Below are 115,343 nucleotides of genomic sequence, written 5' to 3'. Positions count from 1 at the left end.
CGCCGCACGCTCATGCCGAAGCCAAGCGCGCCGCGTGTTCTTTTACCAAACCAATCATGTTGGGGACGCCTTGTGTGCGGTTAGAGCTAAGCTGGTTCTTGAGGTCGAAGGGCTCAAGCGCGGCGGTCACATCCATCTCGGCGACCGTCTGCGCTGGCTTATCCTGTACGGCGGAGATCACCAATGCGACGATACCTTTGGTAATCGCTGCATTGCTGTCTGCCAGAAAGTGCAGGGCTCCACTTTCTTCGGTAGGATAGACCCACACACTGGCAGAGCAGCCGCGCACCAGTGTCGCATCGGTCTTGAGAGCGGCGGGCATATCATCGAGCTCGCGGCCGAGCTCGATCAACAGGCGATAGCGTTCATCGCCTTCGAGGAACTCATATTCTTCTTGGATATCTTCAAGTGTGCGCATTAGCCGCATGTAGTGATTGCGGTTTACAAATCCACCCCGCTGGCAATTGCTTCCAGCTTGCGGATACGTTCTTTCAGATCGGCAATCTCGATCCGGGCAGCGCCCGCGCTTGACCCTACATCAGAGCCGGTATCGACGTGCTCGCGAGTATGGACGGCGCGTTCGAGCTCCTGTTCTTTCAGCGCCAGCCATCCCTGCCAGCCGCGCAGGCCGATCAAGGCGACAATCGTCAAGCCGATAATCGTTGCGCTGGATATGATGATCTGTTCGGTCATTTCACAAATCCTCCCTCAAGGCGGGCCCCCAAAACCGGGTTTGCCATCACGCGGCCCGCATCCTCTGGTTACTTGTCTCTCAAACTTTCAATCTCGTCAGAGATCGCTGCAATTTTCCGGCTCTCGGATGTGTTCGCATCGGTCGCGATCCGTTCCAGCACTTTGATCCGCTCGCGCAGCTCTTTGACCTCGCGTTGCGCGTCGGGATCTGCTTTGGGGATGTAGCTTTCGTTCCCTTGCTTATCAGCGATAATCCCCGCTCTGGCGCGCTGCCGACCGCGAATCACACTGGTGACCGCGCCAATTGCGACGATGATCACCAAGGCCGTCCCAAAACTCATTGTACCTTCTCCTTGGCCGCGGTCAGCGTGTCTAGGTCATCAAGATCGCGAAGATGTTCGATCTGCTGCGCAAGATCAGTCCCTTTGTCGGTGGCGATCCGCTCCAGTACCCGGACGCGTTTCTCCAGTTTGCGATATGCTTCGCCATCCGCTCCGCGTCCGGACTTGGCTTCTTCGGTTCTAGCAAGCAGTTCGAGTTTGCGCTCTTCGTGCTCATTGGAGCGCCGATGTGTGAACATTGCGAACGGAAACACGATCATAGCCAAGATCAGGATGAATGCGAAAATGCCCATAAGATCACTGTCCATCAGTTCACTTCCTTGTCTTCGCGCAGGCGATCAATCTCGTGTGTGAGCTGATATCCGCTGTCAGTGACGATGCGTTCCACGTTTGCCATGCGGTCTTTAATTGAACCGAGTTCGGCGCGCAGTTCCGCGTTTTCTTGGGTCAAGAGTTTGACTCGCTCGACCGCTTCGTCATTCTTGGGATAGACGGGCTTGCCCCAGCTGTTTTCTAGCGGATAGCCATTTTTCATCCGCATCCAGGTATTGATGATCCAGCCGCCGGTAATGATCGCAACACCGGCAATGATCGCGGTTTCGGTAACAGGGAACATCAGGCTTTTTCCTTATTCTCGATATCGAGCGGCACGCCGCTATCAGTTGATTTCATGTCGGGCAGATCGCGCAGCGCCTCGATTTCTTCGTTCAGCCGGTACCCTTTGTCGGTCACGATCCGCTCGAGCGTTTCCATCCGCTTCCCCTGATCTTTGAGCAACTGGATCAGCTCGGCATTTTCCGCGCGCAGCTCTTTGATCTCGCCGCTGTTCTTGGGGGCAGTCTTGCCGCCCCATTCATCCTCCAATTCGTAGCCGTGCTTGGCGCGAATCCAGTTGTTGATCAGCCAGCCACCAGTGCTGAGTGCGATAATTGCGATCACAAAGGTCGGTCCACCCCAGTCCATTATACGTTTTCCTTCTTCGCAACGTTGAGCGGTGTGCCGCTATCGGTTCCCTCGACTTCACGCTGGTCGCGCAATGCTTCGATCTGAGTCGCAATATCGTAGCCACGATCAGTGACGATGCGTTCCAGAACTGCGACGCGATCCTCTAGCTGTGTGACCTGGCTGGCATATTGGGCTGCCTTCTCACTGCTGGCCTCGGCTGTTGCAGAAATTCGCTTTTCCTCGAGCTTGCGGTTGTTCACCAGCCAGATGATTCCCAGCACCATGATGAACGGCGCCAGCGGTATGAGAATGCCTAAATCCATGTGTATTCCCCTCAGTATTCAGTCTCAACGCAGACGCTCGATTTCGGCGTTCAGGCGCGGATTGCTGGTGACGTAATATGTCTCGACATCTGCCAGCCGGCGATCGATGTCGCGCATCCGGCTGCGAATTTCGCGAGCACTGCGCTGAGGGCTCTGGCGAACACGCTGCCAGTATTTCTGCTCGTCCTGCTCCACATAAAGATGCGGCGGCTTTTTATTGAGCAGCAGGCCAGCGACGAAATAGATCGGAATTGCAAAGCCGGTGCTGAAGGCAAGGATGAGCGCTGCCAAGCGGACCCACAAGACGTTTACGCCAGTATAGTCGGCAATGCCCGAACATACGCCCATCAGCTTTGCGTTTTGCTTGTCACGATACAGGGTGGTGCGTTCGCTGGTCATTACCGGGCTTCCTTTTTCTCTGCGAGCAAGCGGTCGAGCTCGCGCAATTGCTGATTATCTGTTTCGCGGTCATGCATCAGACGGGCTGGTTGATAGTCGGGGTTGTCGCTGGCCACGAGGCGCTCGACAGTGTCCATCCGCTCATCCAGACGCTTGGCGAGTTGATACAGTTCGCCCAGCAAGTCCTCGTCATCGGTGGTAATCGTTGCGGCCGTTTTCCACTTGGTGACATAGTGCATGATCAACCATGGCAGACCGATAAACAGGATCGGTACGATGATGATTTCACTCGGAAAATCCATGGCTCACTTAGTCCTTCTTGTCAGAGGCGCTTTTCAGGGCGGCCTTCATAGCTTCTAATTCTTCATCGACTTTATCGGCGCCTGCCAGCGCCGCGATCTCGTCTGACAGGCTTGGCTTGCCGCTATTGTCGGCAATTGACATCGCGTCTGCGCGGCCTTCTGCGTAATCGACGCGGCGTTCGAGCTGGTCGAACCGGGCAAGCGCCTCATCGGTCCGTTCCGTGCTCATCAGCGTGCGCAGCTTGGCACGGTTTTCCGCACTTTCCAGACGCGCCGCGATGGCGGTCTGGCGGCTGCGGGCTTCGCGGAGACGATTTTGCAGTTTGGCGATGTCCTGTTCGTAGGCACGAAGAGCGTCGTCCAGCACAGCGATCTCTGCTTTAAGCTGATCGGACATGTCCGACGCCTTCTTCTTCTCGACCAGAGCGGCGCGGGCAAGATCTTCGCGATCCTTGCTCAAAGCCAATTGTGCTTTCTCGCCCCAATCGGCCTGCAGCCTGTCCAGTTTGACCGTATGCCGATGCATTTCCTTCTGATCAGCGATCGTCCGTGCCGCGCTCGCGCGCACTTCCACAAGAGTTTCCTCCATTTCGAGGATGATCATGCGGATCATTTTTGCCGGGTCATCGGCATTATCCAGCATATCGTTGAAATTGGCGGCGATGATGTCACGGGTTCGGCTGAATATTCCCATCAAGGGTGCTCCACTGTTGAACAGATTAAATGTTTGCGCCTGCATATTAGCAGTCTGGGTCGGTGTCGGGGTCTGACGAAGGCGTTCCACCTCGGCTTCGAAACGGGATACCGGATTAACACCTTTTTCGGGCGCTAGGGGATCCCGTTCTCCCGAACCTTTGTCGGAAGGCTTGTTCATGCGAGTTCGACCGCTTCTATTGTTGGCGATGCCGCGAATGCTGGATCAACCTGCATTTGCGTTGTCAGAGCAACAAATGCACACATTGCAGCGATGCTGGCCATTGCGGCCTGACCCAGTTTGGTCTGGAAAAAGCGGCGGTCATACATGGCACGGTTCCTTCTAAGATAGTGGCAAAACGGATTTTCGACACCGTTTGGTATTGCCCACAACATAGCAAAGGGTGTGCCAAACTGATTTAATCTAGAATTTTCAAAGATGTATGCGGCCTCGCGAAAAATCCCACTTAGTGCCTATTGCCAACAATCGGGAATTTTCACTATAGGTTGGGTTATGGAGCAAAAGAACCAATTTATCGGCCAATCCGGGGCGTTTCTGGACGCGGTCGAGCGGGCCAGCCGCGCGGCTCCGATGCGGCGTCCGGTGCTCGTCGTCGGCGAGCGCGGGACCGGCAAAGAGCTCATCGCCGAGCGCCTCCACCGCCTGTCCGAGCGGTGGGGTGAGCCGCTGGTTACTATGAACTGTGCAGCTCTTCCCGAAACGCTGATCGAGGCCGAATTGTTCGGTCACGAAGCAGGCGCTTTCACAGGTGCTACCAAAGCGCGCGCCGGACGTTTCGAAGAAGCCGACAAAGGTACCTTATTTCTCGACGAACTGGGAACCCTGTCTATGGCCGCGCAAGAGCGCTTGCTGAGGGCTGTCGAATATGGCGAGGTCACACGGATTGGCTCTTCGCGCCCGATCAATGTCGACGTAAGAATTGTCGCGGCAACCAATGAGAATCTCCCCAAGGCAGCTGAGGAAGGTACATTCCGTTCCGACCTGCTCGACAGGCTGACTTTCGAAGTCATCACTCTGCCGCCGCTGCGCGTACGGGACGGTGATATCGACATGCTGACCGACTATTTCGGGCGGAAAATGGCGGCAGAAATTGGCTGGGAAGGTTGGCCAGGTTTTGCCGAGCATGTCCGCAAGCAGCTCGACAACCACCCATGGCCAGGCAATGTCCGCGAGCTGCGCAATGTTGTTGAGCGCGCGATCTATCGCTGGGATGATTGGAAAGAGCCGATTGCGCATGTGCAGTTCGACCCGTTCGACTCTCCATGGAGACCTATTGGCGAGCCATCGAGCAAGTCAAAACCCGCTGAGGCGACAGCGCCTGTTACGACAACTGCTGCGCCAGCTACAGATCTGGAGTCCGTTAATGACCTTCGTGCCGCTGTAGACGAGCATGAGCGGGCTATCGTCGAGCATGCACTGGGCAAACACCGTTGGAACCAGCGCCAAACTGCGAAAGCATTGGGGCTGAGCTATGACCAGCTGCGCCATTGCATCAAGAAGCATAGCTTAATGGAGGGGCAGGATTAATCATCTATTAGACAAACCCCTGTAAACAAGTCCGAATTCAGAAGGCTCGGCGTTGGGATGGGGTTATGGACAAGTTGTTTCGGATCGCGATGGGTTTGGGGTTGATCGCCTGGATAGCGCTCATGGTCACAGTACAGACCGACTATGAGTACAGGGCGGCCATCGCTGACGGCGACACAGGACAGCCGCCGATAAAAATCCAATCCATCGAAGATCCGGTTGAAAAGAAGGGCGTTCGAGAGGACGACTTAGCTGACGACTGGGGCGCGGCTATCCGGTCATCTGATAGCGAGGAATGAGGGCGGCAGCTGTGAAATTGTTTGAAAATGTAACTCCGAGTGATTGGTTGAGCGCCTTTCGCGAGATGATAGCGGCCGAGCTTCGCGCCTATTTCCTGGTTTTTTGCGGGCTTGCGATCATTCTGATCCTCGGTTTCGCGGTGCCGATAGTCGGACAATATCTTGCGCAAGAGCAGATAAGAGCGGAAACGGCCGCCGAAGTTGCGGACGAGAAGATACCGCAAAAGGCACTTCCTCCTCAGCCAGTCATCCAGGACTATCGCGCGAACGCCGACGATGGCTGGAGCGATGACAGTCTCGTTGCAGCGCAGGCGGCGAACTGACCACTGGTCATTTTCGTGCGCTCCCCGCCACGCGAAGCGTTCAGAGCTGTACTGGCGATGCAGGGTGTTGGTATGCGCCATGACGACGTATGCCATTGCATGAAGAAGCACCGGCTGGCAGAAGGTTGACAAATTTAGAACTCGTTCTGGTCTGGGAATTCTGTGAACCGTCTGATCCATATGATGCAATTATCTGCCTTGCTGGCTTTGGCTGTTTCGACGCCGTCATTCGCAGCCGGTCCTGATGGCGTGCCCGAAGGTGCCAGCGCCGAGCAGATAGCGGCCAATGAAACGGCGGCGCGCATTGGTGAGCAGATGTATCAGCATGATCGGGCCGCATGGAGAGCAAGCGACGAACTCAATGCGCAACTGCGACCTGAAGATCGCCCAGACTATCTTACTTACATCACCGAAGAACTCGACAACGGCAATATCCGGGTGGTGTTTTACACCAAGCTGGAAGAAGCGCTGGTCGAGTTCGTGGTGTTCGAGATCGATCGCGGCAATGTTGTGTCCGCGAAAATGCATGATGACCCATCCCAGCATCCGCTGTCCGATCTGCTGCTGAAGAAAGTGGCCGCGCGAGATGTGGCGATGCAGCAGGGGGCCGAGCAGAAATTGCCGCTCTGCCGCTCGGGGGCCGCCAATTACGTGACATTGCCGCCGGACGATGAGGGCATGATCGCAGTGTATATTCTTTCACCTCCGGTCATACCGGGCCGATTCCCGCTGGGTGGGCATTACCGCTTTATGATCGATGCAGAGGGTGAAGCCGTTAGCGGACGTGCATTCGAGAACTCCTGCCTCGATGCGCCGCGGTTCGAGCGTTACGTGCACAATGCGCCCGAAAACTTCCCATTCGTGCATGTCCTCGATCCGCATCCGACCGAGATCCATCATTTCGCCGCACGCTATATGAATCTGGCGCTGCAAGTTACCGCGGCGGAGGTCACTTGGAACATTGATTATGTCCGCTGGACCGATGAAGAAATCGCTGCGGGTGAGGCAATGGCGAACGGTGTGATGCCGGGAAGCCAATGAATGGACTGAGCCAGAATCTAATTTTCCAATTATAGTTGCAATCGTGCTGATCCCCGCCTATTTGCTCCTCATCCCGACATTGTGACTTCAAAGTGGGGCTGGCGCCGAAAGGGGCTGGCACGAAACTCTATTGTCACAACGATTCTTTACTGACGGAGACCGAATGGCCGATCTGGCACGCCTGACACAGATTATCGAACCTGAAGCGAAAGCTCTCGGGTTTGATCTTGTGCGCGTGAAGATGATGCCGTCGGAGGCAGGTGACGGCACGCAGGCTTTGCAGATCATGGCAGAGGATCCGGCGACGGGTCAGCTGGTGATCGAGCAGTGCGCGGCTCTGTCGCGCGCCGTGTCCGAGCAGATCGATGCTCTTGAAGAACAGGGCGATGTTCTGGTTCAGGGTGCTTACCACCTCGAAGTCAGTTCACCCGGTATCGACCGCCCGCTGACACGGCCCAAGGATTTTTCCGATTGGGCCGGGCATGAGGTGAAGGTCTCGATGATCAAAGGCTTTGATGGCTCGCGCAATATGCGTGGCAATCTGGTCGGGATAGCCGGAGACAGTGGCGCCGAAACCGTCACAATTGAAGATAACAAAGCCGGTGCGGTATCTTTTCCAATCGGTTCGATCCATTCGGCAAAGCTCGTCCTGACCGACGCGCTGATTGCTGCAACCAAACCATTGGACACTTCCGGTGCCGATGAAATTTCAGAAGACGAAGAAGAGAAGGCTGACAATTAATGGCCAGTGCTATTTCCGCCAATAAGGCAGAGCTGCTTGCAATCGCAAACGCTGTCGCAACCGAGAAGATGATCGACAAAGCGATCGTCATCGAAGCGATGGAAGAAGCGATCCAGAAGAGCGCGCGCAACCGCTATGGCGCGGAGAATGACATTCGCGCGAAGCTCGACCCGCAAACCGGCGATCTGCGCCTGTGGCGTGTTGTCGAAGTGGTGGAAGAAGTCGAAGACTACTTCAAGCAAGTCGATCTGAAAGCCGCGCAAAAGCTGGAAGACGATGCCAAGCTGGGTGACTTCATTGTCGACCCGCTGCCACCCGTTGATCTGGGCCGGATTGATGCGCAGAGCGCCAAGCAAGTGATCTTCCAGAAGGTTCGGGATGCCGAGCGTGAGCGTCAGTTCGAAGAATTCAAAGACCGCGACGGCGAAGTCATCACCGGCGTGATCAAATCGGTCGAGTTTGGCCATGTGATCGTCAATCTGGGCCGCGCCGAAGGCGTTATCCGCCGCGACCAGCAGATTCCGCGTGAAGCTGCGCGTGTGGGTGAGCGTATTCGTGCGATCATCACCAAAGTGGAGCGCAACAATCGCGGTCCGCAGATTTTCCTCAGCCGCGCGCATCCTGATTTCATGCGCAAGCTGTTCGCGCAGGAAGTGCCCGAAATTTACGACGGCATTATCGAGATCAAAGCGGCCGCTCGCGATCCGGGCAGCCGCGCCAAGATCGGCGTCATCAGCCATGATAGTTCCATCGACCCCGTCGGTGCCTGTGTGGGTATGAAAGGTAGCCGCGTTCAGGCCGTAGTGCAGGAATTGCAGGGCGAGAAGATCGACATCATTCCATGGTCGGAAGACACCGCGACATTTGTGGTCAACGGCCTCCAGCCTGCGACTGTTGCGCGGGTTGTTCTCGATGAGGATGAAGGCCGGATTGAAGTGGTCGTTCCTGACGATCAGCTTAGCCTGGCGATTGGCCGCCGCGGCCAGAATGTCCGTCTCGCCAGTCAGTTGACCGGTCACCAGATCGATATCATGACCGAGGAAGAAGCCTCCGAAAAGCGTCAGAAGGAATTCGCCGAGCGGTCGAAAATGTTCGAAGAAGAGCTCGACGTCGACGAAACCCTGTCGCAGCTTCTGGTTGCCGAAGGTTTCGCCGAGCTGGAAGAAGTTGCCTATGTGCAGCTTGAAGAGCTGGGCGCGATTGAAGGTTTCGATGATGAATTGGCCGAAGAACTTCAGAGCCGTGCTCTGGAAGCTATCGAACGTCACGAAGCTGCTGCTCGCGAAGAGCGCCGCGAAATGGGCGTTGAAGATGCTATCGCAGAAATCCCGCACCTGACCGAAGTTATGCTGGTCACGCTCGGCAAAGCCGGCATCAAGACACTCGATGACCTCGCCGATCTCGCGACGGATGAGCTGATCGCCAAGAAGCGTGAAGCACCGAAGCGCCGTCAGAATCCGACCGAGGGGCCGCGCATGAAGGCTGATGTCCAACAGTCGAAGCGGACTGAAGACAAAGGCGGCGTTCTTGGCGAGTATGGCCTGAGCGAAGAACAGGGCAACGAGATCATTATGGCTGCCCGCGCGCATTGGTTCGAAGACGAGGAAGACGCACCGGCTGCTGCTTCCACCGACGAACCTGACACACAGGAGGCCGCCGATGCGGACTCCACCACATGAGACTGTAGCGTCCGACATCTCTGAAGCCGCAACGGGGCGGGGGCATAAGGCTTCCGCGCCCGAACGGCGCTGCATCCTGTCCGGAGAGGTTTCTTCGAAAGACGAACTGATCAGGCTTGCGATTTCGCCAGCCAAAAAAGACGGGACAAGCGATGTGCTGCCCGACCCGCTGGCGCGTGCCCCCGGGCGCGGCGCGTGGCTCGGCGCGACACGCGCTGAACTTGCAGAGGCGCTGACTGCCGGAAAATTGCGCGGTGCTTTAGCGCGGGCATTCAAAGGTGCGAAACTGACCGTACCTGATGACCTGCCCAACTTAATCGAGACGGCACTTTCCAGCTTGCTATTAGACCGCCTTGGTCTCGAAATGCGCGCCGGAAAACTTATATTGGGATCAGACCGGATTGCCGAACAGGCCCGATCTGGCCGGATTGCGCTGCTTCTCCACGCTTCCGATGCAAGCGAGGACGGGCGTAAGAAGCTGGATCAGGCATGGCGGGTAGGGCGCGAAGAAGAAGGTTCAGGAGGCCGGCCAGAAGGTAGGGGTATCACCTTGCCACTGGACCGAGCGGCCCTGTCTGTGGCATTGGGCCGCGATAACGTCGTTCATATGGCGCTGGCAGATGATAAGTCCGCAGAACGGGTCCAATCGGTCCTAACGCGCCTGATGCATTTCCTACGGGCTGATAAGCCCCTAAAGAGTTCGGGTGAACCGAATACGGGCGAGGTGCACGCTGCGCCCGTTCAGAATGACGAATTGAGTACTGAAGGATAAACGAGCTTTATGAGCGACGAAGACAAGAAACCGACGCGCACCCGCAAGCCGCTTGGCCTGAAAGGCCCGGCTGGTGGTGGAGAAGTCAAACAGACTTTCTCCCACGGCCGGACGAATAACGTCACGGTTGAGGTGAAGCGTAAGCGTAAGCTCGTGAAGCCTGGCGAGACACCGCCGCCCGCGCCCGAGCCAACGCCGGCACCAGCCCCGACACCGGCGCCTGAGCCGGCTGCCAAGGCGCCTGCGCCGAAGAGGAAGGTCGTTGATACTTCCGAAACACCGCAGGAGCGTGTTGCCCGTCTCCAGCGTGAGGCCGAGGAAGAGCGCCTGCGTCTTGCCGAAGATGCCAACCGCCGTGATGCGGAGCAAAAGGCCAAAGCGCTTGAGCAGGAGAAGCAAGCTCAGGAAGACAACAAGAAAGCCGACGCCAACGCTGAAGCTGCTGCCAAGAAAGCCGCCGAAGACGAAGCAAAGCAAGCTGCCGAAATCGCTGCTGCAGAAGCTGCGGCCAAAGAAGCGCCTGCCGAAGAAAACAAAGCCACGCCAACACCGGCTGCACGTAAATTCACGCCTGTCGCCCGTCCCGAACCGAAGCGCCCTCCCAAAAAGGAAGAGAAGCGCCCGGCCAAGGGTGGCGGAAAAGACAAGCGCCGTTCGGGCAAGCTGACCGTTACCAAAGCGCTGAACGAGGACGAAGGCCGCCGCGCCCGTAGCCTCGCCGCGTTGAAACGTGCGCGCGAGAAAGAGCGCCGTGAACAGGGGGGCGGTTCATCCAAGCCGCGCGAGAAGCAGGTCCGCGACGTTATCGTGCCAGAGGCGATCACTGTTGGCGAATTGGCCAAGCGTATGGGTGAGAAGGGCGCTGACCTCGTGAAAGCGCTGTTCAACATGGATATGATGGTCACCGTCAACCAGACGATCGACCAGGATACCGCTGAATTGCTGGTTGAAGAATTCGGCCACAATATCGAACGCGTTTCTGAAGATGATGTCGATATCAAGGTCGAGGAAGACAAGGATCCAGAGGAAACTCTGAAACCGCGTCCGCCTGTGGTTACGATCATGGGCCATGTCGATCACGGTAAAACCAGCCTGCTTGATGCGCTGCGCGGTACCAATGTGACCAAGGGTGAAGCGGGCGGTATTACCCAGCATATCGGTTCCTATCAGGTCACCACCAAGGACAAATCGAAGATCACTTTCCTCGATACGCCGGGTCACGCAGCTTTCACCGAAATGCGTCAACGCGGAGCCAATGTTACCGATATCGTGGTGCTGGTTGTTGCGGCAGATGACGGTATCATGCCGCAAACGATCGAAGCGATTAAGCACACCAAGGCGGCTGACGTTCCGATGATCGTGGCGATCAACAAGATCGACAAGCCGGAAGCGAACGCACAAAATATCCGTGAGCGTTTGCTTGAGCATGAAGTTATCGTGGAAGCTATGTCGGGTGAAGTGCAGGATGTCGAAGTCTCGGCAACTAAGGGTACCGGCCTTGATGAATTGCTCGAGAAGATCGCGCTTCAGGCTGAATTGCTTGAACTGAAAGCCAATCCTGACCGTCCGGCTGACGCTACTGTAATCGAAGCACAGCTCGACAAGGGCCGCGGCCCTGTCGCGACTGTGTTGGTGACACGCGGTACGCTGAAACGCGGCGATGTGTTCGTGGTCGGTACCGAAAGCGGTAAAGTCCGTGCGGTGGTCAACGATCAAGGCAAGCAGATCAAGGAAGCGGGCCCGTCCATGCCGGTCGAGGTTCTTGGCCTTGGCGGAGTACCGGGCGCAGGCGATCAGTTGACTGTGGTCGAAAACGAGGCGCGCGCCCGCGAAGTGGCCGAGTTCCGTCAGGAACGCGCGACCGCCCAGCGTACAGCGCTCGCCCCGACCAGCTTCGATACGATGTTCAACAATTTGAAGAGCGACGTCGTTGAATTCCCAGTTCTGGTCAAAGCCGATGTGCAGGGCAGTGTCGAAGCGATCACCACTGCGCTACACAATCTCGGCAATGATCTGATCAAGGTCCGCGTGCTGCACGCAGGCGTTGGTGCGATTACCGAAAGCGACGTGACGCTGGCGGCGGCATCAAATGCCCCGATCATCGGCTTCAACGTCCGGCCCAACCCCAAGGCCCGCCAATTGGTCGAGCGGGAGAAGGTCCGGATGAAATATTTCGACGTGATCTATCACCTGACCGACGAAATCGGGAAGGAAATGGCTGGCGAGCTTGGCCCCGAAAAGATCGAGCATGTTGTTGGCCGCGCCGAAGTCAAAGAAGTCTTCAAATCCGGCAAGAAGGACAAGGCCGCCGGCCTTATGGTCACCGAGGGCGCGATCCGCAAAGGCCTGTTCGCACGCCTTACGCGCGACGATGTCATCGTTTCGGCGACAACCATCGCCTCGCTGCGGCGTTTCAAGGACGATGTGGATGAAGTCCGCACAGGCCTCGAATGCGGCGTGGTTCTGGAAGACACGAATGACGTCCAACCGGGCGACAGCCTCGAAGTCTTCGAGATCGAGGAGAAAGAGCGGGTTCTTTGATAATTGCCTAAAAGTCGATCCCGTAACAAACCCATGGCGCCGACTCCCTCGAAAAAAAAGGGATGGTGGGCGCGTAACCGTGACGAGGTCGGCGACGGTATGTTGGCCGGTTGTTTGCCAGCGTTTGCTATTGTTGCGTTTCCCACTTCATTGGTGATCATAGTTACAGCAAGTGTCTGATGCCCCAATCTTCACTCGTCGCCGCTCACCATCCGCTGAGTTGATGGGATCGGAGTTCGTTTCCTTTGACGAGGAGACGGCGACGGCGACCGTTCGCTACACTCCGCCGCCTTCGTTCGCCTCGCCGCGCGGTGCGGTGCAGGGCGGGCTGATCGGCGGCTTTCTGGATGAGGTCATGGGTACGGCTTTACTCGCCGCGAGTGATGGCGAGCTGCTGCCGCTCAATCTCGATATGAATATGACTTTCGTACGCATGGTTCCGATGGAAACAATAACCGCCAAGGGTCGCGTTATCCGTGTTGGACGCCGCGTTGCCTTTCTTGAAGGCGAGCTGTTCGACAAGGACGGGAATCTCCTTGCCCGCGCGACCTCCACCGCCATGCCTACTTCTGTACCGGGTGGCGAGACATGAGCGATTTCCAGGCGAAGATCTGGCCGCATTCCGAGTTAATGGGTGCCGAGTTTGTCTCTTTCGACAAAGACACCAACACAGTGACTATCAACTTTACTGCGCCGGAAGTTTTTATCACTCCGCGCGGAAGCGTGCAGGGCGGATTGGTTGCGGGTTTTCTCGATGAGACGATGGGCTGGGCGCATACTTATTCCACGAATGGCGAATATTCGCCGCTGATGCTGGATGTGAATTTCTCTCTGCTCCGCCCTGTACGGCAAGGTCCATTGGTTGCCAAAGGTACGGTCATCAAGGCGGGTAAACGTATAGTGTTCCTGAGCGCTGAGCTGATGGAGCCCGATGGAACGATCCTTGCGCGCGGTACCTCCACCTGCATCCCGACACCTAATCCGGGAATTGATCTCTCGGTGCCGCGATGAATCGCTACGTCGCCTTTCTCGGCAGCATCAATGTCGGTAAAGACCGGCTGAAGATGGTCGATCTTCGCGAAGCGTTAGAACGTGAGGAACTTGAGGAGATCGAGACCGTCGCGGCCAGCGGCAATGTGCTGTTCACCCACGAACCGATGCCGTCCGAGGGGCTTGCAGAAAAGATCGCATGGATCATCCGCGACGAATTCGACATCGACAGCGAAGTGGTAGTGATGACGCGCGATGAGCTTGCTGCGATCATCGCCGAGAACCCGTTTGCCCAGGGCCCGGAAGCGGGTGAGGAGAAATTCGTCCACACCATGTTCTTCCTCGATCAACCCGGTGACATGCAGATCAAGGCTCTGCAAATTGATCACGAAGGGCGCGGTAATGAACGGATTGCTGGCGGAACCAATGCGCTGCATGTCGACTATGTCGATGGGGTTGGCCGCAGCAAGTTGACCGGCGATTTTATCACGCGCCGCCTTGGAATTCGCGGCACTGCACGCAATATTAGATCCATGAAACGTATTCTTGCAAAGATGGACGAGCTCAATGGCTAGAAACGAGTCCACCAAAGAACAACAATCGGTCCGCGTCTTGAAAGTGGGCGAGCGAGTGCGGCATATCTTGTCCGAACTGCTCGCGCGCGGGGAGGCGCATGACGATGTGCTACGCGCAACCAGCGTCAGCGTGACCGAAGTTCGCATGACGCCCGATCTGCGCAACGCAAAAGTCTATGTGAAACCGCTATTGGGCGAGGATGAAGGCGTGGTGCTCAAAGCGCTGCGCTCTAACACTGCCTTTTTCCAGCGCGAAGTCGCCAAACGCCTCGGCCTGAAATTCGCGCCGAAACTGAACTTCCAGCCAGACGAAAGCTTCGACGAAGCCAGCCGGATCGACCAGTTGCTCAGCGATCCAAAGGTTGCCCGTGACCTGGGCGGCGACGAATAAGGCGCCTTAGCCGCCCCCGCCAGGCAGCGTATATGCCACCGGTGCATCCGGTCCGAGCGGAATGCCGAGATAGAACCAGACCACGATCAGCGTCGTGCCTGAGATCAGCAGCCATACCGAGTAAGGCAGCATCATAGCGGTCAGGCTGCCCAGGCCGAAGTCGGCTTTCCAGCGCTGCGCAAACACGAGAATAAGCGGGAAGTAGACCATCAGCGGGGTGATGATGTTGGTAGCACTGTCACCGACGCGGTAGGCGGCGGTTGCGCCCTCCGGACTAATTCCGAGCAGCATCAGCATCGGAACAAGGATCGGTGCCAGCAGCGCCCATTTCGCGCTGGCAGACCCTACGAACAGGTTGAGCAGGCCCGCAAAGATCACCATCAGGCCGAGCACCAGTGGCAATGGTAGTCCGGTGGACTCGATGCCCGCGGCACCGTGTACTGCGGATATAAGGCCCAGATTGGACCAATGGAACATCGCCACGAAATGCGCGGCGGCGAAGGCGAGGACGAGGTAGTAGCCCATGTCCTTCATCGACTCCGCCATCATATTGACGAGATCGCGGTGGTCCTTGATCACGCCGGTCGCGCGGCCATAGGCCCAGCCGGTGAGCAGGAAGAGCAGGAAGAACGCACCTACCAGTGACTGGTAAAGCGGACGTAATTCGGAATGGATCGAACAGTCTGCCGCCGGAATGGCCGCACAAGCGGTTTCATCGATCAAGGGTGTGCCCGGTGCGAACACCATTGCCAACCATAGAGCCACTACGAAAAGTGCTGCCAATCCCGCATGGCGCAGACCTTTGGAAGCCAGTTCGCCGGTATGCTCGGTCGGATCGGGGCTGAGACCGTCATCGTTTGCGCCAGCGGATGCTCCGCCGGTCCAACGGCCGAGGCGTGGTTCGATAATTTTGTCCGTCACGTACCAGATGATCGGCAGAAACAAGACCGTCATCGCTGCGATAAAGTACCAGTTACCCGCGATATTGGCGGTCCAAGTCGGGTCGAGCGAGCTGGCTGCGACTGCTTCCTCGGTGATACCGAACAACAGCGCATCGAGTTGACCGGGAGAGATATTGGCCGAGAAGCCGCCCGATACACCCGCGAATGCCGCCGCAATACCAGCCAGCGGGTGACGTCCTGCGGCTGCAAAAAGGATGCCTGCGAGAGGGATAAGAACGACGTAACCGGCGTCAGCGGCATGGTTGCCGATCATCGCGACGAGGGCAACGACTGGCGTCAGGAGCGCTTTTGGCGCGCTTTTCACAGCTTTAGCCATACCAGCGGCAAAGAAACCTGACCGCTCGGCGACACCCGCACCAAGCATCACGACAAGCACATAACCAAGCGGGTGGAAGTGGGTGAACGTCTTGGGCATTTCGACCCACAGACGCTGGATATTCTCTGCGGCCAATAGGCTTACCGCTTGGATCTTCAGCGCGCCTCCGGTCGCTTCATCGAGCTCGGTCGGATGGAAAGCGGATACACCCGCCATTGCGCAGATTACCGAAATGACCACCAGCGCAATAATCAGATAGAAGAACAGGAAAACCGGATCGGGCAGCTTGTTACCTGTCCGCTCGACCCAACCCAGAATGCCCTTTTGCGTCGAATCCGATGCGACTGCTTCGCTCATTTACACACCCTCATTGCGTGCCGCTCTTCCGTAAGGCGGCATTTTGCGTTTAACTCTGCTGCATGGCTAAGCTGTATTTCTATTACGCGTCAATGAACGCAGGCAAATCGACCACGCTTTTGCAGGCGGATTTCAACTATCGCGAGCGAGGCATGAATACGATGCTGTGGACTGCACAGCTGGATGACCGCTCGGAAGATAAGGCGATTGAGAGCCGGATCGGGCTTGGTGCGGAGGCGCACCGCTATCAGGAAGGAACCGATTTGTGGGTGCAAATAAGCGCGGCGCATTCCGTCGAGCCGATTGATTGCGTGCTGATCGACGAAGCGCAGTTCTTGTCCAAAGATCAGGTCTGGCAATGCGCGCGGCTGGCGGATGAGGGCGGCATTCCGGTGCTGTGCTACGGATTGAGGACCGACTTCCAGGGTGAGCTCTTCCCCGGGTCGGCAGCATTGCTCGGGATCGCAGACTCTCTCGTGGAGCTCAAAGCCGTCTGCCATTGCGGCAAGAAAGCCAGTATGAATTTGCGGGTGGATGAAAGCGGCGCGGCTGTAAAAGCTGGGGCGCAGACGGAGATCGGCGGGAACGACCGTTATGTCGCGCTTTGCCGAAAGCATTTCAGCGAGGCGTTGGGCGGCTAACAACTCTACTTAGGTGTGATTGCATCCACGAAGCGCGCTTTCGGATGCTTCGCAAGTAGTGTCTCCTGCCAAGCATCGCGGCGTTTGCGCTCTACACAGGCGACGATGCATCCGCCGAATCCGCCACCGGTGAGCCGCGCACCAGTTGCTCCAAGCTCAACTGCGTCTTCGACCAGAGCGTCGATAGCCGGCAGCGACATTTCGAAATCATCGCGCATCGATGCGTGGCTTGCGGCCATCAATGCGCCGAATTGGCAGACATCGCCACTTTCCAGCGCTTCGATAGAGGCCAGAACGCGGCGATGCTCGGTAGCGCAGTGGCGCGCGCGGCGGCGAATTGTGTCGTCGATTCCGCCGAAACTCTCAATATTGTCGGGATCGAGCAAGCACAAATCATTGGTACCGAACGCGGCCTTTGCCGCGTCGCATTCCTCCTTGCGCGCGGCGTAGCGGCCATCGGTCAGTTTGCGCGTCTTGCCCGAGTGTATCACCACCATGTCATGCGTTTTGGGTAGGGCGACAACGCGGTATTCCAACGAACTGGTGTCGAGCGCCATCGCTTCGCCCGGCTTGGCAATCGCGACTGCCATTTGGTCCATGATGCCGCAGGGAACGCCAATATAGTCGTTCTCGACCCGGCGGGCAGCGACTGCAATTTCGGTGTCGGTCAGGCCGGAACCTGCCGCTTCGCGCGCAGCTTTGAGCAGCGTGACAATCAACGCGGCGGAGGATGATAAGCCCGATCCAGCGGGAATGGAGGATTGCACCGCGATATCGGCGCCGCCCGTGAGCAGTCCCAATTTGACCGCTTCAATGATCGAGCCAACGGCTGGATCAGACCAGTCACCCTCGGCTGCATCATCCAGTGTGCGCTCGGCGGTGCCCGAATAGCCACGCGCCGACACGCTGATGCGGCGGTCTTCGCGCGGCATAATCGTGGCGGTAAGGCTGACCGACAGGGCTGCGGGCAAAACCCATCCGCCATTATAGTCCGTGTGTTCGCCGATCAGATTTACCCGGCCGGGTGACGTTGCTGTGATGGGCATGTCAGACAGCTCGAAGCGCTTCAACAGCCGTCTCGGGCATCACATCGACGGTGAATACGCCCGTGTGCTGCTCCACTGAAGCAAGATATTTTACGCGATTTGGTCCGCGTAAGAGTGGATAGAACTGTGCGGTGAAGTGGTATTTGTCGCCGCCCTGTCGCGGTGCCGAATGAAGCGCGAACATATAAGGTGTTGGTCGCCCAAAGAGGGCATCGTAGCGGCGCGTCACATCACCCAGCAGAGTTGCGAGGCCATCCAGCTCTTCCTCGTTGCAGTCCCATGGGCCCGCCCTGCACTCGGTTGGGGCGATCCAAACTTCGTATGGGAAGCGTGCAAAGCGCGGGCAGAATGCTGCCAAGCCGCCCGCTTCCCCCAGGCCATAATCCGGCTGTGCTTTGGCGATCTCCGCCGCCAGATCATAGCCACTGGCAAACGCATCGATGGCTGCCTGCTGGACCAGCGGGACTTTGCCGAAGCCATATATCTGCCCGTGTGGATGATGCAGCGTTGCGCCCACTTCTTCGCCGCGGTTCTCGAAGGGCAAAACGTACTCGCATCCCTCTGCGAACATAGCGCGATAGCGGTCGATCCATGCGGCGATCAGAATTCTCCGCCGGTCTTGCCCGATAGTATGCAGGCTGCCCTCGGCCTCAGGCGTGTAGACAATGACTTCACATTTGCCGGTTGCTGGCGCGCTGTCGATGCCATCCAGAATTGGCGGATGCGGTGCAAGAGGATGCAGGCCGGAAAACTTGTTCTCGAAGATTGCCAGCTCGAAATCCTCGAACGGTATTTCGGTGGTCGGCCCGCCTGCCATGGTCGGCGCAAGAGGGTCAGCGCTGGCGGAGGGCTTGAAAGTGCGGTTTTGCCGGTGCGCGGCGTAGATGTTCCACTCTCGCCGCAAGGGGTGAAAACGTAGCTCGCCGCCTGTGGCAATATCGTCATCCTGCTGGGTTTGGACAGGTAGCGAGTGTGCCTCACGTCCGTAGAGATAAAGCATCCGGCCATCGGCTTTGGTGAAGCTACGACGGAACACATCACCTGCCACGGGCGTGTCCAGAGGCGTAACCGTGTCGCTCATGCTACCCTGACCGCGCCGCGTTTGGCGAACCAGCTTTCTAGCGATTTTCGCTCCTCGTCATCCATATGCAGGCCCAATTTACTGCGCCGCCACAGCACATCATCGGCCGTTTGGGCGAACTCGTGTTCGATCAAATACTCGACTTCGGCTTCGGTTAAGCCTGCCCCAAAATCCTCTCCCATCGCTGCCCAATTTGTCGCGTCGCCAATCACGTCGAACAGCAGTGTGCCGTAGGCGCGGCATAGGCGGAACATCACATCGGCCGCGCACCAATCATATCGCGATTGCATGTCCGACACGAATGCATTGAACTTATCAACGTGGATTTCACCGCCGGGTAAGCCCGCACCGGCGGTCCATGCCTGCTTGGTTTCGAGCCAAGGCATCGGTAGCTTGTGCAGCGCGTGTTCGGCCAATTTTCGGTAAGTAGTGATCTTGCCGCCGAAGATTGACAGGATTGGCGGTGCGCCCTCCGGATTGTCGAGCTCGAACACGTAATCGCGGGTCACAGTCGAATTGTTGCGCGATTGATCGTCGTAGAGCGGGCGTACTCCGGAATAGCTCCAGATTGCCTGATCGGGCGCGACATCGACTTTTAGATACTCGTTGATCGCATCGCAGATATAGGCCGATTCATCATCCGAAATTTCGATAGTATTGGCATCGCCTTTGAACGCGACATCGGTGGTTCCGACCAACGTAAATTCCCGCTCATACGGAATTGCGAACACAATCCGGTCGTCTTTGTTCTGGAAGATGTAGGCTTGGTCGTGATCGAACAGCTTGGGGAAGATCAAATGGCTGCCTTTGACCAGGCGAAGGTTCTGATGCTGCTTTTCCGGCATCGCTTTGCCTAGGACGTTGTCGACCCACGGGCCAGCGGCGTTGACCACCGTTCGAGCTGAAATCCGCTGCGTCTTACCGTGCTCGTCTTTGAGATCGGCAAGCCAGACCTGTCCGCTCCGGTCCAAGCTAACGCATTCCGTCCGGGTGCGAATATCCGCGCCGCGTCGTGCTGCGTCCATCGCGTTTAGGACAACGAGCCGTGCATCTTCGACCCAGCAATCCGAATATTCGAAGCCCTTGATGAGGCGCTCTTCCAAAACATCGCCATGTGGCGCGGCGCGCAGGTCCAAGGTTTTCGTGGCAGGCAGTAATTTTCGCCCGCCAATATGGTCGTAGAGAAACAGGCCAAGCCGCAGCAGCCACGAAGGGCGTAGGCCTTTGTCATGTGGCAGAACAAAGCGCAGCGGCCAGATGATATGTGGTGCCATGCCGAGCAATCGCTCCCGCTCGATCAGGCTTTCCCGCACGAGACGGAATTCGTAATGTTCCAGATAGCGCAAACCGCCATGGACCAGCTTAGTGCTGGCAGAGGATGTATGGCTGGCGAGATCATCTTTCTCACACAGCAACACTTTTGCGCCGCGCCCTGCCGCATCGCGCGCGATCCCAACGCCGTTGATCCCGCCGCCGATTACCAGAAGGTCGTATGGTGTATCTTCGCTCAATTCTCGGCCTCTAGATGATAGATCAGGCAAGTGTCGGGATGGACCAGCGGCAGCTGGATGCCGTGCTCCATCAATGCTGCACCTGCGAAGGCTGTTCCATTCTCCATAAGCGCGGCGGCGTCAATGATAGATGGGTGAGAGCGCGACGGGTTACTTTGCGGCCAGAGCAGCTTGATGCGATATTGCTTCGCGGGGTTGAGTCCATCGAAGCGGAGGCGATCCGGTTTCGTGGCCGGATGCATATCGAGCAGCGCACAACTAAACAGCGCTTCATGTTTCTCGCGAGCAACGCAGCCCATTGCGGCAAGATAGTCGGGCGTTTCTATCCGATAGAAATCGCCACCATGGATCAGCTCGCGGTGCTGCTTATGCAATGCGATTGCCGCCGCAAGGGTGGCGCGATCCTGGGCGGTCTCGTCTGCCAGATCGAGCTCCATTCCCATATGCCCAAAGATCGCACTGGCCGCGCGAAACTCCATCGAGAACATCCGGCCGGTGATATGGCAGCGCTTCGGCCCGACATGATTGCCAAGTACGCTCAGCGGGAAGAAATGGCTGGCCCCGCGCATGATCTGATGACGGTGGCGTGCGTCGTTATTATCCGACGTCCAGATTCGGTCGTTCCGTCTGAGAATTTCGTAATCGGCACGAGCGCCGCCTGACGAACAGCTTTCTATTTCCAAGGCTGGGTGCGCTGTCCTGAAGCGGCCAAGCAAGGCGTACAAAGCCTCGGTCTGCTTGTGCATCACAGCGCGGCCATCGCTGGCGGGATGCTGCGTATCGCGGTTCATATCCCATTTGATGTAATCGATTTGATATTCGTCGATCAGAGCGCTGATTTTCGCGAACAGATAATCGGTCACGTCGGGCTTGGTCAGATCGAGCGTAAGCTGATGCCGCGAGGGGATCGGCTCAACGCCGTCGATCCCAAGAACCCAATCGGGATGCGCGCGGTACAGATCGCTATCAGGATTGACCATTTCGGGTTCGAACCACAGCCCGAATTCCATTCCCAACTCGCGTACGCGATTGGCGATTGGGTGCAGGCCATTGGGGTAGACATCAGGCGACACCCACCAATCGCCAAGGCCAGCCTTGTCGCTACGCCGTCCGCCGAACCAGCCATCGTCGAGCACGAAGCGCTCAGCACCCACTTCGGCAGCCTGCTTTGCCAATTCGATCAGGCGGGCCTCGTCATGATCGAAATAGACCGCTTCCCATGTGTTGTAATGGACCGGTCGCGGCTTGGTGCGTTCGCTGATGATCGAATTCTTCACAAACGCATGAAGCCGCCGCGAGACATCACCGTATCCATGATTGGACCAGCAGGCGATCAACTGGGGCGAGATGTATCTGTCAGAAACTTCGCCGGGAAGGAGCAGTTCGCCTGCCTGCAGAATGGCTTGGCCATTTTGTCCGGTGTCGATGTGCAGGCGGCTGTTCCCCGACCAGCCAAGGTGACAAGCAAAGGCCAAACCGTTTGTCTCATCGGTTGTTTCATTCCCCGCAAACAATCCGGGAAAATCGGAATGGCTTGTCCGGCCTGCTTTGTTTTCTCGCAGATAAGATCCACGGAAGCGCTCAATATCCTCGATCTGAAATTCACTGGCCCATTTGCCGATGAAGCTGCGAAGCCGGTCCAATCTGTCATCCATCGGCAGACAGATAGCGGCACACCAATCAATGTTGACCGGTTTGTTGTTGCTGCCAGCGATCTCGGTCGATGCGGTGAAAACACCTGTGCGGGGACAGAGTGCAAAACTGTGCGTGGATTGAAGATCGTTCAGAGCGTCGACGCATCGTATTTCCGCGTCATTGTTGGAGGGCTGGCGCACGCTTTCCACACGCAGATCAATCGCCCAATCCTTGCCGTCGCGATCCGCGATCACGCCCGCAGCGCCGGGCCAACCAGTGCCCAACGGATTGAGAAGTGACGGCCCAATAGGCTGCTCTGGCCCGCCAGGGATATGCTGGCCGCTTTGGAGCAGCGCCAGTTCCTCGGGAGTTGCTCCCGCAATATCTGGCCCTGCATAGATGATCGACGGTCGCGCGCCTTCGGTTGTGCCCAGCACAACCAACGTGTCTCTACCGCGGAGGATAGTGAATTCAGTCACGCATGGCTTCTGGCAGATCGGGCGGGCTGCGCAAACAGAAACAATCGGTATGGATTGGTATTGCGCGAGAAAGCGGGCTAGGCGTCTCGGCTTGACCCGACAGAGAGCGGGCTAGCGAGAGGGATAGAATACATGAACAACCCGGCCCAAATTGCGGTTTTCGTCGCAATCTCTGCACTGATCGCGCTAGCGACCTATTTGCATTGCCGCGGCAAGGGTAAGGGCGAAGCCGCAGACGAGAAGGACTACTTCCTCGCGAATGGCGGACTGGCTTGGTACTTTGTGGCGGGTTCGATCACGCTGACAAACCTCTCCACCGATCAATTGATCGGCATGAATGGCAACCAGATGGCATTGCTCGCATGGTGGGAGTTTGCAGCGGTCGCGGGCCTAATGATTCTGTGTTTCGTGTTCCTGCCCGTTTACTACAAGAACAACTGCACGACGACGACCGAGCTGCTCCAAAAAAAGTATGGCGACAAACATATTCGCGCGCTGATTTCTGTGCTGTTCCTGTTCGGCAATTTGTTCATTTTCCTGCCTGCCATTCTCTATGGCGGTTCGCTGTTCCTGCTCTCGATGACCGGCATCGAAACCAGCCTTCAGAACCTGATGATCACCTCGATTATTCTGGCGACCGTCGGCGCTTGCTATGCGATTTTTGGCGGGCTCAGAGCGGTCGCAGTGTCTGACACCTATTCCGGCGTTCTGATCCTTGGTCTCGCGCTTCTGGTCGTCTATCTCGCGCTGCAAGCGATCGACTTCGACTTGTCGGGTATACCGGCGGACCGGCTAACGCTGATCGGCGATAATGACAGCCCCATTCCTTGGCATACGTTACTGACTGGAATGATTTTTATCCAGACGTTTTACTGGTCGACCAATCAGACGATTACGCAGCGTGCAATGGCCGCGCCGAATATCAAAGAGGCGCAAAAGGGGGTGCTGGCGGCGGCGGGTATCCGCCTGCTTATCGTGCCGGCAATTGTCGTGATCCCGGGTATCGTGTCTTACAAACTGTATGGCGATATTGGCGACCCCGCTTACGGGCGTATCGTCGGTGATGTTCTGCCGGTCTGGCTCTCGGGCGCATTTGCGGCTGGTATTGCGGCGGCTGTGCTAACGACTTTCAATTCGATCCTGAACGCTTCTGCCGCGCTGTATGTGTGCGACATTCACGAGGCCTATGTCGACAAAGATCCGCCAGTGGTAAAACTCAGCGCGATTGTCTCAATTGCGATGTCGATCCTGGCGCTGGTGCTGGTGCCGTTTTTTGCCAGCCAGGAAAGCTTGATCAACACTGTGCAGGAGCTATACGGCCTGCTGTCTATGCCGATTCTGTCGGCCTTTATCGTGTGCTTGGCGTTCCGCAATGTGAAAGCTGGAGCGGCAATGATCGGAGTTGTGACGGGCGTGGCATTCTACGCCTATTTCAGCATGGTGTGGCAGCCGCTGCATTACATCCACGGCATGTTCTTCACGCTGGTATTGTCGGTTTTGACATCGCTAGTGATGAACAAGCTGATCTTCGGCCAAACCGCCGAACTTGCGATTGGGAAAAGCAACACTGCTTGAGCCGATCACAATTCCCGCCTAGCGGAGCGGCATGATCGATACGAAACTGCCCTCTAAATTTTCGGCTCCCAACGGCTGGATATTGCTGGATAAACCCCGCGGGCTTGGTTCGACGCAGGCGGTTGCGGCGGTGAAGCGCAATCTGCGTGAAGCAGGCTTTGCCAAGACCAAGGTCGGGCATGGCGGAACGCTCGATCCGCTGGCGGAAGGCGTTTTACCGATAGCGCTTGGCGAGGCGACCAAGCTGGCGGGGAGAATGCTCGATGCCAGCAAGATCTACGAATTTACGGTCCAGTTTGGCGAGGAAACCAGCACGCTCGATAGCGAGGGTGAGGTTGTTCAAACCACCAGCCAGCGCCCGCCACTGGCCGCTATTTCGGCGATACTCGAGCACTTTACCGGAGAAATAAATCAGGTGCCGCCCAAATATTCAGCGCTGAAAGTCGACGGCAAACGCGCCTATGATCTGGCGCGGGCTGGCGAGGAGGTGGAGCTCAAGACTCGCCGTGTCACGATCCATTCGCTGACATCCGGCTCGGACTTTGCTGGCGATGATTTGCCCTATTCGACTTTTGCGACGACCGCTACGCGGCCCGATCCTGAAATCGGCCATGAACCGCTTGAATTGGCTGATGCAATCACCCTCACCGCACATGTCAGCAAGGGCACCTATATCCGTTCTCTGGCACGTGATATCGCGCGGGCGCTCGGAACCGTTGGGCACGTTACCTATCTGAGGCGCACAAAGGCGGGGCCCTTCCTCGAAAATCAGGCGATTTCGCTAGACAAATTGAATGAAATCGGTAAGGGCGCGCCACTTGAAGACGTAATACTGCCTTTGGAGGCAGGGCTGGACGACATCCCGGCTCTTGATCTCACGTCCAAGCAGGCAGCAGCGGTCCGCCAGGGCCGCGTCTTAACCGGGCAGCCCCAAGCAGACGGGCTCTATTGTGCCGTGTACCGGAATATTCCGGTTGCATTGGTGGAGCTTGTAGGTGGTTCGGCGAAAGTCGTCCGGGGGTTCAACCTTCACGATGTCGCGGAGTAAAAGACTATGACTATCAGTGCGAAAGAGAAGCAGGACGTAATCAAGGAATACGGCACAGCCGATGGCGATACAGGTTCGCCAGAAGTACAGGTTGCCATCCTGACGACCCGCATTCGCAACCTGACCGACCACTTCAAGGCCAACCACAAGGACAACCATTCGCGTCGCGGCCTGCTGACGATGGTCAATAAGCGTCGTAGCCTGCTTGCCTATCTCAAGAAGATCGACGTAGCGCGCTATAACGAGCTGATCCAGAAACTGGGTCTGCGTAAATAAGAGTTTCGGAACGGCTCCCATCGGGAGCCGTTTCACTATCTGGCATCCCAAGCAATTCGGCTTGGGGACCAACGGAGCCAAAGATGCTCCACACCGGCCCGGGCCGGTTCTCCCGGAAATAGAAGGCCCCGCGCAGCAATGTGGCTGGCGGGATCATAAGGAAAATACATGTTCGACAAGAAAACCGTATCGATTGAATGGGGCGGAAAAACCCTCACTCTCGAAACCGGTCAGATTGCCCGTCAAGCAGACGGCGCTGTTCTGGCCACCTATGGCGAAACCGTGGTGCTGTGCGCCGTGACTGCCGCAAAATCGGTCAAAGAAGGCCAAGACTTCTTCCCATTGACCGTACACTATCAAGAAAAATTCTCGGCTGCTGGCCGTATCCCGGGCGGCTTCTTCAAGCGTGAAGGCCGTGCGACTGAAAAAGAAACACTGACCAGCCGCCTGATCGACCGTCCGTGCCGTCCGCTGTTCCCAGAAGGTTTCTACAACGAAATCAACGTGATCTGTCAGGTCATGTCTTATGACGGCGAAACCGAGCCGGATATCGTTGCAATGATCGCAGCATCTGCCGCTCTGACCATCAGTGGTCTGCCCTTCATGGGTCCAATCGGCGCAGCGCGCGTCGGCTTCAACAATGATGGCGAATACGTCCTCAACCCGACCGTCGCAGACGCTCTCGGCGAAGACGGAAATCTCGATCTGGTTGTTGCTGCGACACAAGACGCAGTGATGATGGTTGAATCCGAAGCGAAAGAACTGACCGAAGAGCAAATGCTCGGCGCGGTAATGTTCGCTCACGAAGAAAGCCGTAAAGTCATCGGCGCGATCATCGATCTCGCTGAGCAAGCGGCGAAAGAGCCTTGGGAACTCGACAAGGTTGAAGACAAATCAGCCGCCCTCGAAGAACTGCGCGGCGTTATCGGTGACGATATCGCAGCAGCTTACAAGCTGACCGACAAATCGGCCCGTCAGGATGCGGTGAACGCTGCCCGTGAAAAGGCCCGCGATCACTATGCTGACTTGGCTGAAAGCGATCCGGCTGAATATATGGGCCGCCTGAAACTGGTGAAAAAGCTGGAAAGCGACATCGTTCGCGGCTCGATCATCAAAGACGGCACCCGCATCGACGGGCGGAAGCTCGACGAAGTACGTCCTATCGAAGCGATGGTCGGCCTTCTGCCACGGACCCACGGTTCGGCGCTGTTCACCCGCGGTGAAACGCAGGCGATTTGTACCACTACGCTGGGCACCAAAGACGCCGAGCAGATGATCGATGGTCTTGAAGGTCTGTCGTACACCAACTTCATGCTGCACTATAACTTCCCGCCTTATTCGGTCGGCGAAGTGGGCCGCTTTGGCTTCACAAGCCGCCGCGAAACCGGCCACGGTAAGCTCGCATTCCGCGCGCTCCGTCCGGTTCTGCCAACGGTTGAAGACTTCCCGTACACAATCCGTGTTCTGTCGGACATCACCGAGTCCAACGGCTCGTCTTCGATGGCGACGGTTTGCGGCGGTGCATTGTCGATGATGGATGCAGGTGTTCCGCTAAAGCGTGCCGTTTCGGGCATCGCAATGGGCCTGATCCTCGAAGGCGAGGAGTTTGCGGTTCTGTCCGACATTCTGGGTGATGAAGATCATCTCGGCGACATGGACTTCAAAGTAGCCGGTTCGGAAGAAGGCATCACTAGCCTCCAGATGGACATCAAAGTTGCGGGCATCACGCAGGAAATCATGACCAAGGCGCTTGAGCAGGCGAAAGCAGGCCGGACGCATATCCTTGGGAAAATGAGCGAAGCACTCGGGGCCTCGCGCGGCGAAGTGTCCAAGCACGCCCCACGTATCGAAACGATGCAGATCGACAAATCGAAGATCCGCGACGTCATTGGTACCGGTGGTAAAGTCATCCGTGAAATCGTTGCTGAAACCGGCGCCAAGGTCGACATCGACGACGAAGGTACGATCAAAATCTCGTCTTCGGACGGCGATCAGATCGCGGCTGCTAAAGCATGGATTGAAGGCATTGTGGAAGAAGCCGAAGTTGGCAAAATCTACAACGGTAAGGTTGTGAACCTTGTCGATTTCGGTGCGTTCGTGAACTTCATGGGCGGCAAGGACGGTCTCGTCCACGTGTCCGAAATCAAAAACGAGCGTGTAGAGAAAGTCTCTGACGAACTGAGCGAAGGCCAAGAAGTCAAAGTCAAAGTCCTCGAAATCGACCAGCGCGGCAAAGTCCGTCTGTCGATGCGCGTTGTTGATCAGGAAACCGGCGAAGAGCTGGAAGACACGCGTCCTCCACGCGAAAATAAACCACGCGGTGGCGGTGGTGATCGTCGTCCACGTGGCGGCGGCGGTGGCCGTGGTCCTCGTGGTGGTGGCGGTGGAAACCGTGACGGCGGCGATAAAGGTGGTTCCGGGGGCGGTTCAGGCGGTGGCGAAGCCCACGTGCCGGACTTCCTCAAGGACTGATCGTCGCTTCATATCAATAGGAAGGGGCTGCGAGAATTCGCGGCCCCTTTTCTTTTGCACGGGGGCAGTGCAGATGAGTGCTCACCCCATGCAAATCTAAGGTATCTGTACGTGCCCAAAGCCGCACCCGTTGCTCATTTTGAAATTGCCGGTCACTCGATCGCTCCTGGAACGAGCGAGACGATTAATATTCCGGTAAGCCGCCTGCCCACCGATATGGAGGTGTCGATGCGCGTGCGGGTCATCCACGGGAAGAAGCCGGGCCCCGTGATATTTGTCAGCGGTAGCATCCATGGGGACGAGATCATCGGCGTCGAAGTTGTCCGACGGTTGCTCAAATCGGTTTCGGCCAAGCGGCTTGCGGGAACATTGCTGTGCATCCCGATTGTCAATGCATATGGTTTCGTTGCGCATCAGCGGTATCTCCCTGATCGCCGTGATCTGAACCGGTGTTTCCCGGGGAATGCCAAAGGATCGCTCGCGTCGCAATTGGCGCATTGCTTCACGACCGAGATCATCGCCCGCAGCAGTATTGGCGTCGACATTCATACTGCTGGACTGCACCGCGAGAATCTGCCGCAGGTCCGGATCAGCGAGAACCGGTCCAAGGCCGAGGAACTTGCCCCCATCTTCGGTGCACCGGCTATTATTGTCTCGAAATTGCGTGAGGGCTCGCTTCGCCAGACCGCAGCCGATCACGATTGCGATGTGCTGCTGGTCGAGGCTGGCGAGGCCCTGCGCTTTGATGAACTTGGCATTCGTGTAGCGGTGCAGGGTATCCTGCGGGTGATGCATCATCTCGATATGGGCGTGAAACTGCCGCGCAAGGCCGGCGCGACTTCGGTCCGGAGCCGCCGTTCCACTTGGGTGCGTGCGCCCGAGGGCGGTATGTTCCGCGCAACCAAGGCCAGCGGCGCCTTTGTCGAGAAGGGCGAGGCGGTCGGATATCTGGCCGACCCGTTCGGTGATCTCGACATCGCCGTTGAAGCACCGATTGCAGGCATTATCATCGGGCGCAGCAATCTGCCGGTCGTTAATCAAGGCGACGCATTGATGCATGTCGCCGAGGTCGAGCGCCCCGGCACCGCCGAAGATCGGCTGAGCGATATCGAAGAAGCGGTGTTTGCCGATGGTCTGTTCGATGAAGACGAAATCGTCTAGCGAACCCGAATGCTTGAACGTAAATTGATCGATAGCGCAGAGGTACCCGGCGGCGCGACGCTGGAGCTGATTGCGCATGGCCGCGACCATATGATTACGCTTGAGCGCAACGAGCTGATGTCGACCCGAATGCAATATTCGGAAGAGCAACTGGCCGAGCTCACTATCGACCGGATGACGGCACCGAAGCCGAACATGCTGATTGGCGGTTACGGAATGGGCTTTACCCTGCGTGCGGCGCTGGCACGGCTTGGCCCGGATGCTCGGGTGGTTGTGGCGGAGCTGGTCCCCAAGATCATCGAATGGGCGCAAGGCCCGATGGCGCATCACACGGGCGATTGCCTCGCCGATCCGCGCCTGTCGCTGGAAATCACCGATGTCGCCGATCCGATTGGCGAGGCTGCCGACGGAATGCGTCCGCAATTCGACGCGATCCTGCTCGATGTCGATAATGGCCCCGACGGATTGGTGCGGGAAGAGAATGACAAGCTTTATTCGCCGCGCATGCTCCGCCAAATGGGGGAGGCAATGGCGCCGGGAGGTGTGCTGTCGATCTGGTCCGCCGCGCAGGATCCGCGCTTCACCCGCCGTCTTGAGAAGAACGGCTTCGATGTCGAGGTCCGCGAAGTTCGTGCCCGCCCCAACAATAAGGGCCCGCGCCATACGATCTGGTTCGCGCGCGTATAGGCCACTTCCGTTCTTGCCAAATTCAGCTTTGATGTGAGACAGTACGGCTCGTTGTAAAATGGCGAGAGGGGGGATCCCATGCGCAAAGCGTTTCTGGCAATTGCAGGAGTTCTGGCTGGCTGGATGGCGACGCCGGTAGTAGCGGGCGGCGCATATTGCACACCGGAATGGGCTCCCGAAAACCCCGACCTTGGTTGCGTCAGCCAGATCGCGATTGCTCCTGGCAACGATACGCGGGTGAACCTGTTCCTGCTGTTGCAGGATCGTGCAGGGAACAACGGGGCAGGGCTCGACTATCCGACGCTGGGTTGGGACAGTTTTTACGGTCGCAATTTCTTGCGCTGGGGTTTCTTTGCCCACGCGTGGTATCCCCAGCCCGCCAGCACTAACAGCGATGCGATGAGCGCCTATGGCGGGCGCTGCCAAACCTTGGAAAGCGGCACCGCGTCTTTCACCTCCGCGCTCGATTCCATCGCTGGGTTGGACCCTGACGCCAAGTCCATCCTCACTGCATCGCGCGAACGGCTGGGTAAGCTGTGCGATTATCGGCCCGACCCTCCGGCCATCAGCCGCGATGGCGGTTATTTCGTCAATGTCGGTGCGAACGGCATCAAAGATCGCCCCTTCGCGTTTATGACCTATCTTGAAGGCGCAGCGGCGTTTTATGATGGCGATTGGCAACGAGCCAAAACCTATTTTGGTCTTGTCGCGGCAACCGATTTCGATCAATGGGCCACCGAAACGTCGCGCTACATGATCGCGCGAACCCTGCTCAATGAAGCGATTGCCAGTGCCGAAGATGATTGGGGATGGTTTCCGCTCAAGAAGGTCGATCACGGTGTTGCGAAGCAGTCCGAAGCGGCGTTCCGCGCCTATCTCAAAACCTATCCCGAAGGGCGCTATTCTGCATCGGCAAGCGGCCTTATCCGCAAGGCCCTGTGGTTACAAAGCGACTGGAAACGGCTGGGCTCGGTCTACTCGGCCACGCTTGCCAAGGCGGACCTGAACGATGCCGCAACTGTGGAGTTGCTGAGCGAGATCGATGACAAGCTGATCATGCGCGATCCAGACGGTGCGTTTGATGATCCATTGTTTGTCGCGACAAACCTGTTGCTGCGGATGCGCAGTGGAGGACATTTTTACGATCAGGACGGGGCCCAAGGTGTGCTGACCAAGGCAGAGCTGGAGGAAGCCGGTACTACCTTTGCCGATAACCCCGAACTCTACTCGTTCCTGCAGGCCAATCACGCCTTCTATGTCGAGAAAGACTATAAGGCCGTGCGCGATTTGCTGCCCGACGATGCGCGCCAAAACAGCTATTCACCGCTTGCGTTCAGCCGCCAGTACTTGCGCGGGTTGGCGCTGCATGCGCTGGGAGACCGCAATGAGGAAGGCTTCTGGCGCGAGCTTATCGGCGGTGCGCAAGGCATTTGGCAGCGACCTGCGATTGAATTGGCGCTGGCGCGTGTGCTTGAACAGAACGGAAAGCTAGACGCGGCGTTCACGGAAGATCGCCTGATCACCGATGGGCGCATCCGCCGGATATTGCTCGGAAAGTCGGCGGGACCGGAGCTGCTAAAGCGGCAGGCTCGCGCAGAAGGGACCCCGCAGGGCGAACCGGCTTTTGCGCTTTTCACGGTTTTGTGGAAGCAATTGCAGTATGGCGAATATCGCGGCTTCCTGAGCGACTATCCTCTGACTGCGGACTATACTCTGCCTGAGGAATATTACGGATTGTGGGGCATGCTGGACGAGCCCGATCCGCCTGTGGCTCTTTTCCGCAACGGAAAATTCGCTGACGGATTTGCATGCCCGATGCTGGAGGAAACCGTTAGTATTTTGGCCCGCGAGCCGACGGAGTCAAAAGGCAAGCTCTGTCTGGGCGAGTTCTATCGCTTGAACGGCTTTGACGATTTCGGATTTGGCAATCGCTATCAGTCGCCGGATGCGCCCGAAGTGATCGGAAGCCGGTCTTTCTATTCGGGCAAACCCACTTTTCGCCATGACCTGTACACTGCTGTCATGGCCGACCGGTCAGCCTCTGCCGATGACCGCGCATATGCTCTCTATCGGGCCGTGCGGTGCTACGCGCCGAGCAACAACAACACATGCGGCGGCGAGGGCGTGGCAAAGCCGGTTCGCGAAGGCTGGTTTAATCAGCTCAAGCGAAATTACCCGAACAGCCTCTGGGCGCGGGAGCTCAAATATTACTGGTAGAGCTGCGATTGCATTGTGGCTGGCGGTATTGATTTCCGCTTGCGGAGTGTCCGAGATAGTATCGCAGCCAGAACGTGTCGATCCAGCGGATTATGATGCATTCTATCTGTGGCCCGGGGTGGAGCCGGTAGAGCAGATGCGCGGCGCGGATGCGGTCTATCTGCTCTGGGGTGAATTGCGTCTCGACAATCCGGCACAGATTGTACCGCTGTTGCAAACGCCGCCGCGCGGGCAAGCGCAGGAATTGTGGCTGGTGGTGCGCGCAGAGAGACTGGACTGGAGCGAAAGTGCTTATACTCAATTGCTGGATGCAGCCGAACGCTGGAACGGGAGTGGCGGACTAACCGGAGTCCAGATCGATTTCGATTCCAGCACCGGCGGCTTGCGCGGATATGCAGAGTTTCTGGCAGACCTGAAAACCAAACTGCCCAACGATCTGCAATTATCGGCCACGGGGCTGATGGACTGGCAAGCCAACGCTTCCGATGAAAGCCTGGCCGCAATGGCAAGTGCGCTCGACGAGATTGTTGTGCAAGCGTACCAGAACACCACTACGCTGCCCAACTATGATCGATATCTGCGCGCGACCGAGCGGCTCGACATTCCGTACCGCGTTGCTGTGGTCGAAGGTGGCGAATGGACTGCCCCCAAGCACCTAGCCGGGGATCCGTATTTCAAAGGCTACGTCGTTTTCCTGCTTGCCCCGAAATTTCGCGGCGGCGCGCGTTAGAATCCGTAGATAAGTGTGAAGCGCGTCAGTGTATCGGTCTTCACCGCACCGGCAGGCGGGTTGGTGTCATGTTCAACCGCATAAGCGATCCGTGCCGACAGATTGCCGCCCAGTCCAGCTTCCAACCCTGTAGTCGAGATATAGGTGCTGTTGCCCGACTGGATCAGCGCGCTGGCATCCTGCGTCAGCTTTACCCGCTCGGCGACCTGCCAATCGAAATCGAGCGCGGCGAGACCAGCGATATTGCTGGTGCTGCCGCCCCCGATAAAGCTCGTCTTCCGATAGGCCGGGCCAGCTTTGACGGATAGCTGCGTGCTGTCAGTATCGATCGCACGATAGCCGACACCGCCCGATGCCAAGATGCGCGATGAAAAGCCCTGAAACCTGTCACGCTCATACTGGCCAAGGCCGTAGACATAGATCCGGCCGTTCAGCTGATAGTTCGGCTCATAGGCGACCAGAAACTGTTCACGCGTAGTCACGCCATTGGTGCGTTGAAAATCGGCAAGGCCGGTCAGCTTATGCCGCCAATCGATACCTCTGCGAGTCAGTTCGAGCCCTGCTGTAATGCCGGTATTGCTGCTGTTTCCGGTGGATCGGAAAGCGCCGATCTGGCCTTCGCCAGACCAATTGTCGAACAGTCCGGCCGAACGGATTTCTGCCTCTTTCGCGGCAGCTTCTACGGCGGCCAATTGCTGCTGCTCTGCATTGAACTCTGCGCTGATCGCGTCAATCTCCGCAGTATCATCTGGGTTGGTGGTCTTGGCCAGTTCCAAAACAGTCGCGACCTTGTCGGCATCGCCGGTGGCGATCGCAGCATCGATCATCGCGCGCACGGGTTCAGGCAATTCGGCCATTGCAGGGGCTGCCGAGAAGAGAGCGAGTAGAGCTGCAGCTGCTGCGCCATTTTTGAGAGTCAGATAGGTCATCCGCGCGCGTTTACTGTGCAGATGCCCGCATTGCTAGACTCGCGTATGTAAGCAGTTTTATTGCTTGATTGCGACCGCACCAAGGAAATCGCGCTTGCCGATCTCCAGGCCTTTCATGCGAAGAATGTCGTAGATTGCCGCTGCGTGGAAGTAGAAATTGGGATTGCTGAAACTGAGCAGGAAATTCTGTACAGTAAAGCTCATCCGTGTGGTGCCGCCGAGCACGAAGTCCAGATTGTTATCCGCCCATTCTTCAAGGCTTTGCGGATCTACCGAGCTAGCGAAATCGCGCGCTGTATCCAGCTTTGCGCGGCATGCCTCAAAACTGTCGGGCACCGCCGAGAAGTCCGGCTCGAACATCCCGCTCTCCGCTGCCGCCAAAGCGTGTGCGCTGTGCATCCATACGGCGCTGACCTGCCAATTGAACGACCACATATTCTCGGCCAGCGAGGCATCTAGGATATCGCCATGGTCATGGCCGTTCTCGTCGCACCACGCCTCTGCCTTGTCGACCAGAGCGTGGGTAGAAGCGATCACCTGAAGCCAAGCTGGAACTGTGGCGGCGTGGAGAGTGAGCGGCATTGATGAACTCCTGTTTCGATATGTGACGTGATCTAGCGCTACCCGATTGATCTAGTCCAGAGTAACCACTGTATCGGTCAATCGTGCGACCTCGTTCGTGTCGTGACTGACATAAAGCATGGGTATCGCCAACTCGTCGCGCAGGCGTTCGATAGTTTCGATTATTCGATCCGCGCGCGCGTTATCGAGCGAGGCAAGCGGTTCGTCCAGCAGCAGGAATTTAGGGTTGGACAGTAAGGCGCGGCCAATGGCGACGCGGCGGGTCTCTCCTCCGGAGAGTGAGCCGGGCTTGCGCTCCAGAAGGCTGCCAATGTCGAGCAGGGAGACAGCATTACCGAGCGACAGTGCGATACTACCGTCGCTTCGTCCCATGCCGTATAAGAGGTTCTCTTTGACTGTTTTGTGCGGGAACAAGCGGCTGTCCTGAAACACGTATCCGCAATTGCGCTGGTTCGGCGGGAGGTCGATTTGCTGCTTGCTATCGAACAGCGTTGTTCCTTCAACCGCAATCCGTCCGGTGTCCGGTTTCAGCAGTCCAGCGATACAGTTTAGAAGCGTGGTCTTGCCAACACCCGATTGCCCGATGATGGCGACCAGCGGTGCCTCTGACTGGAAGGCGACATTGATAGAGCAATCGCCGAGCGATTTCCGGACCGCAATATCAAAGGACATGCGCGCGCCCTCCGCTTGCCCTGCGGACCAGCCATTCGCTGAGGATCAGCGCAGCCAGAGAGATAATCACCGCAAGCACGACTAGCCGGGCAACGGCGATATCAGTGCCAGGTACTTGCAGGCTGGTATAGATTGCTAAGGGCAACGTGCGCGTTTCGCCCGGTATGTTGGAAACGAACGTGATCGTCGCGCCAAATTCGCCAATCGACCGCGCAAATCCGAGTATCGCCCCAGCCAATATTCCCGGCAGACTGAGCGGAAGGATGATTGTTGCGAATGTCCTCCACCTGCTTGCGCCAAGGGTATGGGCGGCCTCTACCAACCGCGGGTCCACTGCCTCGATAGACAACCGCATTGCGCGGACCATTAGCGGTAGTGCCATAACCGCTGCTGCTAGAGCGGCACCAGTCCATCGAAACGTCAGAGAAGTACCGAAAGTGCTTTCCAGGAAGCTACCGATAGGCCCGTTGCGGCCGAATAGGATTAGCAGCACATAGCCGGTCACTACCGGGGGCAAGACCAACGGTAGATGAACCAGTGCATCGAGCAGAAATCGCCCAGGAAACCGGCTCCTTGTGAGGACCAATGCCAGCCCATAAGCAATCGGCAGTGCCAGCAGAACCGCTACGCTTGTCACTTTCAGCGATAGGGTGATGATCTCCCACTCGGCACTGCTGAGCGGGGCGATCATGGCAATGTGAAGCCGTACTTGGCAAACACTGCAGCGGCTTCATCGGACGCAATGTAGTCTAAAAATTCTCCCGCTTCGGGATGTCCGCTGCTGGGTAGCAGAACCGCTTTATAACGTATTGGCGAGTGCAGGCCTTTGGCGAAAGCCGGGTAAGACACCAGATCATCGCGCCGTTCCACGTCACTGGCGTAGAGAACCCCGAAATCTGCTTCTTTCAAGAGCACCAGCCGTAGCGCCGCCGAAGACGACGATGTCCGGATCATTCTCCGTCCGATATCGTCCCAGATACCCTCAGCGACCAAAATTTCTTTGGCATATCGTCCGAGTGGCACGGAGTCCGGATCGCCGCTGGTGACGGTCACGCCTTCCAATATTGCTGCCGTCGTTGGTATTGTTTCGTACAGCTTAGCATGGGGCCCATCACGGGACGTAGCCAGTACAATGCTGTTGCCCGCCAATGTCCTTATGCCATCCGGATCGATCTTCCCTGCCGTGACGATATAGTCGATCCATTGCTCGTCGGCGGAGATGTAGAGATCTGCCAGAGAGCCATTCTCTATCTGCCGCGCAAGCGCGGTCGAGGAAGCGTAAGAAAGAACCGGCTCGCGATTGCCCAGCGATGTCCAGTTTTCAGCCAGTTCGTCCAACGGTGCCTGCAGGCTGGAAGCAGCAAAGATGACAGGCCCTGTCGGACCAGACGGAGCGCAGGCAGCCAGCACCAGGCTCACGCCGAGCAAAATGAGAATGCGCTGAATGAACTGGTTAGATGGCATCGCACAACGCGTTGCGCGAAGCCGGTCACGCTTTCAAGACCTCAATAGGAAACGGCCCGCCATTTCTGGCGAGCCGTTTCCAAACTAGAATTGCTCTGTCTTAACGAACCCGCGGTCCGCCAAACGGCAAGGGCGGGGGCGGTCTGCGGGCACCGCGCGGCAACTGTGCTTGGAACGCCCGTCCACAGTGCTCAACGCAATAAGGGAAGCCCGGGTTCACTTCTGCGCCGCAGAAATGGAAATCAGGCTCGCCGGGATGACCCATCGGCCAGCGACATACTTTGTCCGAAAGATCGAGCAAGCTTGTCTTATCGGCAATCTCCGGACTCGGCTTGGCCGGAACCAATCGGCGCGGCGGCGCGGGCGGGATCGGCGGTTGCTGATCACCTGGGCCTTGGCGCAAGAAGCCACCGGGGCCGACCGAGACGATTTTGGGCAGCTCGGTACTTTTGTTGGGAATTGGCTGCGAAGGGATATTCGCACCTGCCGCACGTGCAGCTTGCTCGACCGCATTGCTGGGCGGGCGTGGGGGCGAGTTTGCAGCCGTCTTGGGCGTCATAATCGCCTTGGGCTTGCGGATAGCTGGTTTTGCCGGGGCTACCTTCTTCTTGGCAGGAGCCGCTTTCTTTTTATCTTTGGCTTTCACCGGAGAAGGGCGCGATTTCAGACCAAGGCGGTGCGCCTTGCCGATAACGGCGTTACGGCTGACGCCGCCCAGTTCCTCGGCGATCTGGCTTGCGGTCGATCCGCCTTCCCACAATTTCTTTAGGGTGGCGATCCGTTCGTCAGTCCAACTCATTCGTGTGCTTCCAATATCTTTGTCATTTTGGCGTGCATCGCAGCGTGTGGATGCTTGCCAGCCTAAGCCAATCGCCCTAGGCGCGAGCCCATGGCCGATCAAGCCCAGAAACAATCGCAAACACGCGCTGCGCCCAATGCCTTTCCTCCGCGAGGGGAGCCGATTATCACCGGCATCAACCGCATTGGTCTGTGGAGCCTCTATATAAAGGAGGTCCGCCGGTTTTTAAAGGTGCAGACACAGACGATTTGGGCCCCGGCGGTCACAACATTGCTGTTTCTGGTCATTTTTAGCGTGGCTTTGGGGCGTTCCGGGCGTGAAGTGCTGGGTGTCCCCTTCGCCAGCTTCGTTGCGCCCGGCCTGATCGTGATGGCGATGATGCAGAACGCTTTTGCCAATTCCAGCTTTTCTCTGCTTGCGGGCAAAATCCAAGGTACGATCATCGATCTGCTGATGCCGCCTCTTTCGGAAGGCGAGTTGATGGGGGGGATTATCGCGGCTGCGGTGACGCGCGGCATTCTGGTTGGCGGGGCAGTGGCTTTGGCGATGGTTCTGTGGCCGGGCGTATCGCTCGCACCAGCGCATGTCTGGGCGATCGTCTGGTTCGGTCTGATGGGTGCGATCATGCTGTCATTGCTTGGTTTGCTGACGTCGATCTGGGCCGAGAAATTCGATCACAACGCGGCGATCAGCAACTTCATCGTGGCGCCGCTCTCACTGCTGTCAGGTACATTTTATGTGATCGACAATCTTGCGCCTGCATTTCAGGCCATCAGCCGCCTCAATCCGTTTTTCTACGTGATATCGGGCTTCCGCTTCGGCTTTCTGGGCCAAAGTGACATCGGTGATACCGACTGGGCCGTCATGCAAAGCGCGATTGGTCTGGCTGTATTCAACCTTGTGCTCGCGGTCATCACGTACCGCGTGCTCAAATCGGGTTGGAAGCTGAAAGACTAAACCTAGTGCGTTACCGCCTAATGGGTCAAAGAGCGCCGCATCTTGTAGCGGCCATCGGCAAACTGCTCGAACAATTCCGCGACATTGGGATGTCCCACGGGACCACCGTCCGAATCATTCAGCAAATTCTGCTGGCTGACATAGGCGACATACGAAGACTCATCGTTCTCCGCCAGCAGATGGTAGTAGGGCTGCTCGCGGTCCGGACGTATATGCTCCGGGATCGACTCGTACCATTCCTCGCTATTTGCGAAGACTGGGTCGATATCGAAAATTACTCCGCGAAAGTCGAACATCCGGTGCCGCACGACATCGCCAATCCCAAACCGCGCCTTTGCATGGCGGGGGACATTGATAGTGCGGCCTGCGGCCTCGGAAAAGAACTCGGTGCGTTCCATAGTTTCAAGAATATAGCCCTTCGCACCTGCAAAACAAGCGTAGCCGCCAATACGTCCACCGTGCGCCCAATTGCGCGTGGGGGAATATGAGGGGTTGGCAAGCCAAAACCCATCCGCTAACCGCGCCTTCCCAGACCAAGCTATGCGTATTCAATACGCTTTGCGCTATGCGGAGAGATGCCGGAGTGGTCGAACGGGGTAGTCTCGAAAACTACTGTGCGGGCAACCGTACCCAGGGTTCGAATCCCTGTCTCTCCGCCACTTAGCCCGTTTAGGCGAAAATGTGGAATCAGCGCCGCTCATTCAACTGATAATCGTAAAGTGAGGTGACGGCGGAAACGCGCGCGTTTATCATTTCCTGGTACGGCGTAGGTCGGTAGTCGAGTTCGATTTCCCGGTTGCCATGCATGCCAATAACTCGTGCGTCCGGCCCTTCCGACGCGCCCAATATAACGAGCGGTTGATCGGGCGCGACCCCGCCATTGGCAACTATTCGGATGTTCCACATTGTGTTGTACCGCCCGTGACCCGGCAGCCAGTATCCTGCACCTCCTGCCTTATAGAGATCATACATCGGCTTGCCGTCGTCCGATGTTTGATCAGGCGTGATGTGCACGGTGAGATTGTCGTAGAGATTCTGGTGATTTGCACCGGCATGTTGGTCGAGCGTTGGTGCGTTCCAGCCCTGCGAGTTCTTGTAGACCGATTTGGTGGCGAGCGTGTTGAAACTGAACGTATGCACGGTCGGGTTGAACACCTCGACTGCGTCGATCAACACATTGTGAACATTCCCGACATGAACGCTGTAATGCGCTTTGTGATCGCCTTCGGTCACGACGTTGCGGATGGTCACATTGGCAAGATCGTCGGTCAGAATACCGCTATCTGCGTCTTTGATCCGCACATTTTGAATCCAACCATTGTGAACGCCGGTGAAGTATATGCCGTTGTATCCGGCCTCATTGTGGTGACCGAAATAGGGGCTTTCCGGAAACACCATGGAGAAATCCTGCAATCCGACATCGCTGAGATGTTCCCACTTTGCGAAATAGGCGGGAAGACGCTCGTCAATGTCATGAAGCAGGGGGTCGGCGATTGTCACCCGCGTACCATCGATTGCCTCGATCCGAGTTGCCTGACGGACCAACGGTCGATCTGGCATTTCCCAGTGGCGGCTTCCGATCTTCTCTTTCGTGTCGCCGTATAGAGATTGGATCAAAGGTCCGTCCGGCCCTAAGCGGTTGTGCCAGTGGATCTGCAAAACCTGGCCGACGCTGAGGTTGGATATATCCCCCACCTGAATGCTTGTTGAGCCCCGTTTTCCGGTTGTGAGATCAGCAACCTTCTCAATCGGGCGATCATAACGCTCCAGATAGGTTGCATGTCGGCCGTCTGGCACGCGCGCCCAGATGAACCCAGCACTCCAGCTATACTCTGAAAAAAGAACGTCCAGATTATCATTCTTGCGTCGTTCGTACTTGTCGTTCTCTTTCAAATATTCGCGGATCTCAGTTAGAGCGTCGCCATCATCGATCTGGTTGAGCGGTCGCGGCATGAATAGCTCGGTCCCGCGATCCCCCATGCCCATGCCCGAAAGCACAATCCCGCTCTTCTCAATCCAGAGGATCTCGCTTAGCCGATAGCGTCCTGCATGCATTTGTACACGCACAGGGCGATCTGTTTCATGCGCGGCCGCAAATGCGGCTTTCAACGCCACGCTATCGTCTTTGCCGTCATCCGGAACAGCACCGAAATCGGCCACATCAATAACGGTTGAAACTTCGGGTATCGGTTCAATTCCGAAGCCGTATCCGGCGTACGAGAAATCTGGAAGCCAGGGTTTTTCGGTAGATTGGGCTTTGTTCAGAATTTGAGGAACTTTGCCCGTATCGGCCATCGCAGTGTGGCTGGTTAGCATCACTGCAGAAGCCAATAAAATCTGATATTTCCAACGGTTATAGTGAGTTTTGGTCATCACATTGCCTCTCATGAATCTTTTTCTCACACAGGGTATTGACCTGCAATGGCACCGGTGTCAATTATTAGGTAACCGGTGTCATAATAATGAGCCGCGTGCCGGGTATGCGCGGATTGGGAGGAAATATGTCAACATCACACACAGCCATGGCGGCGTCCGTTCGGCGCTTTTCCAACATTCGTTTCGGCCTGCTCGCATCGGCGATGTGCGTCGCTATGCCGGGCATTGCCCATGCGCAGAACGCCGATGCGGAGCCTGAGGACGAAGACGAGATCGTGGTGACGGCCGAGATAGGTCGGACGATTGAAAACTCTCTCGAAACCAAGCGCAATCTGTCTGTCATCGGCGATGCGATCGTCGGCGACGATGTGGGCGATCTGCCCGATTTGTCGGTCGCCGAAACGCTCGAACGCGTGGTCGGCGTGACGTCGGACCGCTTCAAAGGCGGCGCGTCGGAGCTTTCCGTACGTGGCCTCGGTGCATTCCTTGGCGCATCCTTCCTCAACGGACGCGAAATTTCGTCGGGCAGCGATGGCCGCGATGTCAATTTCGGTCAGTTCCCGTCCGAACTTATTAACGGCGCGATTGTCTACAAGTCGCAGCAAGCCAGTTTCATCGAAGGCGGCGTCTCGGGGCTGATCGAACTACAAACGCTCAAACCGCTCGATTACGGCAAAAGCCGGCTGCAGATTCAGGGGCTGGCAGGGTACAGCGATTATGAAGACCGGGTGACCGATGGCCAACCGTTCAACTACCGCCTGACCGCATCCTATGTCGATCAGTTCCAGCTCGGCGATGGAGAGCTGGGTATCGCGATTGGCGGCCAATTGCGCCGCGACACCGCGCCCGAAGATATCTTTACCAGCAGTTCGACCTATCGGCCGTGTAATACGGTCGAGGGCGTCGATCAGAGCAACAATTGCGATTACGACACCGATGCGGCCGGCAATCCTACCGGAGCGTCCGACACATATTTCGTGTCCAACCAATACATTTACCGCGCCATGCGGACCCAAGCGGATCGCGACGCGATTATGGCGACGATCCAGATGAAGCCGTCACCCAATTTCGAAGTGACTCTGGACGGTCAGTATTCCTACCGCGACGATATCGAGGAGCGGGCCAATCTGGTGATTGCCGATGGTCGCCGCGATATCGCGCCAATTGCAATCTCGCCAACCGGGGCCTTGCTCGCATGGAGCGGTGAAACCCGGCTCGAAAACCAGTCGGTCTGGCGCCAGCGGACCGAAGAATATATCGGGCTGGGCGCGAATATAGAATGGAGCACCGGCCCGCTGATGCTGAATGCGGACTTCTCCTATTCGCAAACGCAGCGGCGACAGGACGAGCTGGATATGCGTATCCGCACCAATAGCCGCGTCCTCTACGAGATTGATCGGCGCGGAACCAATGTTCCCAATTTGACGTTCACCGATGTGTCGGCTGTCGAGAATAATGTCGGTTTGACATTCGATCTCGACAATCATGATCTGTACAATAATGGAGCGCGCGCCCGCCGCCGCCTTGAAAATATCGATGACGGTATTTTTGCTGCGCGTCTCGACGCCACTTACGAGACCGAAGGTTTCTTCGAATCTTTTCAGGCCGGATTCCGTTTTGCCGACCGCCGCCGGGTGCAGGATGATGGTATCGACAGCACTCTTGGTCTGGTCGCGGGCGGATACGCCAGTGCCGGCGCCATCGCCGCACGGCGCGATGGATTTCTGGTCGAGGACCTGTTCGAGGGTGACGACAACACAAATGTTCGCGGCCTGACATTTGCGATCTGGGACGCGCAGGAATTGTTTACCGCGCTGACCGGCAGCCGCGATGCCGGCGTCCCCGCGCAGGGTGTCTCTACCCTGTCCTCGCAGGATACCGACGTGACGGAAAAAACCTACGCCGGTTATGTTCAGGCCAATTTCGATACGATGATGTTCGGCGTGCCCGCGCGCGGCAATATCGGTTTGCGCGGTATCCGCAGCGAAACAACGTCGGTGGGTATCAGTTCCGATTTGGTCACAAGCCCGGGCCCTGATCCGCAGACGATCACGATCACCGAGGTCGGTCCGCCAACAATCAACATAGAACGCAACAATTACTGGAACTGGCTCCCGAGCGCGAACATCGTGTTTGAAGTGGACGACGACAAATTGCTGCGTCTGGCCGCCTATCGCGCGATTGCACGGCCCGATCAGCTGGCTCTGTCGGCCGGTCTGACATTCGACGACGAGGCCGATCTGGGCGATCTGGGCAGCATCGTCAGCGCAAGCGGCAACCCGTTTCTGATGCCACTGGAATCGTGGAACGGGGACATTTCGTTTGAGTGGTACGCAGCCAAAACATCGTCGGTTGCCGTTGCGCTCTATGCGAAGCAACTGCAAACCGGCTTCCGGACCGACGTGACACCGTTGACGCTGATTGTCGACGGAACGCCGCAGGACGTGATTATCGGGCGGACGGTGAATTCGAACGAGAAAAGCCATCTGCTTGGCTTCGAAATCAACGCCCAGCACAAGTTTGATTTCGGCCTTGGCTTCCAGCTGAGCTACAACTTCGCCGATTCCAATTTCGAATTCGAGGATCCGATCGTGGTGAGCGGCAATGCTCTTGCCGAATTCACCGATCCGGCCAACATTCCGGGCTATTCCAAGCACTCTGCCAACGCCACTGTGTTCTTTGAACAGGATTGGTTCAGCACCCGCCTTGCGTACAAATGGCGCTCGGAATATTTCAAGCCGTTCCGGACCAGCGCAAACCGTTTCACCGAAGATCAGGGCTTTCTTGATTTTTCGTTGAATGTGAATGTGCTCGACAATGTTCAGGCACGGTTCCAGGTATTGAACATTCTAGACGAGCCGAACATCTTCTACCGCCCGACGCGTGACAGCCTTGCACAGGCGGACTATTCCGGACGCCGGTTCTTCTTCGGCCTGCGTGGCCGGTTCTGAAGACCTGCGGGAGGGCAAGGCACCGCGATGGGTCACAACATCATGACATCGGCTGAGCGTCTGCGAAGCATATCGCAGACGCTCAGCGAGGCCCGCCGCGCCGCCAAAGCGTTGCCCGGGTTTCCCGGTGAATTGCCCGGCAGTTTTGCGGATGCCTATGAGGTGCAGCGCTTGTCGCGCGAACGCTGGGCTGACGATGTCGCGGGCTGGAAAGTTGGCGGGGTTCCTTCGGCATTTATCGAACAGTTCGGTGAGACGAGGCTGGTCGGTCCGATTTTCGCCCGCTCGGTTGTCAGGGTCTCCCCGGGTGAAATGGCAAAAATGCCGGTGTTTGCCGGGGCATTCGGCGCAATCGAGCCGGAATTCGTGATCGAACTCGGAGAGAGCAGGGATCAGGACCGGCTTTACATCGGAGCAGAAATTGCCAGCAGCCCATTGCCCGCGATCAACGACATCGGCCCGATTGCCGTCATCTGCGATTTCGGGAATAATAACGGCCTATTGATCGGTGACGAGATTGTGGGATGGCGCGATATGGCAGCGAAAATGGCGGTGGTTGAAACGCATATCGATGGCGAGCTGATCGGTTCGAAAGTGCTGCCCGAATTTCGCACCGATGCTCTGGACGTGCTCGATTTCATTTTCGACCATGCGCGCAAATATGACATCGATTTGCCTGCCGGAACATTCGTTTCCACGGGCGCGATAACCGGCGTGCATGAAGCGTCGATCGGATCGCGGTCGACTCTCGATTTCGGCAGTTTCGGAACGCTCGATATGGAATTGACCCGCGCCGAGCCGATATCGTGACATCGGACCGTAAAACTTCGCAGCGACCCCTGCTGCAAACCAACCTGCCGCGTCGCTCTTTGCTGGCTGCGGGTGCCTCTCTAGGTGGCGCATTGGCGCTGTCTGGCTGCGGAATGCGGCTGGGCGATCTGTACACAGCTGTCGACACGCATGTGCGCGATTACCCGACGGTTCAGGCGGTCATACGCTTCGGCGAGTTGATATCGCAGCGGACCGATGGCCGGCTGGGCTTAAAAATGTTTGCTGGCGGGCAATTGGGCAATGAACGCGATACGCTGGAGATTACCACGTTCGGAGGGCTCGATTTCAACCGCGTCAATCTGGCCCCTCTCAATTCAATAGAGCCGCTTACGCGCGTACCTGCTTTGCCATTTCTGTTCGAATCGACGGAGCATATGCGGACGTCACTCGATGGCGATATAGGCGAAGAAATTCTCGCATCGCTGGAACAGCACGGGCTGATCGGCCTTTGTTTTTACGATTCAGGATCGCGGTCCTTTTACAACACGCGCGGCCCGATAACCAAGCCGGAGGATATGCGCGGGTTGAAGCTGCGTGTGCCGGGCTCCGATCTTTACGTCGGCATGGTCAAATCTCTGGGCGCAGATGCCGTGCCGATGCCGCTTGATGAAGTGTATCAGTCGCTCGCGCAGGGTGTGATCGACGGGGCGGAAAACAACTGGCCAAGTTTTGAAAGCGGCAAACACTTTGAAGTCGCGCGGTTCTATAGCCTGACACGGCATTTGCTTGCGCCCGAAGTGTTCGTGATGTCGAAAATCAGCTGGGACAAATTGAGCGCTGACGATCAGGCGATTGTGCGGCAGTCTGCCAAGGATTCGGTGCCCTATATGCGCAAGCTTTGGGACGAGCAGGTTGCGCGCAGCATGAAGATTGTCACCGAGTCCGGCGTCGCGGTGAACGAAGTCGACCCCGCGCCCTTTACCGAGATGATGACCGACATGTGGGAAGATTTTCTCGATACTCCCGAGCAGCGCGCATTGGTCGAGCGTATTCTGGCGCTGCGGGAAGGGGGCGCATGATGGACAAGGCATCCGCTCTGCTCGTGCGGCTTGGCGCATTCGGATTGATTGCGATGACCGCGGTTATCGGATGGCAAGTGTTTGGGCGGTTCGTGCTCGATAGCAGCCCGTCCTGGTCGGAGCAGACCGCGCTTGTTCTGATGATCTGGTATGTATTTCTCGCGGCCGCTGCGGGCGTGTGGGAACGGTTCCATATCCGGATCGAGATATTGGAACATCGTCTCTCGCCTCCGGCTATCCGCTGGATACGCATTACCATCCATTTGCTGATCGCTGGGTTTGGGCTGGTGCTGGCGTTTTATGGCGCGCAGCTCGCATGGCTCGTACGCGACCATGTGATCCCTTCGCTGGGGATCAGCCGCGCTTTCGCCTATCTGCCGATCCCGCTGGCCGGGCTGCTGATGACGGTGTTTTCGATTGGCCGCGTACGGCTCCGCTGGAGGAATGAAGCCTGATGGAAATCCTCGTTCTATTTGCGGTGTTGTTCGTGTTGCTCGCTCTGGGTGTGCCGGTGGCGTATTCGCTGTTCGGCGCGGCGCTGGCGACCTTTGCGCTCATCGACATCCCGCTGGTTGTCGCGGTCCAGCGAATGGCGGCGGGGATCAGCGTGTTCACTCTGATGGCGATCCCGTTTTTCATTTTTGCCGGTGATTTGATGTACCGCGCGGGGATAGCCGAACGGCTTGTCCGCGTTGCCGATGCCGCCTTCGGGCGGATGCGGGGCGGGCTCGGGGTGGTTGATGTGGGCGCCTCAATGATGTTCGGCGCGGTATCCGGCTCGGCCATCGCCAGCGCGTCGGCGATCGGATCGACGATGGTTCCGCTGATGGAAGAGAAGGGCTATCCCAAAGACTACTCGGTCAATGTCACCGTCACGGCGGCAATCGTCGGCCTGCTGATCCCGCCATCGCACAATATGATCATCTACTCGGCGGCGTCGGGTATCGGCGTGTCGATTGGCGACCTGTTCCTTGCGGGGATTATTCCGGGGGTTCTGACCGGCACGATGTTGGCGCTGACCGCATGGCTGGTCGGCCGCCGACGCGATTTGCCGCGCGGACGTTTCCCTGGCTGGCGGCAATTCGCCCGCGCTGCCGTGTACGCCATTCCCGGACTGATGACCGCTGTCATTATTATGGGCGGTATATTGAGCGGGATATTCACTCCGACCGAATCCAGCGCGATCGCGGTGATCTACACCGCGCTGATCGGGACATTCGTATACCGCAATCTCGGCTGGAAAGGCTTCACCGAAGCGGCTGCGAAATCGGTCCGCACAGCGTCGATGGTACTGTTTATCATCGCCGCAGCGACTGCATTCGGCTTCGCGCTTGCGTTACTGGAAGTTCCCGCGCAGCTCGCCGCGTTGATCGGATTGATGACCGAGAACCCGATCCTGACTTTGCTGATTATCAATCTGATGCTGCTCGGGCTCGGCACGTTTATGGATATGGCGCCGCTCATCGTTATCACGACGCCGATTTTTCTGCCGGTGGCGATGGATGTCGGCGTCGATCCGGTCCATTTCGGGATCATCATGATGATCAATCTAGGCATCGGCCTGGTGACGCCGCCGGTCGGATCAGTGCTGTTTGTCGGTTCTGCGGTCGGCAAGATAGCGCTGCCCGAAATGATCCGCACGATCTGGCCGTTTTATCTCACCCTGATGGCGGCCCTGGTGCTGATCACCTTCATTCCGGCACTGTCTATGTGGTTGCCGCACGCTTTCTGACTTCCGCTTTGCGCGCAAATTGTCCTATGGGACATTTTATGAAAGCCGCGCAGGTATGAACGACAGCAACAAACCGACAATCAACGATGTCGCGCGTCTGGCGAAGGTGTCGAAAAAGACCGTCAGCCGGGTGATCAACAAATCGCCGCTGCTGAGCGACAAGACACGCCAGTTGGTCGAAAGTGTGATCGCGGAGATCGGCTATGTCCCGAACCCGCAGGCGCGCGCGCTAGCGCTGCGGCGCAATTTCATCATTGCGGCAATCCACGATAATCCCAACGCGCAATTTCTAGTCAACGTCCAGCAGGGCATTCTCGAAGGTATTGCGGGTACAGAATTTGGGTTGATGGTCGAGCCGGTCGATCGCAATTCGCCCACTATTGTCGACGATATTCGCGGGTTTCTGGAGCGGCAGAGGCCATATGGTGTGGTATTCCTGCCGCCCATTTCCGAGAATGACGAACTTGCCAGCCTGTGCGAGGCGCTGGGCACCCTATATGTCCGCATGGTGTCGCGCGAGCTGGACAAGCCCGAACATATCGTCATGTCAAACGACCGTGAGGCGGTCTACGGCGCGGTGCAGCATCTGATCGCCATGGGGCATGAGAAGATCGCCCTGATCGAAGGGCCAGACTCGCTGTCTCCGGCCGAACGCCGGGCCGGATACGAACAGGCGATGGCCGACGCCGGATTGCCGGTGCATGACTGGATGATCGCTACGGGGGGCTACACGTTCGAAACAGGTGTTGAAGCGGGGCTCGCGCTGATCGATGGCAAGGAACGGCCGACCGCGATCTTTGCCTCGAACGACGAGATGGCCATCGGCGCAGTTATTGCCGCTCGCCGCCGGGGCATCGAGATACCGCGCGGTTTGTCTATTGTTGGGTTCGACGATACGCCGCTCTCCAGCCATATCTGGCCTTCGCTCACCACGGTGCGGTGGCCGATTGTTGAGATGGCACACGCGGCGGCGACAAAGATCATTCACGGTGATGAAGTGGATGCCAATATCGGTGTCGGATTGCCATCCACTCTGATCGAGCGCGACTCCGTCGTAGCCCCGCCCAAACGATAGGGCCCAAACAAGAGAATGAAATCTGTATATTGCCCGAATTAACTGCTTGCATAGGAAAATGACACCGGTTACCTAAAGGGCCAATTACTGTGCCGCAAACTCGATTGTTAAGAGCGGCGCAGCAGCACATTGAAAGAGAGACTTATGAAAATTGCCTTGATCAGCGAAAACAGCCAAGCCGCCAAGAACGGCGTTATCCATGATGCGCTCGCGTCGGTGGCTGAGCCGCTCGGCCATGAAGTGTTCAATTACGGCATGTACACGGCGGACGACAGCGCGCAGCTGACTTACGTCATGAATGGCCTACTGACAGGCATTTTGCTCAATTCGAAGGCCGCCGATTTCGTCGTGACCGGATGCGGCACGGGCATGGGCTCCATGCTCGCATGCAATTCGATGCCGGGCGTATTCTGCGGTCTGGTTATCGACCCGACCGACGCGTTTCTGTTCAGCCAGATCAATGCGGGCAACGCGATCTCGATGCCCTATGCAAAGGGTTTCGGCTGGGCGGCAGAGCTGAACCTGCAGGATTGCTATCGCAAACTGTTCGAGGGAACGCCGGGTGAAGGCTATCCGAAAGAGCGAGCAGAAATCATGGCGAAGAACCGTTCGATCCTCGCTGATCTCAAAGGCGCGACCTGCCACGATATGCTGACGGTGCTCAAGAATGTCGATCAGGACCTGTTGAAGGCCGCCATCGCGGGCGAGAAATTCGCCGACTATTTCTTTGCCAATTCGCAGGATGACGAGATCAGCGCCTATCTGCGCGGCCTTTGAACCCCGCAGCGCGGTCGCAAAGAGAGGATAAGTCCATGTCCAACAGTCCATTTAATCTGACGGGAAAAGTCGCGATTGTGACCGGTGCCAATACCGGCATTGGTCAGGGCATTGCGGTTGCACTTGCGCAGGCGGGTGCCGATGTTGCTCTGGTCGCGCGCCGCGATCCGGCGGAAACGGTATCCATGATCGAAGCCGCTGGCCGCAAATCGGCGGTCATTATGGCCGATCTCGCCACCACAGAACCATGCGAACGGATCATCGCCGAGACAAAGGCGGCACTCGGAAGCGTCGATATTCTGGTCAACAATGCGGGAATCATCCGCCGCAACGACGCGCTCGATTTCACCGAGGATGATTGGGATGCGGTGATGGACACCAATCTCAAAGTGTTGTTTTTCCTGACGCAAGCCGCGGGCCGCGAAATGGCTGCCAATGGCGGTGGTTCGGTCATCAATGTCGCATCCATGCTGACATTCCAGGGCGGCATTCGGGTCGCCAGCTACACCGCATCGAAAAGCGGTGTCGGCGGGCTTACAAAGCTGCTGGCTAATGAGTGGGCCGGTAAGGATATCAATGTAAATGCCATCGCACCCGGCTATATCGCGACCAACAACACCGCCGCATTGCAGGCCGATGAAGACCGCAACCGGCAGATACTTGAGCGTATTCCAGTGGGTCGCTGGGGCGATCCGTCGGATCTGGGCGGGGCGGCGGTTTTTCTGGCGTCTGACGCAGCCAAATATGTCCACGGGCACATTCTGGCGGTTGATGGCGGATGGCTGGCGCGGTGATTGCTCGGTGCGGTGTCTCGGCGTTTTCAGCCGGTCTGGCCGCATTGCTGCTGGCTGCTCCAGCGCTCGCGCAAAGCGCAACGGTTCCAGCCTATGTGCCGCCAGCGGAGGGGCCGGTGTGCGATGGTGCGCAGGGCTATTCGGCTTCCTTCGATGGTCGCCGCACGTTCCTGTGGCGCCCGCAATGGCTTGAAAGCATCCGCGCTTCGGCACTGGCCGATGAAAGCGAAAAAGCGAAACTGGTGGGCGCCGCGGACAAGGTGCTGCGAGGCCAACTCTACAGCGTAACCGACAAGCCGCGTCCCGTGCCCGGCGCGGGCAAGAACGACTATGCTTCGATCGGCCCCTATTGGTGGCCCGATCCCAAAAAACGCGACGGACTGCCCTATATTCGCCGTGATGGTGAAGTGAATCCCGAACGCGATGGCCCCGAGTTTGACAAGGACCGCCTGCGCGATTTGGCCAATGATCTGGAAACGCTCTCGATAGCCTACTTCGTCACGGAAGATGGACGATACGCGGATCGCGCCGCGCACTTGGTGCGAACATGGTTTCTCGACCCCGCAACGCGGATGAACCCGCATATGAACTTTGCCCAAGGCATTCCCGGCAAAGTGAATGGCCGCGGCGAGGGGATTATCGAAGCCTCCGATCTCTCGACCATCGTCGAGACCGTTGGTCTGATCGAACCCTCCGGCGCTCTGTCCAAAGAAGAGCGCGGCGCTTTGCGCAAATGGTATGCGGATTACGCTGCATGGATGGCGACCAGCGATCTTGGCGAAGACGAGATGAACAAGCGCAACAATCACGGCGTATTCTACGATTTCTATCTCGCGCATTTTGCGCTGTTCGCCGGATTGGAGGGCGCGACAGCAAGCGTTGTCGACAGCTTCCCGCGATACCGGCTGGGCGTCCAGATGGACAAGCAAGGGCGCTTTATCGAAGAGTTGAAGCGCACGCGCAGCTGGCATTATTCGATATTCGTCGTCGATGGTGCAGCGCGCCTCGCAACGATTGCTGAGTGCGTGAACCGCGATTTGTGGAATGCGACGCTGCCCGACGGCCGCAGCCTCGGCACAGCGCAGGGCTTCTTGGCAAAATATGCCGATACACCCTCTCAGTGGCCCTTTCCCGATACCGATAAAGACCGTGAACGCTACGACCGGATGGCGTCGAAATATGCTTCGCTTGCGGTGCTGCTAGAACGCGGTGCGGTGGAGCAAGGGGCGGTCAAGCTGCCTTAAGGATCGGGCACGGCATTGCATGCGCGGGCCGCTACATCCGGAATTTGAAGAGCCAAAGCCAGTTGGAGCACATAATGTCTAAATTTCTTTCGTTTGGTGAAATCATGCTTCGGCTGAAGACGCCGGGTAATGAGCGCTTTTTCCAGTCGCATGCGTTTGAAGCGACCTTTGGCGGGGGTGAAGCCAATGTGGCGGTCGCGCTGTCGAATTACGGGCTGGATGCAGGCTTTGTGAGCGCGCTGCCCGATAACGACATCGGCGAGAACGCGATTATGGAACTGCGCAAGTTCGGGGTCGATACCGCACATGTGAGCCGATCGGGCGATAGGGTGGGGATCTACTTCCTCGAGACCGGTTCGAACCAGCGTCCTTCGAAGGTGGTCTATGACCGCGCCAACTCGTCGATCTGCAATGCCAGCGCAGACGAGTTCGATTGGCCGACCATCTTCAAAGGCGTGAAGTGGCTGCACATCACCGGCATTACCCCGGCGCTGAGCCAGTCGGCTGCAGATATGTCGATGGACTGCGTCAAAGCAGCCAAGGCTGCGGGCGTTACCGTCTCTTGCGACTTCAACTTCCGCGGCAAGCTGTGGAAATACGGCAAGACCGCTCCCGAAGTGATGCGCGAGCTGGTCAAATATGTCGATGTCGGCATTGCCAATGAGGAAGACTGTCAGAAATCGCTCGACATCACCGTCGATGTCGATGTGGAGAGCGGCGAGCTTGATACGAAGAAGTACGAAGCGCTGGGCCAGAAAGTGCTCGACATCTATCCCGATATGCACACCATCGCGATTACGCTGCGCGAAAGCCTGAGTGCGGACCGCAACAACTGGTCGGCCTGCCTACGCACCCGTGACGGCGGGTTCAAACTCTCGAAGAAATACGAACTGACCGATATCGTCGACCGCGTCGGCGGCGGAGACAGCTTCGCCTCTGCGCTGATCTACGGGCTAAATGCCTATGAAGATCGCCAGCAGAGCCTAGAGTTCGCGGTTGCCGCCAGTGCGCTCAAACACACGATCATGGGCGACTTCAACCGCGTGACCGTTCCGGAGGTTGAAAAGCTCATGTCGGGTGATGGATCGGGCAGGGTTCAGCGGTAGAGCGCGATCTTCTTAGTCAGAGACAAGTTGCGATTAGACTGACAGCACCGCCACGGACCCCAGCACTAGTTTCTGACTAGTTTGGCTCGCCGTAGTCTATCGACTTTGCGGATCACTTGTGATGGTTGTAATATACCAGCAGCGTTTCCGTGCCGGTTTCCGGGGTCTGTTCCGAGCTGTACGCCTCGATTGCGGGATCGAACACTAGCATTGATTGCGTGGCGTAATATCTTCCAATACGGGCATATTCAGCTTTCGCATTAATCCTTTTCGAGAGTTTACCAGCCGTAGCGAGCACCGAAATTATCAAGTCCAGCAGATTTACCGGTACTTTCCGGAACCGGGGTTTCTGCCCGGTGGCTTGGAACAGCATGTGCGCTTGATCAAGAGGAGTGATTGCCGGGCCCGGGCCGCCAATAGGAAGAATCGCGCCATGCTTGGTCTGATCCTCGATACAATCAGCGATAAAGACAGCCAAGTCGTGGTCACTGATTGGCTTGCATGAAGTCAGCTTCCCATCACCAAACATCACAAAGGGCTTGCCTGCACGGACCCGCTCGATTTGGCCCGACAGTGATTTGAAGAATGCCGTCGGCCTGACGATAGAATGGATCAAGCCCGATTCTGCAAGTTCCTTTTCAAAGGCTAGCTTGGCGTGCTGAAATGCCAACAGCGGTTTTTGAACACAGATGGCAGATAACAAAATCATCTGTTTTACATTGAGGGATCGTGCGCATTTCAAAATATTCGCGTTCGCTTGATAATCGATTAGCCATGCGTCTTCAGGCTCGCCAGTGCGCGACGCTAGGCAGGACACGATGACATCAAAACTTTCGCCGCGAAAGGCGCTATCCTTGATTGAGCCGGGATCGGTAACGTCTCCTCTCCTCACCTCTGCACCGGTGCGCTCCAGCTGTCGGGCATCGGTCTGAGGCCGGACAAAACAAATGGTTTGATAGCCGCGTATGAGGAATTCGCTAACGCAAGCCTGCCCGATCGTTCCGCTCGCACCGAAGACCAGAACGCGATTGGGGGCAGGTTTCATGAGGACAACTTAGCAGTGCTACTATTGCGGTCAAACATCCTCCTTTTGCGCCGTATGATTGACCGGCCCTGCCATGATGTTAGGTAAAGCACATGTCCGCATTCCCGTTCAGCGCCATTGTCGGCCAGGAAGAAATGAAACTGGCATTACTGACGGCTGCGGTCGATGCGCGGATTGGCGGGGTGATGATCTTCGGTGATCGCGGGACGGGTAAGAGTACCGCCGCACGCGCACTTGCTGCAACGCTGCCCCCGATACGGGCAGTCGAAGGGTGCCGCTATAATTGCGAGCCTGAAGATAGCGATGATTGCCCCGATCCTTGCACCAGTAAGCGCGTCCGCAAGATAGCGGTGCCGTTTGTCGACCTACCGCTTGGCTCGACTGAGGACAGGGTGCTTGGCACGCTTGATCTGGAGAAGGCGCTTTCCAAAGGCGAGAAACATTTCGAACCCGGATTGCTGGCCAAGGCCCATCGCGGGTTTCTGTATATCGACGAGATAAACCTGCTGGAGGATCATGTAGTCGACCTGTTGCTTGATGTAGCCGCATCAGGCGAAAATCTAGTCGAACGTGATGGGCTGAGTGTAAAACACAAAGCGCGCTTTGTGCTGATCGGCAGCGGCAATCCTGAAGAAGGCGAACTGCGCCCGCAATTGCTCGACAGGTTCGGATTATCGGTTGAAGTGCGCACACCCGACTCGATTGACGAGCGGGTCGAGATCATGCGCCGCTGCGATGCGATGGAACGCGATGCAGCCAAGTTTGCTGCCAAGTGGAAAGGCGAGGACGCCAAAATCCTGCGTCAGATTGAGCGTGCGAAAAAAGCGCTGCCGAAGGTCAAGACGCCAGCTAAAATTCTGAGGGACACTGCGGCCCTGTGCAAAGCGGTGGGCGCGGACGGATTGCGCGGAGAGTTGACCCTTATGCGAAGCGCACGAGCTTTGGCGGCGCTGGATAGCGATGCATCGGTCACGCGCAAGCATCTCGAAACCATGGCGCCATTGGCACTCCGCCACCGCTTGCGCCGCGATGTGCTGGACGAAACGGGTTCGACCGTGCGGATCGAACTTGCGCTGGCAGAGCTGTTCGGTTGATTGAGGCCGGGCAAGCCAATGCCGGTCTGGCAGATGTAATCCTTGCGGCCCGGCTATTCCTGAATAACCCACACACATTCGGCGGAATTGTCCTGCGCGGTTCCGGACCAGTTCGAGACCGATTGCTTGCGCAAATGGCAGAGCAGCTTGCCCAGCGCGGGCCTGTGATCAGAATTCCGATCAATGTCGATAGCGAGCAATTGCTCGGCGGACTGGATCTCACAGAGACGCTCGCAAAAGGCACGGCTGTTCGACGTGCCGGTTTACTCGAACAGGCCCGCGGCGGTGTCGTGCTTGTACCAATGGCCGAGCGTGTTTCGGCGAATGTTGCCGCGCATCTGGCGCAGGCGATGGATAGTGGCGAGATCGCAGTGATTGCGCTCGATGACGGTATTGAAAGCGATGAGGTCCCCCCAGGCGTTTTGCTGGAAAGGGCGGCGTTTCATTGCGATCTGACTGCTATCCGAGATTTGGATTTTGTGCTTCACGGGCGCCGCAACCGAGACACGCAGGGCAAAGCGCTTACAATGTCCCAGCGAAAAGCTATTTCTGCGACTGCTGCAGCCGTCGGTGTGCATTCCGTGCGGCCGATGGTAATGACAGAGAAGGCGGCTCGCCACTTCGCGCAATTGGCCAGCGCGGAAACCGTAGGTGATGATACATTGCAAGCGGCCATCCGGGTGGTCATCGGTCCGCGCGCCCGGCAGTTGCCTGAGGCACATGAGCCGCCTCCTCCCGCAGAGGAGCCTAGACAACCTGGCAACGATTCCGAACCAACGGACGACGACAAGAACCTCGACGATATCTCGCTTGACGATTTATTATTGGAGGCTGCTGAAGCGGCAATCCCGCAATATATTTTGGACGGCATTTCCAAAGGCACCGTGCGGGCCTCCGGTGGTCGATCGGGCAAATCCGGGCAGAAGGAAAAATCTACCAGGCGCGGCCGTCCGCGCGGGTCGCATCCTGGTGTTCCCGGAGACGGCTGCAAGCTGGCTTTGATCGACACTTTGCGCGCAGCTGCGCCATGGCAGACCATTCGGCGGAAGGAGGCTGGTGATGATGGGCTGCATATCCGCAAGTCGGATTTGCGCATACGTAGGTTTGAACAGAACCGCGAAACGCTGACAATCTTCGCTGTAGATGCGTCAGGCTCATCGGCCTTGTCGCGGCTGGCGGAAGCGAAGGGAGCTGTCGAGCTGATGCTGGCAGAAGCGCATGTGAAACGCTCGCAAGTGGCATTGATCGCGTTCAGACAAACCGGCGCGGAAATCTTGCTCCCGCCAACGCGATCGCTCACTCGTGCACGGCGGGCGCTAAGCGCATTCCCGGGCGGCGGCGGAACGCCATTGGCGGCCGGCCTGCTTGAGGCGCGCCTGCTCGCAGATGCTGCTGAAAAACGCGGACAAACTCCGACGATTGCCCTGCTGACTGACGGTAAAGCCAATGTAACCTTGGCTGGTGAAGCCGACCGGACAATAGCTGCGAAAGAAGTCGCGGATGTAGCCAAGGGCATTGCCGCGGCAGGCCACCACTCCATTGTGATCGATATTTCGCCGCGGCCGCGCGAGGAAGCTGCGGAGCTGGCAGCGGCACTACTGGGCAAATATCTGGCGCTGCCTCGCGCCAAAAGCGCTGCGATGGTCGAGGCCATTGATAGTATCGGCACCGGAGCCGATGCGTGAGCCAGCGTTATCCGCGTTGGGAGATGGAAGGACGCGACTGGCCCAACCGTGATTCAAGCCGCTTCGTGGAGGCGGACACCTATCGCTGGCATGTGCAGGAGATGGTGCCTGATGCGGAGAATGCACCGGTTTGCTTGCTGATTCATGGCACCGGCGCTGCGACGCATAGCTGGCGTGATGTGATGCCGATCCTGGCGAAAACGTACCGCGTGATCGCGATCGATTTGCCGGGGCACGGGTTTACCAAACCAAGTCATGCGCGGCGCGTGTCACTGCCGCAAATGACGGCTTCGGTTGGTGTCTTGCTGGAAGAACTCGGTGCCAAACCCGATGTCATTATAGGCCATTCGGCTGGCGCTGCGATTGGTGTGCAGTTGCTGCTTGATAATGGCTGGAACACTGCGCTTGTCGGCCTGAACCCGGCGCTTCTCCCATTTCCGGGGTTGGCTGCCAAACTGTTTCCAACTTTGGCGAAAATCCTGTTCACCAATCCGTTCGTATCGCGCATTTTTGCGCGGATGATGCGGTCACCGAGCGAGGTGGACCGGTTTATGCGTAAGTCCACCGGGTCGACAATCGACCGCGCTGGGGTCGATTTGTATCACAGGCTGCTGACGCGCTCGGGACATTGCGACGGGGCCATCCGGATGATGGCGAGTTGGGAATTGGAAGAGTTGCAGCGCAGGCTGCCCCGACTCTCTTCTCACACTGTGTTGGTTCACGGCAGTCTCGACAATGCGATCCCGAAATCGGCGATTAAACAAGCGTGCGCGCTGATACCGGGCTGTGTGTTTGAGGAGGTTAAGAATGTCGGCCACCTTGCACATGAGGAACAGCCGGAGCAGATTGCCGATCTGATCGCGGCATTTGTCGCCGGGTCGAGCGAGTAGGAGCGGACATTATGGAAGCCAGCGTTTGGGACAATCTGGGATGGATCGAGATCGTGTTCAGCGGGGCCGTCGCGCTAGGTTTCGGCTTTTGGCAATTATGGTCCGTCAACCGCGAAATCGCCAAGGATAAGGCCAAGGCAGACGCGAAAAAATCATCTGAAGAGGCCAAATAAACTTACTCTGCCCGCGTTTCGCGGGATTTTATTCTCTGGGCATTTTATACGGCAGCATAAATTGCACCACCGGATTGATCAGACGATCGAGCGAAATGCTCTCCTGCACCGCTGTCACTTGCTTACCGAACAGCCGCATGGATAACGCAGACCGCGCATAAAACGGTGAATCTTCCCATGTCTTGATGACCGAGGCATGGCCGCGATCGGCCCGTGTCTGCCGTTTCATAGCCCACAAAGTTGGCGGCAAGGGTGCGACCAAAGGTAGTTCTTCTTCGTGCGGAGTGCCGTGCCTGTCAAAGCGCAATGCGCTGGCAAAATGGCTGCCATCGCGGCGATTGCCTTCATAGATGACGCCAACATCGTGACCCGCATGGGCGCGGCACCAATGCCAGTCACGGAAACCGTCTTCGATGGGTTCGCTGCCATGATTCCCATCAAGATAGGCACTGCCTGACCAGCTGACGTCGGGGCGATCCATCTTCACCTCTATCCGCGCGCGAGGGGCAATGGTGTGCCAATTGTGCTTGCCCTCTGCGTCCAGTTTGAAGCTGTGCGCATTGAGCACTTCGGGTGTCAGGGTGATTTGTCCTTTGACACGCCGCCGCCACGGAATGCCAAGGCGGATATCGCGCTCTTCAATATCGATTATTAGCCTTTCCTTGTCCCAACGCATCGCGCTTGGGCCAATTTGCAATTCGTCGCGTGCTTGTGATGTGTCTGCAGCGCCGCGTTCGGTCATCACCCAACGAGCACCGTTTTTCCCGTAAAGTGCAATGTTCAAGCAGCTGTGATCGAGTGGCAGATCGCGACCGGATTTCTTGTAGTAAGGGGAGAATACGCTTCCGATAAAGCCAATGATGGTTAGCCCGTAGCTTCCGTCATCGCTGAGGGCATCGACATACCACCAGCGGTATCCTTGCGGTGGTACCAACGCGTCGAAATACGGTCTGACAGCACGGCTTCGCTCGCGAGTTTCCCCGACAAGGCGGCCATCGGGACGCCCGCGCCAGGATGGGTCGCTCCGCCCGTGCAATAGAGCCCACGGATCTTCGTCCGGCAGCCGGGCCGGAGGAAGGAGGCCGCCCACCCGTGCGAAGCCCTGCCATAAAGCGCCCCGCCGGTCGCCGGGAAGAGTTGCGAGAAATCGTTCGGCGTGACCAGTTCGTGCCGCAGCGGCGTCTCCAGCTCCAACCCGCATGCGCTCAGGCGTTTCAGCATGTTCGACGTGCATTGGTCTTTCTCCTCGGCAGAATACTCGTGGGTGTCGCCATTGGCGGGTGCGTTGACGATGATTTGATAGCGTTGCGCTGTGTCCGATTGGGCTCCGGTATCATGATCCAAGGCGCATACATAAGCTGTGGGATTTTGTGGCGGGTGGCCCGATTTGATCTCGGCAAACTCAGCCGGATAATCGCCCGAAAAGAACACATTGTGATGGTCCAGCGCGAACCCGCTAGCCTTACTTTTCGCAAGCCACACCATTGCGGAAAGTGACCGGCTCTTAGATTTCATTATCCTCGCCGCTCGCGCTGTTTCGCGACCGAATTGACCTGCCGCCAACGCCGCAGGATCGGCGTTGCAGATGACCGCGCGTGTGGTAATCGTTTCGCCGCTCTCAAGGTGGACTGCGCGCACGCCTTTACGGTCGGTACGGATTTCATCGACATGTGCGCCAAACCGGAAACGAGCGCCGTTTTTGCGGGCGACAGCTTCTAGAGCTGAGGAGAGTGCGCTCATGCCGCCTCTAATCGACCAGACACCTTGCGCTTCGACATGCGCGATCAGCATCAGCGTGGCGGGAGTATGGAAGGGTGAAGACCCGCAATAGGTGGTGTAACGGCCAAACAATTGGCGCAGCCGGACGTCGTCGAAATGCTCGCCGAGCACTTTCCAAAGGCTTTCATAGGGCCGGATCGCTAGCATTGCCCCGATGCGTGACAGGCCAATCCGCCGCATTAGCGGGACTGGCCAGCTGACTTTGCTTCCGCGTAGCATCGGCTCGTCGAGAATGTCGAAGATGTGTTTGGCTTCAGCAGAGAAACTGCGGAACCCCTGAGCAGCTTTCGCGCCGGCGAATTGTCCGACTGCATCGACGCTCTTCTCGTGATCGGCAAACAAGTCCAAATAGCCTGCTCTGTCCCATGCATGCCGCGCGAGCGTGTCAGCTTTGGTCAACGTTAGATAATGGTCGGTTGATGCGCCCGCACTTTCAAAAATCGCGTCGATGACGCTGCGCATTGTAAACACGGTCGGGCCAGCATCTATCGGCGAACCATCGACATCCAATTGCCGGATTTTTCCGCCCGACATGGCTTCCTTCTCCAGCACAGTCACCGGCACGCCTTGCGCGGACAGCAACGCCGCGCTGGTCAGGCCGCCAATGCCTGCGCCAATGATGACTGTCGGGGTCTCCGCCACGCTCTCTCCGCCCGCTCCCAAGAGTTTCGGTTTGACGGATGATTATCATAGGTCCATCAGAATGGACATAATATTATGTCTAACATCAAAGACTCTGAACTAACCACACCGAATTGGCGGACCCGATGGGCGCTGTGTCGCAACAGGGTTCTGGGCAGTCAGAGGTTCCAGAACTGGGCCGCAAAAACGCTGATTTTCCGGCGCATTGCGCGGCGTAAAGCGGCTGGGCAATTCCATCTGATTGCGGGCTTTGTCTATACACAGATAACCTATGTTTTCGTGCAATCGGGACTGATCGATTTCCTGAGGGAAGGGCCGAGGCAGTTTGATGATGTTGCTGAATTTCTCGGCTTTCAGAGAGAAGCTACGGACCGCATTCTGAAGGCTGGTGCCGCGCTTAAACTGTGCGAGTCGCCGCAATACGATTTGTGGCTTTTGGGAGAGGTAGGCGCGGCCCTTTCGGTGAACGAGGGAGCGATGGCGATGGTCCGGCATCACGCATTGCTTTATCGCGATATGGCCGATCCGATGGCCTTGCTCTCGCGGCAAGGCGGGGTGGATAGCGAACTGTCGCAGTTTTGGACCTATGCGCAGGATCGCGAAGGCGGCGCGACTCCCTATTCCGAACTAATGCAAGCAACGCAGCCCATGGTATGGGAGCAGATCATTGGGCGTTATTCCTTCAGGCAGCATAGAAAGATGCTAGATATCGGCGGCGGCTCAGGGGCTTTTGTCGAGGCAGTTGCCGGCACCGCTCCAAGAATCGAGCTCGGCATCTTTGATCTAGCCGATGTGGCCCATTTGGCGGAGGCGCGGTTTGCTAATACGCCGCTGGAGAAGCGTGTGACCATTCATAGCGGGAGCTTCCGCGCTGATCCGATCCCGCTGGGCTATGATCTCGTCACCCTTATCCGCATTTTGCATGACCATAACGATGATGTTGCCGCGCAGCTGCTCAAGGCGGTTTACGAGTCGCTCGCGGTGGGAGGACGATTGCTGATTGCCGAGCCGATGGCGGAGACTCGACTCGCTGAAGGCATGGGTGATGCCTATTTCGGGATGTATTTGTGGGCGATGGGCTCTGGTCGGCCGCGCTCATCCACAGAGAACCGGAAAATGTTGAAGAATGCAGGCTTTTCAGGGGTTAAAGCGATAAACACGCCTCTTCCGATCATCGCTCAGGCGCTTGTCGCGCACAAGTGACAGCCAAGGTGTCCAGTTTAGTTGACAATAGATAATGTTCCGGTAGTTTAACACTTGACGGAGTCCCTGTCATGAAACGGGGATCCAGAGAGGGACCTTTTGGAAACATCGGCCATCATTCTTGACGCACCTGAGCGTTTGGCGATGCGGGAAACCGTGCTGAACCCTATGGAAGCGGGCGATGTGCAGGTCGATATTCACTGGAGCGGAATTAGCACAGGTACGGAGAAGCTTCTTTGGACCGGCAAGATGCCGAACTTCCCCGGAATGGGATATCCGCTGGTGCCGGGCTATGAGTCAGTCGGTTGTGTGGTTGATGCTGGAGCCGAAGCTGAAGCACGCCTTGGCGAGTGGGTCTTTGTACCAGGCGCTAATTGCTACCGCGATGCCCGCGGTTTGTTTGGCGGCTCGGCGAAAACCGTTATTCTGCCGACAGCGAGAGCGCTTCCTGTATCGGAGCAGCTTGGCCGGGACGGTATTCTTTACGCGCTGGCGGCGACGGCGCTTCATGCCATTGCGCATGGTGATGCGCCGGAATTAATCGTGGGTCACGGTGTACTCGGCCGCTTGCTAGCCCGCTTGACCGTTGCAGCAGGCTCTAAGCCGCCCGTTGTGTGGGACACCAATTCCAGTCGCCAAACCGGCGGGCAGGGCTATTCGGTTGTCCATCCCGATGATGATGATCGCCATGACTACGCGAATATCTATGATGTTAGCGGCGATGCAGGTTCAATCGAGAGCTTCATTGCACGGCTGGCCAAAGGCGGCGAACTTGTTCTTGCGGGCTTTTACAATCAACCCATCAGCTTCGCTTTTCCTCCGGCCTTCCAGCGCGAGGCACGCATCCGGATTGCCGCTGAATGGCAGCCCGATGATCTTGCTTCGATCAATGCACTGATCGAAACGGGGGCGCTCGACCTTTCGGGCCTGATCACCAATGTCGAACCGGCGAATGATGCCGAGACGGCTTACCCTACAGCTTTTGATGATCCCGATTGCCTGAAAATGGTGCTCGATTGGAGAGAATGCGCATGAGCGTACTGGACGTCGATACACTTCGCAAAGAAGCAGCCCAAGAGCCTGATCCGGTCCATACTGGTGAGGTCAAATCAGAGACGCAAGTCATCGCGATTTACGGCAAAGGCGGTTCGGGCAAGAGCTTTGCACTTTCCAATCTCAGTTACATGATGGCGCAGCAAGGTAAGCGGGTCCTGCTGATTGGCTGCGATCCGAAATCGGACACAACCAGTTTACTGTTTGGCGGCAAATCATGCCCGACGATCATCGAGACATCGTCGAAGAAAAAGCTCGCTGGCGAGGAAGTGACTATCGAAGATGTCTGCTTCCAACGCGACGGTGTATTCGCGATGGAGCTCGGCGGTCCGGAAGTCGGTCGCGGGTGTGGCGGGCGCGGGATCATCCATGGATTTGAACTGCTTGAAAAACTTGGCTTCCACGAATGGGGCTTTGATTACGTTCTGCTAGATTTCTTGGGCGATGTTGTTTGCGGCGGGTTTGGTCTGCCGATTGCGCGCGACATGTGCCAGAAAGTTATCGTGGTCGGGTCGAACGATATGCAATCGCTCTACGTCGCTAACAACGTGTGCAAAGCGGTTGAATATTTCCGCAAGATGGGCGGCAATGTCGGCGTCGCCGGCATGATTATCAATAAAGATGACGGCACCGGCGAGGCGCAGGCATTTGCCGACGCCGTCGATATTCCGGTTCTCACAGCGATCCCGGCCAATGAGGATATTCGCCGCAAGTCAGCCAATTACCAGATCATCGGTATACCCGGCAGCGAGTGGGGCGGCTTGTTTGAAGAGCTGGCGACCAACGTCGCGGAAGCTCCACCGCAGCAGCCAAAGCCGCTCGAGCAAGATGGACTACTTGATCTGTTCTCCCCCGAAGAAACCGGCGGCAACATCGAGCTCGTCCCTGCGACACAGGCCGATATGCGCGGCGGCACGTTCGAAGAGAGGCCATCCCTTGAAATCATTTACGACGAGATTTGATGCATGAGTGATGCCTTCGCCCCGACGGCCAGACCGGCCAAACGTGCTCCGGACCGGATCGATCTCGCTCCGGCGCTGGAAGCCGAGAGCGCGGGCTGTCACGGCGGTGCAGAGACGATGCGTGAAGCCGCCAAGAAGGCGGGCAAAAGCGATATTCTCGATCAATATGAGAAAGATTATCCGGTCGGTCCGCACGATCAGCCGCAAAGCATGTGCCCGGCCTTCGGGTCGCTCCGTGTTGGCCTGCGCATGCGGCGCACTGCAACGATCTTGTCAGGCTCTGCCTGCTGTGTTTACGGTTTGACCTTCACGTCGCATTTCTACGGAGCGCGGCGTAGCGTCGGCTATGTTCCCTTTAGCAGCGAAACACTGGTTACCGGCAAGCTGTTCGAAGACATCAAGGAAGCCGTCGAACAGATGGCTGACCCTGAGAATTACGACACGATTGTCGTCACGAATCTCTGTGTTCCGACTGCGAGTGGTGTGCCGCTGCGGTTGCTGCCAGACGCGATCAATGGAGTCCGCATCGTCGGCATTGATGTGCCAGGTTTTGGGGTGCCGACGCATGCGGAAGCAAAAGACGTGCTTGCGGGCGCAATGCTTAAATATGCGCGCGACGAGGCGGAGCAAGGCCCCGTCGCAGCACCGAAAGAACGCGCTGACAAGCCGTCTGTAACGCTGCTGGGTGAAATGTTCCCGGCTGACCCGGTCGGCATCGGCCACATGCTTGCGCCGCTCGGTTTGGCGGCTGGACCGGTTGTGCCGACACGCGAGTGGCGCGACCTTTACACGGCTTTGGACGGTGCGGTGATCGCTGCGATCCATCCCTTCTACACCGCGAGCATTCGCGAGTTTGAAGCAGCGGGCCGCAAGGTTGTCGGGTCAGCTCCGGTTGGCCGCGACGGCACAGCCGCGTGGCTGCAAGCTATCGGTGAAGCCACGGGCGCGAGCGCTGCCCAAATCTCCGCCGCGCAGAATGCGATGCTGCCTGCGATTGATGGCGCGCTCAACGCCATGCCAATCAAGGGGCGGATTACTGTTTCGGGTTATGAGGGATCGGAGCTGCTGGTTGCTCGGCTGCTGATCGAAAGCGGAGCGGAAGTACCCTATGTCGGCACGGCGTGCCCGCGCACCAAATGGTCTGATCCAGACCGCGAATGGCTCGAGGCCGAGGGCGTGCGGGTCAATTATCGTGCAAGCCTAGAAGAAGACATCGCAGCGGTTGAGGAGTTTGGCCCCAATTTATCGATTGGCACCACGCCTGTCGTCCAGCACGCGAAAGCGAAAGCCATTCCGGCGCTGTACTTCACCAATCTCATTTCGGCCCGTCCGCTTATGGGGCCGGCAGGTGCGGGCAGCCTTGCCCAAGTCGTCAATGCGGCGATGGGTAACAAAGAACGCTTTGAACGCATGACTGAGTTTTTTGAAGGTGTGGGCGAAGGCTATGCCAGCGGTATCTGGACTGAAACGCCGGAAGACCGTCCAAAGTTTAAAAAGAAATACGCCGCCCAAAATGCCATGGCCGCGAAGGCGGCAGAGGCGGTAGGCTCGTGACGCTAATCCTCGATCACGACCGGGCTGGTGGCTATTGGGGGGCTGTCTACGCTTTCACTGCGATCAAGGGATTGCAGGTTATTATTGACGGCCCAGTCGGATGCGAAAACCTGCCGGTGACATCCGTACTTCATTACACCGATGGCCTTCCGCCGCATGAGCTGCCGATTGTCGTCACGGGTCTTGGCGAAGAGGAGCTGGGTAAAACTGGTACTGAAGGCGCGATGAAACGTGCTTGGCAATCGCTCGATCCGGATCTTCCGGCTGTTGTGGTAACAGGGTCTATCGCCGAGATGATCGGTGGCGGGGTTACACCTGAGGGGACGAATATCAAGCGCTTCCTCCCGCGCACTATCGATGAAGATCAATGGCAGTCGGAAGATCGTGCATTAACCTGGCTGTGGACCGAATTCGGCCCGAAGAAAATGCCGGAGCCAAAGAAACTGGCCGAAGGTGAAAAGCCGAAAGTCAATATCATTGGTCCATCCTACGGCATGTTCAATATGCCGTCCGATGTCGCGGAGATCCGCCGACTAATCGAAGGCATCGGCGCCGAAGTAAATATGGTTTTCCCGCTGGGCAGTCACCTTGCCGACATCCGTCAGCTAGCCAATGCGTCGGTCAATATCTGCATGTACCGCGAGTTCGGCCGCAATCTGTGCGAAAAGCTGGAGCGGCCTTATTTACAAGCACCTGTGGGACTGGATTCTACCACGAAATTCCTGCGCCAGTTGGGTGAAATGACGGGTATCGATCCGGAACCATTCATCACCAAGGAAAAGCACACCACAATCAAGCCGCTTTGGGATTTGTGGCGGTCGGTAACGCAAGATTTCTTTGGCACCGCCAATTTCGGGATCGTAGCGAACGAAACATACGCGCGCGGTATTCGCAATTTCCTCGAGAATGACATGGGTTTGCCGTGTTCGTTCTCTTTCAGCCGCAGTGCAGGCGTGAAGCCAGACAATCAAGCTGTCCGTGCCGCAATCTTCGAGAACCCGCCAATAGTGGTGTTCGGCAGTTACAATGAGCGGATGTATATGGCCGAGGCTGGAGCGCGCGGGATATTCATTCCGGCGTCATTCCCCGGTGCTGCCATTCGTCGCCATACCGGCACACCTTATATGGGCTATTCCGGCGCGACTTATCTGGTTCAGGAAGTGTGCAATGCGCTGTTCGACGCGCTGTTCCATATTCTGCCCCTATCGACCCAGATGGACGCCGGTGAGTCTACACCGGCGCGGTCTCATGCGCCGCTCGAATGGGATGTGGAAGCCAAAGAGAAACTGGATGCGATTGTCGAAGCGCAGCCGGTTCTGGTGCGCATTTCAGCCGCGAAAAACCTGCGCGATGCGGCCGAGCGTCATGCCCGGCTGGCGGGTGAGAAACATGTCTCTGCTGACCGATTGGCAGCAGCACTTCTTGATGGAGCGAACGCATGATGCACCGCTCAATATATTTGCCGGATCTATATCTGGCATCCGCAACTCGCCCGGTTGTTTCAACCGATCGAGCAATACCCGTGGGAGGCGCCTCTGGCGGCTTGCAGGGGGCTAAACTGGAGAAGGAAATATGAGTGAAGATAACGACCGCTTCGGTCCGGGGGCATATTTGACCCCAGAAGAAGCCAAGGAGTTTCACAAGATATTTGTGAGCAGCTTCATCGGCTTCACCATCATCGCGATCATCGCGCATGTGTTGGTGTGGATGTGGCGTCCCTGGTTCCCAGGGGTCAACGGCTATGCGGCTTTGGATGATGGAATCCGGGTTGCTCAAGCCACTTTGATGCCACTGTTAGGATAGGAGAACGACTATGTGGAGACTATGGTTAATTTTCGACCCACGTCGGACGCTGGTCGCTCTCGCGATCTTCCTGTTCGTACTCGCACTGCTGATCCATTTCATCCTGTTGAGCACTGATCGCTTCAACTGGATCGAAGGACCAGGTGCAGACCCGGCTGTGGCTTCTGTCACCGTCGAACAGTCAGAACGACTAACCTGACCCCGGCCCTTTGGAGGACACGGCGTTCCGGCGTCGTGCCTCCCGCAGGGACGCCGGTTTCAGTAATGTGTAAACGTCCGCCTGCGCCGCAGGTGGCAAGGATGAGCGCGCAGGGGAAATGCCATGTCGCTGTTAAGTTTCGAGCGAAAATATCGGGTCAGGGGCGGTACCCTGATTGGAGGCGATCTGTTCGATTTTTGGATCGGGCCTTTCTATGTCGGGTTTTTCGGGGTTGTTTCGGCAATATCCGCAATACTCGGGACGGCGCTGATATTCTACGCGGCCTCGCAGGGGCCAACGTGGAATCCCTGGCTCATTTCGATCAATCCGCCGGACATTGCCTATGGGCTGGGGTTCGCCCCGCTCAACGAAGGTGGTTTCTGGCAGATTATTACCATCTGCGCGATCGTGGCCTTCAGTTCATGGGCGCTGCGAGAGGTGGAAATCTGCCGCAAGCTGGGGATGGGCTATCATGTCCCGATAGCTTTTGGCGTCGCAATTTTCGCCTATGTAACCTTGGTCGTCATCCGGCCGTTCTTTATGGGCGCTTGGGGACACGGCTTCCCTTACGGGATATTCAGTCACCTCGATTGGGTGTCGAACACCGGCTATCAATATGTAAACTTCCATTACAACCCCGCTCATATGATCGCAGTGTCGTTCTTCTTCGTGACGACATTTGCGCTGGCTCTGCACGGGGCATTAATCCTGTCAGCGGTGAACCCGAAAAAGGGGCAGGAAGTCAAAACGCCCGAATATGAAGACACGTTTTTCCGTGATTTCATCGGTTATTCCGTGGGCACTATCGGCATCCACCGTTTGGGGCTGTTCCTCGCATTGAATGCCGGTTTCTGGAGTGCAGTGTGCATCTTCATCGCCGGGCCGCTTTATGCTGAAGGCTGGCCGGAATGGTGGGAATGGTGGCGCAACATGCCGATCTGGTCGTGAGGGGGAATAGATAATGGCACGCTATCAAAACATATTCACGCAAGTCCAGCTTGCTCACGCGCCTGAAATGGGAATCCCTCTTCCGCCGGAAGAGCAGGGTGACCGGACCAAGGATACTGCGTTTAGCTATTGGATGGGCAAATTCGGTCAGGCACAAATCGGGCCGATATATCTCGGCTGGCTCGGCATCGCGTCGCTCCTGTTCGGCTTCCTTGCGATCGAGATCATCGGGCTCAACATGCTCGCATCGGTTAATTGGGACCCGATCGAATTCGTTCGTCAATTTTTCTGGCTTGGCCTTGCGCCTCCAGGGCCTGAATACGGTTTCAGTCCATTTGTGCCGCTCAACGATGGTGGCTGGTGGATACTTGCGGGTTTCTTCCTGACGCTATCGATATTGTTATGGTGGGTGCGGACCTATCGCCGAGCCCGCGCGCTTGGCATGGGCACGCATGTAGCTTGGGCATTTATGAGCGCAATCTGGCTTTATCTGGTGCTCGGATTTATTCGCCCGATGTTCATGGGATCATGGGCCGAGGCGGTGCCGTTTGGCATCTTCCCGCATCTCGAGTGGACGAACAATTTCTCGCTGCTTTACGGAAACCTGTTCTACAATCCGTTCCATGCTCTTTCGATTGTGTTCCTGTATGGCTCGGCTTTGCTATTCGCCATGCATGGCGCAACTATCCTTGCAGTTGGCCGTTACGGCGGCGAGCGCGAGCTTGAACAGATTACTGATCGCGGTACTGCGTCAGAGCGTGCGGCATTATTCTGGCGCTGGACCATGGGCTTCAATGCGACGATGGAGTCGATCCACCGTTGGGCGTGGTGGTTCGCTGTATTGTGTACCTTCACTGGCGGTATTGGTATCCTGCTGACTGGGACAGTGGTCGACAATTGGTACCTGTGGGCGATTGAGCACCACTATGCCCCTGAATATTGATCGCCCCTTGCGCGCGCCGGCAGTTTCCGCGGAATATTGATTTGGGGAATTCTAGGCAGCGTATTATCTTCGATTATCAAGCATGTGAAAGGCAATTGTCATGGTAAAGCCGTACCGATCAATTTCTGCAATTTCAGCTTTGGCACTCGCACTGGCTGCTTGTGGTGGAGAACCCGAAGCCGTCGCCGATGCCGACAAAGATATGCAACTCGCTGAAGACGCAGGTGACGGGACAGTAGCAGACGAAATGAATTCCGGTGCCCCCGAGATTCAAGAAGGGGGTGGCCGTGCAGCGGGTGAGGCCGATAACCCCAACGAGCCAGTAATACCGGAAGATGTCGAGCCATCCGATACTGATCCGGCCGAGGTGCGCTGATTCTGCCTTAAGTGGCAGGCATAGCTTAAGATTAAATTCGGTGAGCCGAGTACCGGTGTTTTTGCTCGGCTTGCCAAGCACTTTCTGTTAGGGGCAGATCATGGACTTGGTCGCTGATTTTCTGTCTCGCTTAGTTACACAATTCCAGTCTCCGGCATTGGCGTTCTTGATTGGCGGGATGGCGTTGGCCGCGTTTCGCAGTCAACTCGAAATACCTGACGCGATCTACAAATTTGCTGTGTTCATGCTGTTGATGCGGATCGGCATCGAAGGCGGGCTGGAAATTCGCGATGCCAGCTTTGCAGAAATGCTGTTGCCGGCACTGGTGACAATAGCGCTCGGGTGTCTAATTGTTCTTTTGGGCCGGTTCACGCTGGCTTATTTGCCTGGCGTCAAAATGGAGGACGCCATTGCTACCGCCGGTCTGTTCGGTGCCGTTAGCGCGTCGACACTGGCGGCAGCCATGGTCATTCTGGAAGAGGAAGATATTTTCTATGAGGCCTGGGTGCCCGCGCTTTATCCGTTCATGGACATTCCTGCATTGGTTCTGGCCATCGTCCTCGCCAACCTCCATCTGGCCAAGCAAGATGGTGCATCCGGTAATGGTCCGAAAATATGGTCGATCATCAAAGACAGCCTGCGCGGCTCGGCCTTATCGGCGCTGATATTGGGTTTGGCGCTGGGGCTCCTAACTCGGCCTGAGCAAGTTTTCGAGGGCTTTTACGATCCGCTATTTCGCGGCTTGCTGTCTATCCTCATGCTCATCATGGGAATGGAAGCCTATCAGCGGTTGAATGAACTTCGCAAAGTAGCGCATTGGTATGCGGTTTACGCTTTTGCCGCACCGCTGACGCATGGTTTAATCGCATTCGGATTGGGGTATCTACTGCACGTCACGACTGGTTTTAGCCCAGGCGGTGTTGTGCTCCTGTCGGTGCTAGCCGGATCAAGCTCGGACATTTCCGGACCGCCGACATTGAGAGCGGCAATCCCAACGGCAAATCCGTCCTCTTATATCGGTTCCTCGACAAGTATCGGCACACCGGTGGCTATCGCGATTGGAATACCTCTCTATTTGGCGCTTGCGCAGATGGTATTCTGACGCTGAACAGCCGTAAGCCTCTCCTTAGTGGTGAAACTTGTGCGGCCTCAGAATATCGACCTCTTCCAGATAGGTGATACCCGAATAATTCTGGAAGTACCGCTCTGCTACGGCATCTGCGATTTTTTCTGCCATTGCCAATTCGCTAACAATCACCTCGACCTTGATGTTGCGAAAAGCATCGACAATCGATGCACCGCTTGCTGATCGAACGCCGCGGCTACCACGTCCGCCGGCGGCAACGACAGTGTAGCCAGTGCCGCCCATTTCTTCGATTATATCGGCAACGCCGTCAAAGATCACCTTCTCCGTGATGATGACGACCTTGGTCGCTTTATAGGTCATAAAATGATCTCCCGGCTCTTTTCATGCAAAGCGTACAAGGGTTTCGAACCGGAGCAAAAGACTTTCGTGACAATGCGTGGGCGTCGAACCTGTAATCTGGATCGCTGGTTAATTCTGATCGCGTGAGCGAAGCATTTCACGCCGATGAAGGTCATAAAGGTGAACCGGAAACGCGGCCATCAATGGTACCGAGATGTAGATCCAGCCTAACCCGGTCAGGGCCGCCCTTAACGCAATCATCATCAAAATAGCAGGAACGAGCGCGGGTAGAATATCCGCCCAACCACTGCCGCGCCATTTGAGCCAGATTGCCTCCATTACCAGAACGGCCAACACCACATCGACCGCGCGTCCGCTGGAGAAAAATTCCTCCACCTCCTGCGCTCAGCCGAAAGGGCCGTTGAGTTGGATGACTTGATAATTCAGTGCGCCCGCGATGGTTACCCAGATCAGATACGGTAGCAGCAGTAGCGAAGCCACTTTCGAGAAGCGGCCACAAAAAAGGATCAAGATCGCAATCGAAAGCCAAAGAACGATCAGCTCGTAAAACGCCCAATCGGGGCGCTGCATCCGGAAGAACAGGAAGCTCCAAAGCAAGTTCAGAAAGCCGTTAAACGCAAACATGCCGAGCATGATTTCGGTATGCCTCCGGCTGGGTGCCTTCTCCCATGCAAAGACACCTGCAATGGCGATTAATGCGAATACGGCTGTCCAGATAATGCCGAACATATAGCTGGGCGGGGCCCAGCTCGGTTGCGTCAGGCTATAATACCATTCGTCCAGAACGGTGATGGTTTCACCAACAAAGGCAGTGACCAGCACCAGCAGGGCGGCGATCGTAATCGGAAGTAGGGAAGCGCGGCTCATGCTTTGGCAGGTCTCAGCCCAAGAAGATGCGCGGTGTCTTTAATGAAAATTCGAATATGTGCCATCGGGTCCCGCCTGACCAATTCCTTGTTCATATAGGCTTCCCACGTCAAGCGTTGGACGTCGGGATCATCGCACATTTTCACAAAGCGTTCGCGGCGTTTGTCGCTGCTGTACCAGAAATACTGCATCACGCCGAGAATCCAGAACACGCGGCCATGCGCTTTCATAAAGGCCTTGCGCGCGCCTCTCAGTGCTTTGGCATTACCGGTGACTAAGAATTGGTTGACCGCATCGGCACTCATCCGGCCGGCATACATCGCATAGTAAATGCCTTCGCCAGATGATGGTGCGACAACACCGGCGGCGTCTCCTGCAACGAGCACATTGCGGCCATTGTCCCACCGTTTGAGCGGTTTCAGCGGAATGGGCGCGCCTTCCTTGCGGATGGTTTCCCATTTGGAGAATCCGGTTTGCTCTCGCATTAACTTGGTGGTTTCACGCAGCGGGAAGCCCTTGTTGGCACTGCCAAGGCCGATGCTGGCAGTTTTACCATGCGGGAAAACCCAAGCGTAGAAGTCGGGCGATAGATGGCCCTGATAATAGACGTCGCAGCGGTCGGGCTCATAGTCTGCCGTATTATCTTCTGGCACCTTCACAATCTCGTGATAGGCAAAGACGCATTTTACATTCTCGCCATTGGGAATGCATTGCTGGGCAACGCGGGAGCGCGCTCCATCAGCGCCAATCACGCAGCGCGCGGTTACGGTTGTCAGTTTCGCGTTGCGATCAGTTCGATAGGCGACAGTCGCTAAACCATCGGGCCGGTCCAGCACATCTTCGCATTTGCCGGTTACGCGCGTTGCCCCTGCTTCGCTGGCGCGGGTGCGCAGCCATTCGTCAAATTGGTCACGATCAACCATACCGACATAACCATCACCGCAGGGCATATTCACCTTGGTGTTGGAGGGCGCAATAATCCGCGCCGACTTGGCATGCGCCACCAGCAGGCTTTCGGGAATGTCGAAGTCTTTAAGCAGGCGAGGAGGTACTGCGCCGCCGCATGGTTTGATCCGCCCTGCTTTGTCGAGTAGCATAACCTTGTGACCCTGCATTGTCAGATCGTGTGCAGCGGTTGCACCGGAAGGACCCCCGCCCACGACCACTACGTCGAAGTCTGGCTCTGTGCTCATGCGGTTAGTCCCTCTTTTTGCTCGCCCGATGGCCGAATCAGCGTGGTGCCAGTGGCGACCAGTGCCGCAGCCACGAACAGTAATGCCTCAATCGAGAATACGATCTGGAATGCTGTAGCGTCCTGACCGGTAGAGGCGCGCAATTGATCAACCAGCACTGCTCCGGTCAGGCCGCCTAGGCCAAAGGCAATTGCTTGCGATGCGCCCCACACGCCCATGCGCGCGCCTTCTCCCGATCGACGCCCTTTGCTGGCGAGGCCAAGCATCGCGCCCACGGCCGCTACCGCGAAAATTCCATTGGCGAGGCCGAGGCCGAACACATTGGCTTTCAGTGGCCAACTGACGCCCTGCGTCGCTGCGAAAGACAATCCGCCGAGCATGACGGCAGAGCCAACGCAGCCGATCACGATCCATAGTTTGAGGTTTTGACCAAAGCATTTTGTATAAAGGCTGCCGCCTACGCCTGACGCCAACATACCGACTAGGATCCCGCTGTGTTGAAGGCTGGATAGCTGCGTGGATTCACCGGGTGTCATTTCGAAAAGAAAACCTGCGAAAGGCTCCATAATCAGATCCTGCATTGAGTATGCGAGCATCGAAATGAACACGAAAAATGTAAAACGCCGCGCTTCTTTCTCTTGCCAAATCTCGCGCAAGGCTTCGGGGAAGCTTTGCGTTTTTTCAGATCCGTTCGCCTGGATAATCGGAGGGTTCTTTGCCTCAAGATTGCGCAGTGCCAGCATTGCCAAACAAAACGCAACAAGCACGACTATGCTAGTCACAATGGCCAAGCGCGGCTCGCTAAATGGATCGAGGAATGCGCCGGATAAGCCCGCTGCGATCACAATTCCCGCGATCATCATCGTCCAACTGATTGCAGCGGCGGCGGGCTTGCGCTCTGCCGTCACGCGCGAGGCAAGTAATGCGAGAAGGGCGGTGCCCGACATGCCCACACCAAAACCAATCATGGTGAAGCTTGCGATAGCGAGTATCACTGCTCCAAGGTCTGGCTTTGCCATCCAGATTGTCGCGTCAACAGCCAGTACCGACCCGAAGGCAAGGATGCACATACCGCCGACGATCCAAGGGGTGCGGCTGCGCGATTGGTCCGACTTGTGGCCCCATAAGGGGCGCGTGAGCTGCACCGCATAATGCCAAGCCACGAGTGCGGCCGGGACGGCTGCAGCGACCGAATACTCCACTACCATCACGCGGTTTAGCAGCGATGTCGCGAGCATGACCATAGCGCCGATTGCGGCCTGAACTGTGCCGACGCGAATTATGCCGAACCACCCCAAGCCCTCTTGGCTAATGTCCGATCGCCGTGAAAGTGCTGTCACAAATAGCCTCCCAACCCCAATGCAGAGGCAAGCATGCCCAGCACATAAAGCAAGACGCCGGTGGCGTTGTACCAAGGCGCATATTGTTTCGGATCGCGTATTAACCGGACCATGCAAGCGACTTGTATGAACAGCAAAACCGAAACGATTGCCGCAGACAGAGCGAGTTGCTGTTGGATAAGCAGCGCGATCACCGCAACTTGCGACAGGGCCATCACCGCGCAGGCCGTCAGCGCCGCGTTGCGCACACCCATTATGACGGGAAGCGATCGCAGACCGGTAGCGGTATCACCTTCGACCGCTTTGAAATCATTGAGAGTCATGATGCCGTGCGCGCCCAGACTATACAGCAATAGCACCGCGAGTAGATCTGTTCCGGGCACGGCGCCCAGCATCACGGTGGCGCCAGTAAACCATGAAAGACCCTCATAGCTCAGGGCGCACGCAGCGGGCCCCCACCATCCACTACGCTTTAAACGCAAAGGCGGCGAGCTGTACGCCCAGCCGAAGAACAGCGCGACGCAGGTGGCGATAAATACCCAAGTGCCGAGTAAGGCTCCGACCACCAAGGATATGCCGGTACCAGTCAGCGCAATCCAAACGCCCCAACGCCCCGGTGTACGGCCGGAGGGAATAGGGCGGTCGGGTTCATTAATGGCGTCGACCTCGCGATCACACCAATCGTTGATGACTTGGCTCGTGCCGCACACGATCGGTCCAGTCAGGAGAATTCCTGCAAGCAGAAAGGTCCAGTTATCGGCAATTGAAACACCCGACGACACTACGCCGCACATGAAGGCCCACATGGGCGGGAACCATGTTACAGGCTTCGTCAGTTCGACAATATCCTTCAGCGCGGGAATGCGCGGAGACGTTGCTGGAATTGACGAGTCTGTCATGGGCAGAGGCTATGCCTCATCCCCCCAAGTGTCAAATGTTTTGGACAGTTCTATTGGGTAAGATTTCTATACGGCTTCCGCTAGTTTTTATCCCGCAAATTACCCAGTCCGTGCCGGTGTAATTTCGAGTACAGGCTCTGGCGGCTCAGGCCCAAAATCTCCGCTGCTGAAGCGCGGTTGTCAGACGTGTGGATCAGCGCCGCTTCAATACACATCCGTTCGATCAGATCGCTGCTCTCGCGAACGATTTCCTTGAGCGGTTTGCGCCCGACCAACTCGGTCAGCTGATCGACAGAGCGGAGTTCTTCGCCCGGGGTTGGAAGGTCGCGTTCACGCCGGCCTATAGTGCGAACTGAATAGCCAAATAGAGGCTGGTCACGCTCGATCATGATTGCCGATATCTCGACCGGTTCTTCGCTTCCGTTCAGATCGTTGACCACAGAGCTGAAATTCCGAACATTCTCGTGGTCTTTGAGCTGTTTACGCAAAAGGTTCAGATCGACATCAGGGCGTCCGATAAATTGGTTCAGTGAAACTCCGACCAATTGCTCCACAGAGCCCACTTGTACCAGCTCAGCAAACGCGCGGTTGGCAACGATGATTTCTTGATTGGCATTGGCCAGCACAAACGCGTCCGGCATTTTCTCGACTGCATCAAGAATGTAACGGTCCGATTGATTGCTGGGCACGTTGTGCTCGCCATCGTCGATATTGATCAGCCAATATGGCTTCCCAGCCTGACGGAACGCCGACATCGATAACCGCACTGGTTCTGCCTGTCCGGAAAGCACAACATCAACTGCTTCGGTTGTATTGCTGACGGATGCGGCTCCTATGTGCGCAACCAGAGAATCTCTCGAACCGTCATCGACAAGGCTGGTCAGGGCTTTCCCGTCCAAGCTTCCCGGCGATGCACTGATTAATGCATGCAGCGCGCGATTGGCCTGCTGGATTTGCAGGTTATCAGCGTCAACGATAACCACAGGATATGAAATGTTGTCGAACAACAGCCGATAGCGCGTTTCGGTCTGACGCAAATTCAGATAGTCGCGCTCCATCGATTGCTGCGTTTTCAACAAGCGCTGCTGCAGCGCCGACACAACGCGCATGTCACGCCCGACAGCGATGGTCCAAGGCCCATCAGCTGGTCTAATCGCGCGATATTTGATTGGAATATCGTCACCATCATGGCGGTGATTGACCTGCCGCCAAGTGGCGTCGATACCTTGGCGTGTGTCGAGCATCCGTTCGATTTTCGGCTTACTTTCGACGGTTACGATATCGACAAATTTCTTGCCAATCCATTCATTCGCAAGCGCATACTCTTTGGTGTTAATCGCAACATCGCGGACGATACTGCTTTCATCAATCGCAAGCATAAAATCGCCAGCGCAATAGGCGAGCTCGATAAAATCATCTTTGCTGAAGCCTGCGAACATCGCTTCGGCATCATTAAAGGGTATCCGTGGGTTCTCGGATGTGGGCTGGTCCATCGTTGCTGCAGACCTTATGTCAGTTGCTGTGGACGGGAAGTCAGCAGTGGGACGAGCGCGTTGGCAACTTCAATTGCAGATGGCGCGTCAACGGCGGTCGCATCTGCACCACATAGCCCGGCCAAATCCGGATTCTCGTTGACGAGACGGCCGCCGATCATAACGTAAATTCCCGAGTTTCTTGATACACCCCTGATCGTCGAGATCAGGCCGGCGAGCTGTCCACTAGGGTAGTCGTTACTGAGCGTCAATCCAACCAGATCGTAATGCCTGTTGGCAAACTTGGCAGTCAGTTCGGACTGCGACGGTTCGATCAAGACGTCAGCGTCCCAGCCAGCGCGCAAGAAACATTCGGCGACCATAAGAGTGCCCAGACTGTGCTGTTCGCCTGGCATTGTAGAGAACAACGCAGAGCGCGATCCTTGGCCCGCCACTGCAGGCGGGGGGACACGCAAAGCCAATTCCCGTAAGACCTCCTGTATCCGCCAAAGTCCCATTGTGACGTCCACGAAATCTTCCGAGTCATCTTCCCAGAACTCGCCCAGTCTCCGTGCAGAGGGGGCCAGCAAATCGACATAAATTGACTCGACCGAACTACCCGTTGCGAGGCAATTGTCGATGAAATCGAGCAGCGCGCTTGCATCGCCTGTGAGAGTTAGCCCAGTAAATGTGACGACATCGTGCCGATTAATCGGGCGTTTGCGATTGCTGCCAACAGTTTCGGCTAAGCCTTGTTTGCTCAGGCGAATATTTGGATTGCCGCGATCTGCTATCAGTTTCGGGATTACGACATTTTCAAGCAACAGGGACAAATTAGCGGAACCGCGCGGATCATCAATGATTGAGCATGGGAGCCTTTTATCACGCGCTTTATCTTCTGAGATCAGCCCATCCAGTTGAGTGTCATCGTCCTTGCGGCCCTGACGCCACTCATCGAACCTCGACCGAAGTACTGATAATCCGAAATCTGAAGCCATATTCAGACTCTCCCTTAAGAAGTCTGGTCGGCGTGGCATAACGTCGGCCATGCGGGCAGTATTCTGCCTCGCGCGACTCGCAAGCTATGCGAAATCAATCGCTTTTGCAATTTACGAGTGTCAACTTTTTTTGATGTCCAAAAAACTTGACACTTTGCTCTGACAGGTCCTAGCCTCCCCGTATATAAGGTGGGAGAAGATAAGCTGTCCTCACAAGGATCAAACGAGTCGGCGCTAAAAACCGACAAACCCGCGGCTCAGGCGGCTTCGGGTGCTGTGCGGTCACTTTATACATCGGATCAAAGAAAGCGCCGCGACGAGTCGGTCTGGACGCTGATTCAAGGCATTCTCGCACCGGTACAATTCATCATTTTCGGCGTTAGCCTTTTTCTTGTGGTGAAATTCTTAACCAGTGGCGAGGGCGAATCCGCTGCGGAAATCTCGATCCTGCTCAAAACTGTGGCGCTCTACGCGATCATGGTCACCGGCTCGATCTGGGAGAAGGTTGTGTTCGACGAGTGGTTATTTGCCGAACCATTCTTCTGGGAAGATGTGTTCAGCATGGCGGTATTGGCTCTGCATACCGCCTATTTGCTGATGCTGTTCAACGGATGGGGTACCACGCACCAGCAGATGTATGTCGCGCTCGCGGCATATGCGGCCTACGTAATCAATGCTGGGCAATTCCTGTGGAAGCTGCGGATAGCGCGGCTGCAGGGCGATGCTGAAATGGCGGTGGCGGCATGAACGCACCGATCGCTTTGAAAGCGCCGGCAGGCAGAGATTGCGCCCCAGTCTTAAAGGAGCGCGGCCAACGTGAAGTGTTCTGCGGACTAACCGGTATCATCTGGCTCCATCGCAAAATGCAGGATGCTTTCTTCCTAGTGGTCGGTTCACGCACCTGTGCGCATCTGATCCAGTCAGCGGCGGGCGTGATGATCTTTGCCGAGCCACGCTTCGCGACCGCAATTATGGAAGAACGTGATCTGGCAGGCCTCGCCGATGCGAATGAAGAATTGGACCGGATTGTCGACCAGCTGCTCGAGCGCCGGCCCGAGATCAAATCGCTGTTCCTTGTCGGCAGTTGCCCTTCAGAGGTCATCAAGCTGGACTTGTCGAAAGCAGCGCAGCGTTTGGGGGCAAAGCATGCGCCGCAGGTTCGCGTGCTCAACTATTCCGGAAGCGGCATCGAAACTACCTTCACCGAAGGTGAGGATGCATGCCTTGAGTCGCTCGTGCCCGAAATGCCGGTACTGGCCGACGATGCGCCGGCCAATTTGATCGTCGTCGGTTCGCTTCCCGATATCGTCGAAGACCAGTTTAAGCGGTTGTTCGCCAAAATCGGTATTGGGAATGTCGCCAGTCTGCCCGAAAGAGCTGTGGCTGACTTGCCCGGTATTGGCCCAAATACGCGTTTCTTGCTGGCACAGCCATTCTTGAATGACACCGCGAATTTGCTGACCAAATTTGGCGCGAAGCGGATTGATGCGCTGTTCCCGTTTGGCGTTGAGGGTACCAGCAATTGGCTCCACGCTGCGGCTGCAGAATTTGGCATTGCTGCAGCACATGTCGATGAAGTTATCGCCCCTTATCAAGAGCGTGCCGGGATAGCTTTGGCGCATCAGCGCGAGCGGCTGGCCGGTAAGACGATCTTCTTCATGCCGGACTCGCAGCTGGAAGTGCCGCTCGCGCGCTTCCTTGCGAATGAGCTTGGCATGATCCCGACCGAAGTCGGAACGCCGTATCTCCATCGCGGAAATCTGGCTCAGGAACTCGCTGCTTTGCCGGAAGGTGTCCAACTGAGCGAAGGACAGGATGTCGACAAGCAACTCGACCGCGTACGCGAAATCAAACCCGATCTAACAGTCTGCGGCCTTGGCCTCGCCAACCCGCTCGAAGCTGAAGGTCTTTCGACAAAATGGGCCATCGAGCTCGTCTTCTCGCCAATCCACGGCTTCGACCAAGCCGGCGATCTGGCAGAACTATTCGCCCGTCCTCTCCGCCGCCGCGATGTGTTGGAGGTTTAGAAATGCAGCTATCCGTCTGGACATATGAAGGCCCGCCGCATGTGGGCGCAATGCGCGTCGCAACGGGAATGAAGGGCATCCATTATCTTCTGCATTCGCCGCAGGGTGACACTTACGCCGATTTGTTGTTCACGATGATTGAGCGGCGTGACCAGCGCCCGCCAGTTACGTACACCACTTTCCAGGCGCGCGATCTGGGTAAGGATACGTCTCAGCTATTCCAGGACGCCGCGCAGGAATTGATCGAGCGCTTTAAGCCCGACGCTATGCTGGTCGGTGCATCATGTACTGCCGAACTCATCCAAGATGATCCGGCTGGGCTCGTCGAAAAGATGGGCTTGCCCATTCCGGTGATTCCACTCGAACTCCCCAGCTATCAGCGCAAAGAACATTGGGGCGCGGCCGAGACATTCTATCAGATTGTTCGCACTCTGTCCGACAAGAGCCGCACGGCAAGCGATCTGGAGGGGCGTCGCCCGCTGGCGAACCTTCTCGGTCCGACCGCATTGGGCTTCCGTCACCGCGACGACATTGTCGAAGTGACGAGCTTGCTCGCCAAACTGGGCGTTGGCGTGAATGTCGTCGCGCCGCTCGGTGCAGGCGCATCAGATATCGCAAAACTGGGCGAAGCGGATTTCAACATCGTGATGTATCCGGAAACGGGCGATCTCGCAGCGGATTATCTCAAGCGCGAATTCGGTCAGCAGGCGATCCGCACCGTGCCCATCGGTGTCGGCGCGACGCAGGACTTTGTCCGAGAAGTTGCTGAAGTTGCCGGTGTCGATCCCGAACCGATGCTCCAAGAAGGCCTTTCGCGCCTAGCCTGGTGGAGCCGCTCGGTGGATTCCAATTATCTCACCGGTAAACGCGTCTTTATCTTTGGCGATGGCACCCATGCCGTCGCGGCGGCCCGCGTCGCGCATGAAGAAATGGGTTTCGAAGTCGTCGGGCTGGGCTGCTACAACCGCGAATACGCCCGCGATGTCCGAGCGGCTGCCAAGAAATATGGCGTTGAACCGCTCATCACTGACGACCATCTTGCGGTCGAGAAAGCTATCGAGGAAGCACAGCCCGAACTGGTTCTTGGCACGCAGATGGAACGCCATATCGCCAAACGCTTTGGCATTGGTTGTTCGGTCATTTCATCGCCGGTCCATGTGCAGGATTTCCCCGCGCGGTACTCGCCGCATATGGGCTTTGAAGGCGCGAACGTGCTGTTCGACGAGTGGGTCCACCCACTTGTAATGGGGCTGGAAGAGCACTTGCTCACGATGTTCCGTGACGATTTTGAGTTTAACGACGGCGCGGTACCATCGCACCTCGGCTCCGGCCATTCTGCGCCAGCACCCGAGCCAATCACCGAGCCGGCCAACGACACCGAAGCTGCGTGGAGCGAGGACGCGCAGCGCGAGCTAAAGAAAATACCGTTTTTCGTCCGCGGCAAGGCGCGCAAGAACACCGAAGCTTTTGCCGCAGAGCAGGGCATCGCGACTATCGAACTCGAAACGCTCTACGAAGCGAAGGCTCATTATGCACGGTAGTCGGCCTCCTTCTGTTCGCGCGGTAATCATCACGCTGGACAACCATTTGGCCGGCGCGGTCGAGCGGGCGAATGTGCAACTTGGCAGTGATGGCGTCAGCCTCGCTCTGTACGCGGCATCAGATTGGGACCGCGACCCCACCGTCCTCGAACGCGCCATCGAAGATATCGAGCAGGCAGACATCATCATCGCAACGATGCTGTTCCTCGAGGACCACGTTCGCGCGATCCGGCCTGCTCTGCTCGCTCGTCGTGACGATTGTGATGCGATTGTGGGACTGATGTCGCAGAGCGATATCGTGAAGCTCACCAAGCTCGGCAATTATGACATGGACAAGCCCGCCAAAGGGCCGCTTGCACTGCTGAAGAAGCTTCGCGGATCGAAGAAGCCGGGCGGAAGTTCTGGTGCCGGTCAGATGCGGATGCTGCGCCGTTTGCCCAAGATCCTGAAGTTTGTTCCAGGCGCAGCGCAGGATGTGCGGCAGTACTTCCTGACGATGCAATATTGGCTCGCCGGATCGGACGACAACGTCGTCGATATGGTGCGGGGTTTGATCGACCGGTATGCTTCCGGAGATCGCGCTGCGCTGCGGGGCACAATGACCGCAGCGTCGCCCCGCGAATATCCTGAAGTCGGGGTCTATCATCCTGCGATGAAAGGCCTGATGGCCGACGAGGCATCACAGCTTCCCAAGAAACGCAAAGTGGTTGGCACCGTCGGCGTTTTGATGCTTCGGTCTTATCTGCTGGGCCGCGATACCGGCCATTATGATGGCATCATTGCTGCGCTAGAGGCGAAGGGACTGAAAGTTATTCCAGCGTTCGCCAGCGGGCTGGATGCGCGTCCGGCCATTGAGAAATTCTTCGTAAAAGATGGAGAGAGCATCGTTGATAGCGTGATCAATTTGACCGGGTTCTCGCTGGTCGGTGGGCCAGCTTACAACGATGTCGACGCAGCGGTTGAAATGCTGACGGAGTTGGATGTGCCTTATGTCGCGGCACATCCGATTGAGTTTCAGTCGCTGGAGCAATGGGGCGCGGGCCGGCAGGGTCTGCTCCCGCTGGAAACCACCATGATGCTGGCTATCCCAGAACTTGACGGTGCGATTATACCGAGCGTGTTCGGTGGACGTGCCGATGGAGCGCCCGAGGGCTGCACGGGTTGCAGCAGAAATTGCCACTTTGATGCATCTGGCAGCGTTCGTGCGATGCAGTGTTGTCCCGATCGGGCTGAAGCTCTCGCAGGTAAAGTGGCCGAATTGGTGGCGCTGCGCAAGGCCGAGAAAGCCCAGCGTAAGCTTGCGATTGTGTTGTTCAACTTTCCGCCCAATGCAGGTGCGACCGGCACCGCAGCCCATCTGGCGGTGTTCGAATCGCTCCATGCCACGCTGCTACGCCTGAAACGCGAAGGCTATGATGTCGATGCGCCAGCTAGCGTCGATGATCTGCGCAACATAATCCTCAAGGGCAATGCCGAGCAGTATGGCGCCGACGCAAATGTCGCGGCGCGGATCAGCGCCGACGATCATGTTCGCGCCGAACCCTACCTTAAAGAGATCGAAGCGCAGTGGGGGCCTGCTCCGGGCCGTCAGCAGAGCGACGGTCAGAGCATTCACGTCTACGGCGCGCAGTTCGGCCATGTGTTTGTCGGTGTCCAGCCTGCGTTTGGATATGAAGGCGATCCAATGCGATTGCTGTTCGAAGGCGGCTTTACCCCGACACACGCATTTTCGGCCTTTTACCGCTACATCCGGCAGGATTTCGGCGCGGATGCATGCCTCCATTTCGGCACGCACGGTGCGCTCGAATTTATGCCCGGGAAGCAAGCGGGTATGAGCGGCGATTGCTGGCCAGAGCGTCTCATTGGCGATCTACCCAACTTCTATCTCTATGCTTCAAACAATCCTTCCGAAGGTATCATTGCCAAGCGCCGTTCTGGGGCGACATTGATCAGTTATCTGACGCCGCCATTGGCAGAAGCAGGCCTGACCAAGGGCTTCGGTGAATTAAAAGCGCTAGTGGAACGCCACCGCACGAGCGACGACGCGACAGAGCGGGCCGAACTCGAAGTTATGATCCGCGACAATTGCGCGGAACTGGATATTGAAGCGGGTGATCTGGAAACACTCGCAGGGCGTGTCTACGAAATCGAACGCGAGCTGATTCCGCATGGCTTGCATGTCTTCGGCGGCGCAATGTCCAACGATGAGCGCAATAGCCTTGTCGATGCGATGATTGCAGCTACGCCTGCGTTGGAGCGGGCAGATATCGAAGCGACCATCGACGCCAATGACGAGCTTGGCTCGTTGATGCGCGCATTGGACGGCTCTTATGTCCCGCCCGCACCGGGCGGCGATATACTGCACAACGCGGAAGTGCTGCCAACCGGCCGCAACCTACATGGCTTTGACCCTTTCCGTATCCCGAGCCGCTTTGCTTGCAAACAAGGTGCGGCGCAAGCGGAGCAACTGCTCGCGCGGCATCTTGAAAGCGGTGATCCGCTTCCCGAGAGTATTGCGATGGTGCTGTGGGGCACTGACAATCTCAAGAGCGAAGGTGCACAGATCGCACAGGCCATGGCACTGCTGGGCGCGCGTCCCCGTTTTGACGATTATGGCCGCCTGGCCGGCGCCGAACTGATCGAGCTGGGAGAGCTTGGCCGCCCCCGGATCGATGTGGTGGTGACACTCTCGGGCATTTTCCGTGACCTTCTGCCGCTGCAGACACGAATGATTGCCGAGGCGACATGGCTCGCGACGATGGCCGACGAGTCTGTCGAACAGAACTTCGTGCGCAAACACAGCCTAGCGCATCAGGCCAAGCATGGTTGCGATCTTGAAACCGCCAGCCTGCGGGTCTTTTCGAATGCGCAGGGCGCCTATGGCGCCAATGTCAACATGATGATCGACGGTGGGACATGGGAAGATCCCGAAGAAATCGCCGATATGTTCGAGACGCATAAAGGTTATGCCTATGGTCGCAGCGGTAAGCCAACGCAGCACCGTGAATTGCTCGAAAGCGAACTGGCGCAAGTTGATCTGACATATCAGAACCTTGAGTCGGTTGAGCTAGGCGTGACTGACATTGACCATTACGTCGATGGCCTTGGCGGGATGAGCAAAGCCGTCGAGAAAGCACGCGGTAAAGCGGCGCCCGTCTATGTCGTGGATGCGACCCAGGGCGATACAAAAGTCCGCACGCTGGGCGAGCAGATCGATCTCGAAACCCGGACCAGAATGCTTAATCCGAAATGGTATGAAGGCATGCTCAAGCACGGCTTTGAAGGCGTGCGCCATATTGAAGGCCATGTGACCAACACAATGGGCTGGTCGGCCACCACTGGCACCGTATCCCCATGGGTCTATCAGAAAATCAGCGAAACCTTCGTGCTTGACGATGAAATGCGCGCGCGTTTGGCCAATTTGAACCCCAAATCATCAGCCCGCGTTGCCGAGCGTCTGCTCGAAGCAACCGAGCGTGATTTGTGGACCCCCGATGCCGAAACACTCGCTGCCTTGAAGGCAGCAAGCAACGATCTTGAGGACCGGCTGGAAGGCCTGGTTCCAGCGGAATGAGGAGTACCAGCACATGACTCTACTCGATGGCACTGACGCACCACCAGACGGTGAAGGCAGCGTCCAGGTCGCGCTCGATCCGCAGGACGAGATTAAAGGCGCGAAGGTCTTTGCGGTCTATGGCAAAGGCGGGATCGGCAAATCGACCACTTCGTCCAACCTGTCCGCAGCATTCTCGAAGCTCGGTCACCGCGTGCTCCAGATCGGCTGCGACCCGAAACATGACAGCACCTTCACGCTGACCAAAAAGATGATGCCGACGGTGATCGACGTGCTTGAGGAAGTCGACTTCCATAGTGAGGAGCTCCGCACCGAAGATTTCATGTTCGAAGGCTATAATGGCGTGATGTGCGTTGAGGCTGGCGGGCCACCCGCAGGCACCGGCTGTGGCGGCTATGTTGTCGGCCAGACGGTTAAACTGCTCAAACAGCACCATTTGCTTGAAGACACCGATGTGGTGATTTTTGACGTGCTGGGTGATGTCGTGTGCGGCGGCTTTGCGGCTCCACTTCAGCATGCCGATAATGCGATTGTGGTCGCCGCAAATGATTTCGATAGCATCTTTGCGATGAACCGGATCGTTGCGGCCATCAATGCGAAGGCCAAGAACTACAACGTGAAGCTGGCTGGCGTGGTTGCGAACCGCTCCGCCGCCACTGACGAGATTGACCGTTTCGCCGATGCCATCGGCATGAAGCGGCTGGCCCATTTCAAAGATCTCGATGCCATTCGCCGTTCGCGGCTGAAAAAATGTACGCTGTTCGAAATGGAAGACTCACCGGAGATCGAGGCTGCGCGACAAGAATATATCAATCTCGCGAAGAAGCTGTTGGAAGACTGCGATCCACCAACTGCGACTCCGATGAAGGACCGCGACATCTTCGACTTTCTGGGTTTCGAATGATGGATCAGAGCATTCCCAATTCCTCTTATGCTGAAAGCCGCGGCAGGCTCGAAACCTATTTCGACCAAACCGCGCGTAAGGCATGGGAAGATTTGACGTCGGACGTTCCGGTAAGCGGCATCCGTGCAACGGTGCGGGCAGGCCGTGATGAAATGCGCAATGTGCTGCTGTCGACCCTGCCAGCTGACATGCATGGGATGCGCCTGCTCGATGCCGGTTGCGGTACGGGAGCGCTTGCGCTTGCCGCGGCTGAACGCGGCGCGGATGTGGTCGCGATCGACGTATCGCAGGGCCTGATTGATGTTGCTGCGAAACGCGCGCCTGAAGGGATCGCAATTGACTGGCGCGTAGGCGACATGCGCGATCGCGCGCTTGGCATTTTCGACCATGTGATCGCGATGGATTCGCTGATCCATTATGATCAGGACGACGTCGTCGCGGTTCTGCATGCGTGGGCAGGGCGGGCGAACCATATCGCCTTCACTTTCGCGCCCGGTACCGCGCTGCTCAGAGCTATGCACCTTGCAGGCAAACTGTTCCCGCGAAGCGATCGTTCACCCGCGATCAAGCCGATCAGCGAGTCAAAGCTCGCTCATGCGATCGGGATGAAATTGCCGGGCTGGAATATTGATTTCACAGAGCGCGTATCGAGCGGGTTCTACAAATCGCAAGCAATGGGGGTCAGCCGCAAGTGAGTGAACGGCCATCATCCGCGACGTTTTGGCAAGGTGTTGGAACACGCTTTTTGCCTTTCGCGGATGCGGCCAGCGAAAAGCTGCCTCTGTCGCGTATTCTGCGGCTTGCACTGTTCCAAGTAAGCGTGGGCATTGCTGCAGTTTTGCTCAATGGCACGCTCAATCGGGTGATGATTGTCGAGCTGGAAACCCCGACGTGGATCGTCGCACTGATGATCGCGATCCCGCTGCTGATCGCGCCGTTCCGCGCGTTGATCGGCTATCGCAGCGACACCCACAAATCGGTGCTCGGGTGGCGGCGTGTGCCCTACATCTGGTTCGGAACACTGGCCCAGTTTGGAGGGCTTGCAATTATGCCATTCGCGCTGGTTCTGCTGACGCGTCCAGATACGTTTGCGGTAGGGTTGGCGGCAGCTTGCCTCGCATTCCTGCTAACCGGAGCAGGTATGCACGTAACGCAAACGGCTGGTCTGGCCTTAGCTACGGATCTTGCGCCGGAGGATAAGCGGCCGAGCGTGGTAGCTTTGCTTTACGTCATGCTGCTGGTTGGCATGATGGCGGCAGCATTCACCATCGGCAATTTGCTGCTCGATTTCACCAAGACCGGCCTTATTCAGATTATCCAAGGCGCAGCTGCGCTGACGATGATCTTGAACATTGTCGCGCTGTGGAAGCAGGAAGCGCGCAACGCTGCGAAGACAATGTCCAAGGCGTCCGATCCGAAATTCTCAGAAATGTGGGCATCATTCACCAGCCAGCCAAATACCAAGCGCCTGCTGCTGGCCATTGGCGTTGGCGCGATGGCTTTCGCGATGCAGGATGCGTTGCTGGAGCCCTATGGGGGAGAAATATTAGGCCTTTCAGTCGGTTCGACAACGAGCCTGACCGGCGCGTGGTCGTTGGGCGCGCTCATCGCCTTCGGTGTCTGCGCGAACCGTCTGCCCGGTGGGTCCGATCCGCTGCGCTTGGCTGGCTTCGGCGTAGTGGTGGGGATTGCCGCATTTCTCATGACCCTGTTTGCCGGTCCGCTGGCATCCGCGCCGCTGCTGTTTGCGGGAGCAGGCGCGATTGGTTTTGGTACGGGTCTGTTTTCGGTCGGTACAATGATCGCCGCCATGGGGCTCGTTAAGGACGGCGCAGCAGGCATGGCTTTGGGCGCGTGGGGCGCGGTGCAGGCAAGCACTGCTGGTCTCGGGATCGCTTTGGGCGGGCTGATCCGCGACGGGATGACGCATGTCGCTATGAGCAGCGCAATGGGCAGTACATTGGCTGATCGCGGAACAGGATACGGCACGGTCTATGCTTTGGAGATTGTGCTGCTGCTGGTGACCTTACTGGTTCTCGGCCCCGTAGTTGGTCGGATCGTCAGCCTAAACCAAACTAACAAGGAAGATGGTCGTAGCGGCCTGGGGTTAAGGGAATTCCCGACCTGAGCGTTGGTAGATGTTGAGTAGGAGAGTGTGAGATGGATGATGTAAAGATAGTAGGCACGTATGACGTGACGGAGTTGGTTTTCCTCGCCTTCACGCTGTTCTTTATCGTGCTCGTTTTCTACCTGCGCCGCGAAGATCGCCGCGAGGGGTATCCACTGGAAGATGAAGTTACCGGCCGCCTCGATACCGAAGCCGGGCCGATGCATAGCGCAACGGGTAAAACCTTCATCATGCCGTTCGGGCGTGATCCCGTAACTACTCCGACCAAAGGCCGCGAGAAGGTTGACGTTGCTGGGGAACGTACGTTCCGTTCGCCTGGCGCGCCATATTATCCGACCGGCAATCCGCTGGAAGACGGCCTTGGCCCTGCAGCGTGGGCAGATCGTGCGAAACATCCCGATCTGGACGCGGAAGGGCATAACCGAATTGTGCCAATCAGCACCACGCCCTCAATTACAGTCCACAAAAAGGACTCTGATCCGCGCGGTATGACCGTACTGGGCGCTGACGGTGAAGAGGCTGGCACAGTCACAGATATCTGGATCGACCGTGCAGAGCACCAGATCCGCTATCTGGAAGTGGATACCGGTACCAACAAAGTGCTTGCCCCGATGGCGATGTCAGTCGTGAGGGGTAAGAATAATACCGTCATTATCGATGCGCTAAACGCAGCTGATTTCGCAGCTGCACCCGTACCCGCGAAGAAGAATGAAATAACTTTCTACGAGGAAGAGCGCGTCGTGGCCTATTTCGGCGGCGGTTACCTCTACGCCAATCGTGAACGGCAGGAGCCGTTGCTATGAGCGAATATGACCATGAACCCATACGGGGGCTGCCAGAGGCGCTACCGGAGGATGAGCATATCATTTGGCAAGGAGCACCCGACTGGAAGCAGATGGCTGCCTCTGCGCTGCATATCCGGCTCTCGTTGTTCTACTTCGCGATTATCGCCGGGGTGGCGCTGACTCGCGGCGATCCGACTACGGCCGCAGCGATGGTAGCCTTTGCGTTGCTGGTGACGGCGTTCTTCGCGCTGTTTTCCTATGGAGTGGGCCGGACCACCGTTTACACGCTGACCAATAAGCGGATCGTTCTGCGGATTGGGGTAGCGCTCAACAAGTGCATCAATATCCCGCTTAGCGAGATCGAAACAGCCAATCTGAAAATGTTATCGGGCGATACCGGCAGCATCGTGATGACTCTCAAAGGCATGCCGCGGATGGGATACATCATGTTATGGCCGCACGCGCGCTCGCTCCGCTTTGTGCGTCCCCAGCCGATGTTGCGTGCTATTCCGGATGCACGGAAGGTTGCGAAGTCGATGTTCGATGCAACGAGCGCGATGCAGCCAATCGCTCAAATTGACGATGCTGTCTCTGTGCCAAGCACAGAAGGGCTGCCAGCATGAGCCACGCGCACGATCATGACCCGACTGTTCCGAAAGAGGCATTGATCGCCGCTGGCGCGCTCCTGCTGGTCATACTCGGTCTGACCGGCGCGGTGACGTCGGGCCTGATGCCGCAGGAAGCCAATCCGGAAGCATCGCGTGCTGCCTCCAATGTTGCGCCTGCGGAGCAACGTGACTTGCACTTCGCCGACCGCGACGACGGAGCAGTGGTCATTTCCGATCATGCTACGGGCGAGACAGTCAAAGTCATCGGCTATGGTGAAGAAGGCTTCACGCGCGCAACCTTACGCCGTCTGGCCAAGCGCCGCGCAGCAGCGGGCATCGGCGCAGAGCCGCCATTCACTCTTACGCGCTGGGAAAACGGAGCATTGTCTCTGCATGATCCGCAGACCGGCGAGCATGCTGAAATCCACGGCTATGGCGCGGATCACAGCGCCGCCTTTGCCGAATTGCTCGAAGGAGCCAAATCGTGATTGCATTTTTCGCATCTGAATCATTCGACACCGGATGCCGGATAGAGATCGAGCAGAGCCCCGATCACTTTCACGCACATGTGAGGCTGGACGGCAACGTTCCGATTTACCCGGGCGACAGCGTGCAGGTCCACGGTGAACCTGTGATGGTTTCCTTTGGCGAAAAGGTGACCTTTGACCGCAATGCTACCGTCCGACGCGCGAGCCCGCTGCGCCGCGCGTGGACAAAACTCGCTGGCCATTTCGAGATGGCCGAACTTTACGAAGTCAGCTTCAATCCCGGGAGGCTCTGATGAACGCCCATACCAAAATCGCACCTGAACTGGCCGATGCGCCCAATACGATGGAAATCGCGCAACAGGATACGGTGCTCGCGCCGCGATTCTATACGACTGATTATGAGGCGATGGATAAACTCGACGTGTCGCTCGTCCGCAGGGAATGGGACGAGCTCATGGCCGAAATGGAAGGCGATCCCAACAAAAAGCACTTCAAAAAGACGGATAAGTTTGACGGTGTGATTGAAGGGCTTGAGCCGGAACTTCGCAAGGAGTTTATCGACTTCCTCGCCAGTTCGCTCACTTCCGAGTTTTCCGGTTGTATTCTCTATGCCGAGATCGCCCGCCGGACCAAAAATCCGGATATGAAAAAACTGTTCAAGCTGCTCGCCCGTGATGAAAGCCGCCATGCTGGTTTCATCAATGAAACGCTGAAGGGCTCCGGGATTGGGGTTGATTTGAGCTTTCTGACCAAGACCAAGAAATACACCTATTTCCGTCCGAAATTTATTTTCTACGCCGTCTATCTGTCGGAGAAAATCGGTTATGCCCGCTACATCACGATTTTCCGTGAACTGGCCAAGAACCCGGAGAACAAGTTCCACCCGATCTTCGATTGGTTCGAGGAGTGGTGCAATGACGAGTTCCGTCACGGCGAGGCATTTGCGCTGTTGCTGCGCGCCGATCCGAAGCTGCTGAAAGGTCACAACAAGCTGTGGATCCGCTTCTTCCTGCTGTCGGTCTATGCGACGATGTATGTGCGCGATCACAACCGACCTTTGTTCCATAAGGCGCTGGGCGTCGATCCGGCCGAGTATGGCTACAAGGTCTTCTCGATCTGCACCGAGATCAGCAAGCAAGTGTTCCCGGTTGAACTGGACACGGACAATCCGAAGTTTCGTAAAGCGATGGAAGATTTACGCCTCGCCTCGAACGGCATTGAAGATGCCAAGGCATGCGGGGGTATGGCCGGGTCGTTGAGCAAAGCGAAATACATGGCCAAGGCTGGCTTTGCCTTTGCGCGCATGTATTTGATGACGCCGAAAAAGAACGAGCTTCCACAAACTGTCCGGCTTGCCCCTGCATGGTAGCAGTGACCGATCTTGGCTTGCCTTTTGCGGTTGTGGTTACGCTGTGGTTTGTGAGCACGGGCCTGGTGGCTATGCTGAATCATAGGTTGCGGCAGTCATTGGCCCGCACTCTGGCAATTTCCGGCGTGTGCGCGATTGGCGGTCTGTCATTGGTTGTGCTGACCAGTAACGTTATGGCTGATTGGGCGATCTATGCGTCTTTCGTTGGCGGTTTGCTGATCTGGAGCTGGCATGAGATCAGCTTTCTTACGGGGGCCGTTGCCGGGTCTCACCGCGATCCTTGTCCGCAAGGCGCCAAAGGCTGGGAGCGGTTTTCCGCAGCGACAACGGCGCTGATCCATCATGAAATCGCGCTGGCAATGACGGCAGGATTGCTACTGTCTCTTGCGGCCTTCACCGGCAATGCAACTGGTGCCTATACTTTCGCGTTGCTGCTGATCTTCCGGCTCTCATCGAAGCTCAATATCTATTGGGGCGTGCCGAATATGAGCGATGAACTGCTGCCGAAGCATATGGCATATCTAAAAAGCTACTTCGGCCCGAAGCGTCTGAGACCCATTCTGCTGCTCAGCATCGCGGCAATTGGCGGACTTGCGATTTACTTCGCGCTTGCTGCATCTGCGGCGACAATCTCGGGTCTGGCCATCCAGAATGCGCTGTTGTGCTGCCTGTGCCTGCTGGCCGCGCTCGAACACATATTTCTTGCAATACCTTTCCGCGATTCCGCCCTGTGGCAATGGGCACTTGACGGACGGGCGGATCGGACAGAAGGTTGAATTGAGGGGCTTTGACTATGGATTATGAGACATTTTTTGGCAGCCAACTGCAATCCGTAAGGGATGAAGGCCGCTACCGTGTCTTTGCCGAAATCGAACGCAAGCGGGGGCAGTTCCCTCAAGCAACGCGTTATGTCGCAGGTGAGACAAGCGATGTCACCGTGTGGTGCTCCAATGATTATCTAGGAATGGGCCAGCACCCAACCGTGATCGACGCGATGCATAAAGTGCTCGACGATTGCGGTGCTGGGGCCGGGGGCACGCGCAATATTTCCGGCACCAACCACCATCACGTCCTTCTGGAAAACGAACTTGCCGACCTCCATTGTAAGGAAGACGCGTTGTTGTTTACCTCTGGCTATGTATCCAACTGGGCAGCGCTCGGAACCCTCGCGGCGCGCATCCCTGGTTGTATGGTGCTATCCGATGCGCTCAACCATGCCTCAATGATCGAAGGTATACGCCACAGTAAAGCGGACCGGATGATTTTCGAGCATAATTCGCCCGAGGACCTTGATCGTAAATTGGCGACGCTTGATCCCGACCGGCCAAAACTGGTGGCGTTTGAAAGCGTCTATTCGATGGATGGCGACATTGCGCCCATCGCGGAAATTCTGGATGTGTGCGAAGCGCATAATGCGATGAGCTATATCGACGAAGTGCATGCGGTTGGCCTGTATGGTCCGCGCGGCGGCGGGGTTGCCGAACGTGAAGGCTTGATGGACCGGATCACCGTTATCGAAGGTACGCTGGGCAAGGCATTCGGCGTAATGGGCGGCTATATCGCGGCGTCGAAGAATCTGTGTGATTATGTCCGTACTTTCGCCAGTGGCTTCATCTTTACGACGGCTTTGCCGCCGACGATTGCGGCCGGTGCCTGCGCGAGTATCAAGCATCTGAAGCAAAGCAATCATGAGCGCGACCGCCAGAAAGAGCGTGTTGCGAAGGTACGCGGTGCGTTGGACCGATTGGGGATTCCGCATCTCGACAATCCGAGCCACATCATCCCGGTGATGGTGGGTGATGCGCATAAGTGTAAATTCATCAGCGATTGGCTGATGGACAATCACGGCATTTACGTGCAGCCGATCAATTATCCGACTGTTCCGCGCGGTGAAGAGCGCCTGCGCCTGACGCCGTCCCCGGTGCATACCGATGGAGATATCGACCGCTTGCTGACCGCGCTCAGTGAAATCTGGTCGCGATGCGAATTGGCAAGGCGCGACGTTGCTGCGTGAATGCTGAGCCAATGACTCCCGGCAAAAGATGACAAAGAAAAAGGGGCCGGAAATCCGGCCCCTTTTCATTTTTAACGCACCGTCAGATCAGCTTGGATCTTTCAAATACGCAATCACATTGGCACGGTCCTGAGCCTTTGGCAGGCCAGGGAAAATCATTTTGGTCTTCGGAATAGTCCGCTGAGGGTCTTCCAGATAGACATACAATTGCTCTTCGGTCCAAGTCAGGCCACTATTTGCGTTGGCTGGCGAATAGTTGAAGCCGTCAACCGAACCCGCAGGCCGACCGACAATACCAGCCAATGACGGACCAGTTTTGTTTACGCCTTCTTTCGTTTCGTGACAGGTGCGGCATTGTGCAAACACGGCTTTCCCGGCTGCTGCGTCTCCGGTCAGGCTGGCGTAGCTAATTCCGTCGGTAGTTGCCATCGGGTCGCCGTCAGCCGCTGGTTCAGCAGCGGGCGCTTCTTCGGCTGGCTCTTCAGCAGGCGCTTCCGCCGCCGGTTCTTCAGCTGCCGGTTCGGCCGGTTCAGAACCACCACCGGAACATGCCGCAGTCATGATCGCCAAAGCGGCCACGCCTGCCAGTGCATTAATTTTTCGCATACTAACTCCCTTTCACAAGACTCCGTGTCTCCCGCGATCAGACTAACCTACTAAGGCTGTAATTGGAAGGGTTTAACCCCTGAGCATACTGCCGGTACTCGAATGCCTAATTGGATTCCAAATCCGTTTCCTTCAAAACGGTCCCTCGAGTGCGGTGAACAAATGCATAGATCAGGCCGATTACCGGCAGCGTCACAGCTGCGATGACCAGATCTGCAGAAGAGCCGCTCGGCCAGGCCCATACGCCTTTAATCAGGAATCCGATCAGGCCGACCAGATAATAGGCCGCCGCAATGACCGACAAACCCTCGACCAGACTTTGCAAGCGGAATTGCAATTGTATAGATCGCTCCATGCGCTTGGTCAGGATGAGGTTCTGCTCTTTGATCCGCGTATCGACACGCACATCAAGCGTGTGCATCACGCGGGAAATGCGCTCTGCGATCCGGGCAAGGCGGTCGGTAAATACCGAGCACGTGCGGGCCGCAGGAACCAGTCGCCGCTCGGTAAATTCGGTGAGACTTTGCAAGTTTGACACGGTTTTTATCGACAGGCCGGCGAGGCGGTCGGCAGCTACTCCAGCATAGGCTGCGGTCGCGCTCAGCCGAAATCCTGTTGCAGAACGGATAACTTCCAATTTGGATGATATCTCGATCAGCTCCTGCAGCAGATCATCATCGTGGGCTCCATCTTCGGCTAATGCTACTCGCTCCGCGTGATCGGAAAGCTGGGCCTCTAAGGCGTCGGCTTTTGGGCCGTATTCCTGAACCAAAGGCAGGCCCAACAACGCCAAGTTTCGATAATTGCCGAGCTCTTGCAGGCGCTGGATGATCCTGCCTCGTTCCGGGGCGGAAACATCGCCTGCGGTGGCAATCAGGCGTCCATATCCGTCACCGCGAATGCCGAAGTCAGACCAAATCCTGAGATCGCCACTGACATCCGAGCAGACGAGCTCGTTCAGATCCATTCCATGGGTCTGCAAATGCTGGTCGATGTTGCTCGCATCGGGGATCACAAACACGCGAGTGGCCCGTATGACCGGACCGTTCCATTCCTCCAACCACCGGATGTATGGTGCATTCGCTTCTTCCGTTCCGCCGTTCGGCAGGATCAGCGTGAGCGTTGTCGCCTCGGAATGGCGTTCCCACAGAAAGTGAATGCCCGATTTGCAATGCCCGGCGGCGTAGCGTTCGCGCACGGCCCATTCATCAAAATCGGGTTTGTCGCCCATCAAGCGGCCATCTTCTTTGTGACGATCGTCGGCGCTTAGCAGCCGGACAGCCTGATATATCTCGCAATGCCCGGGAACCGGCGCAAATTTGCGCAGATGCATTTCGTTGACGGCCCATTGCCTCAGCGGATGGTCGGTCGGTCGCATAGTAGCCCCTCCAGTCCGATTATTTGCGTGTCTTACCGCAAAATTGCCCGCCTGTCCTTCGTGCTCTTCGGTTGTGATCCGCAACCGGTTATGGCGCCGGCCCGCATAGGATTGCACACCGCCATGGAGGCTGACTGTGTGATTAACGCAACAGCAAGGCGAAAAGTGTGCATCTCATGGGAACCGCTTTGACAAGCCATGCCGCCTATTGCAGTTAACCGACCATCTAGGGACTGGGGGTCTCCGATAAGCTATTGCTAACGCTCAATATGTTTGAGAATCATAGTTCAGCAATAGAATGTCATGCACTCAAACGTCGCTAAAAGTCGCAACCGGAGTAATTATGAAAAAGTTTCAAGAGAGCGCGCTGAAGGGCTTGGCCTGCTCAGTATCAGCAATGGCGATGATCCTATCCGCACCTGTCATGGCGCAGGATACCGATCCAGAGCCGGCCGAAGAGGAAGAAGAGCAGGTTGATGTTACCGAAACCGGCGAGGCCGGTGGCGAAGAGGACGGTGCAATCGTTGTTACCGGTTCGCGGATCAAGCGCGACACCTATTCCAGCATTTCGCCGCTTCAGGTTATCACTACCGAGCAATCTCGCGAAGTGGGTTTGTTTGACGCCTCGCAAATTCTGCAGCGCGATGAATCGGCTGCAGGTCAGCAGATCGATGCAACCTTTGCTGGTTTCGTAGTCGATAATGGTCCAGGATCTGCGACGCTGAACCTGCGCGGCCTTGGTGCGGATCGCACGCTTCTGCTCGTAAACGGTCGGCGTCTGGCTCCTGCTGGTGTGGAGGGGGCTCCTTCGAACCCATCCATTAACTTGCTGCCGTCATCGCTTATTGACCGTTTCGACTTGCTGCTCGATGGCGCGAGCTCGATTTATGGCTCAGACGCGGTTGCGGGTGTTGGTAACATCATCCTGCGTAAAGACTTTGATGGTCTGGAATTGTTCGCACGCGGCGAAATTAATCCTCAGGGCGCTGGCGAGGATTATTCGATCAGCGGCGCATACGGGATCAATCTGGATCGCGGCTTTATCGGAATCGGTGTCGAATATGACCACCGTGACGCAATCCGTTTCAATGATCGCCGCTTTTTCCAAGGCTGTGCTAGCGATTATGAAGTTGATCAGGATGGCAACATCTTGACGGTCGACAAGCGGACGAATGCAATTGTGCAGAGTGACAGTAATGGCGCAATCTCCACTCTCGATAGTCCGTGTCGGATTACCGGCTTTACCAGCGACTTTCAGGGGCGTTTTGTTGTCAATGATACATTCCTAAACTCTGTTTTTGCAGTACGGAACGGCGATTTCGACAACCTGACTCAATTCGGTCTGCCAGGTTTCGGTACGCGTGAGAATCAGGTTCTTGACCCACTTGATTTGGACGGGGATGGTCTGCAAGATGTCAACAGCGCCAATTATCTTGGTGCAGGACAAAATCAGGAACAGGTGTTTCTGAGCGAACAGAATCTGATCAACGTCATGGCGTATGGCGAATACACTTTGCCGGGTGAAGCCAATATTACTCCGTACTTCGAGGTGAATTACAGCCGTGCGGAGATCACTAATGACAATTTCGGCGTCCTTCGTATCGATCCAAGGGTGCCTGCGGATAATGCGTTCAATCCTTGTAATGTTCAAACGGGTGTGGATTGCCGCGTTGTAACCAACGGGCTCTTTCAAGCTACAACCGGCAGGCCGCCAATTTATGGGCCCGGTGGATTGTTTCCTCCTTTACCGCAATTCGACATCGGCCAGAGCGTGACCGTACAACCGTTCGTGGCTGTGGCAGGTGATCGTAACAATGTCGAGATTACACAGGAGCAGTATCGCGGCGTTCTAGGCGTCCGCGGCGACCTGCCTTTCATCTCCCCAAGCTGGAGCTTCGATGCGTCGTTCGTTTACTCCCGTTCGGTCGGTAAGACCGTGCGTAACGGCCTGCGTGAAGATAAGCTTGCGTTTTCTTTGGGTATCGACCCGACGGCCGACTTCAATAACGACGGGATATTCGACAACACCGGCGATGGTATTGCCGACGATTATGATCCTGACGTGCAATTCGGGAATAACGCCATTTACAACAACCCAGGCATTACACCCTGCGATGCTAATGCCTTGGCAAATCCTGGCGCGGCGATGCCTGACCTGCTAGATGGCTGTGTGCCGGTCAATCTGTTTGCCCCGAGCCTACTCAATTCACTGGTTGGCGAATTTGCCTCGCAGGCGGAGCGGGATTACCTCATTGGACAGCGCGGCTTCGATACAATTTATGAACAGAAAGTCCTGTCTGCGTTTATGACGGGAAATTTGTTTGACCTTCAAGGTGGTCCAGTCGGTCTTGTGCTGGGTGCCGAATACAGGACCGATTCGATCGAATCCGAGCCGGATGCCGCCTTTTCGAATGGGCTTTTCCTGAATTTCAATGCTGATCAAGGAGCTGCGGGGGAGAAATATATCCTCGAAGGCTTCGGCGAACTCGACCTTCCGCTGGTTTCCGGTAAAGACTGGGTCGAAGAACTAAGCCTCAACCTCTCAGGACGTGTGACCAAAGAAGAGTTCTACGGAACGAACTTCACTTACTCGATCAAAGGTGGGTGGCGCCCGATCGAGCCGCTGCTGATGAAACTCAGCTACGGCACCTCTTTCCGTGCGCCGAACCTGCGTGAAAACTTCCTGCGTCAACAGACCTCGTTCAACACCGTATTCGATCCATGCGCAGTTCCAGCTGTCGCCATCGATACATTGGGCGGTACTGGTTATAACCCAGCCAACGATCCACGTTCTCAGGCAATTTTCGACAACTGTCGGCGAGAAGGGCGTGACCCGTTGCAAGTGGGCCTCATAGCGAATGTCGCAGGTTCGCAACAGACTAACAGCGCGCAGATTGTCTCGGGGGGGTCGTTCGATATCGACCCGGAAACTTCACGATCGCTGACCGCCGGGTTTGCGTTCGAAGAGACCTTTGGCGACGGATATGATGTTTCGGTCAACTTCAACTACTACGACATCAAGTTGAAGGATTCGATCGTCGAAGCAAATCCAGGCTTCATTATCTTCGATTGCTTCGCCCGTGAGGACGGAAACCGCAGTGCATTCTGTGATCGCCTCTCCTTCCAGCCACTGAACGGTGCTACGGGCGCGAACCCTCGTGACGCCGGTCTGGTTAGCAGGATTGAGAACAACTTCCTGAACTTCGACACCGAAAGCGTACGTGGTATCGATATCAATACCTTCTTTGGTAAAGAAGTTACCATGTTCGGGACGCTGGTTGACTTGGGGCTGAACGTTCGTGCCAATCACCTGATCGAACGAAGCACGACTTTCGTTGACGATAACGGCAATGTCACGTTTGACGAGGATGCTGGCGAATTCGGTCTGCCGAAGTGGACTGGTCGTGCGGTGTTCACTGCCGATATCGATAAGTTCCGTCTTACCTGGCAGGTGCGTTACACCGGCCCGGTCGAGCAGGATATTGACGGTATCGACGCTTTCGCTGACGCGTTTCAGAACGGTCCGGACGGTGGTTTCCCGGTTGCTCCTAATGGCGATGTGACACCCAACCAGTTTGGTAACACCTGTACCGGTGGTGGTGATGGTGGCGCAGTAGCTGGCGATGGTGTGTTCTGTCGCGACGTCGGCTTCGCATCGGAGCAGTTCCTGCATACTGCATCGGTCCGCTATCGTGATGGCGACTGGACCCTGATTGCGGGTGTTGACAACATCTTCAACACGGCACCACCGCTGGTTGATCCAACTGAAGTGACCTCGGTTGCGAATACCGCGATCGGCCTAGGTTACGATTACGATGGACGTGAGTTCTTCTTTTCTGTTCGGAAAGAGTTTTAAGTTCTCGTCCTATCTGAAAACTAACTAAGAGACGGCCCCGTAACCTTGTTATGGGGCCGTTTTCTGTTAGACCTACGTTCATCAGAATTTTCTTAGGGTAGCAAAATGAAACTTCTAAAATCGACATTCCTCGCCGCTGCTGCTGGAGCCATGGTGCTCAGCGGTGGCTCAGTTAGTGTAACTGCTCAAACCCAAAATGCGTCGACCATTCCAGTCGAAGCTTGGGCATTGCGCGATCTCATGACGAACGTGTCTCTATCGCCCAGTGGTGACAAACTGCTCCTGATGAAATTGGAGAGCAAAGAGGGCGAATATATCATGGAGATCCATGATACGAACAACCTTACCGGTAAGCCTATCCGGACTAAAGCAGACCCGATGGAGATCATTGCTGCGCGCTGGGTAAATGACCGATATATTTTCGGAACTGCCTGGCAGGTAAAGCGTAAATCAGTGAAACGTCCCGAGCAGGACATTCGTGACTATCTTGCTTTTTCGTTTGATACCGAGACGAAAAAATTCTCGAAAGTTTCCGGTAACTTCAACATCGTCAATAACCTGCCCGAAGACGATAACAATGTGTTGATCGCGACCGGGACCGCAGTGAGTGACGCGACCGGCGTTGATCCGTTCGCGGCATTCCGGCCGCGCTCGTATTATAAATTTAACTTGAAGACTGGTACTCGTTCGCTTGTCCTCAGGGGTAGTGAGAAGTATCCGACAGCGGTTTTTGACAATGAGGGCAATCCGCGCTTCACTACCAGCTATGACGCTGGCTCAAAAAAGCAGACGTTCTATTACCGTAAGCCCGGTGATAGCTCGTGGACTGAATTTCAGAGCTATGATCTTGATGACCCTGATAATCTTTACCGTGTTCTAGGCGGCTTCCAAGGATTGCAGGGATTCAAGCAGGACAATCCGAATATCGGATATTTCATCGACAATCCGGAAGGCGATAAAGCCGCGCTATATGAATTTAACTTTGACACCGGCCAGCTAGGCGAGAAACTTTTTGAACACCCTGATGCTGACGTTATAGGTATCCAAACCAGCTCTATGGCTTGGGCGGGCGACAATAAACTTGTCGCCGCCATTTACCCTGGCGCGAAGTATGAGCGTCATTGGTTTGATGAAGAAGAAAAGCAGCTTTTCGAAAACTTGCAGCGCGAAATACCGCATGCCCATCAGATCAGCATCAGCAGCCGGTCGCGTGACGGGAAGAAAATGATCGTCAATAACCGTGGCCCACGTGATCCGGGTTCTTATTGGTTGGTCATGGACGAAAAAATGATCAAGGTGGGCAGCCGAAATCCACTGCTTGACCCGGCTCAGCTTTCGGATGTGAAATACATCCGTTACACTGCTCGTGATGGTCTTGAAATCCCAGCGTACGTTACAATCCCGAAAGGTGAAGGTCCGTTTCCGCTGATCGTCCAGCACAATGGCGGTCCCCACGTCAACGCCGTGATCGGCTTTGGGGAAATGAACCAGATGTTCGCCAATGCCGGATATATGGTGCTGTATCCCCAGAACCGTATTTCTACCGGTTGGGGCCAGAAGCACTTTGACGCGGGTTATGGTGAGCATGGTCTCGCTATGCAGGACGATAAGGACGATGGCGTAAAGTACCTGATTGAGCAGGGCTTGGCCGATCCGGATCGAGTAGCTTTCTTCGGCTGGTCTTATGGCGGGTATGCGGCACTGGTTGCGGCCTCGCGCGAAGAAAACCTCTATCAATGTTCAATCGCTGTTGCAGCTGTAGCCGATGCGGAGAAAGTTTACATCGGTCGCCGCGGCACTAACCCGCCGAAAGCACTCGATGATTGGAGCAAACGCCGCGGTACGATCGGTATTAACCCGATCAACGAAGTGGCGAAGGTTAACATCCCGCTGCTCATGGTCCATCCGAAACAGGATCGCCGGGTAATGTACTTCAACTTCACAGACTACAAGAAGGCATTCGAAGCGGCGGGCAAAGTCGGTCAGTTTATGACAGTCGACGGAGCAGACCACTTCTCTAACACTTGGATGTATAGCCACCAGCAGGCATTATACACCAAGATGCTAGACTATCTCGCTAATGATTGCGGCCCAGACGGCCTGTAATAGCCGCTTAATATAGGTACCAGCCGTACAGCGTACGTAATAATGAAGAGCGGCGGCACGTAATAAGTGCTGCCGCTCTTTTTTGCCTGGATGCAGTTTTCGGGATCCGGGTCCCAAAAGTGTCCAGAACGATAATTGTCAGCTGCTAAGAACCGCTACGAGACGGTCTGCCCAATCAGTTTGTGTTAGGTGGAATTGGGTATTTCGGCATTCGTGTGCACCTTTTTGCGCAACACTTTATTCGACGACTTCCGGGCCGCTACCATCGCCGTCGAGATCGACATCTACAAAAGTCACAGTTCCTTGGCGCCCGCCGCGCTTGATTATTTTCTCTATCTTTTGTTGCCGTTCAACCATGAGGCGGGCGATTGCCGTTGGTATTTGAAGTCCTTGCCGCCCTCTGCCATTATCTAGCGCATCCTCTATCGTGCTCAAATTTGGATCTCGCTCTCCATTGGAGAGATCGGCAATATCTGTTTCGTAAATAGTTGCCTCGGCACCGATAGTCTTGTCCATGATCTCTTTGACTGGATCGTTGGCGTACTTCGCATAGTGGGCGCGAATGGCACGTGGCCAATCGCTAAAGTAAAATGATCGCGCTTCTTCGAAAATTTTTGAAACACGCAACTTCTTGCCTGATTTGTCGGTACCGCGGAGCGAGTTGATGAACTCTCTCGCTGATCGATCCAGGAGGCCGCTCAGATTATTACCATTAAATGCCTCTCTTTGGATTGATGGTCCGCCAATATCTCCGCGAAAAAAGCCATATATTACTTTGGGATCTTTCCAATTCGGATAGACGATCTTTGTCCGAATATCTTTGGGACTCATCGCGACCCCGGCCACGGTTATAAAAGGGGCTTCGTCGAGTAACTCAGGGCTGCCGCCAACAGTAAGCTGCGATGGCTGACTCAGTGGATACTGCAAGGCAATTTGTTCGATAATCGCTACGTTATGAAGGTTGAGCCAAAAAGCGAGTTGTTCGTTTTTACTGAGAGTGCTGATGTTAACAGCGTCCGCTGTTTGTTGCAGATCGACCCGGTACTCAACGAGCGACTGTGTCACTTCATCGGTGAAGAACGAAAACCCTATACGATTGCCTTCTAAACGAAAACGTGAGTCATGGCCATAAACACGCCTTGTGCCGGTGCGGCCATCCACCCGAGGGGCACCTTCGCGTATGGAGGAACCCATCGGCACAACGAAGAAGCTCAGCGCTTCGTCCCAAATCGAGTAATCAATCTTGGTTCTTACCGGATGGGCCTTTGGCACAAAGCGAGCAAATTTCTCGTTCGCTTGCGCCAATGCCACTTGTGGAGAAGGCGTTTGCGCCGACAAGGCTGTGCCGGTGAACAGCAAAGCCGCGACGCTGATTGACTTAACGAAAATGTTTGTCTTTCCCAGCATGGAAATCCCTCAAATTACAAAATGTTGGCGCAGTTCGCCATGTCGCATCTTCTCTATCACAGTGTTTCTGCAGCTACGTTTAACTGAATTGCCACGGAACTTGCCGCACCAACGCGCCGAATATGAATAGGTTTCTAGTAGTTTCAATGTAGCTATCGGTTTACGCCAATCCAGAGCGCTGATCGGCGGCTATTTGGCGTTGGTAGAAATCCCGCCACTACCTTTTTCCGCGCGATACATCTCTAGGCCGAGGGCCCAGCGCCGCTGAAAACCGCGCCAATGCTGGTCTTGTTCGGGGCCAGCCAGCCTCCCGTTCAATTGCTCGCGAAAGGCAACATCCCAAGTGCTGTCATTGGAGTCGATGGTCGGGACATTGAGGTAACTCGCTTTGTCAGAATCGCCTTTCAGATGCAGATCGAGGAATGCGGTCACAAAATGCTGGTTGATTCCGTTGAGCCGGTCGCCGCGCCACACGGGCTCACTGATGAACTCAATCGCTTGGAAACCTGTATCGGCGGCGGTTTGAAAATTATTGCCGACAATATTGTGCCGCGCCTCGCGGAATACCAGCATATGCCGATCCGCGCCGGTGAGGTTGTTAAAAAGCCATGTCACGCCCTCGTCGAAATTGACGACATCATCCTGATTGCCCGAGACGACCAGGACGGGAATTTCGATCTTGGCGAGTGCCCCGGCAGACCATGCGCGGTTATCCGGTTGTCCGCCCCAAGGCGCGAAAGTCACAAGCGCATCAATCGGCGCTGCTTCTGCGGTGACTTCGGCGAGCTTGCGTTGCGCTTCTGCAGGAATGTTGGACATAGGGTCATTGGCGAACTGATAGGACGCCCCAGCGGTGGCAAGAGCGCCATATCCTCCCATTGAATAGCCGATCAGACCGGTTCTTTCGGTGTCGATCAGTGCAAAGCTTGCGTCATCCTCCGCGCCAGCTTGCTCATGGATTGCAGTCAGCACCTGCCGTTGATCCTGCGTTCGATCGACTAGAACATTGCTGAATGAAATCGCCAACGAAGCAAGTCCATCGGCCGGCATGTCGGCGTGATCAATGGATGCGACCACATAGCCACGCGACGCGAGGTGCTCTCCCAGATTGCTGAACTGCTCGCGCCATCCGCGATAGCCATGCGACATGATGACCAGCGGGAACTTCTCGCCGGTCAGCGCGGCGGCACCAGCGCGGGCGATACCCTTGGTCGATACTTCGACAGGGTCTTGGCCCTGCGGCTCCATCACATGGTCGTAAGCGACGATCTCGCCTGCATTGCCTGCTTCGGCAGGATACCAGAAACGAACGGACAGCGTGCGCTCATTCTCGTTCAGGCCGCCCGCCACCATGCTCATTCCGCCGATCTGTGTCCGGCCCGGCAGGCTGTAGTCTTGCACAAATGTGCCGACCGCATAATCGCCGGTCCGGCCCAGTTCGGGTGTCTCCCCGCTTTCACCAGCATGGATTGTTGGCGAAACAACATATGCTGTTGCGGCTGCCCCGGCGGCGAGTACGCCTACTATACCGAGTGCAATGTTACGTTTTCTCATATGCGGTGTACCCGATTAGATATCGTCGGCGGAGACATATTCTTCCACGTCGATTTCACCCGCCATCCGGCCAACAGCCACCGCCACGGTCGCGTCGCCTGTAACGTTGGTCATGGTGCGCATCATGTCCATAATGTGGTTGATACCCGCTACAAGCGCGACTGTTTCCAGTGGTACTCCGATGGAGGTCAGAACCAGTGTCAGCATGATTAGGCCTGACCCGGGGATCCCGGCAGCTCCGACAGAGCCCAGAGTCGCGGTAATCGCTATCAGTACATAAGACATCCAAGACAGCTCGATCCCGTAGACATTGGCACCGAACACCGCAACGAGCCCAAGATACATCGCTGTGCCGTTCATATTGATTGTTGCGCCAAGCGCGACAACGAAGCTGGAAACGGACCGCGATACGCCCAGATTGCGCTGTACGCAGCGCAGTGTCACCGGCAGCGCGGCATTCGATGAAGCGGTCGAGAATGCAACGACCTGAGCATCGACAATACCGCGGAAGAAATCGACGACTGGCAGCTTTGCGATAAACTTGATGATCGTCGGGTAGGCTACCAAGATTATGATAAAGCAACCGATATAATTGAAGAGCACGACCTGAGCGAGGCTTTGGAGCACGTCCAAGCCGAGTGTCCCAGCTACCCAGACCATCAGCGCAAACACACCGAATGGCGCCAATTCCATCACGATCATGGTCATTCGCTGCATGACAGCGGCGCCGGCATCCATCGCTTTGACGATGGGGGCGGCCTCCTTACCCGCCATCAGCACCGATATACCGAAAAGCAATGCGAAGATGATCAGCGGCAGAACTTGCCCTTCGGCCATTGTCGCGACCGGATTGTCGGTCACCATTGACAGGATCATATCTACTGCAGTGGTCGTCGCTGCGTCCGGCACGTCCGCGCCTTCGGGCAATTGCACATCAAGACCTTTGCCGAGGCCAGCCACAGTCGCCATAGTCAGGCCCAGCGAGACCGAGAACGCGGCAGTCGCAGCGAAAATCATCAATGCTTTGCCGCCCACATTGCCGAGCTTTTTCAGATCGCCCAGCGCGGCGATTCCCGAAACGAGCGAGAAGAAAATGAGTGGGACGATCAGCATCTTGATCGCCTTGATGAACAGGTCGCCGATCCACTTGATGCTGGTTGGATCCGCGCCGCCGAACAGACCATATTCCTGCCACGCCCAGCCGAGCGCTGTACCGACTATCAGCGCCCCGATAACGCGTTGCCAAAGGGGAATGGAAAACCAGACTTTAAACATCGCAGATCCCTGTCAAACGGGCGGTTCCCCCGCCGCTGTAAGGGAGGACCATCCGCGAAAGCGCGGTGGCAGTCAAACGGGTTTTGACTTTACCCCCATAGACCTTGGTTCAGGTCCAACGAGTGCGCAGTCAGGCCTGTACGACTTCCTGTTTGATCGCGCCGAAGATCGTATGGCCGTCCTTGTCCTTCATTTCGATCTTCACGGTATCGCCGGGCTGCATAAAGCGCGTTTTGGGACCGCCATCATAGATCGTTTCGATCATCCGGATTTCGGCGATACAGCTATAGCCTGAGCCCCCTTCGCTCACCGGCTTACCCGGGCCGCCATCTTCGCCTTTGTTGGAAACTGTTCCTGATCCGATTATTGTGCCTGCAGCCAGATTGCGGGTCTTGGCAGCATGCGCGACCAATTGCGCGAGGTTGAATGTCGCATCGACGCCGGCTTCCGCCCGGCCGAAAGCTTCGCGGTTGTAATCCACCAGCAGTGGAAGATGGATCAGGCTGTCCTTCCACGCGTCGCCCAGTTCATCAGGTGTGACGGCAACGGGTGAGAATGCGCTGGAGGGTTTGGATTGGAAGAAGCCGAAGCCTTTTGCCAATTCGCCCGGGATCAGACCGCGGAGCGACACATCGTTGACGAGCATTACCAGTTTAATGTGATCCGCCGCATTCTCCGCAGACACGCCCATTGGCACATCGCCCGTAATCACAGCGACTTCGCCCTCCATGTCACAGCCCCAAGCGGTGTCGCCGAGCGGGATGTCCTGGCGCGGAGCGAGGAAAGTGTCGCTGCCGCCCTGATACATCAGCGGATCGTGGTAGAAGCTGTCTGGAACTTCGGAATTGCGCGCTTTGCGGACCAGTTCGACGTGGTTGATGTAAGCGCTGCCATCGGCCCATTGATAGGCGCGGGGCAGGGGTGAATGCGCGTCATTCTCGTGGAAACGCTCGCAAGGCACAGTCTGATGCTCGACGTCACGGTATAGCGCCTCGAGGTTGGGCGCGACTTCATCCCAATTGTCGAGCGCATATTGCATCGTCGGCGCGATATTGTCCGCTGCGCAATAGCGGGTGATGTCTTTGGATACGACAACCAGCTTGCCATCGCGGGTACCGTCTTTGAGCGTTGCAAGTTTCATGGATTATACTTTCTCTGGGCCATTCTCTGGACTGTCGGGTTGATTATCTGGGTGCGCGCGCTGGAAAGTTTCGAGCGCGAGGCATGCTGTTTCAATGCGCGTCATATGCGGGCTGTTCCCGAGATCGTATTCAAACCGCCGCGCATTGTAGAGCTGCGGTAGCAGAACGACCTCGAAGATACCGGGCGTATCGAACAGAAAATCGCCACTACCCAGCTGTGCCAGTCGTGCTTCGACCGGGACGAGCGTTTTTGCGAGCCAGTGGCGATACCATTTGCCGACTTCATCCTGTGATTTGCCATATTCCTCCTTGAGGAATTTCAGCACCGGCAGGTTCAACGGTGCGTGCAGTTCAGTTGCAATGGCATAGGTGAGTTCGCGGGCGGTGTAGCGGTCCTCGGGTGTGGATGGCAGAAGCGGCGCATCCGGATAGGCTTCATCCAGCCATTCAATGAGCGCCATACTTTGCGCACGGTCGCGGCCACCGGCTTCCAGCATCGGTACGGTTGCAAACGGGTTGCGGCCCCTGAACGCCTCGCCTTTCTGCTCGCCTTTGAGCAGATTAACCGGCACACTCTCGTATTCCAGCGCCTTTAGCTCCAGTGCGATGCGCAACCGGTAGCTGGTCGAGCTGCGATAATATCCGTGAAGCTTCATCATCTCAGCCGATTCTACCCTCGGTAAATCCTACAGGATGGAACACATGGAACACGGTCCAATAGCAAAGAAGTTCCATGCCTAAAACCACCATGCGAGCTATCTCGAAAGTGGGTTTGTGGTGCGTCATGGCGCCTTTCTGCCATACGCTGCGCCAGTAGGACAGCAGCGATCAAAATGCCGCCAGCCCAGTGATTGCGCGGCCAAGGATCAGCGCGTGGACATCATGTGTACCTTCATAGGTGTTCACCGTTTCGAGGTTCACCATATGCCGGATCACTTGGTATTCATCGCTAATGCCGTTGCCGCCATGCATATCGCGCGCCTGACGAGCGATATCGAGCGCTTTGCCGACATTGTTGCGCTTGACGATGCTGATCATTTCCGGCGCGAATGCCTCTTGGTCCATCAGACGACCGACTTGCAATGATGCTTGCAAGCCGAGCGCGATGTCGCTCATCATATCGGCGAGCTTCTTTTGATAAAGCTGTGTGTTCGCCAGCGGGCGGCCGAACTGCTTGCGATCAAGGCCATATTGGCGCGCCGCATGGAAGCAGAATTCTGCCGCGCCCATGCTGCCCCAGCTAATCCCGTAGCGTGCGCGATTGAGGCAGCCGAACGGGCCCTTAAGCCCTTGGACATTGGGCAACAGCGCCTCTGCAGGCAGTTTGACCTCATCCATCATAATCATACCGGTGGTCGAAGCCCGCAGGCTCAGCTTGCCCTCAATCTTCGGTGCGGAAAGGCCTTCCATGCCCTTCTCCAGCACAAAACCGCGGATCCCGTCGGCATGGGCTTCGCTCTTCGCCCACACAACAAACACGTCCGCGAAGGGTGAGTTGGAAATCCAGGTCTTGGCACCCGAAAGCGAATAGCCATCGCCGTCTTTCTTGGCATAGGTACGCATCGATCCGGGATCGCTGCCGGCATCGGGTTCGGTCAGGCCGAAGCAGCCGATCAATTCGCCGCTAGCCAGGCCGGGAAGATATTTCTGGCACTGTTCGGCTGATCCATATGCATAGATCGGGTGCATCACGAGACTTGACTGGACGGAAGCCATCGATCGGTAGCCGGAATCGACCCGCTCAATCTCACGTGCGATCAGGCCGTAGGACACATAACTGGCATCTGCGCCGCCATATTCCTCTGGAATAGTCGCACCGAGCAGTCCCGCCTGGCCCATCAACGGGAACAGTTCAGGCGCGCTGGTTTCGTTGCGATAGGCCTCTTGAACGCGTGGCTGCAACTCGCTCTGCGCAAAGCCATGCGCGGCGTCGCGGATCATCCGCTCTTCTTCGGTCAGCTGGGATTCCAGATTGAACGGATCTTCCCAGTTGAATGGCACCATGCCAGCCATAGTTACTCCTGAAACTAGTTTAGTGTGCCTCTTGCAGGACTCATCCTGCGCCGCAAGTGCAGTCTTATCAAGAGGGGTTGCGCTGCGTTGCTGCGTGGAGTGCGAGTGTACGCTCCGCTTCACGCAAATGGAGAATTTCCGTCATTCGCCCACCGACTTTGATCACACCCTTTCCCGCGTTCTCAGGCGCGGCGAAGGCATCGCGGATTGATTGCGCTGTACGCACCTCAGCGGCAGATGGACTGAAGGCAGCATTGGCAATCGCGAGTTGTTTGGGATGGATCAGTGTTTTGCCATCGAAGCCCATATCGGCACCTTCGCGGCATTGCGTAGCCAAGCCTTCCTCGTCGCCGATATCGTTAAACACGCCGTCGAGCACCGACAGTCCGTAAGCTCGGGCGTTGATAACCGCTTGAGCAAGCACAGGCTGGAACGGTGCGCGCGCTGTATCCAGCTTCGCCCGCATTTCCAGCGCAAGATCGTTGGTGCCCATCACATAGGTAGTCAGTTCGGCCGCCGCCGCTTTTGCAGAGATCGCGCTGAGCTGAGTAAACGCAATGCAGGTTTCCAGCATCGCCCACAATTCCGGACCAGTGCCAAGCTGTTGCCGGTAGATACCCGCTTCATCAGGATGGCAAAGCTTCGGAACCAGAACCGCATCGGGCCCGCATCCGGCGAGGGCGGTAATATCTGCCGGTCCCCATTCGGTATCGAGCGCATTGACCCGAACGACCAGAATCCGGTGACCGAAGCCGCCTTCATTGACGGCTGCGACCGCCGCCGCCCGGGCGTCTACCTTGGCCTCCGGCGCGACAGCATCCTCCAGATCAAGGATTACCGCATCGCAATCTGCGCGGCGCGCTTTCTCGACCGCGCTCGCCCGATTGGCTGGGAGATAAAGGGCGGAACGCAAAGGGCGAATGGTCATGATCGATCCTATTATGGTCCCTGTTCTTTAGAGGAGGGGCAGCGAGACTTAGCGATGCGGAGCAGAGCCTAGTCGCAGTGGGGTGATGTTTTGGCACAACTCTGTGTCCGCCAACACCACCCCCTAACCGACTCCTCTAAAGAAGAGGGGGAACTTTGCTTCACTCACACTCAATAGCCAATAGCCTGACCGTCTTTGCGCATTTCGGTCGCGCCCGAATAGACGCCGGTTTCCGGATCGCGGCGGATCGCCTGATATCCGCCGAACATGATGCCGTTATCGACGACTTCGACCTTGTGGCCCATAGCTTCGAGCGCCGCGATGGTTTCCGCCGAAATCCCCGGTTCGACGTGCAGAGTTCCGAGCAGGTCCGCTCCTGTACCCGCCAGATCGTCGGTCGGTTGGCGGCCGCCATCATGGTTCAGCCGCGCAGCATCGCCCGCCTCCTGAATATTCATGCCGTAGTCGACCATATTGATGAGCACTTGGACATGCCCCTGAGGCTGCATTCCGCCGCCCATCAGGCCAAGTGTCATATAGGGGCCGCCGTCTTTCTTCACGAAGGCCGGTATAATCGTGTGGAATGGCCGCTTGTTCGGTTCATAAACATTGGGATGCGCGGGATCGAGGCTGAATAATTCCCCGCGATCTTGAAACATAAAGCCGAGCCCATCCGGTGTCAGCCCGCCGCCCATGCCGCGATAATTGGACTGGATCAAGCTGACCATCATCCCGTCTTTGTCGGCGACGGTGAGATACGTTGTGTCGCCGGGACCTTCCAGCTTGGGTTCGCCGGGCCGGTAATCGGGCGTCGCCTTAGCCGGATCAATCAGCGCGAAACGCTTCTTGCCATATTCCTCGCTCAGCAATTCCATCGGAAACTTCGAGAAATCGGTGTCGGCGTAGAAACGCGCCACATCGGCGTAGGCCAGGCGCTTGGCTTCGGTGATATAATGCAGCACTTCGGGGCTGCCGCGTTCCCATTGCGAGAGGTCGATATTCTTGAGGATATTGACAATTTGCAAAGCAGCGAAGCCTTGCCCGTTAGGTGGTAGTTCGCACAGTTCGTAGCCATCCTTGTACCCGGCGCAGGCAACCTCGACCCATTCGCTGGTATGCTCGGCAAAGTCTTCATATTCGAAGGCCGAGCCTTGGCGTTGGAGATAATCGACCATCACTTTGGTGAGCTCGCCATCATAGAATGCTGCGCGGCCACCGCGTCCGATAGTTTCCAGCGTGTTCGCAAGGTCAGGGTTTTTGAAAATCTCGCCCGCTTTGGGCGCGCCGTTGGCGAACCACGTCGCGCGGGCATTGGAGAAATCGAAAGGTGTGGCTTCCTGCCGTCGCTCATAAGCGCGCAGGCTGCGATCCAAATACATCGCAATAATCGGCGCGACCGGATGGCCTTCGCGCGCGTACTCCACCGTCGGCGCCAGAATATCGGCCATCGAGAGCTTGCCGAACTCGCCATGCATTTCAAACCACGCATCGACCGTACCGGGAATTGTGATTGGCAGCGGTCCGACAGGGGGAAGGCTGTCGCGATCCCCGAGCTTTTCCTTTAATTGATCGAGAGTCTGGTTCTTGGGCGATCGGCCCGAGCCATTGATGCCGTAGAGTTTTTGTGTTTTGGGATCCCAAATAATCGCGTAAAGATCGCCGCCGATGCCGTTGCCGGTCGGCTCCATCAGGCCCAGTGCAGCGTTGGCTGCAATCGCGGCATCAACCGCGTTGCCGCCTTGTTTGAGGACATCGATGGCAATCTGGCTAGCCAGCGGATGCGCGGTCGCCGCCATCCCGTTTTCGGCATAGACCGGACTGCGTGACCAATCTGCACCGACAGGGCGCCCGCCTGGACCGATGGATTCTTTGAAGTCGGGCTTCTGTGCAACCGGTTCGGCTTCGCTATCTTGGGCCTGTGCCGGCGTTGCTATCACAGCAAGAGGTGCCAGAGCGGTGAGCAATGCTATCGATTTTTTCACGAAATTCTCCTTCGGGGGAGCAGCTTAGCTACCCCTGTTGGCTACCAAATCATCGACGACACCCGGATCGGCGAGTGTCGATATGTCACCCAGATTGCTCGTGTCATTCTCGGCGATTTTGCGCAGGATGCGCCGCATGATTTTGCCGCTGCGGGTCTTCGGTAGACCCGGGGCAAATTGCAGCACGTCAGGCGTTGCAATCGGGCCGATTTCCTTGCGGACCCATTTGACCAGCTCGGCGCGCAATTCCTCGCTGTCCTCAACCCCTGCATTGGTGGTCACATAGGCGTAGATGCCTTGCCCTTTAATATCGTGCGGCATGCCCACAACGGCGGCTTCGGAAACCAGCTCATGCGCAACCAGCGCGCTTTCGACCTCTGCTGTACCCATCCGGTGGCCGGAGACGTTGATTACATCGTCGATCCGGCCGGTGATCCAGTAGTAATTATCCTCGTCGCGGCGGCAGCCATCGCCGGTGAAATAGTAGCCGGGATATTGGCTGAAATAGGTGTCAAAAAAACGTTCATGATCGCCATAGACCGTCCGCATCTGGCCGGGCCAGCTATCGGTGATGACCAGTGCGCCCTGCGTAGCGCCTTCGAGCACGGTGCCTTTCTCGGGATCGAGAATGGCTGGCTTTACACCGAACATCGGGCGCGTGGCGCTGCCGGGTTTGAGCGCGGTTGCGCCCGGCATAGGCGTGATCATTGCTGCGCCTGTTTCGGTCTGCCACCACGTATCAACGATCGGGCAGCGCCGCTCGCCGACCACGCGATGATACCAGTCCCATGCTTCGGGATTTATGGGCTCACCGACCGAGCCAAGCAGGCGCAGGCTCTTGCGGCTGGTCTTGGTGACATACTCATCGCCCTCGCGCATCAGCGCGCGCAACGCAGTTGGCGCGGCGTAGAAAATCTCGACCTGATGCTTGTCGATAACGTTCCAGAAGCGCGAGTGATCGGGGTAATTGGGGACGCCTTCGAACATCACCTGCGTCGCGCCATTAAACAGCGGGGCATAGACGACATAGGAGTGACCGGTGACCCAACCGACATCGGCGGCGCACCAGTAAACCGGCATCGATCCATCCGCCTTGGGTTGGTAATCGAACACATATTCCTGCGTCATGCTCGTCCACACGGCGTAGCCGCCGGTAGTGTGCAGTACACCCTTAGGCTTGCCGGTGGAGCCCGATGTGTAGAGAATGAACAGCGGGTCTTCCGCGTCCATCACTTCGGGCGGACAGTCTTCGGAAGAAGCCGCCATCGCCTCGGCCCAATCGACATCGCGGCCTGCAATCACGGGCACATCCGCGCCGGTACGTTTGAGCACGATTACCGTATCGACCGAGACTTTCTCACATGCAGCATCAACATTGGCCTTGAGCGGAATAGGCTTGCCGCCGCGCAGACCTTCGTCCGCCGTCAGCACGATATTGGACTGACAATCTTCGATCCGCCCAGCCAGCGCATCGGGACTGAAACCGGCAAACACGACTGAATGCACCGCGCCAATCCGCGCGCAGGCCAGCATCGCAATCGCGGCCTCCGGCACCATCGGCAGATAGATTGTGACGCGATCGCCTTTGTTGACACGGTTCGCCTTGAGCACATTTGCGAAACGGCACACTTCTGCGTGAAGCTCGCGGTAGGTGAGGGTGCGGCCTTCTTCCGAAGGATCATCGGGCTCCCAGATAATCGCGATCTGATCACCGCGCTTAGCCAGATGACGATCCAGCGCGTTGGCTGCGATATTGAGCGTACCGCCTTCGAACCATGTGATATGAAAATCGTCTTTATCGTAGGACGTGTCTTTGACCGTGTGGAACGGTTCAATCCAGTCAATCCGCTGCGCTTCCTCTCGCCAGAAGCCGTCCGGGTCATCGATAGAACGCTGGTATTTTTCCAGATAGGTCGCGTCGTCGATCAGCGCGTTTTTGGCCCATTCGTCGGACACCGGAAAAATTGCGTCAGTCACTCAATAATCTCCTGCGATACTTTAGAGTTTGCCGAATTTACCTTCGTAACCGGCTGTGTCGTCGGCGGCTAAGAACTTCGCCTGCTCCATCCAATTGTCACGGCGGATGCGCCCTTCGAAACGGCCCAATTGCGCGTCTATTTCGTCGATCTCAGCATCGGTCCAATTGGCGATCTGTTCAAACTTGGTCACGCCGAGCGATATCAGCAACGATTTGAGCTTGGGGCCAACGCCTTTGATCCGCGTCAGATCGTCCGCCTCATTGCTGGTATCCGCGTTCGCTTTGGCGGCTTCAACCGCATGCTCCGTGGCTGCCGCAACAGCAGTTCCGGCGCCCGCAATTCCCGCTGCAGGTACTGCAATTGGTGGAGTTTCAGCTGCCGCGGGCGCATCGATCAGCGCCTGATTGCGGTTTGCCGGTCCTTTGCCTTCATCCAAAACATCGGATGTGTCGGTGTCCACCTTCGTTCGCCGCATTGCGACGAAGATCCACCACGCGGCCAATAGGCCGATGACCAAAGCGGCCACCAAAAGCGGCCAGTTGGCTTGCGCCAATTCCATCATTGCTCTGCTTCCTCTTCACTATCGATAATATCTGTTGCCGGTTTGCGGCCCCACAACGCCCAGCCAATCGTAAGGCCGACTGCGTAGGCTGCGAGCATCATCACGATGAGTTCAAACCAAATCGGCATGTCAGCGCGCTCCCGGTGTGTCGACGGGAGTGGGAGCGAGCGGCTCGGTCGCGATGACTGAAAACTCGATGCGGCGGTTGGCAGGGTCGGCAGGGTCGAGACCGTCAACCGGGTTGCTTGATCCACGGCCAATAGCGCGCAGCCCGTCGGCGGGAATTCCGCGGCTGATCAAAGCATTGCGCACCGCGTTGGCACGTTCTCTCGACAAAGCAAGGTTGCCCGGCTCCGGCCCGGAATTATCGGTGTGCCCGGTGATCGCGATGATGGAGCCGAGGCAAGGGCGCAAAGCCGCTTCCACCTCGTCCAGCAATTCACGGCTTGCGGTATCCATTGCACTGGAAGATTCCTCAAAGCGAACGGTACGGGCGCGCAGCAGCGCTTCGACATCGTCCTGACAATGCATCGGCTTGAGCGGTACTGCGCCGCTTTCGGCAGCCATGGTTCCGTCCGACCAGCGAATCCCGCCGACCCCGGGGATTGCGGCAATGGCCTGCGCCGCGTCAGCGCGGGTTTGTTCGCCCAGATCTTCGCCGCCGACAAGCAGCGGATGACGCGACGGCCAGCCATTGATCGCAGTGAAATCTGCCGTGACATCGGGCGCGCCCGCATCGGCCGCCGCAGCTGCTGCGCGCTGCGACAATTGGGCGACGATGTCATCGGCGGTCCACACGGACCCGGCAAACGCCAGCGCGATACTCCCTAAGGCTCCGGCGGCGATAGCAATGGTAGGGCGAACGGGCATGGCGTGGTCTTAGCCATGCCTGACGCTGCCGGAAAGAGGGTGTTGCGTTCTATCCGCCCAATTGGCTGTCCATGCTACCAGCAACGTCAGTCAGGCGCTTGAATTCCTGCCGCCAGAAATCGCGCTGATTGCCAGCGAGTTTCTCAATATCGTCGAAATCATAATCACCCAGCAAATCATCTTTACGGAGTTTCTGGCCAAAGGCTGCAACTGCCGTTGCAAAGGCGAAGTCACCACTCGGCGCGCTGGCGCTCCGCAACGCGCTTGACGGGATGATCGTATCGATCAGCTTTGACGTATCGCCATCAGGCATTTTGTAACGGAGCTTCACATAGGCTGCTTCGGTCAGATGTTCTTTGTCGGCGGTCATCTTGGCCGAAGGCTCGCCATAACGAAGCGTACCGACCCAGCCTTTGGCACCGGCGGGAACAACTTCGTAAATCGCAGTTACCTGATGTCCGGCACCGATATCACCGGCATCGACCCGATCGTTGTCGAAATCCTGGTTTCGCAGTGCGCGGTTCTCATAGCCGATCAGGCGATACTGGCTGATGACCGAGGGGTTGAATTCGACCTGAATTTTCACGTCTTTCGCGATCGTGAAGATGGTCGATCCCATTTCCGAACCGAGCACTTTACGGGCTTCCAGCGCGCTATCGATATAGGCGTGATTGCCGTTCCCGTGATTGGCGATCTGCTCCATCATCGCTTCGTTGTAATTGCCCGTACCGAAGCCGAGCGTTGTCAGGGTGATCCCGGTTTTGCGCTTGTCCTCGATCAGTTCGATGAGCTTGTCACGGTCCGATACTCCGACATTGAAGTCGCCATCGGTGGCAAGGATCACGCGGTTTACGCCGCCTTTGATCATATTGTCCTCGGCAATACGGTAGGCGAGTTCAATGCCCGCGCCGCCAGCGGTCGATCCGCCCGCCTGCAATTTGTCGATAGCATGGCGGATTTCCGAAGGATTATTGGTCGGTTGAAGAACCAGTCCAGCGGCCCCTGCGTAGACCACGATTGAAACTGTATCGCGCTCGGTCAACTGATTGGCGAGGCCCTTCATGGCGCTTTTCACCAAGGGTAATTTGTCCGCGCTGTTCATGGAGCCGGATACGTCGAGCAAGAATACCAGATTGGCTGCCGGCCGCTCGTTCTGAGGGATGTCGTAGCCGCGCAAGCCGATCCGCATCAGTCGCGTTTCAGGGTTCCAAGGCGTTACCGCTACATCGGTATTGACGCTAAAGGGAACGTCGCGGCTCTCCGGCTTGGCATAATCATAGCGGAAATAATTGATCATTTCCTCGGTCCGCACGGCATCGCGGGGAGGCATCTGGCCTTGCGTCAAGAAGCGGCGGGTGTTGGCATAAGCTCCGGTGTCGACATCGACGGAGAACGTGGACAGAGGATCCGTCGCGACCAGTTTGACGGGAGAGACATCCTCTCCATCATACTTCTCGCGGCCCGGGTCCTGCGGCACGACCATTGGCGGGACGTAGCGCAGGCCGCGTGTCATTCGCGAATTCTGCTTGCTGCCCCCTTCTTGCTCGATCTGCTCGGCAGCGATAACCGACACCGCTGTGGG

Annotated in this window: 113 protein-coding genes and 1 tRNA gene (1 of these 114 only partly in view); 64 read left to right on the top strand and 50 right to left on the bottom strand. The window is 56.8% G+C overall.

Annotation, left to right across the window (positions count from 1 at the left end; translation table 11 throughout):
• Positions 1-10: 10 nt before the first annotated feature.
• The 11 genes from GRI35_RS12995 to GRI35_RS13750 form a co-directional block, all read right to left on the bottom strand.
• Positions 11-418: a SufE family protein gene (locus GRI35_RS12995; protein ID WP_160614546.1), complete on the bottom strand. Its 408-nt coding sequence runs from the start codon at positions 416-418 to the stop codon at positions 11-13.
• A 23-nt stretch (positions 419-441) separates the two neighbouring features.
• Complete coding sequence (locus tag GRI35_RS12990; protein WP_160614545.1) at positions 442-693, bottom strand: hypothetical protein; 252 nt, start codon at positions 691-693, stop codon at positions 442-444.
• 68 nt (positions 694-761) lie between these two features.
• The gene (locus tag GRI35_RS12985; RefSeq protein ID WP_160614544.1) at positions 762-1,034 is read right to left on the bottom strand and encodes a hypothetical protein; all 273 of its coding nucleotides are present in this window, start codon (positions 1,032-1,034) and stop codon (positions 762-764) included.
• Positions 1,031-1,342 (bottom strand): hypothetical protein, encoded by a 312-nt coding sequence (locus GRI35_RS13755; protein ID WP_202390680.1) that lies wholly within the window; start codon positions 1,340-1,342, stop codon positions 1,031-1,033. Before GRI35_RS13755 ends, GRI35_RS12985 begins: the two co-directional genes overlap by 4 nt.
• Entirely contained in the window at positions 1,342-1,650 is a 309-nt protein-coding gene (locus tag GRI35_RS12980; RefSeq protein ID WP_160614543.1) for a hypothetical protein, read from the bottom strand. The genes GRI35_RS13755 and GRI35_RS12980 overlap by 1 nt, the downstream gene beginning before the upstream one ends.
• Positions 1,650-1,997 carry a hypothetical protein gene (locus GRI35_RS12975; RefSeq protein ID WP_160614542.1) on the bottom strand — a complete coding sequence of 116 codons (348 nt, stop codon included), beginning with the start codon at positions 1,995-1,997 and terminating at the stop codon, positions 1,650-1,652. Before GRI35_RS12975 ends, GRI35_RS12980 begins: the two co-directional genes overlap by 1 nt.
• Complete coding sequence (locus tag GRI35_RS12970) at positions 1,997-2,302, bottom strand: hypothetical protein (RefSeq protein ID WP_160614541.1); 306 nt, start codon at positions 2,300-2,302, stop codon at positions 1,997-1,999. The genes GRI35_RS12975 and GRI35_RS12970 overlap by 1 nt, the downstream gene beginning before the upstream one ends.
• A 24-nt stretch (positions 2,303-2,326) precedes the next feature.
• Entirely contained in the window at positions 2,327-2,701 is a 375-nt protein-coding gene (gene pspC, locus GRI35_RS12965) for an envelope stress response membrane protein PspC (protein ID WP_160614540.1), read from the bottom strand.
• Positions 2,701-3,003 carry an envelope stress response membrane protein PspB gene (gene pspB, locus GRI35_RS12960; protein WP_160614539.1) on the bottom strand — a complete coding sequence of 101 codons (303 nt, stop codon included), beginning with the start codon at positions 3,001-3,003 and terminating at the stop codon, positions 2,701-2,703. Before pspB ends, pspC begins: the two co-directional genes overlap by 1 nt.
• A 7-nt stretch (positions 3,004-3,010) precedes the next feature.
• Positions 3,011-3,877 (bottom strand): phage shock protein PspA, encoded by an 867-nt coding sequence (pspA, locus tag GRI35_RS12955; RefSeq protein WP_160614538.1) that lies wholly within the window; start codon positions 3,875-3,877, stop codon positions 3,011-3,013.
• Positions 3,874-4,026 carry a hypothetical protein gene (locus GRI35_RS13750; protein WP_202390562.1) on the bottom strand — a complete coding sequence of 51 codons (153 nt, stop codon included), beginning with the start codon at positions 4,024-4,026 and terminating at the stop codon, positions 3,874-3,876. Before GRI35_RS13750 ends, pspA begins: the two co-directional genes overlap by 4 nt.
• 184 nt (positions 4,027-4,210) lie before the next feature.
• On the opposite strand from GRI35_RS13750, the gene pspF reads away from it, so the two are divergent.
• From pspF to rbfA, 12 genes are all read left to right on the top strand, one after another.
• Positions 4,211-5,245 carry a phage shock protein operon transcriptional activator gene (gene pspF, locus GRI35_RS12950; RefSeq protein ID WP_160614537.1) on the top strand — a complete coding sequence of 345 codons (1,035 nt, stop codon included), beginning with the start codon at positions 4,211-4,213 and terminating at the stop codon, positions 5,243-5,245.
• A gap of 65 nt (positions 5,246-5,310) precedes the next feature.
• Complete coding sequence (locus GRI35_RS12945; protein ID WP_160614536.1) at positions 5,311-5,544, top strand: hypothetical protein; 234 nt, start codon at positions 5,311-5,313, stop codon at positions 5,542-5,544.
• An 11-nt stretch (positions 5,545-5,555) separates the two neighbouring features.
• The gene (locus GRI35_RS12940; protein WP_160614535.1) at positions 5,556-5,867 is read left to right on the top strand and encodes a hypothetical protein; all 312 of its coding nucleotides are present in this window, start codon (positions 5,556-5,558) and stop codon (positions 5,865-5,867) included.
• Positions 5,868-6,029: 162 nt separating this feature from the next.
• Positions 6,030-6,908, top strand: a complete 879-nt coding sequence (locus GRI35_RS12935) for a hypothetical protein (protein ID WP_160614534.1) — start codon at positions 6,030-6,032, stop codon at positions 6,906-6,908.
• Positions 6,909-7,071: 163 nt separating this feature from the next.
• A complete protein-coding gene (rimP, locus tag GRI35_RS12930; RefSeq protein ID WP_160614533.1) occupies positions 7,072-7,650 on the top strand; it encodes a ribosome maturation protein RimP in 579 nt (192 codons plus the stop codon).
• Positions 7,650-9,329, top strand: a complete 1,680-nt coding sequence (gene nusA / locus GRI35_RS12925; protein ID WP_160614532.1) for a transcription termination factor NusA — start codon at positions 7,650-7,652, stop codon at positions 9,327-9,329. Before rimP ends, nusA begins: the two co-directional genes overlap by 1 nt.
• On the top strand, positions 9,310-10,101 hold the full coding sequence (locus tag GRI35_RS12920) for a DUF448 domain-containing protein (RefSeq protein WP_160614531.1): 792 nt from the start codon (positions 9,310-9,312) through the stop codon (positions 10,099-10,101). Before nusA ends, GRI35_RS12920 begins: the two co-directional genes overlap by 20 nt.
• Positions 10,102-10,110: 9 nt before the next feature.
• The gene (gene infB / locus GRI35_RS12915) at positions 10,111-12,642 is read left to right on the top strand and encodes a translation initiation factor IF-2 (RefSeq protein ID WP_160614530.1); all 2,532 of its coding nucleotides are present in this window, start codon (positions 10,111-10,113) and stop codon (positions 12,640-12,642) included.
• Between the two features lie 172 nt (positions 12,643-12,814).
• A complete protein-coding gene (locus GRI35_RS12910) occupies positions 12,815-13,234 on the top strand; it encodes a PaaI family thioesterase (RefSeq protein ID WP_290258088.1) in 420 nt (139 codons plus the stop codon).
• Positions 13,231-13,653, top strand: coding sequence for a PaaI family thioesterase (locus GRI35_RS12905; RefSeq protein ID WP_235900223.1), 423 nt, complete (start codon positions 13,231-13,233; stop codon positions 13,651-13,653). Before GRI35_RS12910 ends, GRI35_RS12905 begins: the two co-directional genes overlap by 4 nt.
• On the top strand, positions 13,650-14,207 hold the full coding sequence (locus GRI35_RS12900) for a DUF1697 domain-containing protein (protein WP_160614529.1): 558 nt from the start codon (positions 13,650-13,652) through the stop codon (positions 14,205-14,207). The genes GRI35_RS12905 and GRI35_RS12900 overlap by 4 nt, the downstream gene beginning before the upstream one ends.
• Complete coding sequence (gene rbfA / locus GRI35_RS12895; RefSeq protein ID WP_160614528.1) at positions 14,200-14,598, top strand: 30S ribosome-binding factor RbfA; 399 nt, start codon at positions 14,200-14,202, stop codon at positions 14,596-14,598. Before GRI35_RS12900 ends, rbfA begins: the two co-directional genes overlap by 8 nt.
• 6 nt (positions 14,599-14,604) lie before the next feature.
• On the opposite strand, the gene GRI35_RS12890 is transcribed toward rbfA, so the two are convergent.
• On the bottom strand, positions 14,605-16,233 hold the full coding sequence (locus GRI35_RS12890; RefSeq protein WP_160614527.1) for an AbgT family transporter: 1,629 nt from the start codon (positions 16,231-16,233) through the stop codon (positions 14,605-14,607).
• Positions 16,234-16,295: 62 nt separating this feature from the next.
• On the opposite strand from GRI35_RS12890, the gene GRI35_RS12885 reads away from it, so the two are divergent.
• The gene (locus GRI35_RS12885) at positions 16,296-16,874 is read left to right on the top strand and encodes a thymidine kinase (RefSeq protein ID WP_160614526.1); all 579 of its coding nucleotides are present in this window, start codon (positions 16,296-16,298) and stop codon (positions 16,872-16,874) included.
• Between the two features lie 5 nt (positions 16,875-16,879).
• Here the strand turns inward: GRI35_RS12885 and galK are convergent, their stop codons facing one another.
• Genes galK through GRI35_RS12865 form a run of 4 tightly spaced genes read right to left on the bottom strand, consistent with a single transcriptional unit; the run spans position 16,880 to position 22,626 of the window.
• On the bottom strand, positions 16,880-17,920 hold the full coding sequence (gene galK / locus GRI35_RS12880; protein WP_160614525.1) for a galactokinase: 1,041 nt from the start codon (positions 17,918-17,920) through the stop codon (positions 16,880-16,882).
• A gap of 1 nt (position 17,921) precedes the next feature.
• A complete protein-coding gene (locus tag GRI35_RS12875; RefSeq protein ID WP_160614524.1) occupies positions 17,922-19,001 on the bottom strand; it encodes a galactose-1-phosphate uridylyltransferase in 1,080 nt (359 codons plus the stop codon).
• Positions 18,998-20,512: a glycerol-3-phosphate dehydrogenase gene (gene glpD, locus GRI35_RS12870; protein WP_160614523.1), complete on the bottom strand. Its 1,515-nt coding sequence runs from the start codon at positions 20,510-20,512 to the stop codon at positions 18,998-19,000. Before glpD ends, GRI35_RS12875 begins: the two co-directional genes overlap by 4 nt.
• Positions 20,509-22,626 carry an alpha-galactosidase gene (locus GRI35_RS12865; protein ID WP_290258094.1) on the bottom strand — a complete coding sequence of 706 codons (2,118 nt, stop codon included), beginning with the start codon at positions 22,624-22,626 and terminating at the stop codon, positions 20,509-20,511. The genes glpD and GRI35_RS12865 overlap by 4 nt, the downstream gene beginning before the upstream one ends.
• A gap of 132 nt (positions 22,627-22,758) precedes the next feature.
• Here GRI35_RS12865 and GRI35_RS12860 point away from each other — a divergent pair, with 132 nt between their 5' ends.
• The 8 genes from GRI35_RS12860 to GRI35_RS12825 all read left to right on the top strand — a co-directional run bounded on the left by GRI35_RS12860 (position 22,759) and on the right by GRI35_RS12825 (position 32,792).
• Entirely contained in the window at positions 22,759-24,201 is a 1,443-nt protein-coding gene (locus GRI35_RS12860) for an SLC5 family protein (RefSeq protein WP_160614522.1), read from the top strand.
• Positions 24,202-24,232: 31 nt separating this feature from the next.
• Positions 24,233-25,249, top strand: a complete 1,017-nt coding sequence (gene truB / locus GRI35_RS12855) for a tRNA pseudouridine(55) synthase TruB (protein WP_160614521.1) — start codon at positions 24,233-24,235, stop codon at positions 25,247-25,249.
• Positions 25,250-25,255: 6 nt separating this feature from the next.
• Entirely contained in the window at positions 25,256-25,525 is a 270-nt protein-coding gene (gene rpsO / locus GRI35_RS12850) for a 30S ribosomal protein S15 (RefSeq protein ID WP_160614520.1), read from the top strand.
• 168 nt (positions 25,526-25,693) lie between these two features.
• Positions 25,694-27,997, top strand: a complete 2,304-nt coding sequence (pnp, locus tag GRI35_RS12845) for a polyribonucleotide nucleotidyltransferase (RefSeq protein WP_160614519.1) — start codon at positions 25,694-25,696, stop codon at positions 27,995-27,997.
• Between the two features lie 111 nt (positions 27,998-28,108).
• Positions 28,109-29,158, top strand: coding sequence for a succinylglutamate desuccinylase/aspartoacylase family protein (locus GRI35_RS12840; protein ID WP_290258098.1), 1,050 nt, complete (start codon positions 28,109-28,111; stop codon positions 29,156-29,158).
• Positions 29,159-29,167: 9 nt separating this feature from the next.
• Complete coding sequence (locus GRI35_RS12835) at positions 29,168-29,845, top strand: MnmC family methyltransferase (protein WP_160614518.1); 678 nt, start codon at positions 29,168-29,170, stop codon at positions 29,843-29,845.
• Positions 29,846-29,923: 78 nt separating this feature from the next.
• Positions 29,924-32,062 (top strand): hypothetical protein, encoded by a 2,139-nt coding sequence (locus tag GRI35_RS12830; protein WP_160614517.1) that lies wholly within the window; start codon positions 29,924-29,926, stop codon positions 32,060-32,062.
• Positions 32,063-32,108: 46 nt separating this feature from the next.
• Positions 32,109-32,792 (top strand): DUF3142 domain-containing protein, encoded by a 684-nt coding sequence (locus tag GRI35_RS12825; protein WP_290258101.1) that lies wholly within the window; start codon positions 32,109-32,111, stop codon positions 32,790-32,792.
• Here GRI35_RS12825 and GRI35_RS12820 read toward each other — a convergent pair.
• From GRI35_RS12820 to GRI35_RS12795, 6 genes are all read right to left on the bottom strand, one after another.
• Entirely contained in the window at positions 32,789-33,721 is a 933-nt protein-coding gene (locus GRI35_RS12820; protein WP_160614516.1) for a DUF481 domain-containing protein, read from the bottom strand. The two genes, GRI35_RS12825 and GRI35_RS12820, sit on opposite strands and share 4 nt — an antisense overlap.
• Before the next feature lie 57 nt (positions 33,722-33,778).
• Positions 33,779-34,303, bottom strand: coding sequence for a DUF1993 family protein (locus tag GRI35_RS12815; RefSeq protein ID WP_160614515.1), 525 nt, complete (start codon positions 34,301-34,303; stop codon positions 33,779-33,781).
• Between the two features lie 51 nt (positions 34,304-34,354).
• The gene (locus GRI35_RS12810; protein WP_160614514.1) at positions 34,355-34,975 is read right to left on the bottom strand and encodes an ATP-binding cassette domain-containing protein; all 621 of its coding nucleotides are present in this window, start codon (positions 34,973-34,975) and stop codon (positions 34,355-34,357) included.
• Complete coding sequence (gene modB / locus GRI35_RS12805; RefSeq protein WP_160614513.1) at positions 34,965-35,666, bottom strand: molybdate ABC transporter permease subunit; 702 nt, start codon at positions 35,664-35,666, stop codon at positions 34,965-34,967. The genes GRI35_RS12810 and modB overlap by 11 nt, the downstream gene beginning before the upstream one ends.
• Complete coding sequence (gene modA, locus GRI35_RS12800) at positions 35,663-36,439, bottom strand: molybdate ABC transporter substrate-binding protein (RefSeq protein WP_160614512.1); 777 nt, start codon at positions 36,437-36,439, stop codon at positions 35,663-35,665. The genes modB and modA overlap by 4 nt, the downstream gene beginning before the upstream one ends.
• Before the next feature lie 100 nt (positions 36,440-36,539).
• A complete protein-coding gene (locus tag GRI35_RS12795; RefSeq protein ID WP_160614511.1) occupies positions 36,540-37,238 on the bottom strand; it encodes a GcrA family cell cycle regulator in 699 nt (232 codons plus the stop codon).
• A gap of 90 nt (positions 37,239-37,328) precedes the next feature.
• Between GRI35_RS12795 and GRI35_RS12790 the strand changes: the two genes are divergently transcribed.
• On the top strand, positions 37,329-38,195 hold the full coding sequence (locus GRI35_RS12790) for an ABC transporter permease (protein WP_160614510.1): 867 nt from the start codon (positions 37,329-37,331) through the stop codon (positions 38,193-38,195).
• Positions 38,196-38,212: 17 nt separating this feature from the next.
• Here GRI35_RS12790 and hspQ read toward each other — a convergent pair whose 3' ends face one another.
• Positions 38,213-38,593 carry a heat shock protein HspQ gene (gene hspQ / locus GRI35_RS12785; RefSeq protein WP_160614509.1) on the bottom strand — a complete coding sequence of 127 codons (381 nt, stop codon included), beginning with the start codon at positions 38,591-38,593 and terminating at the stop codon, positions 38,213-38,215.
• Positions 38,594-38,764: 171 nt separating this feature from the next.
• Here hspQ and GRI35_RS12780 point away from each other — a divergent pair.
• Positions 38,765-38,854 (top strand) — tRNA-Ser (locus GRI35_RS12780).
• A gap of 28 nt (positions 38,855-38,882) precedes the next feature.
• Here GRI35_RS12780 and GRI35_RS12775 read toward each other — a convergent pair.
• The gene (locus tag GRI35_RS12775; RefSeq protein ID WP_160614508.1) at positions 38,883-40,568 is read right to left on the bottom strand and encodes a glycosyl hydrolase family 28-related protein; all 1,686 of its coding nucleotides are present in this window, start codon (positions 40,566-40,568) and stop codon (positions 38,883-38,885) included.
• A gap of 128 nt (positions 40,569-40,696) precedes the next feature.
• On the opposite strand from GRI35_RS12775, the gene GRI35_RS12770 reads away from it, so the two are divergent.
• From GRI35_RS12770 to GRI35_RS12725, 10 genes are all read left to right on the top strand, one after another.
• Positions 40,697-43,522, top strand: coding sequence for a TonB-dependent receptor (locus tag GRI35_RS12770; protein WP_160614507.1), 2,826 nt, complete (start codon positions 40,697-40,699; stop codon positions 43,520-43,522).
• A gap of 27 nt (positions 43,523-43,549) precedes the next feature.
• The gene (locus GRI35_RS12765; protein WP_160614506.1) at positions 43,550-44,332 is read left to right on the top strand and encodes a 2-keto-4-pentenoate hydratase; all 783 of its coding nucleotides are present in this window, start codon (positions 43,550-43,552) and stop codon (positions 44,330-44,332) included.
• Positions 44,329-45,372 carry a TRAP transporter substrate-binding protein gene (locus GRI35_RS12760; RefSeq protein WP_290258115.1) on the top strand — a complete coding sequence of 348 codons (1,044 nt, stop codon included), beginning with the start codon at positions 44,329-44,331 and terminating at the stop codon, positions 45,370-45,372. Before GRI35_RS12765 ends, GRI35_RS12760 begins: the two co-directional genes overlap by 4 nt.
• Positions 45,369-45,827 carry a TRAP transporter small permease gene (locus GRI35_RS12755; RefSeq protein WP_160614505.1) on the top strand — a complete coding sequence of 153 codons (459 nt, stop codon included), beginning with the start codon at positions 45,369-45,371 and terminating at the stop codon, positions 45,825-45,827. Before GRI35_RS12760 ends, GRI35_RS12755 begins: the two co-directional genes overlap by 4 nt.
• Positions 45,827-47,104, top strand: coding sequence for a TRAP transporter large permease (locus GRI35_RS12750; protein WP_160614504.1), 1,278 nt, complete (start codon positions 45,827-45,829; stop codon positions 47,102-47,104). Before GRI35_RS12755 ends, GRI35_RS12750 begins: the two co-directional genes overlap by 1 nt.
• 55 nt (positions 47,105-47,159) lie before the next feature.
• Positions 47,160-48,179, top strand: coding sequence for a LacI family DNA-binding transcriptional regulator (locus GRI35_RS12745; protein WP_160614503.1), 1,020 nt, complete (start codon positions 47,160-47,162; stop codon positions 48,177-48,179).
• A gap of 144 nt (positions 48,180-48,323) precedes the next feature.
• Entirely contained in the window at positions 48,324-48,956 is a 633-nt protein-coding gene (locus tag GRI35_RS12740) for an RpiB/LacA/LacB family sugar-phosphate isomerase (protein WP_160614502.1), read from the top strand.
• Positions 48,957-48,991: 35 nt separating this feature from the next.
• Positions 48,992-49,750 (top strand): 2-dehydro-3-deoxy-D-gluconate 5-dehydrogenase KduD, encoded by a 759-nt coding sequence (gene kduD / locus GRI35_RS12735; protein ID WP_160614501.1) that lies wholly within the window; start codon positions 48,992-48,994, stop codon positions 49,748-49,750.
• Entirely contained in the window at positions 49,735-50,994 is a 1,260-nt protein-coding gene (locus tag GRI35_RS12730; RefSeq protein WP_160614500.1) for an alginate lyase family protein, read from the top strand. Before kduD ends, GRI35_RS12730 begins: the two co-directional genes overlap by 16 nt.
• Before the next feature lie 74 nt (positions 50,995-51,068).
• Positions 51,069-52,100 carry a sugar kinase gene (locus GRI35_RS12725; RefSeq protein ID WP_160614499.1) on the top strand — a complete coding sequence of 344 codons (1,032 nt, stop codon included), beginning with the start codon at positions 51,069-51,071 and terminating at the stop codon, positions 52,098-52,100.
• Between the two features lie 112 nt (positions 52,101-52,212).
• Here GRI35_RS12725 and GRI35_RS12720 read toward each other — a convergent pair whose 3' ends face one another.
• On the bottom strand, positions 52,213-53,145 hold the full coding sequence (locus tag GRI35_RS12720; RefSeq protein ID WP_160614498.1) for an NAD(P)H-binding protein: 933 nt from the start codon (positions 53,143-53,145) through the stop codon (positions 52,213-52,215).
• A gap of 92 nt (positions 53,146-53,237) precedes the next feature.
• Here GRI35_RS12720 and bchI point away from each other — a divergent pair, with 92 nt between their 5' ends.
• The 4 genes from bchI to GRI35_RS12700 all read left to right on the top strand — a co-directional run bounded on the left by bchI (position 53,238) and on the right by GRI35_RS12700 (position 56,987).
• Positions 53,238-54,239 (top strand): magnesium chelatase ATPase subunit I, encoded by a 1,002-nt coding sequence (gene bchI, locus GRI35_RS12715; RefSeq protein ID WP_160614497.1) that lies wholly within the window; start codon positions 53,238-53,240, stop codon positions 54,237-54,239.
• Positions 54,240-54,403: 164 nt separating this feature from the next.
• Positions 54,404-55,924, top strand: a complete 1,521-nt coding sequence (locus GRI35_RS12710) for a VWA domain-containing protein (protein WP_328598445.1) — start codon at positions 54,404-54,406, stop codon at positions 55,922-55,924.
• A complete protein-coding gene (bchO, locus tag GRI35_RS12705; RefSeq protein ID WP_290258126.1) occupies positions 55,921-56,814 on the top strand; it encodes an alpha/beta fold hydrolase BchO in 894 nt (297 codons plus the stop codon). The genes GRI35_RS12710 and bchO overlap by 4 nt, the downstream gene beginning before the upstream one ends.
• Positions 56,815-56,825: 11 nt before the next feature.
• Positions 56,826-56,987 (top strand): hypothetical protein, encoded by a 162-nt coding sequence (locus tag GRI35_RS12700; RefSeq protein WP_160614496.1) that lies wholly within the window; start codon positions 56,826-56,828, stop codon positions 56,985-56,987.
• A gap of 28 nt (positions 56,988-57,015) precedes the next feature.
• On the opposite strand, the gene GRI35_RS12695 is transcribed toward GRI35_RS12700, so the two are convergent.
• Positions 57,016-57,729, bottom strand: coding sequence for a hydroxyneurosporene dehydrogenase (locus GRI35_RS12695; protein WP_160614495.1), 714 nt, complete (start codon positions 57,727-57,729; stop codon positions 57,016-57,018).
• 122 nt (positions 57,730-57,851) lie between these two features.
• The gene (gene crtD, locus GRI35_RS12690; protein ID WP_160614494.1) at positions 57,852-59,408 is read right to left on the bottom strand and encodes a 1-hydroxycarotenoid 3,4-desaturase CrtD; all 1,557 of its coding nucleotides are present in this window, start codon (positions 59,406-59,408) and stop codon (positions 57,852-57,854) included.
• A gap of 75 nt (positions 59,409-59,483) precedes the next feature.
• Here crtD and GRI35_RS12685 point away from each other — a divergent pair, with 75 nt between their 5' ends.
• The 11 genes from GRI35_RS12685 (at position 59,484) to GRI35_RS12635 (ending at position 69,551) form a co-directional block, all read left to right on the top strand.
• The gene (locus GRI35_RS12685; RefSeq protein WP_160614493.1) at positions 59,484-60,611 is read left to right on the top strand and encodes a methyltransferase; all 1,128 of its coding nucleotides are present in this window, start codon (positions 59,484-59,486) and stop codon (positions 60,609-60,611) included.
• A 99-nt stretch (positions 60,612-60,710) separates the two neighbouring features.
• Entirely contained in the window at positions 60,711-61,646 is a 936-nt protein-coding gene (bchC, locus tag GRI35_RS12680) for a chlorophyll synthesis pathway protein BchC (RefSeq protein ID WP_160614492.1), read from the top strand.
• Positions 61,637-62,626 carry a chlorophyllide a reductase iron protein subunit X gene (locus GRI35_RS12675; protein ID WP_407985105.1) on the top strand — a complete coding sequence of 330 codons (990 nt, stop codon included), beginning with the start codon at positions 61,637-61,639 and terminating at the stop codon, positions 62,624-62,626. Before bchC ends, GRI35_RS12675 begins: the two co-directional genes overlap by 10 nt.
• A 3-nt stretch (positions 62,627-62,629) precedes the next feature.
• Complete coding sequence (gene bchY, locus GRI35_RS12670; RefSeq protein ID WP_160614490.1) at positions 62,630-64,180, top strand: chlorophyllide a reductase subunit Y; 1,551 nt, start codon at positions 62,630-62,632, stop codon at positions 64,178-64,180.
• Positions 64,177-65,622, top strand: a complete 1,446-nt coding sequence (gene bchZ, locus GRI35_RS12665) for a chlorophyllide a reductase subunit Z (protein WP_160614489.1) — start codon at positions 64,177-64,179, stop codon at positions 65,620-65,622. The genes bchY and bchZ overlap by 4 nt, the downstream gene beginning before the upstream one ends.
• Positions 65,623-65,752: 130 nt before the next feature.
• Positions 65,753-65,983 (top strand): light-harvesting antenna LH1, beta subunit, encoded by a 231-nt coding sequence (gene pufB / locus GRI35_RS12660; protein ID WP_160614488.1) that lies wholly within the window; start codon positions 65,753-65,755, stop codon positions 65,981-65,983.
• A gap of 10 nt (positions 65,984-65,993) precedes the next feature.
• The gene (gene pufA, locus GRI35_RS12655; RefSeq protein WP_160614487.1) at positions 65,994-66,182 is read left to right on the top strand and encodes a light-harvesting antenna LH1, alpha subunit; all 189 of its coding nucleotides are present in this window, start codon (positions 65,994-65,996) and stop codon (positions 66,180-66,182) included.
• Positions 66,183-66,305: 123 nt separating this feature from the next.
• Positions 66,306-67,130, top strand: coding sequence for a photosynthetic reaction center subunit L (gene pufL, locus GRI35_RS12650; RefSeq protein WP_160614486.1), 825 nt, complete (start codon positions 66,306-66,308; stop codon positions 67,128-67,130).
• A gap of 13 nt (positions 67,131-67,143) precedes the next feature.
• Complete coding sequence (gene pufM / locus GRI35_RS12645) at positions 67,144-68,073, top strand: photosynthetic reaction center subunit M (protein ID WP_160614485.1); 930 nt, start codon at positions 67,144-67,146, stop codon at positions 68,071-68,073.
• Positions 68,074-68,173: 100 nt separating this feature from the next.
• Positions 68,174-68,449, top strand: coding sequence for a hypothetical protein (locus GRI35_RS12640; RefSeq protein WP_160614484.1), 276 nt, complete (start codon positions 68,174-68,176; stop codon positions 68,447-68,449).
• Between the two features lie 100 nt (positions 68,450-68,549).
• Entirely contained in the window at positions 68,550-69,551 is a 1,002-nt protein-coding gene (locus tag GRI35_RS12635) for a sodium-dependent bicarbonate transport family permease (RefSeq protein ID WP_160614483.1), read from the top strand.
• Positions 69,552-69,575: 24 nt separating this feature from the next.
• Here the strand turns inward: GRI35_RS12635 and GRI35_RS12630 are convergent, their stop codons facing one another.
• The 8 genes from GRI35_RS12630 to GRI35_RS12595 all read right to left on the bottom strand — a co-directional run bounded on the left by GRI35_RS12630 (position 69,576) and on the right by GRI35_RS12595 (position 76,665).
• Complete coding sequence (locus tag GRI35_RS12630; RefSeq protein WP_160614482.1) at positions 69,576-69,896, bottom strand: P-II family nitrogen regulator; 321 nt, start codon at positions 69,894-69,896, stop codon at positions 69,576-69,578.
• 108 nt (positions 69,897-70,004) lie between these two features.
• Positions 70,005-70,271: a hypothetical protein gene (locus tag GRI35_RS12625; RefSeq protein ID WP_160614481.1), complete on the bottom strand. Its 267-nt coding sequence runs from the start codon at positions 70,269-70,271 to the stop codon at positions 70,005-70,007.
• A 9-nt stretch (positions 70,272-70,280) separates the two neighbouring features.
• A complete protein-coding gene (locus tag GRI35_RS12620) occupies positions 70,281-70,763 on the bottom strand; it encodes a TspO/MBR family protein (protein ID WP_160614480.1) in 483 nt (160 codons plus the stop codon).
• Positions 70,760-71,956 carry a geranylgeranyl diphosphate reductase gene (locus GRI35_RS12615; RefSeq protein ID WP_160614479.1) on the bottom strand — a complete coding sequence of 399 codons (1,197 nt, stop codon included), beginning with the start codon at positions 71,954-71,956 and terminating at the stop codon, positions 70,760-70,762. Before GRI35_RS12615 ends, GRI35_RS12620 begins: the two co-directional genes overlap by 4 nt.
• On the bottom strand, positions 71,953-73,296 hold the full coding sequence (locus tag GRI35_RS12610; protein ID WP_290258143.1) for a BCD family MFS transporter: 1,344 nt from the start codon (positions 73,294-73,296) through the stop codon (positions 71,953-71,955). The genes GRI35_RS12615 and GRI35_RS12610 overlap by 4 nt, the downstream gene beginning before the upstream one ends.
• A complete protein-coding gene (chlG, locus tag GRI35_RS12605) occupies positions 73,293-74,195 on the bottom strand; it encodes a chlorophyll synthase ChlG (RefSeq protein ID WP_160614478.1) in 903 nt (300 codons plus the stop codon). The genes GRI35_RS12610 and chlG overlap by 4 nt, the downstream gene beginning before the upstream one ends.
• 80 nt (positions 74,196-74,275) lie before the next feature.
• On the bottom strand, positions 74,276-75,688 hold the full coding sequence (gene ppsR, locus GRI35_RS12600) for a transcriptional regulator PpsR (RefSeq protein WP_160614477.1): 1,413 nt from the start codon (positions 75,686-75,688) through the stop codon (positions 74,276-74,278).
• 14 nt (positions 75,689-75,702) lie between these two features.
• Complete coding sequence (locus tag GRI35_RS12595) at positions 75,703-76,665, bottom strand: cobalamin B12-binding domain-containing protein (protein WP_160614476.1); 963 nt, start codon at positions 76,663-76,665, stop codon at positions 75,703-75,705.
• A 276-nt stretch (positions 76,666-76,941) separates the two neighbouring features.
• Here GRI35_RS12595 and bchF point away from each other — a divergent pair, with 276 nt between their 5' ends.
• From bchF to hemA, 14 genes are read left to right on the top strand one after another with little or no spacing between them, the layout of a single operon-like run.
• A complete protein-coding gene (gene bchF, locus GRI35_RS12590; RefSeq protein ID WP_290258995.1) occupies positions 76,942-77,412 on the top strand; it encodes a 2-vinyl bacteriochlorophyllide hydratase in 471 nt (156 codons plus the stop codon).
• On the top strand, positions 77,409-78,692 hold the full coding sequence (locus tag GRI35_RS12585) for a ferredoxin:protochlorophyllide reductase (ATP-dependent) subunit N (RefSeq protein ID WP_160614475.1): 1,284 nt from the start codon (positions 77,409-77,411) through the stop codon (positions 78,690-78,692). The genes bchF and GRI35_RS12585 overlap by 4 nt, the downstream gene beginning before the upstream one ends.
• Positions 78,693-78,694: 2 nt before the next feature.
• Positions 78,695-80,233, top strand: coding sequence for a ferredoxin:protochlorophyllide reductase (ATP-dependent) subunit B (gene bchB / locus GRI35_RS12580; protein WP_160614474.1), 1,539 nt, complete (start codon positions 78,695-78,697; stop codon positions 80,231-80,233).
• A complete protein-coding gene (locus GRI35_RS12575) occupies positions 80,223-83,807 on the top strand; it encodes a magnesium chelatase subunit H (protein ID WP_160614473.1) in 3,585 nt (1,194 codons plus the stop codon). The genes bchB and GRI35_RS12575 overlap by 11 nt, the downstream gene beginning before the upstream one ends.
• A 13-nt stretch (positions 83,808-83,820) precedes the next feature.
• Complete coding sequence (bchL, locus tag GRI35_RS12570; RefSeq protein ID WP_160614472.1) at positions 83,821-84,711, top strand: ferredoxin:protochlorophyllide reductase (ATP-dependent) iron-sulfur ATP-binding protein; 891 nt, start codon at positions 83,821-83,823, stop codon at positions 84,709-84,711.
• The gene (gene bchM / locus GRI35_RS12565; RefSeq protein WP_202390667.1) at positions 84,711-85,406 is read left to right on the top strand and encodes a magnesium protoporphyrin IX methyltransferase; all 696 of its coding nucleotides are present in this window, start codon (positions 84,711-84,713) and stop codon (positions 85,404-85,406) included. Before bchL ends, bchM begins: the two co-directional genes overlap by 1 nt.
• Entirely contained in the window at positions 85,403-86,839 is a 1,437-nt protein-coding gene (locus GRI35_RS12560; RefSeq protein ID WP_160614471.1) for a BCD family MFS transporter, read from the top strand. The genes bchM and GRI35_RS12560 overlap by 4 nt, the downstream gene beginning before the upstream one ends.
• 32 nt (positions 86,840-86,871) lie before the next feature.
• Positions 86,872-87,642: a photosynthetic reaction center subunit H gene (gene puhA, locus GRI35_RS12555; protein WP_160614470.1), complete on the top strand. Its 771-nt coding sequence runs from the start codon at positions 86,872-86,874 to the stop codon at positions 87,640-87,642.
• On the top strand, positions 87,639-88,247 hold the full coding sequence (gene puhB, locus GRI35_RS12550) for a photosynthetic complex putative assembly protein PuhB (RefSeq protein ID WP_160614469.1): 609 nt from the start codon (positions 87,639-87,641) through the stop codon (positions 88,245-88,247). The genes puhA and puhB overlap by 4 nt, the downstream gene beginning before the upstream one ends.
• Positions 88,244-88,720, top strand: coding sequence for a photosynthetic complex assembly protein PuhC (gene puhC, locus GRI35_RS12545; protein ID WP_160614468.1), 477 nt, complete (start codon positions 88,244-88,246; stop codon positions 88,718-88,720). Before puhB ends, puhC begins: the two co-directional genes overlap by 4 nt.
• The gene (locus GRI35_RS12540; protein ID WP_328598444.1) at positions 88,717-89,013 is read left to right on the top strand and encodes a hypothetical protein; all 297 of its coding nucleotides are present in this window, start codon (positions 88,717-88,719) and stop codon (positions 89,011-89,013) included. The genes puhC and GRI35_RS12540 overlap by 4 nt, the downstream gene beginning before the upstream one ends.
• Positions 89,013-90,089 carry a magnesium-protoporphyrin IX monomethyl ester (oxidative) cyclase gene (gene acsF, locus GRI35_RS12535; RefSeq protein ID WP_160614467.1) on the top strand — a complete coding sequence of 359 codons (1,077 nt, stop codon included), beginning with the start codon at positions 89,013-89,015 and terminating at the stop codon, positions 90,087-90,089. The genes GRI35_RS12540 and acsF overlap by 1 nt, the downstream gene beginning before the upstream one ends.
• A gap of 2 nt (positions 90,090-90,091) precedes the next feature.
• The gene (puhE, locus tag GRI35_RS12530) at positions 90,092-90,865 is read left to right on the top strand and encodes a putative photosynthetic complex assembly protein PuhE (protein WP_328598443.1); all 774 of its coding nucleotides are present in this window, start codon (positions 90,092-90,094) and stop codon (positions 90,863-90,865) included.
• Positions 90,866-90,882: 17 nt separating this feature from the next.
• Entirely contained in the window at positions 90,883-92,103 is a 1,221-nt protein-coding gene (gene hemA / locus GRI35_RS12525; protein ID WP_160614465.1) for a 5-aminolevulinate synthase, read from the top strand.
• An 87-nt stretch (positions 92,104-92,190) separates the two neighbouring features.
• Here the strand turns inward: hemA and GRI35_RS12520 are convergent, their stop codons facing one another.
• Positions 92,191-92,709, bottom strand: coding sequence for a c-type cytochrome (locus GRI35_RS12520; protein WP_160614464.1), 519 nt, complete (start codon positions 92,707-92,709; stop codon positions 92,191-92,193).
• 106 nt (positions 92,710-92,815) lie between these two features.
• Positions 92,816-94,087, bottom strand: a complete 1,272-nt coding sequence (locus GRI35_RS12515; protein WP_160614463.1) for a DUF3422 domain-containing protein — start codon at positions 94,085-94,087, stop codon at positions 92,816-92,818.
• A gap of 343 nt (positions 94,088-94,430) precedes the next feature.
• On the opposite strand from GRI35_RS12515, the gene GRI35_RS12510 reads away from it, so the two are divergent.
• Together GRI35_RS12510 and GRI35_RS12505 are read left to right on the top strand one after the other, a co-directional pair.
• A complete protein-coding gene (locus GRI35_RS12510; protein WP_160614462.1) occupies positions 94,431-97,943 on the top strand; it encodes a TonB-dependent receptor in 3,513 nt (1,170 codons plus the stop codon).
• A 105-nt stretch (positions 97,944-98,048) separates the two neighbouring features.
• Positions 98,049-100,049, top strand: a complete 2,001-nt coding sequence (locus GRI35_RS12505) for an alpha/beta hydrolase family protein (RefSeq protein WP_160614461.1) — start codon at positions 98,049-98,051, stop codon at positions 100,047-100,049.
• Positions 100,050-100,286: 237 nt separating this feature from the next.
• Here the strand turns inward: GRI35_RS12505 and GRI35_RS12500 are convergent, their stop codons facing one another.
• The 13 genes from GRI35_RS12500 to GRI35_RS12445 form a co-directional block, all read right to left on the bottom strand.
• A complete protein-coding gene (locus tag GRI35_RS12500; protein ID WP_160614460.1) occupies positions 100,287-101,456 on the bottom strand; it encodes a DUF547 domain-containing protein in 1,170 nt (389 codons plus the stop codon).
• 189 nt (positions 101,457-101,645) lie between these two features.
• On the bottom strand, positions 101,646-103,010 hold the full coding sequence (locus tag GRI35_RS12495; protein ID WP_160614459.1) for an alpha/beta hydrolase family protein: 1,365 nt from the start codon (positions 103,008-103,010) through the stop codon (positions 101,646-101,648).
• Positions 103,011-103,025: 15 nt separating this feature from the next.
• A complete protein-coding gene (locus GRI35_RS12490; protein WP_160614458.1) occupies positions 103,026-104,285 on the bottom strand; it encodes a dicarboxylate/amino acid:cation symporter in 1,260 nt (419 codons plus the stop codon).
• 130 nt (positions 104,286-104,415) lie between these two features.
• Positions 104,416-105,426, bottom strand: a complete 1,011-nt coding sequence (locus GRI35_RS12485) for a fumarylacetoacetate hydrolase family protein (RefSeq protein ID WP_160614457.1) — start codon at positions 105,424-105,426, stop codon at positions 104,416-104,418.
• A 3-nt stretch (positions 105,427-105,429) separates the two neighbouring features.
• Entirely contained in the window at positions 105,430-106,083 is a 654-nt protein-coding gene (gene maiA, locus GRI35_RS12480) for a maleylacetoacetate isomerase (RefSeq protein WP_160614911.1), read from the bottom strand.
• Positions 106,084-106,255: 172 nt separating this feature from the next.
• Complete coding sequence (locus GRI35_RS12475; RefSeq protein WP_160614910.1) at positions 106,256-107,431, bottom strand: acyl-CoA dehydrogenase; 1,176 nt, start codon at positions 107,429-107,431, stop codon at positions 106,256-106,258.
• A 76-nt stretch (positions 107,432-107,507) separates the two neighbouring features.
• Positions 107,508-108,368, bottom strand: a complete 861-nt coding sequence (locus tag GRI35_RS12470) for an HpcH/HpaI aldolase/citrate lyase family protein (RefSeq protein WP_160614456.1) — start codon at positions 108,366-108,368, stop codon at positions 107,508-107,510.
• Between the two features lie 170 nt (positions 108,369-108,538).
• Positions 108,539-110,350, bottom strand: a complete 1,812-nt coding sequence (gene ggt / locus GRI35_RS12465; protein WP_290258164.1) for a gamma-glutamyltransferase — start codon at positions 110,348-110,350, stop codon at positions 108,539-108,541.
• A gap of 24 nt (positions 110,351-110,374) precedes the next feature.
• Complete coding sequence (acs, locus tag GRI35_RS12460) at positions 110,375-112,327, bottom strand: acetate--CoA ligase (protein ID WP_160614455.1); 1,953 nt, start codon at positions 112,325-112,327, stop codon at positions 110,375-110,377.
• A gap of 21 nt (positions 112,328-112,348) precedes the next feature.
• Positions 112,349-112,891 (bottom strand): hypothetical protein, encoded by a 543-nt coding sequence (locus GRI35_RS12455; protein ID WP_160614454.1) that lies wholly within the window; start codon positions 112,889-112,891, stop codon positions 112,349-112,351.
• Complete coding sequence (locus tag GRI35_RS13960; RefSeq protein ID WP_268894028.1) at positions 112,888-113,019, bottom strand: hypothetical protein; 132 nt, start codon at positions 113,017-113,019, stop codon at positions 112,888-112,890. Before GRI35_RS13960 ends, GRI35_RS12455 begins: the two co-directional genes overlap by 4 nt.
• A 1-nt stretch (position 113,020) precedes the next feature.
• Complete coding sequence (locus GRI35_RS12450; RefSeq protein ID WP_160614453.1) at positions 113,021-113,761, bottom strand: OmpA family protein; 741 nt, start codon at positions 113,759-113,761, stop codon at positions 113,021-113,023.
• 49 nt (positions 113,762-113,810) lie between these two features.
• Positions 113,811-115,343, bottom strand: the 3' portion of a protein-coding gene (locus GRI35_RS12445; RefSeq protein ID WP_235900220.1) for a vWA domain-containing protein. It continues 96 nt past the right edge of the window; the window shows 1,533 of its 1,629 coding nt (coding positions 97-1,629); the start codon falls outside the window, past its right edge; the stop codon is at positions 113,811-113,813.

Origin of the sequence: Pontixanthobacter aestiaquae (assembly GCF_009827455.1) — a bacterium.
In the GTDB taxonomy this organism is placed as follows: Bacteria; Pseudomonadota; Alphaproteobacteria; order Sphingomonadales; family Sphingomonadaceae; genus Pontixanthobacter; species Pontixanthobacter aestiaquae.
The sequence above is the reverse complement of the archived record's forward strand: the minus strand, read 5'-3'. Positions and strand labels throughout refer to the sequence as shown.

Bases quoted from the DNA above. Each gene is read 5' to 3' on its own strand.
- GRI35_RS12995 (WP_160614546.1), bottom strand. From the start codon at position 418: ATGCGCACACTTGAAGATATCCAAGAAGAATATGAGTTCCTCGAAGGC.
- GRI35_RS12990 (WP_160614545.1), bottom strand. From the start codon at position 693: ATGACCGAACAGATCATCATATCCAGCGCAACGATTATCGGCTTGACG.
- GRI35_RS12985 (WP_160614544.1), bottom strand. From the start codon at position 1,034: ATGAGTTTTGGGACGGCCTTGGTGATCATCGTCGCAATTGGCGCGGTC.
- GRI35_RS13755 (WP_202390680.1), bottom strand. From the start codon at position 1,342: ATGGACAGTGATCTTATGGGCATTTTCGCATTCATCCTGATCTTGGCT.
- GRI35_RS12980 (WP_160614543.1), bottom strand. From the start codon at position 1,650: ATGTTCCCTGTTACCGAAACCGCGATCATTGCCGGTGTTGCGATCATT.
- GRI35_RS12975 (WP_160614542.1), bottom strand. From the start codon at position 1,997: ATGGACTGGGGTGGACCGACCTTTGTGATCGCAATTATCGCACTCAGC.
- GRI35_RS12970 (WP_160614541.1), bottom strand. From the start codon at position 2,302: ATGGATTTAGGCATTCTCATACCGCTGGCGCCGTTCATCATGGTGCTG.
- pspC (WP_160614540.1), bottom strand. From the start codon at position 2,701: ATGACCAGCGAACGCACCACCCTGTATCGTGACAAGCAAAACGCAAAG.
- pspB (WP_160614539.1), bottom strand. From the start codon at position 3,003: ATGGATTTTCCGAGTGAAATCATCATCGTACCGATCCTGTTTATCGGT.
- pspA (WP_160614538.1), bottom strand. From the start codon at position 3,877: ATGAACAAGCCTTCCGACAAAGGTTCGGGAGAACGGGATCCCCTAGCG.
- GRI35_RS13750 (WP_202390562.1), bottom strand. From the start codon at position 4,026: ATGTATGACCGCCGCTTTTTCCAGACCAAACTGGGTCAGGCCGCAATG.
- pspF (WP_160614537.1), top strand. From the start codon at position 4,211: ATGGAGCAAAAGAACCAATTTATCGGCCAATCCGGGGCGTTTCTGGAC.
- GRI35_RS12945 (WP_160614536.1), top strand. From the start codon at position 5,311: ATGGACAAGTTGTTTCGGATCGCGATGGGTTTGGGGTTGATCGCCTGG.
- rimP (WP_160614533.1), top strand. From the start codon at position 7,072: ATGGCCGATCTGGCACGCCTGACACAGATTATCGAACCTGAAGCGAAA.
- nusA (WP_160614532.1), top strand. From the start codon at position 7,650: ATGGCCAGTGCTATTTCCGCCAATAAGGCAGAGCTGCTTGCAATCGCA.
- GRI35_RS12920 (WP_160614531.1), top strand. From the start codon at position 9,310: ATGCGGACTCCACCACATGAGACTGTAGCGTCCGACATCTCTGAAGCC.
- infB (WP_160614530.1), top strand. From the start codon at position 10,111: ATGAGCGACGAAGACAAGAAACCGACGCGCACCCGCAAGCCGCTTGGC.
- GRI35_RS12905 (WP_235900223.1), top strand. From the start codon at position 13,231: ATGAGCGATTTCCAGGCGAAGATCTGGCCGCATTCCGAGTTAATGGGT.
- GRI35_RS12900 (WP_160614529.1), top strand. From the start codon at position 13,650: ATGAATCGCTACGTCGCCTTTCTCGGCAGCATCAATGTCGGTAAAGAC.
- rbfA (WP_160614528.1), top strand. From the start codon at position 14,200: ATGGCTAGAAACGAGTCCACCAAAGAACAACAATCGGTCCGCGTCTTG.
- GRI35_RS12890 (WP_160614527.1), bottom strand. From the start codon at position 16,233: ATGAGCGAAGCAGTCGCATCGGATTCGACGCAAAAGGGCATTCTGGGT.
- GRI35_RS12885 (WP_160614526.1), top strand. From the start codon at position 16,296: ATGGCTAAGCTGTATTTCTATTACGCGTCAATGAACGCAGGCAAATCG.
- galK (WP_160614525.1), bottom strand. From the start codon at position 17,920: ATGCCCATCACAGCAACGTCACCCGGCCGGGTAAATCTGATCGGCGAA.
- GRI35_RS12875 (WP_160614524.1), bottom strand. From the start codon at position 19,001: ATGAGCGACACGGTTACGCCTCTGGACACGCCCGTGGCAGGTGATGTG.
- GRI35_RS12860 (WP_160614522.1), top strand. From the start codon at position 22,759: ATGAACAACCCGGCCCAAATTGCGGTTTTCGTCGCAATCTCTGCACTG.
- truB (WP_160614521.1), top strand. From the start codon at position 24,233: ATGATCGATACGAAACTGCCCTCTAAATTTTCGGCTCCCAACGGCTGG.
- rpsO (WP_160614520.1), top strand. From the start codon at position 25,256: ATGACTATCAGTGCGAAAGAGAAGCAGGACGTAATCAAGGAATACGGC.
- pnp (WP_160614519.1), top strand. From the start codon at position 25,694: ATGTTCGACAAGAAAACCGTATCGATTGAATGGGGCGGAAAAACCCTC.
- GRI35_RS12835 (WP_160614518.1), top strand. From the start codon at position 29,168: ATGCTTGAACGTAAATTGATCGATAGCGCAGAGGTACCCGGCGGCGCG.
- GRI35_RS12830 (WP_160614517.1), top strand. From the start codon at position 29,924: ATGCGCAAAGCGTTTCTGGCAATTGCAGGAGTTCTGGCTGGCTGGATG.
- GRI35_RS12820 (WP_160614516.1), bottom strand. From the start codon at position 33,721: ATGACCTATCTGACTCTCAAAAATGGCGCAGCAGCTGCAGCTCTACTC.
- GRI35_RS12815 (WP_160614515.1), bottom strand. From the start codon at position 34,303: ATGCCGCTCACTCTCCACGCCGCCACAGTTCCAGCTTGGCTTCAGGTG.
- GRI35_RS12810 (WP_160614514.1), bottom strand. From the start codon at position 34,975: ATGTCCTTTGATATTGCGGTCCGGAAATCGCTCGGCGATTGCTCTATC.
- modB (WP_160614513.1), bottom strand. From the start codon at position 35,666: ATGATCGCCCCGCTCAGCAGTGCCGAGTGGGAGATCATCACCCTATCG.
- modA (WP_160614512.1), bottom strand. From the start codon at position 36,439: ATGCCATCTAACCAGTTCATTCAGCGCATTCTCATTTTGCTCGGCGTG.
- GRI35_RS12795 (WP_160614511.1), bottom strand. From the start codon at position 37,238: ATGAGTTGGACTGACGAACGGATCGCCACCCTAAAGAAATTGTGGGAA.
- GRI35_RS12790 (WP_160614510.1), top strand. From the start codon at position 37,329: ATGGCCGATCAAGCCCAGAAACAATCGCAAACACGCGCTGCGCCCAAT.
- hspQ (WP_160614509.1), bottom strand. From the start codon at position 38,593: ATGGAACGCACCGAGTTCTTTTCCGAGGCCGCAGGCCGCACTATCAAT.
- GRI35_RS12775 (WP_160614508.1), bottom strand. From the start codon at position 40,568: ATGACCAAAACTCACTATAACCGTTGGAAATATCAGATTTTATTGGCT.
- GRI35_RS12770 (WP_160614507.1), top strand. From the start codon at position 40,697: ATGTCAACATCACACACAGCCATGGCGGCGTCCGTTCGGCGCTTTTCC.
- GRI35_RS12765 (WP_160614506.1), top strand. From the start codon at position 43,550: ATGGGTCACAACATCATGACATCGGCTGAGCGTCTGCGAAGCATATCG.
- GRI35_RS12755 (WP_160614505.1), top strand. From the start codon at position 45,369: ATGATGGACAAGGCATCCGCTCTGCTCGTGCGGCTTGGCGCATTCGGA.
- GRI35_RS12750 (WP_160614504.1), top strand. From the start codon at position 45,827: ATGGAAATCCTCGTTCTATTTGCGGTGTTGTTCGTGTTGCTCGCTCTG.
- GRI35_RS12745 (WP_160614503.1), top strand. From the start codon at position 47,160: ATGAACGACAGCAACAAACCGACAATCAACGATGTCGCGCGTCTGGCG.
- GRI35_RS12740 (WP_160614502.1), top strand. From the start codon at position 48,324: ATGAAAATTGCCTTGATCAGCGAAAACAGCCAAGCCGCCAAGAACGGC.
- kduD (WP_160614501.1), top strand. From the start codon at position 48,992: ATGTCCAACAGTCCATTTAATCTGACGGGAAAAGTCGCGATTGTGACC.
- GRI35_RS12730 (WP_160614500.1), top strand. From the start codon at position 49,735: ATGGCTGGCGCGGTGATTGCTCGGTGCGGTGTCTCGGCGTTTTCAGCC.
- GRI35_RS12725 (WP_160614499.1), top strand. From the start codon at position 51,069: ATGTCTAAATTTCTTTCGTTTGGTGAAATCATGCTTCGGCTGAAGACG.
- GRI35_RS12720 (WP_160614498.1), bottom strand. From the start codon at position 53,145: ATGAAACCTGCCCCCAATCGCGTTCTGGTCTTCGGTGCGAGCGGAACG.
- bchI (WP_160614497.1), top strand. From the start codon at position 53,238: ATGTCCGCATTCCCGTTCAGCGCCATTGTCGGCCAGGAAGAAATGAAA.
- GRI35_RS12700 (WP_160614496.1), top strand. From the start codon at position 56,826: ATGGAAGCCAGCGTTTGGGACAATCTGGGATGGATCGAGATCGTGTTC.
- GRI35_RS12695 (WP_160614495.1), bottom strand. From the start codon at position 57,729: ATGACCGAACGCGGCGCTGCAGACACATCACAAGCACGCGACGAATTG.
- GRI35_RS12685 (WP_160614493.1), top strand. From the start codon at position 59,484: ATGTCTAACATCAAAGACTCTGAACTAACCACACCGAATTGGCGGACC.
- GRI35_RS12675 (WP_407985105.1), top strand. From the start codon at position 61,637: ATGCGCATGAGCGTACTGGACGTCGATACACTTCGCAAAGAAGCAGCC.
- bchY (WP_160614490.1), top strand. From the start codon at position 62,630: ATGAGTGATGCCTTCGCCCCGACGGCCAGACCGGCCAAACGTGCTCCG.
- pufB (WP_160614488.1), top strand. From the start codon at position 65,753: ATGAGTGAAGATAACGACCGCTTCGGTCCGGGGGCATATTTGACCCCA.
- pufA (WP_160614487.1), top strand. From the start codon at position 65,994: ATGTGGAGACTATGGTTAATTTTCGACCCACGTCGGACGCTGGTCGCT.
- pufL (WP_160614486.1), top strand. From the start codon at position 66,306: ATGTCGCTGTTAAGTTTCGAGCGAAAATATCGGGTCAGGGGCGGTACC.
- pufM (WP_160614485.1), top strand. From the start codon at position 67,144: ATGGCACGCTATCAAAACATATTCACGCAAGTCCAGCTTGCTCACGCG.
- GRI35_RS12640 (WP_160614484.1), top strand. From the start codon at position 68,174: ATGGTAAAGCCGTACCGATCAATTTCTGCAATTTCAGCTTTGGCACTC.
- GRI35_RS12635 (WP_160614483.1), top strand. From the start codon at position 68,550: ATGGACTTGGTCGCTGATTTTCTGTCTCGCTTAGTTACACAATTCCAG.
- GRI35_RS12630 (WP_160614482.1), bottom strand. From the start codon at position 69,896: ATGACCTATAAAGCGACCAAGGTCGTCATCATCACGGAGAAGGTGATC.
- GRI35_RS12620 (WP_160614480.1), bottom strand. From the start codon at position 70,763: ATGAGCCGCGCTTCCCTACTTCCGATTACGATCGCCGCCCTGCTGGTG.
- GRI35_RS12615 (WP_160614479.1), bottom strand. From the start codon at position 71,956: ATGAGCACAGAGCCAGACTTCGACGTAGTGGTCGTGGGCGGGGGTCCT.
- chlG (WP_160614478.1), bottom strand. From the start codon at position 74,195: ATGACAGACTCGTCAATTCCAGCAACGTCTCCGCGCATTCCCGCGCTG.
- ppsR (WP_160614477.1), bottom strand. From the start codon at position 75,688: ATGGACCAGCCCACATCCGAGAACCCACGGATACCCTTTAATGATGCC.
- GRI35_RS12595 (WP_160614476.1), bottom strand. From the start codon at position 76,665: ATGGCTTCAGATTTCGGATTATCAGTACTTCGGTCGAGGTTCGATGAG.
- GRI35_RS12585 (WP_160614475.1), top strand. From the start codon at position 77,409: ATGAACGCACCGATCGCTTTGAAAGCGCCGGCAGGCAGAGATTGCGCC.
- bchB (WP_160614474.1), top strand. From the start codon at position 78,695: ATGCAGCTATCCGTCTGGACATATGAAGGCCCGCCGCATGTGGGCGCA.
- GRI35_RS12575 (WP_160614473.1), top strand. From the start codon at position 80,223: ATGCACGGTAGTCGGCCTCCTTCTGTTCGCGCGGTAATCATCACGCTG.
- bchL (WP_160614472.1), top strand. From the start codon at position 83,821: ATGACTCTACTCGATGGCACTGACGCACCACCAGACGGTGAAGGCAGC.
- bchM (WP_202390667.1), top strand. From the start codon at position 84,711: ATGGATCAGAGCATTCCCAATTCCTCTTATGCTGAAAGCCGCGGCAGG.
- puhA (WP_160614470.1), top strand. From the start codon at position 86,872: ATGGATGATGTAAAGATAGTAGGCACGTATGACGTGACGGAGTTGGTT.
- puhB (WP_160614469.1), top strand. From the start codon at position 87,639: ATGAGCGAATATGACCATGAACCCATACGGGGGCTGCCAGAGGCGCTA.
- puhC (WP_160614468.1), top strand. From the start codon at position 88,244: ATGAGCCACGCGCACGATCATGACCCGACTGTTCCGAAAGAGGCATTG.
- acsF (WP_160614467.1), top strand. From the start codon at position 89,013: ATGAACGCCCATACCAAAATCGCACCTGAACTGGCCGATGCGCCCAAT.
- hemA (WP_160614465.1), top strand. From the start codon at position 90,883: ATGGATTATGAGACATTTTTTGGCAGCCAACTGCAATCCGTAAGGGAT.
- GRI35_RS12520 (WP_160614464.1), bottom strand. From the start codon at position 92,709: ATGCGAAAAATTAATGCACTGGCAGGCGTGGCCGCTTTGGCGATCATG.
- GRI35_RS12515 (WP_160614463.1), bottom strand. From the start codon at position 94,087: ATGCGACCGACCGACCATCCGCTGAGGCAATGGGCCGTCAACGAAATG.
- GRI35_RS12510 (WP_160614462.1), top strand. From the start codon at position 94,431: ATGAAAAAGTTTCAAGAGAGCGCGCTGAAGGGCTTGGCCTGCTCAGTA.
- GRI35_RS12505 (WP_160614461.1), top strand. From the start codon at position 98,049: ATGAAACTTCTAAAATCGACATTCCTCGCCGCTGCTGCTGGAGCCATG.
- GRI35_RS12500 (WP_160614460.1), bottom strand. From the start codon at position 101,456: ATGCTGGGAAAGACAAACATTTTCGTTAAGTCAATCAGCGTCGCGGCT.
- GRI35_RS12495 (WP_160614459.1), bottom strand. From the start codon at position 103,010: ATGAGAAAACGTAACATTGCACTCGGTATAGTAGGCGTACTCGCCGCC.
- GRI35_RS12490 (WP_160614458.1), bottom strand. From the start codon at position 104,285: ATGTTTAAAGTCTGGTTTTCCATTCCCCTTTGGCAACGCGTTATCGGG.
- GRI35_RS12485 (WP_160614457.1), bottom strand. From the start codon at position 105,426: ATGAAACTTGCAACGCTCAAAGACGGTACCCGCGATGGCAAGCTGGTT.
- maiA (WP_160614911.1), bottom strand. From the start codon at position 106,083: ATGAAGCTTCACGGATATTATCGCAGCTCGACCAGCTACCGGTTGCGC.
- GRI35_RS12475 (WP_160614910.1), bottom strand. From the start codon at position 107,431: ATGGTGCCATTCAACTGGGAAGATCCGTTCAATCTGGAATCCCAGCTG.
- GRI35_RS12470 (WP_160614456.1), bottom strand. From the start codon at position 108,368: ATGACCATTCGCCCTTTGCGTTCCGCCCTTTATCTCCCAGCCAATCGG.
- GRI35_RS12455 (WP_160614454.1), bottom strand. From the start codon at position 112,891: ATGATGGAATTGGCGCAAGCCAACTGGCCGCTTTTGGTGGCCGCTTTG.
- GRI35_RS13960 (WP_268894028.1), bottom strand. From the start codon at position 113,019: ATGCCGATTTGGTTTGAACTCATCGTGATGATGCTCGCAGCCTACGCA.
- GRI35_RS12450 (WP_160614453.1), bottom strand. From the start codon at position 113,761: ATGCCCGTTCGCCCTACCATTGCTATCGCCGCCGGAGCCTTAGGGAGT.